Genomic DNA, 114,860 nt, shown 5'->3' on the forward strand with positions numbered 1-114,860 from the left:
ACCCCGGATCCGAACTTCGTTCGGATGTCCTCAATCGCCGGACGGGCTAAATATTTAGCCCGTCCGGCGATTGAGGACGAGCGCGTTCAGCGCGAAAGGGGGTCTGGGGGCGAAGCCCCCAGTTTCGGGAAGGGGCGGGGTGGGGGAAAAAGAAATGCCCCGCACCCCCAGCAAAGGGGCACGGGGCGGAGCAGGCTCAGCCCTGCCAGGAGTGCGGGGCGCGGAAGCCCGGTGTGCGTTCCAGGCGGCGCCAGCCGGCCTTGGAACGGCCACGGGACGGAGCAGGAGCATCGGACGACACCGCCGCACGCGCGAGCAGGATCGCCGTGATGGCGGCCAGCTCCTCGGGCTCGGCATGCCCCTTCTCGACGCGGAGGAGGTTCTCGGCAGGAGAGGTACTCATGGGGTTCGGTTCTCCGTAGGGGGAGGGAAGGCGAGAGGTCGGGGGCGCCGCGTCACTGCGGCGGGTTGCCGTGCTTGCGCGAGGGCAGATCGGCGTGCTTGTTGCGCAGCATCGCCAGGGAGGAGATCAGGACGGACCTGGTCTCGGCGGGGTCGATGACGTCGTCGACGAGGCCACGCTCGGCCGCGTAGTACGGGTGCATCAGCTCGGCCTTGTACTCCTTGACCATGCGCGCCCGCATCGCCTCCGGGTCCTCGGCCGCCGCGATCTGCCGGCGGAAGATGACGTTGGCGGCACCCTCGGCGCCCATCACCGCGATCTCGTTGGTGGGCCAGGCGTACGTCAGGTCCGCACCGATGGACTGGGAGTCCATGACGATGTAGGCACCTCCGTACGCCTTGCGCAGGATCAGGGAGATCCGCGGAACGGTCGCATTGCAGTAGGCGTACAGCAGCTTGGCGCCGTGGCGGATGATTCCACCGTGCTCCTGGTCGACGCCGGGCAGGAAGCCGGGTACGTCCAAAAGGGTGACGATCGGGATGTTGAAGGCGTCACACATCTGGACGAATCGCGCGGCCTTCTCCGAGGCCTCGATGTCCAGGACGCCCGCGAGCGTCTGCGGCTGGTTGGCGACGATGCCGACGACCTGGCCGTCCAGACGCGCCAGGGCGCAGACGATGTTGCGGGCCCAGCGCTCGTGGATTTCGAGGTAGTCGCCGTCGTCGACGAGCTCCTCGATGACCTTGTGCATGTCGTACGGCCGGTTGCCGTCCGCGGGCACCAGGTCCAGCAGGACGTCCGAGCGGCGCTCGGCCGGGTCCTCGGAGGCGACGACCGGGGGGTTCTCGCGGTTGTTGGAGGGCAGCATCGCGATGAGGTAGCGGACCTCGGCGATGCAGGTCTCCTCGTCGTCGTACGCGAAGTGCGCGACGCCGGACGTCTCGGCGTGCACATCCGCGCCACCGAGCCCGTTCTGCGTGATCTCCTCGCCGGTGACCGCCTTCACGACGTCCGGACCGGTGATGAACATCTGCGACGTCTCGCGGACCATGAACACAAAGTCCGTCAGAGCCGGGCTGTAGGCCGCGCCGCCCGCGCACGGGCCGAGCATCACGCTGATCTGCGGGATGACACCGGACGCCTTGGTGTTGCGCTGGAAAATGCCGCCGTAACCGGCGAGCGCCGAGACACCCTCCTGGATCCGGGCGCCCGCGCCGTCGTTCAGCGAGACCAGCGGCGCACCGGCCGCGATGGCCATGTCCATGATCTTGTGGATCTTCGTGGCGTGAGCCTCGCCCAGCGCCCCGCCGAAGATCCGGAAGTCGTGCGCGTAGACGAAGACCGTACGGCCGTCGACCGTGCCCCAACCCGTGATCACACCATCGGTGTAAGGCTTCTTGCTCTCCAGACCGAAACCGGTCGCCCGGTGCCGGCGCAACTGCTCGACCTCCTGGAAGGAGCCCGCGTCCAGGAGCAGCTCGATGCGCTCCCGAGCGGTCAGCTTGCCCTTGGCGTGCTGTGCCTCGGTCGCCTTCTCGCTGGGTCCTGCGACGGCCTTGGCACGGATCGCGTGCAGCTCGGCCACGCGTCCGCGGGCGTCAGTGGGCTCGCCGCCGGCAAAAGCAGCCTCATCCAAAACGGTCATGTAGTGACCTTACGAAGCACCTGCCCGGAAACGGTCCGTCGACTTCGCACAGTCTCCGGCCCGTTTTCCTGGTACCCCCGGACAGAAGCCCTCTTCAGTGCAGGCGACCCGACTGCTCAAGGGGTGGCCGCGTTGTAGAGGTCACACAATGACGTACCGAGGGTCGACGCGCGGGCACGTTACTCCATGCGGGTCGAGTCCCGGGCCCTTTCGACGTACCTGTTGAAAGTTAAACCAAATGGGTCTACTGTCGAAGACATCAAGGGACCCGGCCCCTCCGACCGGTTCCGCACCTCCCTCGTTCGCGGCAGACCACCGCGGACGCGTCCCCAAGGAGCACATCATGGGAATCTTCGGCCGCAAGAACGACGCCACCGACACCACGCCCGCCGCCGTCAACCCGGAGCTGGCCGGTCTCACCGGTGACTACACGCTGGACCCCGCGCACACCTCGCTCGGTTTCACGGCGCGCCACGCGATGGTCACCAACGTCAAGGGCTCGTTCCTGGACTTCGAGGGCACGCTGCACCTGGACGGCAGCGATCCGTCGCAGTCCACCGCGTCCATCGACGTGAAGATGGAGTCCATCGAGACGGGCCAGGGCGACCGTGACGGTCACCTGAAGAGCGCCGACTTCTTCGACGTCGAGAAGTTCCCGGGCATGACCTTCCGCTCCACCTCCGCCGAGGCCCTCGGCGGCGAGGACTACCGGATCACCGGCGACCTCACGATCAAGGACGTCACCAAGCCGCTCACGATCGACCTGGAGTTCAACGGCGTGGCCAAGGACCCGTTCGGCAACGAGCGCGTCGGCTTCGAGGGCAAGGCCGAGCTCCACCGCTCCGAGTGGGGCCTGACCTGGAACTCCGCGCTGGACACGGGCGGCGTCCTGGTCTCCGACAAGATCAAGCTGACCTTCGACATCTCGGCGATCCGCAACGCCTGAGCCCTCGACGCCGACGGAGGGTTCGACTGGCCCCACATGGAGTGTGGGGCCATACAGGACCGGTTCCTACCGCTTCCAGTCGGGGCTGCGGCCCAGATAGCGCAGGAGGACCGCCGCCGGGCCGTCCTCGTCCGGACCCTCCAGCGCCGGCCCGTACGCGAAGGCGCGTACCGCCTCGGTCGTCGCGCGGGCCGTGGGCAGCAGTGCCTCGGCCAGTTCGTCGGTGAGCGGCGAGGGGCGGCCGGTCGCCATCGCGATGTCCCAGGCGTGCACCGCCGCGTCCAGCGCACAGGCGCCCGCTCCCAGCTCGGCCGTGAGCAGGCCCGGCGGGATCGGCACCCGTACCTCGGAAGCATCCTTGTCGACCGTGGCCCAGGCAGCGGCCGCCGCGCGCAGGGCCGGTTCGACAAGGTCGCCCGGGGTGCGCTCGCCGAAGGCGGCGGGCGGCTCGAACGGGTTGTACGTCGGACCCGGGCCGTCGGTGAGCGCGGACGCGTAGCCGAGCTGGTCGCCCGCCGCGTGGTGGATCACCTGGGTGACGGTCCACTCCGTGCAGGGGGTCGGTGCGTCCAGGTCGGACTGCGGCAGATCGCGGATCGCCGCACGCAAGGCGGCGTGCGCGTCGTCGAGAAGGGTCCACTGCGTCATGAGCTCGCCAACTCCCTTGGATGGTGGGCGTCTTACGATGCCGTGGCGGTCGGGTCCGGACAAGGACCGCGCTCGGCGCGGACAAGCGGTGCGGGAGCCTCCGCCCGGCGGCACCCGTGGGTGCGTTCAGAAGCCTCCGCCGAAGTCGCCCCCACCCCCGAAGTCCCCGCCGCCGAATCCTCCGCCGTCGCCGAACCCGCCGCCGAAGTCGTCGGAGTCGAAGTCCGAGCCCGAGGAGCCGTCGCCGCCCCAGCCGCCCGCGGACGGGTCCGAGTAGGCATAGGCCGGGCTCGCCATCATCGAGCCGAGCATCGTGCCCATCAGGAGGCCCGGCAGGATGCCGCCGCCGAAGTACCCGCCGGCCCAGGGCCCGTACGCCGGGCCCGCCTCGTAGTACGGGCGCGGTCCCCGGTCGGTGTCGACGGTGCGGACCGCCGGGTCCTCGCCGTCGTCGATCCGCGCCTTGTCGGCGGCGCACACCGGCACCGCGCGGACCGGCGCGCCGGGCGGCGCCCAGGAGGCGTCGGCCACGGACGGGCCGTGGCGCGGATCGAAGAAGCAAGGGAGCCGGCGCTCGGGAAGTTCCCGGCCCTCGCGCCGCGCGGCCAGGACGGCGAGCGAGAAGCGGCCGTCCTCCAGCGCCTGGGTCACGCCCTTGACGTCCTCGGGGCGCTGCGCCGACGCCATGATCGACTTGGCCTGTTCGTACGAGTCGAGGCCGCGCTCGTAGTCCTCGCGCATCGCGTCCGTGGCGCCCTGTTCACCGGGGTGGAAGTCCAGCCGTTCGAGCTCCTCGCCGAAGGCCGTGATGTCCTCGTCCACGACCACGCGCAGCTTGTCGAGGGCGGCTTTCCGCTCCTCGGCCTTCTTCCGCTTGTTCCGCTTGACCAGCGCGTACGCTCCGGCGCCGCCGGCCACGGCCACGGCGCCGAGGGTGATGAGGGCGCCGGTGGAGACGTCGTCGTCCCCGGCCGCCCACGAGGAGGGTGCGCTTCCGCGGGCGTCGCGGATCGCCCCGTCCACGTAAGCATCCGGGCCCGCGGTACGGCCGAGGGTCTGCAGGTTCCGGGCCGCTTCACCGGAGAGCACCGAGGGATCGGCGCGTACCGAGAAGGTGTCGCCGCGCAGCACCCCGTAGACACCGCGCTCGCCGACCGCGGCACGCAGTGCGCCGAAGTCGTCCTGCGTCACGGGGAAGTCCGCGGGCAGCACCGCGAGGAAGACCGGCTTGTCCGAGTCCATGATCTGCTGGGAGAGCGCCTCGGCATCCGAGTCCGACATCAGATCCGACGCCCCCGGATCCACGTACACCGGACTCTTCTCCAGCCCCTCCGCCACGGTCGAGATGTCCGAAGCGGCCGATGCCCCGGGCGCCGCCGCGAGGGCGGTTCCCAGGGCGAGCAGCAGCCCGGACAGGGCGACCATGATCCGCCTTGTTCCATTGGTCCGCTTCGTCATCTTTCTCATACTTCGAAGCTAACGCAGCGGACGGCCGTATGGCGGGCCCGAGGGCGGTCCGTTCCGGGGCTCGGCCCCGGCGCTATTCCGTCGGCTCGACCCCGGCACGCAGCAGCCCGTAGGTGTACGCGTCCTCCAGGGCCTGCCAGGACGCGGAGATCACGTTGTCGGCGACGCCCACCGTGGCCCACTCCCCCGTGCCGTCGGCCGTGGAGATCAGGACGCGGGTCGTGGACTCGGTGCCGTGGCGGCCTTCGAGGATGCGGACCTTGTAGTCGACGAGCTCCAGCTTGGCGAGCTGCGGATAGATGCGCTCCAGGCCGCGGCGCAGGGCGTTGTCCAGCGCGTTGACCGGGCCGTTGCCCTCACCCGTGGTGACGATGCGCTCGCCCTTCGCCCACAGCTTCACGGTGGCCTCGTTGGCGTGGGTGCCGTCGGGCAGGTCCTCGACGATGGCCCGCCAGGACTCGACGCGGAAGTAGCGGCGGGCGCGGCCCTCGACCTCGGCGCGCAGCAGCAGCTCGAAGGAGGCGTCGGCGGCCTCGTACGTGTAGCCCTGGAGCTCGCGCTCCTTGACCCGCTCGACCACGCGGCCGACGAGCTCGCGGTCGTCGCCCAGGTCGACGCCGAGCTCCTTGCCCTTGAGCTCGACGGAGGCGCGGCCCGCCATGTCGGAGACCAGCATCCGCATGGTGTTGCCGACCTGCTCGGGGTCGATGTGCTGGTACAGGTCGGGGTCGACCTTGATCGCGGAGGCGTGCAGGCCCGCCTTGTGCGCGAAGGCCGAGACACCCACGTACGGCTGATGTGTGGAGGGCGTCAGGTTCACGACCTCGGCGATGGCGTGGGAGATACGGGTCATCTCCTTGAGCGCGCCCTCGGGCAGGACGTGCTTGCCGTACTTGAGCTCCAGGGCGGCGACGACCGGGAAGAGGTTGGCGTTGCCGACGCGCTCGCCGTAGCCGTTGGCCGTGCACTGGACGTGGGTGGCGCCCGCGTCCACGGCGGCCAGGGTGTTGGCGACCGCGCAGCCGGTGTCGTCCTGGGCGTGGATGCCCAGGCGCGCGCCGGTGTCGGCGAGCACCGTGGAGACCACGGCCTGCACCTGGGCGGGGAGCATGCCGCCGTTGGTGTCGCAGAGGATGACGACCTCGGCGCCCGCCTCGTGCGCCGCCCGCACCACGGACTTCGCGTACGCGGGGTTGGCGCGGTAGCCGTCGAAGAAGTGCTCGCAGTCGACGAAGACGCGGCGGCCCTCGGCGCGCAGATACGCCACGGTGTCGGCGATCATCGCGAGGTTCTCATCGAGCGTGGTGCGCAACGCCAGTTCGACATGGCGGTCGTGGGACTTGGCGACCAGGGTGACCACCGGGGCGCCGGACGCGAGCAGCGCCCTGACCTGCGGGTCGTCGGCGGCCTTGGCGCCGGCCCTGCGGGTGGCGCCGAAGGCCACGAGCTGGGCGTTCTTGAAGGTGATCTCTTCGGCGGCCCGCGCGAAGAACTCCGTGTCGCGGGGGTTGGCGCCCGGCCAGCCGCCTTCGATGAAGCCGACGCCGAAGTCGTCCAGGTGCCGCGCGATGGTCAGCTTGTCCGCGACGGTGAGGTTGATCCCCTCGCGCTGAGCGCCGTCGCGCAGCGTGGTGTCGAAGACATGGAAGGCGTCGCGGGGGCCGAAGGGCCCTTCGGTATCACCGTGCGCGTTTTCCGTTGCTTGGGTCATGCTTCGTGGCTCCTGATTCGGATATCGGTCGACCGGAATGACCGGCTCCGCCGTCCTCCCATGATCCCTGGCGCTCCGCCTCCGGCTGCAGGTGGGCCGGAAAACGAAAAAACCCCTCGTGGGTACGAGAGGTTTGCGCGCGGGTCGAGGACGACGGTGTCCGCCCGTACGTCGGTTCCTACGGGACGGTCACTGCGGACCGGCGCGCCTGCTGCCAATAATCATGGCGAACGAAAGCACGGACGCAGTCTTGCACAATCCTGAGCAGTGGTCCGTGGCGTCTCAGGATGCGGTCCGTGAGGCGCGCCACTGCCGCTTCGGCCACCCGCGGGGCTCACCCCGCCGCCAGCGCCTCGTCCAGGAACTCCCCCACATGGGCGAGGACTTCGGCCCGGCCCGTGCCCGGCAGCCCCACGGCCACATGGACCGAGAAGCCGTCGAGCAGGGCCCGCAGCCGTACGGCGAGGTGCTCGGGGTCGACCGGCCGGAACGCCCCGGCGGCAACGCCCTCGGCGAGCAGCGCCACCAGGTCGCGGTGCCAGGCGTCCTCGATCGCGGCCTGCCGGCGGCCCGCCCCGACGGCCGGGTCCGCGTACGGGGAGCGGTTCCAGACCTCCAGCCACAGGGTCCAGTGCGGGTCGTGCGGCGCGGACGGGACGTACAGGTCGACGAATCCCGCCAGGCGCTCCCGTACGGAACCGGGCCCCGCGAGCAGCGCGCGGCGCTCCTCGCCGAGGCGGCCCTCGCTCCACTCCAGGGTCTGCAGGAGCAGTTCGTCCTTGGTCTTGAAGTAGTAGAGGAGATGGCCGCTGCTCATGCCCACCTCGCGTCCGAGCGCGGCCATCGTCAGGCGGTCCAGGCCGGTCTCGGCGACCATCGCCATGGCGGCGGCGAGCACCTCCTCGCGTGGGGGCGCGTGCTTGCGCGGTGGCGTGGGTGTGCCGGCGGTCATCGGGTGCGGGGCTGCTGCTGGGTGATGCAGTGGATGCCGCCGCCGCCCGCGAAGATCGGACGGGCGTCGACGAGCGTGACCGTGCGGTCGGGGAAGAGGCCGCCGAAGATCTCCGCCGCCTCCTCGTCGCGCGGGTCGTCGAAGGCGCAGAGCACGACGCCGTCGTTGCAGAGGTAGTGGTTGATGTAGGAGTAGTCGGCCCAGCCGCCTTCCTCCGAGCGGAGCTTCGTGGGCGCCGGGACCTCGACGACTTCGAGCGGGCGGCCCTTGGCGTCGGTCTGGGTGCGCAGGAACGCGATGTTCTCGCGGCACGGCTCGTGGTCGGGGTGGGCCGGGTCGGGCTGGACGTGGGCGACGACCACGCCGGGGGCGGCGAAGGCCGCGACGATGTCGACGTGGCCGAGGGTCCCGTAGCCGTGCGGGGGGTAGTCGGCGGTCAGTCCGCGCTTGAGCCAGATCGCCTTCGTGGTGCCGAGCCGCGCGTGGATCTCCGCCTCGACCTCCTCGCGGGACCAGCCGGGGTTGCGCTCGGGGCCGAGCTGCACGGTCTCGGTGAGCAGCACGGTGCCCTCGCCGTCCACGTGCAGTCCGCCGCCCTCGTTCACCAGGAGCGAGCCGTGCACGGGGACGCCGGCGAGGTCTGCCACATGCGAGGCGATCTTGGCGTCGTGCTCCCAGTTGGCCCACTCCTGGGCGCCCCAGCCGTTGAACACCCAGTCCACGGCGGCGAGCCGGCCCTCCTCGTCGACCACGAAGGTCGGGCCGATGTCGCGCATCCACGCGTCGTCGAGCTCCCGCTCGACCAGCTCGACGTCCGGGCCGAGCAGCTCGCGGGCGGTGTCCGCCTGGCCCGGGCCGTGCACCATCGTCACCGGTTCGAAGCGGCGCACCGCACGCGCCACGGTCGCCCAGGCCTCACGCGCCTCGGCGAGCTCCGCTGCGGAGGAGAAGGTGGGGTTGGGGCCGGGCCAGGCCATCCAGGTGCGCTCGTGCGGGGTCCATTCGGCGGGCATGTGGTAGGTCATGGCGAAGTCCTCGGGTGGGGTGGCGGTCACAGGAAGTACAGGCGGTTCAGGGGTACGGAGTCGGCCGGGTCGGAGCGCACGGGGCTGCCGTCGAGGGTGACGAGGCCGCTGCGGGCGTCGACGTCGACCGCGCCGATCCTTGAGTTGAGCAGCAGATCGCCCGGGCCGATGCCGCGCGTGCCGCGCACGCCGACACGGCGTCTGCGGGTGGGCAGCCGGTCCCCTTCGAGAGCCGCGGCCGCCTGCGAGACGAAGGCGACGGAGAGCTCGGCGGGCGTGGCCCCGTGCGCCCCGAACTGCGGGCCGAGGACGAGGGGTTCGCAGGTGTCGGTCGCCGCGTTCGGATCGCCGGTCACGCCGTACGCGGGGAAACCGGCCTTGAGCACCAGCTGCGGTTTCGCACCGAAGAACGCGGGCTTCCACAGCACCAGGTCGGCCAGCTTGCCCACCTCGATCGACCCGATCTCGTGGGCGAGGCCGTGGGCGAGGGCCGGGTTGATGGTCAGCTTGGCGATGTAGCGCAGGACACGCGCGTTGTCGTCGTGCTCGCCGTCCCCGTCGAGGGGCCCGAGCTCGGCCTTCATCTTGCCCGCCATCGCGAACGTACGCCGGACCGTCTCGCCCGCCCGCCCCATGCCCTGCGCGTCGGAGGAGGTGATGCCGATGGCGCCCAGGTCGTGCAGCACGTCCTCGGCGCCCATCGTCCCGGCGCGGATGCGGTCGCGGGCCATGGCCGCGTCGCCCGGCAGATCGGTCTTGAGGTCGTGGACGGAGACGATCATCCCGTAGTGCTCGGCGACCGCGTCCCGGCCGAAGGGCAGGGTGGGGTTGGTGGAGGAGCCGATGACGTTGGGGACGCCCGCCATCTTCAGGACGTTCGGTACATGGCCGCCGCCGCAGCCCTCGATGTGGAAGGCGTGGATCGTGCGGCCGTCCAGGACGCGCAGGGTGTCCTCGACGGACAGGCACTCGTTCAGGCCGTCGCTGTGCAGGGCGACCTGGACGTCGTGCTCCTCGGCGACGCGCAGCGCGGTGTCGAGCGCGCGGGTGTGCGCGCCCATGTCCTCGTGCACCTTGAAGCCGGACGCGCCGCCCTCGGCGAGCGCCTCCACGAGCGGGGCCTCGTGCGAGGACGAACCGCGCGCCAGGAAGCCGATGTTGACCGGCCAGGCGTCGAAGGCGCCGAACGCGTGCTTCAGAGCCCAGGGCGAGTTGACGCCGACGCCCCAGACAGGACCGAACTCCTGGCCGATGACCGTCGTGACGCCGGAGGCGAGCGAGGCCTCCATGATGCGCGGCGACAGCAGATGGACGTGGGTGTCCACGGCACCCGCGGTGACGATCATGCCCTCGCCGGAGACGATCGTGGTGCCCGTGCCGACCACTACCTCCACCCCGTCGAGCGTGTCCGGGTTGCCGGCCCGCCCGATCGCGTGGATCCGGCCCTCGCGGATGCCGATGGACGTCTTGCGGATGCCTTGCACCGCGTCGATCACCAGCACGTTGCTGATCACGACGTCACAGGTGTCGCGGACGGCGGCGGCTTTCAGATGCAGGCCGTCGCGCGCGGTCTTGCCGAAGCCGGCGAGGAACTCCTCACCGTACGCCTGCGAGTCCGACTCGACGCGGACGACGAGCCCGGAGTCGCCGAGGACGACCCGGTCGCCGGCGCGCGGGCCGTGCGTGGCCGCGTACTCGTGCGGGGTCAGCCGGCGGGCTGCGGCCGGGTGGCCTCCGGGGCGGCTCATCGCGCATCCCCCTTCTCGACCGGGCCGGCTCCGAGATAGCCGCAGGCGGCCGCGCGGCGCAGCGCCTCCTCGCGGGCGCCGGGCGCGTCCAGGGGTCCGTCGACCAGGCCCGCGAAGCCGATGGCGATCCGCTCGCCGCCGATCGGTACGAGTCCTACGTCCGCCGCCTCGCCGGGCCCGAAACGCACGGACGAACCGGCCGGGATCGCGAGGCGCATCCCGTACGCCGCCGCGCGGTCGAAGGCGAGCCGCGGGTTGGCCTCGAAGAAGTGGAAGTGCGAGGTCACGCTGACGGGGACGGTCGCGGTGTTGCTCACGGAGATCTCTACGGCCGGGGCGGGCTCCTCGTGGGCCGGGCCGGGCAGGACCGCTCCGGGAGCACCCTCGCCCGGCGAACCGCCGCCGAGCGGACCGGAGACCACGGCCAGGCGTGAGCCGTCGTCGAAGACGGCCTCCACATGCACCTCGGTCACCACGTCGGCGACGCCCGGCAGGACGTCGTCCGGGCCCAGCACGGAGCGCGCCCGGTCGACCGCCTCGGCGAGCCGCAGCCCGTCGCGGGCCGCCTCGCAGACGGTGTCGGCGATCAGCGCGGTGGCCTCCGGCACGTTGAGCCGCAGACCGCGGGCGCGGCGGGCGCGGGCCAGCTCGGCGGCGCCGAAGAGCAGCAGGCGGTCGCGTTCGGTGGGGGTGAGTCGCATGGTCCGTGCACTCCCTCGGGGATGTTTAGAGTGCCACTCTAAAACGTTTGAGCGTCACTCTAAACCCTGGCGCGGGGACGTGTCCGGACCGACACGCACGGTGCCGTCCGCGGGAAGGGGGCGCACGGGTGAATCGGCCGGATCGGCCGTGTGGATCCTGCGGAGGGCCGGTGGGAGCGGTTCTCCTGGTCCGATGCACTATGCCGTCGGAGTCCTGGGACTCGCCGTCTTCCTGTCCCTGGCGTTCCTGCCGTCCCGCGATCTGCGGCTGCTGCGGATCAAGGCGCCGTACATCGGAGGGATGCTCGTCGTCCAGTTCCTGCTCGGCCTCGTCATGCTGAAGACGAGTCTCGGGCAGAGCGTCGTCAACGGGCTCGCGGACGGGTTCGGCAAGCTCCTGGAGTACGCGGGCGAAGGCACCGCGTTCGTCTTCGGGAGCCTCGCCGACCCGGACTCCGAGGGGAACGTGCCGTTCCTGCTCGGGGTGCTGATGCCGATCATCTTCGTGTCGGCGCTGATCGGGATCCTGCAGTACCTGCGGGTGCTGCCGCTGATCGTGAAGTACCTGGGCCTCGTCCTGGCGAAGGTCACCGGGGCGGGGCGGCTCGAATCGTTCAACGCCGTGTCGGCAGCGATCCTCGGGCAGTCCGAGAGCTTCATCGCGATCAAGACGCTGCTGCCGACGCTGACGCCGAAGCGGCTCTACATGCTGAGCGCCTCCGCGATGTCGACCGTCTCGATGTCGATCGTGGGCGCCTACATGACGATGATCGAGCCGCGGTACGTGGTCGCCGCGATCGTGCTCAACCTGTTCGGCGGGTTCATCGTGGTGTGGCTGCTCAATCCGTACGAGCTGACGGCCGAGGAGGACGTCGTCGTCACGCCCGAGCGCAAGAAGCAGTCGTTCTTCGAGATGCTCGGCGAGTACATCCTGGACGGGGCGAAGGTCGCGGTCACGGTCGCGGCGATGCTCGTCGGCTTCGTCGCGCTGATCGCGCTCATCAACGGGATGGTGTCGGGCCTCACCGGCGGTACGTCGTTCCAGGAGCTGCTCGGGTACGTGTTCGCGCCGATGGCCTTCCTCACCGGGGTGCCGTGGGGCGAGTGCGTCGACGCCGGGCAGATCATGGCCACCAAGCTGGTGTCGAACGAGTTCGTCGCGATGCTCGCGTTCACGGACTCCAACCCGGGCGGGCGCGTGGAGTTGAGCGCCCGTACGACGGCGATCGTGCAGACGTTCCTGGTGTCCTTCGCCAACTTCAGCTCGATCGGGATCATCGCGGGAGCCGTGAAGTCCCTGTCGCCGCCGCACGGCGACCAGATCGCGCGCTTCGGTCTGAAGCTCGTGTACGGGGCGTCGCTGGTGTCGTTCATCAGCGCGACGATCGTCGGGCTGATCTCCTGATACGACGCACCGAGGCCGGGCTCCCTGCGGGGGCCCGGCCTCGACTGCCGTACGGGGCGGGGATCAGCCCAGCGTGTGCATCCAGTTGTGCGCGTCCTTCGCGGTGCCCCGCTGGATGTCCAGGAGGGACTCACGCAGACGCATGGTGACCGGGCCGGGCTCGCCGCCGGACTGGGTCCACTCGCCCGCGTTGCACTTGACCGTGCCGACGGGGGTGATGACCGCGGCGGTGCCGCAGGCGAAGACCTCGGTGAGCGAGCCGTTCTGCGCGTCGCGCTGCCACTCGTCGAGGGAGATACGGCCCTCGGTGGCCTCGTAGCCGAGGTCGCGGGCGACCTGGAGGAGGGAGTCGCGCGTGACGCCTTCGAGGATCGAGCCGGTGAGCTCGGGGGTGACGATCTTGTCTCCGTACACGAAGTACAGGTTCATGCCGCCGAGTTCCTCGACCCACTTGTGCTCGACCGCGTCGAGGTAGCAGACCTGGTCGCAGCCCTTGGCGGCCGCCTCGGCCTGCGCGAGCAGCGACGCGGCGTAGTTGCCGCCGGTCTTCGCGGCGCCCATGCCGCCCGGGACGGCGCGGACGCGGTCCTCGGAGAGCCAGATGGAGACGGGCTTCACGCCGCCCGGGAAGTAGGCACCGGCGGGCGAGGCGATGACCATGAACAGGTACTCGTTGGCGGGCCGCACGCCGAGGCCGACCTCGGAGGCGAACATGAACGGGCGCAGGTAGAGGGACTCCTCGCCGCCGTGCGACGGGACCCAGTCCTTGTCCTGCTGGACGAGCAGGTCGCAGGCCTCGATGAAGGTCTCGACGGGCAGCTCGGGCATCGCGAGACGGCGCGCGGAGGCCTGGAAACGCTTGGCGTTGGCCTCGGGGCGGAAGGTGGCGACGGTGCCGTCGGGCTGACGGTAGGCCTTGAGCCCCTCGAAGATCTCCTGCGCATAGTGCAGGGTCATGTTCGCCGGGTCGATCGAGAGCGGTCCGTACTCCACGAGCTGACCGTCGTGCCAGCCGCGGCCCTCGGTCCACTTGATGGTGACCATGTGGTCGGTGAAGTGGCGGCCGAACCCGGGGTTGGCCAGGATCGCCCCGCGCTCCGCGGCGGAGAGCGGGTGCGAGGAGGGCTTGAGCTCGATCGTGGGCGTCGTCATGAGTGGATGTCCTTCACCGGTTTCGTGTGTGACGGACCGCGCTCGCGTCCGGTCTCCGGGAATGATCCGGTCCCGGAGGACTGACGCTTGCTGTACCCCGCATTCCGCGGCCCCACGTTCGATTATCGCCCGGAGGCGGCTGTGGGCGAAACGGGTGGGATGCGGATGTGACGCGGCCCAGGGCTCGATGGTGACACCCGGCGGCGGATACGAGAAGCCGCCGGGTGCCCTGTGCGGGCGGCCCGGCGGCTCCTGTGTGCGTGCGATGCCGTCGGGTCAGCCGGCTACGCGTACGGCGAGGGCGTCGCCGATTTCTTCGGTGGTACGGGTGCTGGTGCCGCGTTCTGCCAGGTCGGCCGCGACGGCCTCCTCGATACGGGCGGCTTCGCCCTCGTATCCGAGGTGGCGCAGGAGCAGGGCGACCGAGAGCACGGTGGCGGACGGGTCGGCCTTGCCCTGGCCCGCGATGTCAGGGGCGGAGCCGTGGACGGGCTCGAACATCGAGGGGAAGTCGCCGCTCGGGTTGATGTTCCCGGAGGCGGCGACGCCGATGCCGCCGGAGACGGCAGCGGCGAGGTCGGTGATGATGTCGCCGAAGAGGTTGTCGGTGACGATCACGTCGAAGCGGCCGGGGTCGGTGACCAGGTAGATGGTCGCGGCGTCGACGTGGATGTAGTCGGTGGTGACGTCGGGGAAGTCCTTGGCCACCTCGTTGAAGACGTTGGTCCACAGGTGACCGGCGTACGCGAGCACGTTGTTCTTGTGCACGAGCGTGATCTTCTTGCGGGGGCGGGCCTGGGCGCGGGCGAAGGCGTCGCGCACCACGCGCTCGACACCGAAGGCCGTGTTGACCGAGACCTCGGTGGCGACCTCGTGCGGGGTGCCCTTGCGGATGGTGCCGCCGTTGCCGGTGTACGGGCCCTCGGTGCCCTCGCGGACGACCACGAAGTCGATCTCCGGCTGGCCCGCGAGGGGGGTGCCGACGCCCGGAAGCAGCTTGCTCGGGCGGAGGTTGACGTGGTGGTCGAAGGCGAACCGCAGCTTCAGGAGGAAGCCGCGCTCCAGGACGCCGCTCGGGACGCTCGGGTCGCCGATCGCGCCGAGCAGGATGGCGTCGTGCGCCTTCAGCTGTTCGAGGTCGGCGTCGGTGAGGGTCTCGCCGGTGGCGTGGTAGCGCTTGGCGCCGAAGTCGTACTCCTGCGTCTCGAGCTTCACGTCCTGCTCGAGCACGGCGCGGAGGACCTTGAGGCCCTGGGCTACGACCTCCTGGCCGATGCCGTCGCCGGGGATGACTGCGAGATTGATGCGTCGAGACATGGTTGTCACCGTACTCGTGGTCCCAGCTGTTGACATGGGGTGTCCAGCATTCGGACCTTCGGTCCGGGGCTGCTCCGCCGCTCCGCGGCGGTGGGAGTTTCGGGGGCTGACGCCCCCGAACCCCCATCTGTTCACCCGAGGGTCTGGCGGAAGTTGGAAGTTACTGGGAAGTTCTCCCGCATGAGTGAGACGCCCCGAGTGGGGATCCCCGAGCAGCTCGCCGCGCGGATGAGCATGGCCGAACAACACGAATACCTGCGCGAGCGGCACGCCCGGCCCAAGGTCAGCCGCCGCACCGCCCTCGCCGGCGGACTCGTCGCCGCCGGTGCCGCGGGCACGGCGGGTGCGCTGATCAGCGGGACCGCGAACGCCTCGCCCTCCCCCACCCTGGCCACCGACGCCGCGACCGCGAAGGTGGACGGCTCGCTCGTCGCCCCCTTCGGCCGCCATCTCGCCTTCGGCGCCGACCCGAAGACGCAGATGCGGGTCAGCTGGCAGGTCCCCTTCGCGGTGAAGAGCCCGTATCTGCGCGTGGGACTCACGCCGTGGGAGCTGAGCCGCAAGTTCGAGGCCGAGGTGCGCACGCTGCACACGCCCTCGCTCGGCCGGAAGCTCCCCGAGGTCGACCAGTACTACCTGCACGTCGCGCTCGACGGCCTCAAGCCCGGCACCACGTACTACTACGGCGTCGGCCACGCGGGCTTCGACCCGGGCGACCCGCACCGCCTCGGCACGCTCGGCACGTTCCGTACCGCCCCCGCCGCCCCCGAGAAGTTCGTCTTCACGGCCTTCGGCGACCAGGGCGTCAGCTACCACGCGCTCGCCAACGACCAGGTGATCCTGGGTCAGAACCCGTCGTTCCATCTGCACGCCGGCGACATCTGCTACGCCGACAGCAGCGGGCACGGCAAGGAGTCGGACACGTACGACGCGCGCGTGTGGGACACGTTCCTCGCGCAGACGGAGACGGTCGCGAAGTCCGTGCCGTGGATGGTGACGACCGGCAACCACGACATGGAGGCCTGGTACTCGCCGAACGGCTACGGCGGCCAGGCCGCACGCTGGTCGCTGCCGGAGAACGGCTTCGACCCGGAGAACTCCCCCGGCGTCTACTCGTTCGCGTACGGCAACGTCGGGGTCGTCGCGCTGGACGCCAACGACGTCTCGTACGAGATCCCGGCCAACAAGGGCTACAGCGACGGCAAGCAGACCGCGTGGCTCGACAAGCGGCTCGGTGAGATGCGGGCCCGCAAGGACATCGACTTCCTCGTGGTCTTCTTCCACCACTGCATGTACTCGACGTCCACGCACGCCTCGGACGGCGGGGTACGGGACGCGTGGCTGAGCCTCTTCACGAAGCACCAGGTCGACCTGGTGATCAACGGCCACAACCATGTGTACGAGCGGACCGATGCCATCAAGGGCGGCGAGGTGGGCAAGCCCGTCCCGATCGGGGAGACCACGGATCCGACGCGCGACGGCATCGTGTACGTGACGGCGGGCGGCGCGGGCAAGGACCTGTATGGCTTCCCCGTGGGCGTGAAGGACAGCTACGAGGGCGCGGTCGACGATCGCGAGTCGATCCTCAGCTTCCACTGGACGAAGCTGCGGCTGCCCGACCCGGACACGGTGGAGTGGTCGCGCGTGCGCTACACCGGCTTCTCGTTCCTCGCGGTGGAAGCGAGCGCGGGGGCGAGCCCGCGCCTCAAGGTCTCTGCGCTCGCCGAGAACGGCGAGCGCATCGACCACTTCGACATCGTGCGCAGCAAGTAGGAACGGCTTCAGGTGGTGCGGCCGGCCTCAGTGGCCGGCCGCGCCGCCGTTGTCCCTGCGGTCGAGGGCGCGCTGGAGGGCGGCGGCGGCATTCTTGCGCTCGGCTTCGGCGGTCCGCGAAACGTGGCGGACACGGCGGACGGCGACGGTCGTCTCGGACATGCTGACTCCTTGGGGCATGAGTGGAGTACGTGAAAATGAGGGGTTTACGAGACGCCGGAGGGGCGGGGAGCAAAGGCCCGCAGGGGTTGCCTGCATAGGGGCACGGCTCACGACCGCCGTTCGCTTGATCGAGCGATTCGTTCGGCTCCTACCAAGCTAGGACAGGTCAGCCGGTCTGTCTCCACAATTACTCGGACTTCCTAGTATCTGAGACGGCAGGCAAAATCCGCCCGGTTCACGTTTGGTTTCCAGGCGTACCGGAGCGGCTCGCACCGCCCGGGACCGCCGCGGCCCAAGTGCCTTGTACTCAGACGCATTTGAGTACCCGCACCGTGCCCGGGATCCCGCCCCGGCGGGACAGTCGGCGTATGAACGGCCTCTACGCTCTCAAGCCCTGGTACGCCGACCGGCTGGCCAGCGTCCGTGCCGCGCTGGTCCGGCGGGACGTCTCGCCGGACACGCTGACGTGGTGCGGCGTGCTGTGCGCCGGCCTCGCGGCAGCGGCGCTCGGGCTGCTGCCCGCGCCGTACGCGGCGCTCCCGGTCGCCGTGCTCCTCGCCGCCCGGCTCGCCTTCGCCAACCTGGACGGCGCGCTGGCCCGCGACACCGGCCGGTGCACCCGGCGCGGCGCGGTCCTCAACGAACTGGGCGACCGCCTCGCGGACCTGCTGATGCTCGCCGGTTTCCTCTTCGTGGCGCCTCCGTGGCCGGTCGCCGCCGCGGCCCTCGCGGCGACGCTGCCGTCCTGGGTCGCGCTCGCGGGGGCGGCGGCGGGTGCGCCCCGGCGCAACGGCGGGCCAGTCGGGAAGACCGAGCGGTGCGCGCTGGTCGTCCTCGCGGCCGCCACCGGCTGGTACGTGCCGGTGCTCGCGGTCATCGCCGCCGGGTCGGCCGTGACGGCGGGGGTGCGGCTGGTGTGGGTGTGGCGGAGGCTTGGGGACGCGGCCGAAGCCGGTGCGCCGCTTCCGGCCGACGCGGATGTCGCGCGCGACAAGGCTCGGGCGGGTTCCCGATGAGCGCCCTCTCCCGCGCCCTGCCCCTCGTCGCCGGCGTCCTCGGCGCGGCCGGGATCGCCGTCGCGGTGCTTCCGGCCCGGGTGCGGATGCGAGCCGAACTGCGCCGGCGGTGGCGTACGTGGGCGATCTCGGCGCCCCTGTTCCTCGGCGCGTTCGTGGCCGGGCGCGGCGGGGTCGCGGTGTTCGCGGCCGTCCTCGGGGTCGTGGCGGTCGCCGAGTACGGGCGGATGGCGCGGCTCACCCGGGCCGACCAGGCCGTGCTGATGCTGACCGCCGTCGCCCTGCCCGTCCTCGCGTGGCGCGCCCCGGACGCACCGCTGCCCCAACTCGCCCTCGGGCTCGGTCTGCTCACGCTGCTCCCGGCGCTTCTGTCGGGCGACGCGGTGGCCGGGTTCACGCGGGCCAGCCGTTCCCTGTTCGCGCTCGCGTGGATCCCGCTCGCCCTCACCACACTCGTCCTGCTCGGCGACACCGCCCTGGCCGTCGGCGTCGCCGTGGCCTTCGGGGACGTGGGCGCCTGGTGCGGCGGTATGGCGCTCGGCCGGCGGGGCCCGCTCGCGAAGGCCCTCTCGCCGCTCTCCCCCAACAAGACATGGGCCGGTGTCCTCGGCTGCGCGGCGGCGACGGCGGGCACACTCGCCGCGCTCGGCGCGTTCACCCCGCTCCTGTGGGCCGCGGTCCTCGTCGGCTGCGTCCTCGGCGACCTGCTCGAATCGATGGTCAAGCGCGAGGCGGGCGTGAAGGACGCGGGCAGCTGGCTGCCCGGCTTCGGCGGACTGCTCGACCGTATCGACTCCCTGCTCGTGGCCCTGCTCCTGACGGCAGGGGTGACGTTGCGATGAGCCCCGTGGCGCACTGCGCCCATCTGCCCACGCTCCCCCGGCGGCTCTCCGCCCGCCTGCGCAAGACCCTGTGGCGCGCGACGCTCACCGCGACCGGCGGGGTGCGGCGCGAGGGCCGGCTGCCGCGCGGCGGCTGTGTGGTGATCGCCAACCACACCTCGCACGCCGACACGGCCGCGCTGCTCGCCGCCCTCGACGCCCGCCATGCGCCCCGGATCGCCGCGGCCGCCGACTACTGGTTCGCGACCGCGTGGCGCCGCCGGATCTGCCGCCGGCTCGCGGCCGGGTTTCCCGTACGGCGCACGGGCGGCGGGCTCGGCGATCTGCTCGCCATGACCGAGGCGCTGCACCGGGGCCACGCGGTCGTCCTCTTCCCCGAGGGCACCCGCGGCCCGGACGGCGCACTCGGCCGCTTCCACCGCGGCGCACTGCTCCTGGCGCAGCACGCGCGGGTGCCGGTCGTCCCCGTGGCGCTGCTCGGTACGGGTCAACTGCTGCCGAAGCACGGCTCGTTGAGCCGTACGCGTCTGCGGGTACGCATCGGCGCACCGCTCGCCCCGACGGCGGGCCCGGCCGAGGCACGGGCCGCCGTGGAGGCGCTGCTCGCCGGCGAGATCAGGCCAGGGGACGCAGGAAGCGGCGCTCGTACCGTCTGATGCACTTGGTCCTGCGGGCCAGCTCGAAGGCCTCCTGGCACTCCGGGTCGGCCATGCTGTCGGTCCGGTAGCGCTCGTACGCGGCCAGGCTCGGGAAGGAGAACAGCGCGTACGCGATGTCGCTGTCGCTCTCACTGGGCAGGAAGTAGCCGTGATGGGATCCGCCGAAGCGGCTGACGAGGTCGACCCAGCGCCGCCCGTACTCCTCGAAGTCCGCGATCCGGTCCGGGTCGATCTCGTACCGCAGATGAATCGTGATCATGCGGTGATGATGCCCGCAACGGGGCCACGGGTCACCGCCCGTGCATCAACTGGGCAGTGAACGTCAGGCGACGCGGGTGCGCAGGGCTTCGAGGGCGGCAGGGTCGAGGCCCGCCGACAGCAAGTACCGTTCGGCGGTCAGGGACCGGGCGGCGACGAGCATGTCCGCGTAGGGCGTCGCGCCGTGCTCGGCGTACGCGGCGTCGATGAAGTCCTGGTGGCTCGGCTTGCCGGTGGCGGCTTCGAGGGCGGGCATGTTGGCCGCGCTGCGGACGTAGTCGGCGGCGATGTCCTCGGGCGAGGCGCCGAGCAGCGAGAGCAGGACGAGGGCGAGGTTGCCGGTGCGGTCGCGGCCGGCCGCGCAGTGGAAGACGACGCCGCCGGGTGCCGCCTGCGCCACGGCCGTCACCGCGGCGGCGACGCGGTGCGGGAAGCGTTCCATGAACGGGGCGTAGAACCGCGGGGTCCCCCAGCGCCAGTCCTCGGTCCACCGGGCCCAGAACGCGGTGTCCTCCTGCATGCCGTCCAACTCGACACGGACGGTGGTGATGCCGTCGGGGCGGAGCGCGGCGTCGGCCTGGTACTCGTCGGCCTCGCGGAGATCGAGCACGGTGCGTATCCCGTGGTCGTACGCGGCCGCCCAGCCCTTCGCGGTCAGCTTGTCGACTCCGTCGGCACGTACGAGCGCGCCGCGGGCGACGGAGCCCAGCCCGCCGAGGTCCCGTACGTTGTGGCAGCCGTCCCAGTGCAGATCGCGATCCATGGTGGTCGTCATGCCGGGCAAGATGCCAGACGGCCCGCGCGCGGTTGCGGGCGGGCCCCCGCCAAGGACGGGGCCACGGGTCAGACAAGCTGCGCCGCTCAGGCGTGGTCAGGTATGGGAGATCCCGGGCCGCAGGAGCGGCCACACGCTCCTTGTCGTCGAGGCGGATCCCGCTCTGTCGGTGTTCCCGCGCACGGCCGTCACCGTCCTGGTCGACACAACGGGAACAGCCCCTGACACCCTGCTGTCCGCAAAGATCACCTCGCCCGTCGCCGGGGACGTGATCGGAACACAGATCATGACGCTGACGGCCTCGGCCATCCAGAGCGGCAAGTACGTAGGCATCGTCAGCGGCGACGAGATGACGGCTGTGTCTCGCACCCTGCGCATCGCCCTGGACCTCACCGACTAGCGGCGGGAGCAACCGGAAAATGGAAACCGCCCCCGCCCGGCTGTGGGGTCCGGACGGAGGCGGGATCTGTGGGGGCGTCAGCCCTCGGGCTCGGGTCAGCCCATGTGCGGGTAGCGGTAGTCCGTCGGTGCGACCAGCGTCTCCTTGATGGCGCGGGTCAGCGTCCAGCGCATCAGGTTCTGCGGGGCGCCCGCCTTGTCGTTGGTGCCGGAGGCGCGGCCGCCGCCGAAGGGCTGCTGGCCGACGACGGCGCCGGTCGACTTGTCGTTGATGTAGAAGTTGCCCGCCGCGTAGCGGAGCTTCTCCATCGCGTCGGCCGCGGCGGCACGGTCACCGGCGATGATCGAGCCGGTCAGGGCGTACGCCGAGACGGACTCCATCTGGGCCAGCATCTCGTCGTACGCCTCGTCCTCGTAGACGTGGATCGCGAGGATCGGGCCGAAGTACTCGGTCGTGAAGACCTCGTTGGCCGGGTCCGAGCACTCGATGACGGTCGGGCGGACGAAGTAGCCCACCGAGTCGTCGTACGTGCCGCCCGCGACGATCGTGCAGGACGGGTCGGCGGCGGCGCGGTCGATCGCGGCCTTGTTCTTCGCGAACGCGCGGTCGTCGATGACGGCGCTCATGAAGTTGTCGAGGTCCGTGACGGGGCCCATGGTGATGCCGTCGACCTCGGCCGCGAACTCCTCCTTGAAGCCGGAGTTCCAGATGGAGGCCGGAACGTAGGCGCGCGAGGAGGCCGAGCACTTCTGGCCCTGGAACTCGAAGGAACCGCGGGTCAGGGCGGTCTTCAGGACCGCGCGGTCGGCGGAGGGGTGCGCGACGACGAAGTCCTTGCCGCCGGTCTCACCGACGATGCGCGGGTACGAGCGGTACTTCTCGATGTTGCTGCCGACCGTCTTCCACAGGTGCTGGAAGGTCTTGGTCGAGCCCGTGAAGTGGATGCCCGCGAGCATCGGGTGCTCAAGGGCCACGTCGGAGACGGCGAGGCCGTCACCGGTGACGAGGTTGATGACGCCCTTGGGGAGACCGGCCTCCTCCAGGAGCTGCATGAGCAGCACGGCGGCGTGGGTCTGCGTCGGGGACGGCTTCCAGACGACCACGTTGCCCATGAGGGCGGGGGCGGTCGGCAGGTTGCCCGCGATGGCCGTGAAGTTGAACGGCGTGATCGCGTAGACGAAGCCTTCGAGCGGGCGGTGGTCGAGGCGGTTCCAGACACCCGGGGAGTTCGCCGGCGGCTGCTCGGCGAGCAGGTCACGGGCGTACTTCACGTTGAAGCGCCAGAAGTCGACGAGCTCACAGGGGGTGTCGATCTCGGCCTGCTGGGCGGTCTTCGACTGGCCGAGCATGGTCGAGGCGGCGAGGGTCTCGCGCCACGGGCCGGCCAGGAGCTCGGCGGCGCGCAGGATGATCGCGGCGCGGTCGTCGAAGGACATCGCGCGCCAGGCCGGGGCGGCGGCGAGCGCGGCGTCGACCGCGTCCTGGGCGTCCTGCTGGGTGGCGTTGCGGTACGTGCCGAGCACGGACTTGTGGTCGTGCGGCTGCACGACCTGGAACGGCTCGCCGCCGCCCATCCGCTTCTCACCGTTGATCGTCATCGGGAGGTCGATGGGGTTCTCGGCCAGCTCCTTGAGCTTGGCCTCCAGGCGGGCGCGCTCGGGGGAGCCGGGAGCGTAGCCGTGCACCGGCTCGTTGACGGGAGTGGGGACCTGGGTCACAGCGTCCATGAGTCTCGTAACTCCTTTATGAGGGGTGGGGGTTGCGGGCCGGGCCCGGCTCAGCCCTTGGTGAGGATCGAGCGGGCGAAGAAGAGGAGGTTGGCCGGCTTCTCGGCGAGGCGGCGCATGAAGTAGCCGTACCAGTCGGTGCCGTACGCGGTGTAGACACGCATGCGGTGTCCCTCGGCCGCGAGGCGGTCCTGCTCCTCGCTGCGGATGCCGTAGAGCATCTGGAACTCGTAGTCGTCGAGCTTGCGGCCCGCGCGGCGGGCGAGCTCCTGGGTGATGGCGATGAGGCGGGGGTCGTGGGAGCCGATCATCGGGTACCCGTCGCCCTCCATCAGAATCTTCAGGACGCGGACGTACGCCTTGTCGATCTCGCCCTTGTCCTGGTACGCGACCTCGGCGGGCTCCTTGTAGGCGCCCTTGACGATACGGACGCGGGAGCCGGCGGCGGCGAGGCGGCGGGCGTCGTCCTCGGTGCGGAAGAGGTAGGCCTGGATGACACAGCCGGTCTGCGGGAAGTCCTTCCGCAGTTCCTCGTGGATGGCGAACATCGAGTCGAGGGTGGTGTGGTCCTCGGCGTCGAGGGTGACCGTGGTGCCGATGGCGGCGGCGGCCTCGACGACCGGGCGCACGTTGGAGAGCGCGAGCTCGTGGCCGCCCTCCAGCGCCTGGCCGAACATGCTGAGTTTCACGGACATCTCGGCCTTGGTGCCCAGGCCAAGGTCCTTCAGCCGCTCGACCAGCTCCAGGTACGCGTCGCGCGCGGCATGCGACTGCTCGACCGTGGTGATGTCCTCGCCCACGACGTCCAGGGTGACCTCAAGGCCCTTGGCCGCGGTCGCCTGGACGATCGGGATGACCTGGTCGACGCTCTCACCGGCGATGAAGCGGTCGACGACCTGCTTGGTGCCCGGGGCGGCGGAGACAAAACGACGCATCTTGTCGCTGCGCGACGCGGCGAGGATCACGGGACCCAGCACGGGGGCACCTCCATTTTTGCGGGGGGGGTCAGGGGTGCCGCACCAGGAAACGTCAACGATCCGGGAACGGCACGGAGAACCTCCGTGAAACTTAAGTTTCGCGCTGAATGGGGGCCATCTACAGGTGTCACGCATCCATGCCGTGGATCTCATACATCTGTACGAAGCCGTGTCTGCCCGCACAATGGACCCCGTGAAAGGCGACTACCAGGACCTGGTCGATGAGATCTCCACGCTCCTCGGCGCACCCGCCACCCTCGAGGACCGGGACTTCCGGCTGATCGCCTTCGGTGCGCACGACAGTGACGACGGCGTCGAGATGGACCCCGTACGGACCCGGTCGATCCTGACGCGGAAGTCGACCGCCGCCGTCCGCGCCTGGTTCGAGGGCTTCGGGATCGCCCGGGCCACCGAGCCCGTACGGATTCCCGCCGCCCCGGACGCGGGCGTGCTCACCGCCCGGATCTGCCTTCCCGTACGGCACCGCAACGTCGTGCACGGGTACGTCTGGCTGCTCGACACCGACCCGGGGCCGACCGCCGGGCAACTGACCGCCGCCATGGACGTCACCGAACGCATCGGCGTGCTGCTCGCGGACGAGGCGAGCGCCGGCGAGGACGTGGCGCGGGAGCTGCGGGCCGTCCTGACCAGCGGCCGGGGCTGGCAGCGGGACATGGCGGTCGCCGCGCTGCGGGCCGCCCTCGGACCCGGCGCCGACGACCTGCTCGCGGTCGTCTGCGTCACCCCCTGGCCGGGCACGGGCACCGGTGCCGCCCGGGTCCCCGGCACCGTGGCCGTCTGCTCGGTTCCGCCCGCCGCCGACGCGGACGAACCCCCGGCCTTCGCCGCCCTCGTCCGGGTCCGCGCGACGGACGCCCTGGACCCGGCCCGCACCGTAGCGACCCGCCTGCTCGCGTCGTCTCCCGCGGGCGCGGCCGCGGGCATCGGCGGTGTGCGGCGCGGGCTCGCCGAGCTGCCCGACGCCTGGCGCGAGGCGCGCGCCGCGGCCCGTACCGCGACCGCCCGCCACCTGTCCGAACCGGGCAAGCCGTCCCGTACGACCGGTGAACCCGCCATGGCGGAGTGGGCGGCGCTCGGGCCGTACCGGCTGCTGACCGCGCTGCCCGCGGGCGCCGCGCAGGACCCGGCCGTCACCGCCCTGCTGCGGCACCCCGAACTCGCCCACACCGCCGAGGTGTTCCTCGACCACGCGGGCCAGGCGGGCCGGACGGCCGCCGCGCTCGGCATCCACCGGCAGACCCTCTACTACCGGATCTCCCGCATCGAGCAGCTCACCGGCCTCGACCTGGACAACGGCGAGGACCGGCTGCTGCTCCACATGGCCCTCAAGGCAGCCCGCCTGCAGGGCAGTTGAGAGCAGCGGGCGTCACGGGGCGGAGTCCGCGACCTTGATCACGCGGCGCAGGCCCTCCGTGAGCTCCTGCGCGCTCGGCGCCGTGTCCGGCGCGAAGGAGTACTGCGCGATCAGCCCGGTCATCAGCGTCGTCAGGAACTTGCCCGTCGTCGCGACCTCGTCGTCGGAGACGGTCGGCTCCTCGACGCCCATCAGCATCGCGATGAAGCCGCGGCCGCCTTCGGCCTGCGCCTTCGCCAAGTAGTCCCGTACCGCGGGCATCTGGTCGCCCATCGCGATGATCTCGATGCTGAGCCGCCACACCGAGTCGGGCTCGCGCACCGTCGCGATGACGCCGGCCCAGACCTCCTCGAAGCGTTCGAGCGAGCCGGGCGGTGTCGTGAAGCCCGCGTCCGGGTCGCCGTCGAAGCCCTCGGACGCGTGCTCGACCAGCGCGATGTACGCCTCCGCGAGCAGTACGTCCTTCGAGCCGTAGTGGTAGCCGATGGACGCGAGGTTCGTCCCCGACTCCTTCACGATGTCGCGCGCGGTCGTGCGCACGAAGCCCTTGGCCAGCAGACAGCGCTTCGCGCCTTCGAGCAGATCCTCACGGTGTCCCATGCCGGACAGGGTACCCAGCACGCAGACGACCGTACAAGACGAACGTTTTACACAGTCGTACTAGACAACCGTTTAATACGTCCGTACAGTCACTGGCATGACGAACTCACCGAGCACCACTCAGCCGCACGGCCCGGCAGACGAGCGGGCAACCCGCAAGGAATGGACCGCACTTGGCGTGCTGATGCTGCCGCTGATGCTGGTCTCGATGGACGTCTCGGTCCTGTACTTCGCCATCCCCCAGATCACCGCCGACCTGGACCCGTCCGGCACCCAGCAGCTGTGGATGTTCGACATCTACGCGTTCGTCCTGGCCGGCCTGCTGATGACCATGGGCTCGATCGGCGACCGCATCGGGCGCCGCAAGCTGCTGCTCTTCGGCGCCACCGCCTTCGGCGCGGCCTCCGTCCTCGCGGCCTACGCACAGAGCGCCGAGATGCTGATCGCGGCCCGCGCGCTGCTCGGGATCGGCGGCGCGACCCTGATGCCGTCGACGATGGCCCTGGTCAGGAACATGTTCAAGAACGCCGGTGAACGGGCGAAGGCGATCGGCATCTGGCAGGCCGTGATGGTCTCGGGCATCGCGCTCGGCTCCGTGATGAGCGGTGTCCTCGTCGAGCACTTCTGGTGGGGCTCGGTCTTCCTGGTCAACCTGCCCGCGATGGCCATGCTGCTGATCCTCGCGCCGGTCCTGATCCCCGAGTTCAAGGACCCGGCCCCCGGGCGCTTCGACTGGCTCGGCGTGCCCCTGTCCATGGCCGCGGTCCTGCCGGTCGTCTACGGCCTGAAGGAGTTCGCGGCCGAGGGCTTCGAGATCGCGTACGTCGTGTGGGTGGCCGTCGGCCTCGTCTTCGCCGCCCTGTTCGTGCAGCGTCAGCGCACCTCGGCCTCGCCGATGATCTCGCCGGACCTGTTCCGCGGCCGCACCGGCTTCGGCTCGGCCGTCACGCTGAACCTGATCTCCTCGGTCGCGATGATGGGCTCGGCGTTCTTCACCACGCAGTACCTGCAGTCGGTGCTCGGCAAGTCCGCGATGGAGGCGGCCCTCTGGGCCCTGCTCCCCTCGGTGCTCATCGGTGGCGCGGCGCCGGTCGCGACGCTTCTGGTCCAGCGCGGCGTGAACCGCGCCACCATCGTGGGCACCGGCTTCGTCACCTCGGCCACCGGGTTCGCGCTGCTGCTCCTGGTGGACACGGACTCGCTGTGGACCGTGCTCCTCGCGGCGGGCGTCCTGGCCTGCGGCGCGGTCATCATCGGCGCGGTGCTCACCGACCTGGCGCTGGGCGCGGCCCCGGCCGAGAAGGCGGGCAGCGCGTCCTCGCTCCTGGAGACGGGCAACGAGTTCGGCGGCGCGATGGGCATGGCGCTGCTCGGCTCGATCGGCAACGCGGTCTACCACGCACAGGTCCCGTCCTCCGCCCCGGCCGAGGCCCGCGAGACCCTCGGCGGAGCGGTCGCCGTCGCCCAGTCCCTGCCCGGCAAGGCGGGCGACGCCCTCCTCGTGGCGGCCCGTGAGGCCTTCACGAACGGGATGCACGTGGCCGCGATGGTGGGCGTGAGCGTCCTCCTGGTGGCCGCGGCCACCGCGGTGGTGACCCTGCGGAAGGTGCGGGTGCGGGTCGAGGAGCCGGCCGCCGGGACCGTGGAGCACGACCTCGGCCACGTCCACGCCTGAGAGCCCGTTTCTGACCCCTTCGGAGATCGTTCGGAATCCGGAACAGCCCGTCCGATTCTCGCTCTTGACGCTCCCTCATCTGACGCCCCACCATGCGGATGCGCATCATGCACAGCTCCAGCGCCCCGCGGTCACACGGCCGCGGGGCGCCTCGTACGTTCCGTCCTGTCGTGCACGGATCGAATTCGGAGCCCCACATGAAACTCTCCGTTCCCGGTACCTCACGCACCCCCAGACGCCTGATGGCCTGCGCCGTCCTCGCCCTCGGCGGCCTGTTCGCCTCCCTGGCCCCGTCGGCGGCCGCGGCGCCCGCACCGGCGGCGCTCGCCGCCCCCGACATCCCGCTCGCCAACGTCAAGGCCCATCTGACCCAGCTGGGTTCCATAGCCTCGGCCAACGGCGGCAACCGCGCCCACGGCCGCCCCGGCTACAAGGCATCCCTCGACTACGTGAAGGCCAAGCTGGACGCGGCCGGATTCACCACCTCCGTACAGCAGTTCACGGCGAGCGGCGCCACCGGCTACAACCTGATCGCCGACTGGCCGGGCGGCGACCCGAACGCCGTCCTGATGGCCGGCGCCCATCTCGACGGCGTCAGCTCGGGCCCCGGCATCAACGACAACGGCTCCGGCTCGGCCGCCGTCCTGGAGACGGCACTCGCCGTCTCCCGCGCGCAGCTCCAGCCCACCAAGCATCTGCGGTTCGCCTGGTGGGGAGCCGAGGAGCTGGGCCTGCTCGGCTCACGGCACTACGTCAACAACCTGCCGTCCGCGGAACGTTCGAAGGTCAGCGGCTATCTGAACTTCGACATGATCGGCTCGCCCAACCCCGGCTACTTCGTCTACGACGACGACCCGGTCATCGAGCAGACCTTCAAGGACTATTTCGCGGGCCTCGGCGTACCGACCGAGATCGAGACCGAGGGCGACGGCCGCTCCGACCACGCCTCGTTCAAGAACGTCGGCATCCCCGTCGGCGGTCTGTTCACCGGCGCGAGCAACACCAAGTCCAGTGCCCAGGCCCAGAAGTGGGGCGGTACGGCCGGACAGGCCTTCGACCGCTGCTACCACTCGTCCTGCGACGGCACGGCCAACATCAACGACACGGCCCTGGACCGCAACAGCGACGCCATCGCCCACGCGATCTGGACCCTCGGCACCGAGCCGACCGTTCCGCCCGGCGACACCTACGAGAACACCACCGACGTCGCGATTCCCGACAACGGTGCGGCCGTCACCTCCACCGTCGCCGTCACCGGCCGTACGGGGAACGCTCCCGCGACCCTGAAGGCGGGTGTGGACATCACGCACACCTGGCGGGGTGACCTGGTCGTCGATCTGATCGCGCCGGACGGCACGGCGTACCGGCTGAAGAACTCCTCGGCCAACGACTCGGCGGACAACGTGGTGGCCACGTACACCGTGAACGCCTCCGCGGAGGCGGCGAACGGCGACTGGAAGCTGCGCGTCCAGGATGTGGCCACGTACGACACCGGCCGGATCAACGGCTGGAAGCTGACCTTCTGACCTCGGGCACTCCGACGCAGGTACGCAAAAGGGCCCGGGTCACCGTCTACGGTGACCCGGGCCCCTCCCCGTGAGAACTACTCCGCCAGGTTCACCGAGCGGGCCGACGTCGCGCCGATCTCGGCGGACAGCTCGGTCAGGACACCGGCCGGCACCGTGTCGTCCACGGTCAGGACGGCGAGGGCCTCGCCGCCTTCCTCGGCGCGCGAGACCTGCATGCCCGCGATGTTGAGACCCGCCTCGCCGAGCACCCGGCCGACGGTGCCGACGACACCGGGACGGTCCGCGTAGCGCAGCACGACCATGTGGTCCGCGAGGGCCAGCTCGATCTCGTGCTCGCCGATGCCGACGATCTTCTGGTGGTGCTTGGGACCGGCGAGCGTGCCGGAGACCGACACCTCGTCGCCGCCCGAGAGCGTGCCGCGCACGGTGACCACATTGCGGTGGTCCGGCGACTCGGAGCTCGTGGTCAGTCGCACCTCGACACCGCGCTCCTGCGCGAACAGCGGCGCGTTGACGTACGACACCGTCTCGTCCACGACGTCCTCGAACACGCCCTTGAGCGCGGAGAGTTCGAGCACCTTGACGTCGTGCTGCGTGATCTCACCGCAGACCTCGACATCGAGGCGGACCGCGACCTCACCGGCGAGCGCGGTGAAGATCCGGCCGAGCTTCTCGGCGAGCGGCAGACCCGGACGGACGTCCTCGGCGATGACGCCGCCCTGGACGTTCACCGCGTCCGGCACGAGCTCACCGGCGAGCGCGAGGCGCACCGACCTGGCGACGGCGATACCGGCCTTCTCCTGCGCCTCGTCCGTGGACGCGCCCAGGTGCGGGGTGCAGACGACCTGGTCGAGCTCGAACAGCGGGGAGTCGGTGCAGGGCTCCTTCGCGTACACGTCGAGACCGGCGCCGGCGACGCGGCCCTCCTTGAGCGCCGAGTACAGCGCGGCCTCGTCGACGATCCCGCCGCGCGCGGCGTTCACGATGCGCACGTGCGGCTGGACCTTGTGCAGCGCCTCGTCGCCGATGAGGCCGAGGGTCTCGGGGGTCTTGGGCAGGTGCACGGTGATGAAGTCGGCGACCTCGAGCAGCTCGTCGAGGGCCAGCAGCTTCACGCCCATCTGGGCGGCGCGCGCGGGCTGTACATACGGGTCGTAGGCGACGACCTTCATACCGAAGGCCGACATGCGCTGGGCGACCAGGACACCGATGCGGCCGAGGCCGACGACACCGAGGGTCTTCTCGCTGAGCTCGACGCCCGTGTACTTCGAGCGCTTCCACTCGCCGTTCTTCAGCGCGGTGTTGGCCTGCGGGATGTTGCGCGCGGTGGCGATCAGGAGGCCGCAGGCGAGCTCGGCTGCGGTGACGATGTTGGAGGTCGGCGCATTGACGACCATGACGCCGGCCTTGGTGGCGGCGGAGACGTCGACATTGTCGAGACCGACGCCGGCACGGGCGACGACCCGCAGCTTCTTGGCGGCGGCGATGGCCTCCGCGTCGACCTTCGTGGCGGAGCGGACGAGGATCGCGTCGACGTCGGCGATGGCGGGCAGGAGCTCGGCCCGGTCGGCGCCGTTGCAGTGGCGGATCTCGAAGTCCGGACCGAGCGCGTCGACGGTCGCGGGCGACAGCTCTTCAGCGATGAGTACGACAGGTTTGCCGGTGGCAGCAGTGCTCACGTGAGTCCTCACATGTTCCAGTGCAGACGGCCGTCCCGTGGCCGTAGGCGGTGGAGTGGCTTGCCGCGTGGAAGACGCACGACGCTGTGGGCCTGACGCGTATGTAGTTGAGCAGTGTAGTGGGGTCGAACGACCCCTTCTCCGCCGGAGCGGAAGGATCACCCGTACGAGATTGGCCAGAGTGTCCAGTGGTACGCGTGAGGGCCGGACCCTGAGGTCCGGCCCTCACGCCGTACGTCTTACTTCTCGGTGTCGACCCAGCTCATGAGCTTGCGCAGCTCCTTGCCGGTGGTCTCCAGGAGGTGGCTCTCGTCCTGCTTCTTGTACTCGTTGTACTTCGGCAGGCCGGCCTCGTACTCCTTCATCCAGTTGTTGGCGAAGGTGCCGTCCTGGATCTCGCCGAGGACCTTCTTCATCTCGGCCTTGGTCTGGTCCGTGATGATCCGCGGGCCGGTGACGTAGTCGCCCCACTCGGCGGTCTCGGAGATCGACCAGCGCATCTTCTCCAGGCCGCCCTCGTACATGAGGTCGACGATGAGCTTCAGCTCGTGCAGGCACTCGAAGTACGCGATCTCGGGCTGGTAGCCGGCCTCGACCAGCGTCTCGAAGCCCGCCTTGACCAGCGCGGAGGCGCCACCGCACAGGACGGCCTGCTCACCGAACAGGTCGGTCTCGGTCTCCTCGGTGAAGGTGGTCTTGATGACGCCGGCGCGGGTGCCGCCGATGCCCTTGGCGTACGACAGGGCGAGCGCGAAGGCGTTGCCCGAGGCGTCCTGCTCGACCGCCGCGATACACGGAACGCCGCGGCCCTCCTCGAACTGGCGGCGGACCAGGTGGCCCGGGCCCTTGGGGGCGACCATGCAGACGTCGACGCCGGCCGGGGGCTTGATGAAGTCGAAGCGGATGTTCAGGCCGTGGCCGAAGAACAGGGCGTCGCCGTCCTTGAGGTTGTCCTTGATGGACTCCTCGTAGACCTTGGCCTGGATCGGGTCCGGGACGAGGATCATGATGACGTCGGCCTCGGCGGCGGCCTCGGCGGGCGTGACCACACGCAGGCCCTCCTCCTCGGCCTTCGCCTTGGACTTGGAGCCCTCGTGCAGACCGACGCGGACGTCCACGCCCGAGTCACGCAGCGACAGCGCGTGGGCGTGGCCCTGGCTGCCGTATCCGATGACCGCGACCTTGCGGCCCTGGATGATGGACAGGTCGGCGTCGGAGTCGTAGAACAGCTCGGCCACTGGAAATCTCCTCGGTGTACTGGTGTTGCGTCCCACCGTACGGCGGGCGGGGGAAAGGGGTCTGACGGTCTTACGATGCGGTCCGCGGCCGGACCGCTGCGGGTCGCGGTGCTACGCGCTGCGGTCGAGCGCGCGCAGCGAGCGGTCCGTGATGGAGCGCGAGCCGCGGCCGATGGCGATGGTGCCGGACTGGACGAGCTCCTTGATGCCGAAGGGCTCCAGCATCTTGAGCATGGCCTCCAGCTTGTCGCTGGATCCGGTGGCCTCGACGGTGACCGCCTCGGGCGAGACGTCCACGGTCTTGGCGCGGAACAGCTGCACGATCTCGACGATCTGCGAGCGGGTCTCGTTGTCGGCGCGAACCTTCACCAGAACGAGTTCACGGGCGACGGCCTGGCCGGCCTCCAGCTCGACGATCTTCAGCACGTTGACGAGCTTGTTGAGCTGCTTGGTGACCTGTTCGAGCGGCAGGTCCTCGACGTTCACCACGATGGTGATGCGGGAGATGTCGGGGTGCTCGGTGACACCGACCGCGAGCGAGTCGATGTTGAAACCGCGCCGGGAGAACAGGGCGGCGATCCGGGCCAGGATGCCGGGCGTGTTCTCGACGAGAACGGAGAGCGTGTGCTTGGACATGGCGTCTGTCTTCCTATTCCGTCTCTCGGTTCTCAGTCGTCCGCGCCGTCGCCGAAGTCGGGGCGGACGCCCCGGGCGGCCATGACCTCGTCGTTGGAGGTGCCGGCGGCGACCATCGGCCACACCTGGGCGTCCTCGTGGACGATGAAGTCGATGACGACGGGACGGTCGTTGATCTCGTTCGCCTTCTGGATGACGGCGTCGAGCTCGGCGGGGTCCTCGCAGCGCAGGGCGACACAGCCCATGGCCTCGGACAGCTTCACGAAGTCCGGGACTCGGGTGCCCTTGCGCTCACCCGCACTGGCGCCGCGCTGGGAGCCGGTGTTCTCACCGGTGTCCTCGGCGTGCAGGACGGTGTTGGAGTAGCGGCCGTCGTAGAACAGGTTCTGCCACTGACGGACCATGCCGAGGGCGCCGTTGTTGATGATGGCGACCTTGATCGGGATGTTGTTCAGCGCGCAGGTGACCAGCTCCTGGTTGGTCATCTGGAAGCAGCCGTCGCCGTCGATCGCCCAGACCGTACGGTCCGGCCGGCCGGCCTTCGCGCCCATCGCGGCCGGGACCGCGTAGCCCATGGTTCCGGCGCCGCCGGAGTTGAGCCAGGTCGCGGGCTGCTCGTAGTCGATGAAGTGCGCGGCCCACATCTGGTGCTGGCCGACGCCCGCGGCGAAGATCGTGCCCTCCGGGGCGAGCCTGCCGATCCGCTCGATGACCTGCTGCGGGGCGAGCGAGCCGTCCTCGGGCTGGTCGTAGCTGAGCGGGTAGGTCTCGCGCCAGCGGTTCAGGTCCTCCCACCAGGCGCTGTAGTCGCCGGTGTTGCCGTCGGTGTACTCGGCCTGGATCGCCTGCACCAGGTCGGCGATGACCTCGCGGGCGTCGCCCACGATCGGCACGTCGGCCGTGCGGTTCTTGCCGATCTCGGCGGGGTCGATATCGGCGTGCACGACCTTCGCGTACGGGGCGAAGGAGTCCAGCTTGCCGGTGACGCGGTCGTCGAAGCGGGCGCCGAGGGCGACGATCAGGTCGGCCTTCTGCAGCGCGGTGACGGCGGTGACCGCACCGTGCATGCCCGGCATTCCCACGTGCAGCGGGTGGCTGTCGGGGAACGCGCCCAGGGCCATCAAGGTGGTGGTGACGGGCGCCTGGGTGAGTTCGGCGAGGACCTTCAGCTCGGCCGTGGCGTGCGCCTTGAGGACGCCGCCGCCGACGTAGAGGACCGGGCGCTTGGCCTGGGTGATCAGCTTCGCGGCCTCGCGGATCTGCTTGGCGTGCGGCTTGGTCACCGGGCGGTAGCCGGGCAGGTCGGTCTGCGGCGGCCAGCTGAAGGTGGTCTTCGCCTGGAGCGCGTCCTTGGCGATGTCGACGAGGACGGGGCCCGGGCGGCCGGTCGAGGCGATGTGGAAGGCCTCGGCGATCGTGTGCGGGATGTCCTCGGCGCGGGTGACGAGGAAGTTGTGCTTCGTGATCGGCATCGTGATGCCCACGATGTCGGCTTCCTGGAAGGCGTCGGTACCGATCGCCTTGGAGGAGACCTGGCCGGTGATGGCGACCAGCGGCACCGAGTCCATGTGCGCGTCGGCGATCGGGGTCACCAGGTTGGTGGCGCCCGGGCCCGACGTCGCCATGCAGACACCGACCTTGCCGGTGGCCTGCGCGTAACCCGTTGCGGCGTGGCCTGCGCCCTGCTCGTGGCGGACCAGGATGTGCCGGACCTTCGTGGAGTCCATCAGCGGGTCGTAGGCGGGCATGATCGCACCGCCGGGGATACCGAATACCGTCTCGGCCCCGACTTCCTCGAGCGAACGAATAAGGGACTGCGCGCCCGTCAGGTGCTCGACGGTGGCGGTCTGCTGCTGTCCAGAGGATCGGGGCCGCGGCTGCGGATGGGCCCCGGTGGCCTGCTCGGTCATCGGCGTCTCTTCTCGAAGCTGAGGGTGGTTATGCGGGGTTCTGACGCTGGGGGGTGATGCTTATGTGCCCTTATGGGCGGTGCCTGTGCAACAAAAAACCCCTCGTGCCCGGAGGCAAGCGAGGGGAGCGCGTCGGGTGCGTTCGCTGAGCGGTCTAGGTTCGTTCCTAGCGGCTCAGCTTCAGCCGACGCGCTTTCCAAGTACGAGAATTCGGGTGCGCATGGCACTGACCCTCCCTCCAGCGCCCAGGGACTGTCAAGTGGGTGGGACAGCCGTCTCATTATGTGAGCGGACAACCGTCCCCCCTGCGAACACAGGCTCGATCGGTCCGCGCGGCAGCGGGTAGTGGCCGGCGGTCAGCGCCCGCCGCAGCCGGTACTCGTCGAGCGGCCCGGAGAAGGCCATGCCCTGTGCGTGCGTACAGCCCATCGCGCGCAGCGCCACCACCTGCTCCGGAAGATCGACGCCCTCCGCGACGGACTGCAGCCCGAGATCCCCGGCGATCTTCAGCAGACCGCTGGTGATCTTGTGCAGGCGGGCGGACTCGACCACGCCCTCGACGAGCGAGCGGTCGAGTTTCAGTACGTCGACGGGGAGGCGGCGCAGTGCGGTGATGGCCGCGAAGCCGTTGCCGAAGCCGTCCAGGGCGATCCGGACGCCGAGCCGGTGCAGGGCCGTGAGACGGCGCTCCAGCTCGTCCAGCGGGATGCGTGGGTCGTGGTCGGCGAGCTCGATGATCAGGGCGCCCGACGGGAGCCCGTGGCGGGTCAGGAGCGCTTCCACGGTGCCGAGGGGCACCGAGCGGTCCAGGATGCGGGCCGCGCTGATGCGTACGGACACGGGGACCGCATGGCCGGAGGCACCGCGCTCGGCAGCTTGCTCGACGGCCTCCTCAAGGAGCCAGCGGCCGAGCTCGGCGGTGCGGTCGTTGTCCTCGGAGACCCGCAGGAACTCGGCCGGTGTGAACAGGATGCCCTGGGCGCTGCGCCAGCGCGCCTGGGCGGCGACCGCGGTGATCCGCCCGCTGTCGAGCCGTACGACGGGCTGGTGGAGCAGCGCGAACTCGCCCTCGTGCAGGGCCGATCGAAGCCGGGTGGCAAGCTCCGCCTTCCGTACGACCTCGGCCTTCATCTGGGGCGCGAACATCACCACGCGGCCCTTTCCGGCAGCCTTCGCGCGGTACATCGCCAGGTCCGCGTTGCGCAGCAGATCGCCCGCGGAGATGCCCGGCTCGGCGAAGGCGACACCGATGGAGGCGGCGACGCGGACCCCGCTGCCGTCCACCTCGTAGGGCTGCGAGAGCGTGAGGCGCAGGCGGTCGGCGAGCTCCTGGATGTGGCGCTCGCGGGCGGCGGTGTCGCGGGTGCCGTCGCCGACGATCAGGGCCGCGAACTCGTCGCCGCCGAGGCGGGCCGCGGTGTCGCTCTGGCGGACGGAGTCGGCGAGGCGGCGGGCGGCCTGGACGAGCAGGTCGTCGCCCGCCTGGTGGCCGAGCCGGTCGTTGACCGCCTTGAAGCCGTCGAGGTCGATGAAGAGCACCGCGGTGCCCCGGTCGGTGGCGCGGCGGCCGTGCAGGGCCTGTCCGACGCGCTTGGTGAACAGTGCGCGGTTGGGCAGGTCGGTGAGCGGGTCGTGCTCCGCGTTGTGCTGCAACTGGGCCTGCAGGCGCACCCGTTCGGTGACGTCACGGCTGTTGAAGAGCAGGCCGCCGCCTTGGTGGCGGTTGACGGTGGACTCGACGTTCAGCCAGTCCCCCGTGCCGGATTTGAAGCGGCATTCGATGCGGGTGGTGGGTTCTTCGAGCGGTCCCGCGGTCAGGAAGCGGCGGATCTCGTGGGCCACGCGGCCGAGGTCCTCGGGGTGGATCAGATCGGCCAGCTCGGAGCCCTTGAGCTCCTCGGCGTTGCGTCCCCAGACGCCGGAGGCGGCCGGGCTGACGTAGTGCAGTATCCCGCTGGGCGCGGCGATCATGATGACGTCGCTCGAGCCCTGGACCAGGGACCGGAAGTGGTTCTCCTTCTGGGCCAGCTCCTGAGTGAGCGTGATGTTGTCGACGAGCATGATCGCCTGCCGTACGACCAGGGCGAGGACCACGGTGCAGGCCGTGAAGAGGACGACGCGGTCGACGCTGCGGCCGTTGAGCGTGTTGTAAAGGATCCCCAACGTGCAGACAGCGGCGGCCAGATAGGGCGTCAGCGCGGAGAGCGAGCCGAGCCGGCCGCGTGTCACCCGCCGCGCCACGCGGGGATGCTCGACCGCGGGCCCGCGGGTCGACACCCACGGCGCGTACGCGAGGAGGAGCGAGCCGGCGAACCAGCCCGCGTCGAGCAGCTCGCCCGAGCGGTAGGTGGCCCGCAGGAGCGGCGAGGTGAACAGCGCGTCGCACAGGACGGTGAGCGCGAGGGCGGCGATCGCCGTGTTGATCGCCGAGCGGTTGGCCGACGAGCGGCGGAAGTGCAGGGCGAGGACCATGCTCACGAGGACGATGTCCAGCAGCGGATAGGCGAGGTCGAGCGCCGCGTGCGGGACGCTGCCGCCGGCCGGCTGCGAGTTGTGCGCGAGGGCCAGGCTCCAGGAGAGGGTGAGCAGCGAGCCGCCGATCAGCCAGGCGTCGAGGCCGAGGCAGACCCAGCCGGCCCGTGAGACGGGCCGCTTGGCGAGCACGAGCAGGCCGACGATGGCGGGCGGCGCGAAGCAGAGGAAGAACAGGTCGGCAATGCTGGGGCTCGGCACCTCCACGCCGAGCACCACCTCGTACCAGCCCCAGATCGCGTTGCCGCAGGCGGCCATCGCGGAGGAGAGGGCGAACAGGAGCCAGGCGGGTCGAAAACGGCTCTCGTGACCGCGTCCGTAGAGGAAGCAGGAGACGGCCGCGGTGGCCGCGGCGACACTGAGCCCGAAGTCGCCCATGATCAAGGCGAGTTGCTGGGAGCCCCAGCCGAGGGCCGAGCCGATCGCATAGCCCGCGCAGACCAGCGCGAGGGTCAGCTGGGACACCAGCCCCGCCTTGCCGCCCACAGGTGCGGCAGTGCGGACCATCAGCGCCCCCGGGGTGCTCACCGCGCCGCCCGGACCGGCCTCGTCGGCCACGGTGCCCGTCGGCTCGCGGACGGCCGGCCGCTCAGCGGTCTGCCGCCGGTCGGCGCATGCGAGGGCCGCCGCCGGCGGTCCTGCCGCGTCGGAATGATCGTCCATAGGCCGTGCATCGCCCGTCGCCCCCCTCGCATTTCGGTGCCTTGCGTGTGTCCCCGGCGTATCCCGGTGCACCCGGTCCCTTCCCGGCGCCGAACAGTGCACGGCGCCGCCCCAATCGGGACGATACACCAGTCTCGTCACTCAGGGACATACTTCCTCTACTCTCCGTGACGACGAGAGGCCTTGCAGGAGCCTGGAGTTGGGGAAATGTTGCAGAGCGTACGGAAGTGGGGGCGCTCCGTACATCTGGTGTGCAGTGTGTCCGAACTTCGGTCGCTGTGTGGGGTGTTCGATTGACTTGGGGTGTGCGGTGCGTGTGCCTCGGGGAGCGGGGTGCGTGCTCGCTACTCGGTGGTGAGGACGACGTTGGCAAGGGGTTCGCCGGCCGCGAAGCGGGTGAGCTGGCTCGCGAGGAGGCGCTTGGCGCGCGGCTCGAACGCCGAGGTGGAGCCGCCGACATGAGGGCTGATGAGCAGGCCCGGCGCATGCCACAGCGGGTGTCCCGCGGGCAGCGGTTCGGGGTCGGTGACGTCGACGGCGGCGCGGATACGGCCCGCCTCCAGCTCCGCGAGCAGGGCCTTCGTGGCGACGACGGGGCCGCGCGCGACGTTCACCAGCAGGGCGCCGTCCTTCATCCTCGCAAGGAACTCGGCGTCGGCCAGGTGGCGGGTGGCGTCCGTGAGGGGCGTGGACAGGATCACGACGTCGGCTTCGGGGAGCAGTGCGGGCAGTTCGCCGAGCGGATGCACGGGGCCGCGCTCCGTGGTGCGGGCGGAGCGCGCGACGCGCGCCACCCGCGCGCATTCGAACGGAGCGAGCCGGTCCTCGATCGCGGCGCCGATCGATCCGTAGCCGACGATGAGGACGGACTTGTCGGCGAGCGCGGGGTAGAAACCGGAGCGCCACTCCTCCTGCCGCTGCCCCTCCACGAATCCGGGGATGCCGCGCAGTGAGGCGAGGATGAGGGCGAGGGTCAGCTCGGCGGTCGAGGCCTCGTGCACGCCCTTCGCGTTGCAGAGCCGCACGCCCGGCCGCAGCGCGTGCAGGCCGCCCTGCACATGGTCGACGCCTGCCGAGAGCGTCTGCACGGCCTGCACCGACCGCATGTGCGGCAGGGGGCGTACGGCGATCTCGGGGCCCTTCATATAGGGGACGACATAGAAGGCGCAGTCGGCCGGATCGGCCGGGAACTCCGCCGCACCGTCCCAGAAGTGATAGCCGAGCCCGCCGGGCAGGCCTTCGATCTCGTCCGCGGGAAAGGGGAGCCAAACGTCTGTGGTCATGGTCAGGAGGCTAAACCGCGCAGGGCTGGGCGGAGGGTTCGGGAGGTGAGGGGTTACTTTGGGGCGCGGCTGTTGAAGGGGAGGCACAGGCACGTGGAGCGCAGGACGGTCGGCGCGGCGGCACTCGAAGTGGGCGCGATCGGCCTCGGCTGTATGCCGATGAGCTGGGCGTACACCGCTTCCCGGCAGTACGGCGAGGAGTCGCTGCGGGCCGTGCACACCGCGCTCGACGCGGGGGTGTCGCTGCTCGACACGGCGGACATGTACGGGCCGTTCACCAACGAGCTGCTGCTCGGGCGGGTGTTGAAGGAGCGGCGGGCCGACGCTTTCGTCTCGACGAAGGTCGGGCTGCTCGTGGGCGAGCAGCACATCGTGGCCAACGGGCGTCCCTCGTATGTGAAACGGGCCTGCGACGCGTCGTTGCGGCGGCTCGGCACGGACGTGATCGATCTCTACCAGCTACATCGCGCGGACCCCGAGGTGCCGGTCGAGGAGACCTGGGGCGCGATGGCGGAGCTGGTCGGCGCGGGGAAGGTGCGGGCGCTCGGGCTGTGCGCGGTGGGGGCGCGGGCCGGGCGGCGGCCCGGGGCGCGGCTGCACGACGCGACGGTCCGTCAACTGGAGCGTGTGCAGCAGGTGTTCCCGGTGAGCGCGGTCGAGGCCGAGCTCTCCGTGTGGTCGCCGGAGGCGCTCGACGCGCTGCTGCCGTGGTGTGCGGCACGCGGGGTGGGCTTCCTGGCCGCGATGCCGCTGGGCAACGGGTTCCTGACGGGGACGCTGACGCCGGGCTCGGGCTTCGAGCCGGATGACGTACGGGCGCGGCACCCGCGGTTCACCGCCGAGATGATGGCCGCGAACCAGCCGATCGTCGCGGGCCTGCGCCGTATCGCCGAGCGCCACGAGGCCACTCCCGCCCAGGTCGCGCTGGCGTGGGTGCTCACGCGGGGCACCTCGGTGATCCCAGTGCCGGGTACGAAGCGTGCCGAGTGGGCGGCGGAGAACGCGGGGGCGGCCGGGGTGCGGCTCGGGGAGGCGGATCTGCGGGAGATCGCGGAGCTGCCGGCCGGGGTCGGGTCCTGGGAGTAGGGGTCGGGTCCTGGGAGTAGGCGTGGGCCGCCGGCTCCCTTCGAGTCCCCACGGCTGCCCTCTGCTCCCTCGAGTCCCCACGGCTCCCTTCTGGTCCCGACGGCGATTGTGGGAACCTGCGCGGCGCGGGCGGTGTATGAACAGTAGGAGCGAGATCGTCGAAGGGACCCGAGGCCGTGCAACGAACCGCAGTACCCGCCGTGTTGGCCGCCGCCGCGCTGCTGCTGCTCTCCGCCTGCTCGGGGAGCGACGACAGCTCGCCGCCGAAGAAGAGCAGTCCTCCCGCGTCCAGTGCGGGCAAGTCCGGCGAACCGTCCGGGTCCGCCACGCCCGACCCCGATCTGCCGCCCGCGGAAGGGTCGGCGAAGGTCGTCAAGACGCTCGCCGAGGGGCTCAAGTCCCCGTGGGGGCTCGCCGCGCTGCCCGAGGGCGATCTGCTGGTCTCTTCACGTGACGAGGGCACGATCACCCGGATCGACGGCGAGAGCGGCAAGAAGACCGAGGTCGGGGAGGTGCCGGGGGTCGCGCCCGCCGGCGAGGGCGGCCTGATGGGCCTGGCCCTCTCCCCCACGTATGCCTCGGATCATTATGTGTACGCGTACTTCACGACCGCGTCCGACAACCGCATCGCGCGTCTGCAGTACGACGAGAAGAAGCCGGCCGGGCAGCAACTGGGTGCGCCCGACACGGTGTTGAGGGGGATCCCGAAGGGGTCGAACCACAACGGGGGCCGGATCGCGTTCGGCCCGGACAAGATGCTCTACGCGGGCACGGGCGAGACCGGCGACACCGGTCTGTCGCAGGACAAGTCCTCGCTCGGCGGCAAGATCCTGCGGATGACGCCCGACGGGGAGCCGGCGCCGGGGAATCCCGAGGCGGACTCGGTGGTGTACTCACTGGGCCACCGCAATGTACAGGGCCTCGCCTTCGACAAGGAACAGCGGCTGTGGGCGGCCGAGTTCGGCCAGAACACCTGGGACGAGCTCAACCAGATCGGGCCGGGCAAGAACTACGGATGGCCCGAGGTCGAGGGCCAGGGCGACGGGGGCGCGGAGTATGTGAATCCGGTCGCGCAATGGCCGACGTCCGATGCCTCACCGAGCGGGATCGCCTGGGCCGAGGGCTCGATCTGGATGGCGGGCCTGCGCGGCGAGCGTCTGTGGCGCATCCCGCTGGACGGCACGAAGGCGCTGGCAAAGCCAGAGGCGTTCTTCGAGGGCGAGTACGGACGGCTGCGCACGGTGCTCTCGGCGGGCGGGAACCGTTTGTATGTGGTGAGCAGCGAGACCGACGGCCGGGGGTCACCCGAGGGCGGGGACGACCGGGTGCTCCTTGTGGAGGTGACCTGAGGACGGCTCCGGCGCCCGGGTCCGCAGCTCGGGGCCTCGGGGCTACTCCTCGGTCCGGGACGGGACGCGGATGACGACCTTGCCCGAGCTCAGGTCTATCTCACCCTTGCCGGGGTCGCCGTCGCCTATGTCGACCTTGGTCAGGGCGAGGCGGTTGCGTTCCTCTTCCGTGTGCTTGCGGCCGGGGTTGAAGAGCTCTTCGATCAGGTTGAACATCCTGCACCTCCGCGGTGGGCTCTGCCTGGCCAACGGACAGGGCGGCCGGGGAATTCCCGAAGCCGCCCGGTCCTGGCCTGCCGGGGCCTGGCCGGCCAGGCCCCGGCCCACCGTGCCGCAGGGGCACCCGCGGCACGCCGCACCCCGGCCCCGCTAGAACAACCGCAGCCGGTGCGCCAGCGCCGCCGCCTCGCCGCGGCTCGCCACGCCCAGTTTCGCCAGGATGTTGGAGACGTGGACGCTCGCCGTCTTCGGGGAGATGAAGAGCGTCTCGGCGATCTGGCGGTTGGTGTGGCCCTCGGCGACGAGGCCGAGCACGTCGCGTTCGCGGCTGGTGAGACCGAGGGACTCCAGGGGGTGGTCCGGGCCCGGCGCAGGCGCCAGGTCGGGCCGGTCGCCGGTCAGGGTGAGGCGGGCGCGCTGGGCCAGGAGGGAGATGTCCTCCAGGAGCGGCTTGGCCGAGAGGGGCTCCGCCACTTCACGGGCCGCGATGAGCAGCTCCGTCGCCTGTGCGCGGGCCGCGTCGTCCGCGCCGGAGGCGAGGAGCGACTCGGCGTGGCGGTAGCGGACGCGGGCCAGGCCGTAGGGGCGCTCGGCCGCGGTGAAGGGTTCCGCGACCTCGGCCCAGTCCTGCGGCGTCGCCTTGTCCTCGGCGCGCAGCAGCTCGGCCCGTACCCACCGCTCGTACGCCTGCCAGACGGGCACGGGCGTCGCCACGGTCTTCGCCGCGCGGCGGATCGTGTCGATGGCCTGCGCCCGGCCGGGCTCGGCGGCGGGAAGTCCCCGTGCGTCGGCCTCGGCGGCGGCCGCGCTGAGCAGCAGCGGCCAGGCGTAGCGCTGGGTGCCGGGCGCGAGGCCCTGCTCCAGTGTCTGCGCCACCTCGGCCCGTACGTCCGCGATACGGCCTTCGCCCGCGGCGATGCCGAGGGAGAGCCGGACGAGCGGGAGAGTGAACTGGTGCTGCGGGTCGTGCGGGCCGTAGTACGCGCGGGCCTGCGCGAGATACGTGGCCGCCGTGCCCCATTCGCCGCGGTACAGCGCGATCCGGCCCAGGCGTTCGCAGGCCATGACGCGCGGCTTGGCGCTGCTCGCGGTGGCGTCGATGTGGCCGACGGCCTCGATCGCCTCGTCCCACTGGCCGTTGCTGATCAGGGATTCGGAGAGGTTGGCCCAGACCCAGCCCTCGGCGTCCGCGAGACCGTAGCGGCGGCAGAAGTCGACGCCCTTGCGGCCGTACGCGATGGATTCGGCGGAGCGTCCGACGCCTTCCAGGGTGGACGGCAGGTTGATGTGGACGCGCGCGAGGTCACGGGCGAGGCAGCCGCCGTCGATCCGTGTGCGGACGGCGAGCATGAGAGCGAGTCCGCCGTCCACGTCACCGGAGTCGACGAGGAGCCCGCCGAGGGTGAGCTGGGCGTTGGCCTCGATGTCCGCGGCGCCGACCATCCGGGCGTACTCGACGGCCCGTTCGGCGGCGGCCAGCGTCTCGGGGCCCGGGGAGCGAAGAGAACCCCAGGTGGCGCGGTACGCGAGGATCTCCGCGTGGACCGCGGACGGTTCGAGGCCGCGGAGCAGTTCCTCGGCGCGGGCGATCTCGGGCCGGCCGTCGCTGCGGCCGAGCGCGGCGAGCAGCCAGGCCTTCTGGTTCCAGAACCAGGCCTCGCGCAGCGGGTCGCCGTCCTCGTCGAGCAGGCGCAGCGCACGCTTGGTGATCTTCAGGGAGCGTTCGCGCTCCCCGCAGAAGCGGCCGGCGACCGCGGCCTCGGCCATCAGGTCGAGGTACTGCAGCGGCTTGGTCTCGGGGTCGCAGCCGCACGGCGGATACGCCTCGGTGTAGTCGGCGGGCCGCAGTTGGGCCCGGATCTCCTCGTCGACGAGGTCCCAGAGCTCCATCGAGCGTTCGAGCAGCCGCAGTTGCTCGGAGAAGGCGAAGCGGCGGCGGGCCGCGACGGCGGCGGTCAGGGTGGCGGGCAGCGCCTTGCCGGCGTCCTTGGCGCAGTACCAGTAGCTGGCCAGGCGCGGGGCGAGTTCGTCGGCGCGGATCAGACCGGGTGCGGCTTCGAGGGCCTCCGCGTAGCGGCGGTTGAGGCGGGAGCGCTCGCCGGGCAGCAGGTCGTCGCTGACGGCCTCGCGCACGAGGGAGTGCCGGAAGCGGTAGCCGTCGCCGTCCGGCGCGGCGAGCAGCAGGTTGGCGCCGACGGCCGCGCGCAGGGCCTCGATCAGTTCGTCCTCGCCGAGTCCGGTGACGGCGGCGAGCAGGTCGTACTCGACGGTGGACCCGCCCTCGGCGAGCACGCGGACGACCCGCTGGGCGTGCTCGGGCAGCGCCTCGACGCGTACGAGCAGGAGGTCGCGCAGGGTTTCGGGCATGGCGTGGTCGCAGTCGTCGTCGGAGCAGGCGAGCTCCTCGACGAAGAAGGCGTTGCCGTCGGTGCGGTCGAAGACCCGCTCGACCAGGGCCTCTTCGGGCTGTTCGGCCAGGATGCCTTCGAGCTGGCGGCGCACCTCGCGGCGGGTGAACCGGGCGAGTTCCATACGCCGCAGCGTGCGCAGCCGGTCGAGTTCGGCCAGCAGGGGGCGCAGCGGGTGGCGGCGGTGGACGTCGTCGGAGCGGTACGTGGCGATGACGACGAGGCGGCCGCTGCGCAGCGTACGGAAGAGGTAGGTGAGCAGATGGCGGGTGGAGGCGTCCGCCCAGTGCAGGTCCTCCAGGGCGAGCACGACGGGGCGTTCGGCGGCGACGCGTTCGAGGAGCCGGACCGTGAGCTCGAAGAGGCGGGCCATGTCCTCGTCCTCGCCCTGCCGGCCGAAGGTGGGCCGGGCGCTGCCGGGGTCGGCCAACTCGGGCAGCAGACGGGCCAGTTGCTCTTCCTGCCCGGCGGCCGCGGCGGAGAAGGCCTCGGGCAGTTCGCGGAGCAGGGCGCGCAGTGCGGTGGAGAACGGGGCGAACGGCAGTCCTTCGGCGCCGATCTCGACACAGCCGCCCACCGCGACGACGGCGCCTTCCTTGGCGGCGGTCGCGCAGAACTCTTCAAGGAGGCGCGTCTTGCCGACGCCGGCCTCACCGCCGAGCAGCAACGCCTGCGGCTCGCCCGCGGTGGCGCGGGCGAGCGCTTCGTTCATCACGGTCAGCTCGCCGGCGCGGCCGACGAATATCGGACTGACGGACCTGGTCTCCACAGCGCCGAGCATCGCACGCGGGTCCGCGGGCGCGGCACCCGATTTCGGCAGGAGCCCGGTGACCCCGGTCACCTGGGGTGATGGGCTGCTCCAAGCCGTGCCCGCCGGTTTCGTACGGTCCGACGGTCCGGTCCCTTGCGCGGGACCGGACCGTCCGGTGTTGTCCGTATGGTCCGCCGGGCCGGCCTGATGCGTACGGGCCGGCGGACCTGCCTGAGTGGTCATCCGCGTGTTCCTTCGGGGCTCACGCGGCGCGTACAAGGCGGAACTTGCGCTGGCGGTTCACCCGCCCCTCTATTTCATGGTCCCCACTGCGACGCTCGCGGCGGGCCTTGCGGGCCTCGGCGGCCCGGTGCTCCTCGGCGGCCTCACGGGTGAGCTCGGCCTGGCGGATCTTCTGCATCTCGTACTCGAACATCTGGTGCTCCCCTGGGAGTCGGCGGCCGGTCCGTTCCGGCCTCTCGCTCTCTGCGATGTCTCAACTTTCGCGTCCCAGGGGGGTGCGCCACATCGGGAGAACGCCGCATCTCTCGGGCCGGGGGGCCTTAGGTCCGGGGCCTCATCGCCTTACGACGCACTAAGACCCCCGGATCCCAAGGGATTCCGGGGGTCTTAGACGGTCTCGGAGGGCTAAGGCACGCGCCGACGACGCCACCTCAGGGGGCCTCAGGACCGCAGTGCCTCAGGGCCTCAGCCCTCATGCGGCCGACGGCAGTCCCATGAACAGATCCATGTACTTGGCGACGGCGAGCAGCAGTCCCAGCACACCGAGCGCCACGCCCGCCCACGCGACGGACTTGATCCACGGCGCCTGCGCCCGGCCGGGCGCACCGAACGCGGGCCGCACCAGGACGAACGCGCCGACGAGCAGCGCGACCAGCGCGAAGGCGCCGCCGACCAGGGCGGTGGCGTGCCACGCGTCCCCGTACACGGCCTCGACCTGCTGGGCGACGCTCGCGGTGCTGGAGGTCTCCAGCTGGCCGACCAGGGAGGCGCGCGCGGAGGCGATGGTGCCGACCCAGCTGCCGGTCAGCGCGACGATGCCGAGTCCGGCGGAGACGATGGCGGCCGCGCCCTGGCCCACGCCGGAGGCGGCGGGAGCCACTGCCCCGGCCTCGTCCTCGGGCTCCAGGTCGTCGTCCTCGACCCCGTCGAGGTCCTCCGCGGCGTTCTCCCGCGCGGCGGCCTCGTCCTGCCCGTCCGCCCGCTCGGCCCCGTCCTCGGCTACCGCCCCGTCCTCGGCTACGGCCTCGGGCGCCTCGTCGGTCTCACGCTTCTCGATCTCAGTGGTCATGAGCCGCACGCTAGGTGCCCCGTCTGAGAGCTTCCTTAACGCCAGCCCCGTCCCACCCCGCCGGCCCCGGCCCCGGCCCGCAGCACACACAGGGCCCGCCTCAGCGCTCCCCGCTCAGCTCCACCTCGGACGCCCCGTCCGCCGCGGCCGTCCGCTGCCCGGGCACCGTCACGCCGCGCTGCTCCGGCGGCTCGATGCTGATGCGGGGCAGGATCCGGTCGAGCCACTTCGGCAGCCACCAGTTCGCACCGCCCAGAAGGTGCATCAGGGCGGGGACGAGGAGCGTGCGCAGGACGAACGCGTCCAGCGCGACCGCCGCCGCGAGCGCGATGCCGAACATCGCGATGACCCGGTCGCCGCTGAGCACGAAGGCCAGGAAGACCGAGATCATGATCACCGCGGCCGAGTTGATCACGCGACTGGTCTCGGCGAGGCCCACCCGGACCGCCCGCCGGTTGTCACCTGTCTCCAGCCACTCCTCGTACATCCTGCTGACGAGGAAGACCTGGTAGTCCATGGAGAGCCCGAAGAGCACCGAGACCATGATCACCGGCAGGAAGGGCTCGATCGGTCCCGCGGTCCCGAGCCCCAGCGCGTCGGCGCCCCAGCCCCACTGGAAGATCGCGACGACGACGCCGAAGGCGCCCGCGACCGCCGCGACGTTCATCGCCGCCGCCTTCAGCGGGATCCCGACGGAGCGGAACGCGAGCAGCAGGAGCACACAGCCGAGGCCGACCACGACCCCGACGAACAGCGGGAGTTTGCCGACGATCACGGCCGCGAAATCGTCGTATCCGGCGGTGATCCCGCCGACGTACGTCTCCAGCGTGGTGCCCTTCCCGGCCGCGGGCAGCAGGTCGCCGCGCAGGGTGTCGACCAGTTCGCTGGTGGCCTCGGACTGCGGCGAGGAGTCGGGGACGACGGTGAGATGGGCGACCCGGCCGCTCTCGTCGTACGTCACCGGGGTCACGGACGCGATGCCGTCGGTGGTGCCCAGGCGCTCCCTCAGCTGGTCGAGCGCGAGCCGGTCCTCGGCGCCGTTGACCTCGGCGGCCACGGTGAGGGGACCGTTGACGCCGGGTCCGAAGCCCTCGGCGAGCAGGTCGTACGCCTGGCGCGTGGTGGACGAGCGCGCGTTGTTGCCCTGGTCGGAGGTGCCGAGCCGGAGCGAGAGCGTGGGCAGCGCGAGGACGGTGATCACCAGGAGCGCGAGGGCGCCGAGCAGCTTGGGCCGCTTCTCCACGAACGCGGACCAGCGCGCGGCGAGCCCGGTGGGCAGTTCGGGCGCGGGCCCGTCGGCGGCGAGCCGGGCGCGTTCGCGGCGGCTGAGGGCCCGCATGCCGATGAGCGAGAGCAGCGCGGGCAGCAGGGTCACGGAGGCGGCGACCGTGAGGATCACGGTGAGGGAGGCGGAGATCGCCACGCCGTTGAGGAAGTTCAGCCGCAGGATCAGCATCCCGAGCAGGGCGATGCACACGGTCGCGCCCGCGAAGACGACCGCGCGCCCGGTGGTCGCGACGGCCTCGCGGGCCGCCTCGGCGACGGGCAGTCCGCGCTTGAGGCCGCGGCGGTGGCGCGTGACGATGAACAGCGCGTAGTCGATGCCGACGCCGAGCCCGATGAGGGTGCCGAGCATGGGCGCGAAGTCGGCCACGGTCATGGTGTGCGCGAGCAGCACGGTCCCGGCGTACGCGGTGCCGACGCTGACGAGCGCGGTCGCGATGGGGATCAGGCTCGCGGCGAGCGAGCCGAAGGCGAGGAAGAGTACGACGGCCGCGACGAGCACACCGACGGCCTCCGCCGTGTGCCCGCTCTTCGCCTCGGTCAGGCCGACGGCGCTGCCGCCGAGCTCCACCTGCATCCCGTCGTCCTCGGCCGCCTTCGCGGTGTCGACGAGGGCCTGGGCCTGGCCGCGGTCGATGTTCTCGGCGGCCTGGTCGAAGGTGACGACGGCGTACGCGGTGTGCCGGTCCTGGCTGATCTGGGCGGCGCCGGCCTGGTGGTACGGGCTGACCACGGTGGAGATACCGGGCAGCGCGCCGACCTTGTCCAGGGTCTTCGTCATCGTCTGCTGGACGGCGGCCTCGTCGACGGTGCCGTCGGTGGTGTGCCAGACGATGGTGTCGCTGTCGCCGCCGAGCTGCGGGAACCCGGTCTCCAGGAGCTCGGCCGCGCGGCCGGACTCGGTGCCGGGGACGTTGTAGTCGTTCGAGTACGCGTTGCCCGCGAGCAGCGCCGCGGTGCCGGTGCCCAGGAGGGCGGCGAGCCACAGCAGGACGGCGGCCAGTCGGTGCGTGATGCACCACCGTGCGAGTGCTGCCACGGGGCTGCTCCCTGGTCGTTCGGGTTCTGTGGTTCGGGAACAGCTCTGGAGGAACTCGCGCCCTGTGCGCGGGCACCGGGCCCGCTGTGTCGACGGACCTACGGTCCACCACGCGCACACTCTTGCAGCGATTAGAGATCGATTGTCCCTTTCGTGTCCTTCCTCACAAGAGGGCACTCTCCTACGGTTCCTTGGTCCCGCGCCCCATGGGCAACGGGTCCCGCGCCCCACAGGCAACGGCCTGTGGGGCGCGGGACCGACGCTTTCGCGGGTCAGCCCGAGACGCTTGCCCGCCCGTTCTCGATGTGTCCCATCAGGCGGCGCCGGAACCCGGCCTCCGCGGGCGCGGTGATCTCCAGGTCGTACCAGCCGTGCGCGTGCGAGGTCCGGTGCACCAGGGTCCGGCTGCCGCCGGGCCGCACCCGGATCTCCTGCTCGGCCGCGTCCGAGTACGCGAGCGGGCGCACACGGAAGAGCAGCGAGGCGTCCCCGTCGTTGCGCAGCGTGATGCGGACGGTGCGGCCCCGCGCGGAGATCTCCGTCGTCGCGCCCGCCGCCCCCGCCGCCGTACCGGCGAACTCGCGCCGGAAGCCGTTCGGCCCGGTGACGGTGAAGTCGTACGCGTCCCCGGCGAGCGGCACCTCCCACAGCGTCCGGTCCTCGACGTCGAGGTGCTGGGGCACGGCGAATTCGCCGGCGTACGGGTACAGCGCGAGCGGCACGCTGGAGCGCCCGCGGTTCTCGGCCTTCAGCCGGAACACTCCGCCGCGCACGGACCCGTACGCGTCCGGCTGGTACGGCAGAGCGCGGGCGGGCCGGCGGCCGGGCTCCTGGCCGGGCATCTTCTGGTGCACGGGCGGCTGCGGGCGCCAGCGCCCGGTGAACGGCGGGATCGCGGCCGGCTGCTCGACCTCGGGCTGCGGGCGTCCGCGCCGGAAGTCGAACGCGCCCGTCAGATCGCCGGTGACGCGGCGGCGCCACGCGCCGATGTTGGGTTCGCGCACCCCGGTCCAGCGCTCCAGGAAGCGGATCACGGAGGTGTGGTCGAAGACCTCGGACGAGACATGCCCGCCGACCGACCACGGCGAGATCACCAGCATCGGCACCCGGATCCCGAGCCCGGTCGGCAGCCCCTGCCAGTGCTCCTCGGTGTCACCGGCGGGCGGCACGGGCGGCGGTACGTGGTCGAAGAAGCCGTCGTTCTCGTCGTACGTGAGCAGGACGACCGTGTGCCGCCAGACGTCCGGGTGCGAGGCGAGCGCGTCGAGGACCTTGTAGACGAGGGTCGCGCTGTGGATCGGCGAGGAGGCACCGGGGTGCTCGGAGTCGAGCGCGGAGGGCACGAGGTACGAGACCTCGGGCAGCCTGCCCGCGGCGACGTCCTCGGCGAACGATTCGGCGAGCTTGCCGGTGGGGACGCGCCGCAGCGCCCGCTCGAAGAGCGAACGCTCGTCGTCCGTCAGGGTCTTGACGCCGTCCTCCAGGGCGCTCAGGAGCCGGGTGCGCTCGGCCTCGTCCGCCGTGTCCCGCACCTTGGCGTAGAACGCCTCCATATACGTGAAGCCGGTCCCGGCGAGCACCTTGCGCGCGATGGCCTTGAAGGGCTTGAAGAACTCGATCTGGTTGTCGGTGAAGTTCTCCCACTCGGTGTACGTCTGCCAGCTGCGCCCCGCCTTCTCCAGACGCTCGGGGTACGTGGTCCAGCCGTAGCCGGGGTGGGTGCCCTCGGCGTACGCGCCGTTGCCGACCGCGCGGTCGCCGTTTGCCTCGGTGCCCGTCATCCCGCTCCACAGGTGGTTGCGGTTGGGGCTCGTGGAGGTGTGGATCGACGAGTGGTAGGCGTCGCAGATCGTGAAGGTGTCGGCGAGTTCGTAGTGCAGCGGGATGTCCGCGCGCGTGTAGTACGCCATCGTGGCGGCCGACTTGGCGGTGATCCAGTTGTCCATCCAGCCCTTGTTCCAGGCCTTGCCGCCGCCCGCCCAGTCGTGGTTCAGGTCGCCGATGTACTGCAGGTCCTTCTGCGCGGCCGCCGCGGCGTCGCGTACCGGGAAGGGCAGCACGGTCTGCAGCGGCGCGGGCTGCTCGAACACGCTCTTGCCGGTGGGGAGTTGAATGGCGTTGCGGTCGCCGAAGCCGCGGACGCCGCGCAGCGTGCCGAAGTAGTGGTCGAAGGACCGGTTCTCCTGCATCAGGACGACCACGTGCTTGACGGCCTTGAGCCCGCCCGACGGCGGCTCGTGCGCCAGGGCCTCGGTCAGCGACGGCGGCAGCAGCGAGCCGGCCGCGGCCGTGCCGAGGGCACCGCCACCGAGGGCGAGCAGGCGTCTGCGGGACAGCTGGTTCGGCGTCGACGAGGACAAGGCGGGACCTCCCGGTCGGGGACAGCGGGTGCACCGGGCCCACGGGTGGGGCTCCGACCGGGGACGCTAGGGCGCGCCGGTGGCGAAGAAAAGACATGGGCGCGACTTGACAGTGAACGCCCAAGTCCCGGGCGCCCCACCCGCCTTGGTCCGGGCGCCCTCCGCCTCAGGGCGTGCCGAAAAGGCGGTGCCCCCGTCCCGTACCGCCCAAGAGGCAGTACGGGGACGGGGGCACCGCCCTCGCGGAGGAAACCCTCGCGTCAGCCTTCGACGCCGAGCTTCTCCAGGATGAGTTCCTTGACGCGCGCCGCGTCGGCCTGACCGCGGGTGGCCTTCATGACGGCGCCCACGAGGGCACCGGCGGCCGCGACCTTGCCGGACTGGATCTTGGCGACGATCCCGGCGTTGGCCGCGATGGCCTCGTCCACGGCGGTGGAGAGCGCGCCCTCGTCGGACACGACCTTCAGACCGCGCTTGTCGACGACCTCGTCCGGCGTGCCCTCGCCCTTGAGCACACCGTCGATGACCTGGCGGGCCAGCTTGTCGTTGAGGTCGCCGGAGGCGACGAGCCCGGCGACCCGGGCCACCTGGGCCGGGGTGATCGGCAGCTCGTCGATGGCGACCTGCGACTCGTTGGCGTTACGGGCCAGCTCGCCCATCCACCACTTGCGGGCCGCGACGGAGTCGGCACCGGCCTCGATCGTGGCGACGATCGAGTCGACCGCGCCCGCGTTGAGGATCGACTGCATGTCGTGCTCGGACAGACCCCACTCCTCGCGGAGCCGGTTGCGGCGCACGCGCGGCATCTCGGGGAGCCCCGCACGCAGCTCCTCGACCCACTCACGGGCCGGGGCGACGGGCACCAGGTCGGGCTCCGGGAAGTACCGGTAGTCCTCCGCGTTGTCCTTGATACGCCCCGACGTCGTGGAGCCGTCCTCCTCGTGGAAGTGACGGGTCTCCTGGACGATCGTGCCGCCGTCCTTCAGGACCGCGGCGTGCCGCTGGATCTCGAAGCGGGCGGCGCGCTCGACGCTGCGCAGCGAGTTGACGTTCTTCGTCTCCGAGCGCGTGCCGAACTCCTCGCGCCCGTGCGGCCGCAGCGACAGGTTCACGTCGCAGCGCATCTGGCCCTTGTCCATCCGGGCCTCGGAGACGCCGAGCGCCTTGATGACCTCGCGCAGCTCGGCCACGTACGCCTTGGCGACCTCGGGGGCACGCTCGCCCGCGCCCTCGATCGGCTTGGTGACGATCTCGATGAGCGGGATGCCGGCGCGGTTGTAGTCGAGCAGGGAGTGCGAAGCGCCGTGGATACGGCCCGTCGCACCACCGACGTGCGTCGACTTGCCGGTGTCCTCCTCCATGTGGGCGCGCTCGATCTCCACACGGAAGACCTCGCCGTCCTCCAGCTGCACGTCGAGGTAGCCGTTGAAGGCGATGGGCTCGTCGTACTGGGAGGTCTGGAAGTTCTTCGGCATGTCCGGATAGAAGTAGTTCTTCCGGGCGAAGCGGCACCAGGTGGCGATCTCGCAGTTCAGTGCGAGGCCGATCTTGATGGCCGACTCGACGCCGATCTCGTTCATGACCGGCAGCGCGCCGGGCAGTCCGAGACAGGTCGGGCAGGTCTGCGAGTTGGCGTCCTGCTTCAGCTCCGTGGAGCAGCCGCAGAACATCTTGGTCTTGGTGCCGAGCTCGACATGGACCTCGAGGCCCATGACCGGGTCGTACGACGCCAGTGCGTCCTCGTACGACAGAAGTTCGGTGGTCACGGTGAAACTTTCCCTCTCAGCCGAACAGGACGTCGTCGTCGCCCAGGCGCTTCAGTTCGCGCAGGAGCAGCGCCACGCCGGTGACGATCGCCGCGGCGGAGACCGCTGCGTCCACCAGGCGGAGCGTGTCGTGCTCGGTGCGCGCCTTCTTCGCCTGCTTCAGCACGCTGAGCGCGCCGAACGCGGTCGTCCCGATCGACAGATACGTACCGGTCTTGGACTTCTTGAAGCCCTTGGCCTTGGACATGGCACTCACAGCGACGGAGCCTCCTCGAGGAGCGGGTGTCCCCACTTCTGGACGAATGCAGCCTCGACCGCCGCACCGACCTTGTACAGACGGTCGTCCTTCATGGCGGGGGCGATGATCTGCAGGCCGACCGGCAGGCCGTCCTCCGGCGCGAGGCCGCAGGGCAGCGACATGGCGGCGTTGCCGGCCAGGTTGGTCGGGATGGTGCACAGGTCCGCGAGGTACATCGCCATCGGGTCGTCGGCGCGCTCGCCGATCGGGAAGGCGGTGGTCGGGGTCGTCGGCGAGACGATCACGTCGACCGTCTCGAAGGCGGCCTCGAACTCGCGGGTGATGAGGGTACGGACCTTCTGCGCGGATCCGTAGTACGCGTCGTAGTAGCCGGAGCTCAGGGCGTACGTACCGAGGATCACGCGGCGCTTGACCTCGTCGCCGAAGCCGGCCTCACGCGTGAGCGCGGTGACGTCCTCGGCGGACTTGGTGCCGTCGTCGCCGACGCGCAGGCCGTAGCGCATCGCGTCGAACCGGGCGAGGTTCGAGGAGCACTCGGAGGGCGCGATCAGGTAGTACGCGGAGAGCGCCAGGTCGAAGGTCGGGCAGTCCAGCTCGACGATCTCGGCGCCGAGTTCCTTGAGGAGCTCGACCGACTCGTCGAAGCGCTGCACGACACCGGCCTGGTAGCCCTCGCCGCGGAACTGCTTGACGACACCGACGCGCATGCCCTGGACGGAACCGTTGCGCGCGGCCTCGACGACCGGCGGGACCGGGGCGTCGATGGAGGTGGAGTCGAGCGGGTCGTGCCCGGCGATCACCTCGTGGAGCAGCGCGGCGTCCAGGACCGTACGGGCGCAGGGCCCGCCCTGGTCGAGGCTGGAGCTGAAGGCCACCATGCCGTAGCGCGAGACGCCGCCGTAGGTGGGCTTGACGCCGACCGTGCCGGTGACGGCCGCGGGCTGGCGGATGGAGCCGCCGGTGTCCGTGCCGATGGCGAGCGGGGCCTCGTAGGAGGCGAGGGCGGCGCTGGAGCCGCCGCCGGAGCCGCCGGGGATCCGGGTGAGGTCCCACGGGTTGCCCGTCGGGCCGTAGGCGCTGTTCTCGGTGGAGGACCCCATGGCGAACTCGTCCATGTTGGTCTTGCCGAGGATGATCACGTCGGCGGCCTTGAGGCGCTTGGTGAGCGTCGCGTCGTACGGCGGGATCCAGCCTTCGAGGATCTTGGAGCCGACCGTGGTCGGGATGCCCTCGGTGGTGAAGATGTCCTTGAGCGCGAGCGGGACGCCGGCCAGCGGGCCGAGCTTCTCGCCCGCGGCGCGCTTGGCGTCCACGGCGGCGGCCTGCTTCAGGGCGCCCTCACGGTCGACGTGCAGGAAGGCGTGCACCTTCTCGTCGACGGCCTCGATCCGGGCCAGGTGGGCCTCGGTGACCTCTACCGCGGTGAGCTCGCCGTCCTTGATCTTCTGCGCGATCTCGGCGGCGGTGAGCTTGATGATGTCCGTCATGTCGGGTTAGTCCTCCCCCAGGATCTGCGGCACCTTGAAACGCTGCTGCTCCTGGGCCGGGGCGCCGGAGAGCGCCTGCTCGGGCGTGAGCGAGGGGCGGACCTCGTCCTTGCGCATGACGTTCGTCAGGGGAAGCGGGTGGGAGGTCGGCGGTACGTCTTGGTCGGCGACCTCGCTGACGCGGGCGACCGCGCCGATGATGTCGTCGAGCTGGCCTGCGAAGTGGTCGAGCTCTTCGGGCTTCAGCTCCAGACGCGCCAGCCGGGCGAGGTGGGCGACCTCCTCGCGCGTGATGCCAGGCATGCGGATCCTCTTTTTTGGTGTGGCGTGTGGGGCCAATCCTATGGGGCGTGGGAAGCCCACTCAGCCCCGCCGGCGTTTGAGGCGATCCGAACGAAGTTCGGATGCACCCCGCCGGGGCAACGGGCCGCACACGGCAGACCGGCCTTAAGACGCACCAGCCTCGAGCTCAGCCGCCCGCTGCCACCCCTTGGACCCCCGCGCGAGCAGCCACGCCGTCGTCTCCTCCGCCGGCATCGCCGCCGCGACCAGCCAGCCCTGGACCGCGTCGCAGCCCAGATCCCGCAGCCGCTCCCAGGTCTCGTCGTCCTCGACGCCCTCCGCGACGACGACGAGGTTGAGCGAGTGCGCGAGGTCGACGGTGCAGCGGACGATCTCCGCGTCCTCCGCGTCGACCGCGAGGCGCGCCACGAACGACCGGTCGATCTTGAGCTCGCTCACGGGCAGCCGCCGCAGATGCACCAGGGACGAGTACCCCGTGCCGAAGTCGTCGAGCGACATCTTCACGCCGTGCCCGGTGAGCCCGGCGAGGGTGTCGGCGGCCCGCTGCGGATCCTCCAGGAGCACGTGCTCCGTTATCTCCAGCTGCAGCGCCCCCGCGGGGACCCCGTGCCGCGCGAGCCGCGCCGCGACCGACCCGGCAAACCCGGGGGTATGCACATCGCGCGGCGACACGTTCACCGCGACGGGCACCTCGAGGCCCTGCTCGTGCCACTTCGCCACCTGCGCGAGGGCGGTGTCGAGCACGTACTCCGTCAGATGCGGCATCAGGCCCGAGGACTCCGCGATGGCGATGAACTCGTCCGGCGGGACCTTGCCGCGCTCGGGATGCACCCACCGTACGAGCGCTTCGAGGCCCGCGACCTGTCCGTCGAAGCGGACCTTCGGCTGGTAGTGCAGCTCGACGTCGCCCGCGTCGAGGGCGCGCCGCAGGTCGCCGAGCAGTCCGAGCCGGTCGGGGGTGTTGGAGTCGCGCTTGGACTCGTACACCTCGACGCCCGTGCGGTCCACCTTCGCCTGGTACATCGCCACGTCCGCGCGCCGCAGCAGCCCTTCGGCGTCGAGCGCGTGGTCGGGGTAGACGGCGAGGCCCGCGCTGGCCTCCAGGACGAGCGTGAGCCCGTCGAGGTCGAGGGGCGAGCTGAGCTCGGCGACGAGGACCCGCGCGATGCGCTTGGCCGTGGTGGTCGAGTCGCAGGTGGGCAGCAGCACGGCGAACTCGTCGCCGCCGAGCCGTGCCGCCTCCGCGCCCTTGGGCAGGGCGAGTTGGAGCCGGTCGGCGATCTGGAGCAGCAGGCGGTCCCCGGCGAGATGCCCGAGCGTGTCATTGACCGAACGGAAACGGTCGAGGTCGATCAGTACGAGGGCGGACCGCGCACCGGTCCGTTCGGCCTCGTCCAGAGCCGACCAGGTCCGCTCAAGGAGCCACTGCCGGTTGGGCAGGCCGGTGAGCGGATCCCGCAGCTGCTCCTCGGCGCGCGCCCGCGCGATCCACAGCGTGGAGTCGAGGGCCACGAGCGGGATCGCGAACAGCGGCAGGAGCACGGGCATCTCCACCGCGACCACGCAGATCAGCGGCGAGATCCCGAGCAGCGCCACGGCCACCAGGCCCTGCCGGACCATCGCGGTACGGGCGACGGTGGGCAGGCCCGCGGAGTGCGGGGCGTGCACGTACCAGAGCAGCAGCCGGGTCACGACGAGATAGGCGCCCGCTGCCAGGGCGACCTCGGGAATCGCCCACAGGTCCCAGCTCTCGGGCGTCCAGGGCCGCTCGACCGTCGGCACCTCGCCGAACGCGGCCAGGACCAGCGCACCCGCGCCGATCCCGAGCACATCGATCGCGCCGTGCAGCAGCCCCTGCCGCCAGCGGCGCCGGCGGGCCGCGCCCACCAGGGCGATCACGGTGAGGCTGACCATCCCGGCCGGCACCCACCCGTAGAGCAGCAGGACGGCGAGTGTGAGGGCGGCGCCGGAACCGGTGCCGCCCCACCAGCGCTCACGGCCGAGCGCGACGAGATGCCCGACGATCACCCCGACCAGGGCCGCGAGCGACCAGCCGACGGTCGAGCCGGGGAAGAGGGCGTGCTCCCCGGTCACCGCGCTGTGGACCCCCGCGCCGAGCACGACCGCGGCGACGGCCACCACGGCGGTGGGCAGCGCGGGCGCCCACGACCAAGGCAGCCGGGACACCGGATCGGCGCTCTCGGTCGGTTTCATTCCCGTCCCTCTCACAGCCGGCGGTGCCCACGCCACGCGGCTCCTGTCAAAACCTCGGAAACCCACCGCGTCCGAAACCCGTTCCCACGCTCCTGTTGAGCGCGGGATGCCCCATCCGCAACCGGACACGGCAGGCGCACTTCTCAACAGTAGGCCGCAGAAGGCGTCCACGGGCAGCGGTCGAGCACGGTTGCCCGAATGCCACCCGGCCACCCGTATGCATCTGGTATGCGCCGAACGGGTGGCCTTCAACCGCTACTCGGGTACCGGAACGGCAACGTCCCGTGCTGCGTCCGGGCCCTGTTCGAGCAGGACCGCGAAGCCTTCCTCGTTCAGAACCGGCACCTTCACCTGCATCGCCTTGTCATATTTCGAACCAGGGTTGTCGCCGACCACAACAAAGGACGTCTTCTTCGAAACCGAACCGGTCACCTTCGCGCCGCGGCTCTGCAGCGCCTCTTTCGCGCCATCCCGGGTGTGGTGCTGCAGCGTTCCCGTGACGACGACGGTGAGACCTTCGAGCGGCCGCGGGCCCTCGTCCTCGCCGCCTTCCTCCTCCATGCGGACCCCGGCGTCGCGCCACTTGCGGAGGATCTCGCGGTGCCAGTCCTGCGCGAACCACTGCTTGAGCGCGGCGGCGATCGTCGGACCGACGCCGTCGGTGCCCGCCAGCTCCTCCTCGGTGGCCTGCTCGATCCGCTCCAGGGAACGGAACTCGCGGGCGAGCGCCTGCGCGGCGACCGGGCCGACGTGCCGGATCGACAGACCGTTGATGATCCGGGCCAGCGGGCTGTCCTTGGCCTTCGCGATGTTCTCCAGGAGCGCCACCGCGTTCTTCTTCGGCTCGCCCTTCTGGTTGGCGAAGACCGTGACGATCTTCTCCTCGCCCGTCTTCGGATCCCGCTTGGGCAGACCGCTGTCCTTGTCCAGGACATACGCCTTGATGGGGAGCAGGTCCTCCATCGTGAGGTCGAAGAGATCGCCCTCGTCCACCAGCGGCGGCGTCGCCGGTTCGAGCGGACCGGTCAGCGCGGCCGCGACCACCCCGCCGAAGTGCTCGATGTCCAGGCACTCACGGCCCGCGAGGAAGGTGACGCGCTCCCTCAACTGGGCCGGACACGTCCGCGCGTTGGGGCAGCGCAGATCGATGTCGCCCTCCTTCATGGGCCGCAGCTCCGTGCCGCACTCGGGGCACTCGGCGGGCATCACGAACTCCCGCTCGCTGCCGTCGCGCAGATCGACCACCGGGCCGAGGATCTCCGGGATCACGTCGCCGGCCTTGCGCAGCACCACGGTGTCCCCGATGAGGACGCCCTTGGCCTTGACGACCTCCTGGTTGTGCAGCGTGGCGAACTCGACCTCGGACCCCGCCACGTGCACCGGCTGCACCTGCGCGTACGGGGTCACCCGGCCGGTGCGCCCGACGCCGACCAGGATGTCGACCAGCTTGGTGTTGACCTCCTCCGGCGGGTACTTCCACGCGATGGCCCAGCGCGGGGCGCGCGCCGTGGAGCCGAGCCGGCCCTGCAGCGGGATCTCGTCGAGCTTGACGACCACGCCGTCGATCTCGTGCTCCACCGAGTGACGGTTCTCGCCGAAGTACGCGATGAACTCCCGTACGCCGTCGAGGCCGTCCACGACCTTGTTGTGCTGCGCGGTCGGCAGCCCCCACTCGTGCAGCAGCGCGTACGCCTCGGAGAGACGGCTGATCTCCAGGCCCTCCCGCGCGCCGATGCCGTGCACGACCATGTGCAGCGGGAGGGTGGCGGTGACCTTGGGGTCCTTCTGGCGCAGCGAGCCGGAGGCGGAGTTGCGGGGGTTGCGGTAGGGCTCCAGACCGGCTTCCACACGGCGCGCGTTGAGCTCTTCGAACCCTTCCACCGGGAAGTACACCTCACCGCGGATCTCGACGAGATCCGGGATGCGGCTGCCCTTCAGACGGTCCGGGATGTCGGAGATCGTACGGACGTTGGGCGTGATGTCCTCGCCCTCGCGGCCGTTGCCCCGCGTGGCCGCGCGCGTCAGCCGCCCCTTCTCGTACGTGAGGTTGACGGCCAGACCGTCGACCTTGAGCTCGCACAGGAAGTGGTAGTCGGTGGTCCCGACATCGCTCGCCACGCGGGCCGCCCAGGCGGCGAGCTCCTCGTCGTCGAAGGCGTTGTCGAGCGAGAGCATGCGCTCGCGGTGCTCGACCGTGGCGAAGTCCGTCCGGTAGTCCCCGGCCACCTTCTGGGTGGGCGAGTCGGGCGTACGCAGCTCCGGGTACTCGTCCTCCAGCGCTTCCAGCGACCGCAGCAGCTTGTCGAACTCCGCGTCGCTGACGACCGGTTGGTCCTTCACGTAATAACGGAAGCGGTGCTCCTCGATCTGCTCCGCGACCTGCGCATGCCGCTCCCGCGCCTCGGCGGGCACCGATGACGTGCCGCCTGCCTGCTCCGAGCCGACCATCGTGTGTCCTCCCACGCCCGTAAAAAGCCAGTCCCCGTTGGTCTTTCCTGCTGCATCACCGAGCGCCCGCCGTCACTCCGGGTGGTCCGCCAGCGAACGCGCCGCCGCGACGCAGTGGGCGAGCGCCTTGCGGGCGTACGCGGGCGAAGCCCCCGCAAGTCCGCACGACGGCGTGACCACGACCGATTCCGCGAGCGATCCCGGATTCAGGCCGAGCCTGCGCCACAGCGTCCTGACACCCATGACGTTACTGGCCGGGTCCGACAATGCGGCGTCGGTGGACGGCACGACTCCGGCGAACAGCTGCAGACCCGCCTCGACGCCCTCGCCGATCGGCTCCTCGTCACGCTCGGTGAGCAGCGCGGCGTCGAACGAGACCCCGGCGACGCCCGCGCGGCGCAACAGGTTGAAGGGGACGTCCGGCGCGCAGGTGTGCACGATCGACGGGCCGTCGTGCGCCTCGATCAGGCCGCGCAGCGTGGACTCGACGACCTGGCGGTCCACGGCGCGGTGGGTGCGGTAGCCGCTCGCCGTCCTGATCCGGCCGCGCAGTACGGCGGTGAGCGAGGGCTCGTCCAGCTGGAGCACGATCCGGGCGCCGGGGATGCGGCGGCGTACGTCGGCGAGGTGCTCGGTGAGGCCCTCCCGCAGAGAGCCCGCGAGGTCGCGGCAGGCGCCCGGGTCGGACAGCGCCGATTCCCCGTTCCGCAGCTCGACGGCGGCGGCGAGGGTCCAGGGCCCGACGGCCTGGATCTTCAGCGGACCCTCGTATCCCTGGGTGAACTCCTCCAGGGCGTCGAGGTCCTCGCCGAGCCAGGACCAGGCGCGGCGGGTGTCGCGCCCCGGCCGGTCGCCGAAGCGCCAGCCGCTGGGCTCCACGCGGGCGTACATCTCGACGAGGAGGCCCAGGGTGCGGCCGATCATGTCGGCGCCCGGGCCCCTCGCGGGGAGCTCGGGCAGGAACGGGAAGTCCTCGAAGGTGCCGGCGGCGGTCTTCGCGGCCTCGCGGGCGTCGGTGCCGGGCATGGACCCGACACCGGTGGCCGGGGCCCAGGTACGCGTTTGGTTCACCACGGAAGGGTAAGTGGTGGGGCTCCGGCCCGCGGCGCCCTACCGTCGCGGCCGCACCTGCCCTACCGTCCCGGCCGCACCGAGAGGTCGGTGATCTCCGCGTCGCGCGGCAGGTCGATCGCCGTCAGGACCGCGGTCGCCACCGACTCCGGGTCGATCCAGCGCGAGGGGTCGTACTCCTTGCCCTCCTGCTGGTGGACCTTCGCCTGCATGGGGCTGGTGGTCCGGCCGGGGTAGACCGTCGTGACCCGTACGCCGTTGGGCTTCTCCTCGTGGCGGAGCGAGTCCGCGAGGGCCTTGAGGCCGTGCTTGGAGGCCGCGTACGCCGACCAGTCGGCGTGGGCGGCGAGACCGGCGCCCGAGTTCACGAAGAGCACATGGCCCTGGGTGAGGCGGAGTTGGGGCAGGAAGTGGCGGGTGAGCTCGGCGGGGGCGATGAGGTTGACGTCGAGCTGGGCGCGCCAGATCTTCGGGGTCAGCTCACCGACGGGGCCGAGGTCCACGATGCCCGCGATGTGCAGCAGCGTGTCCACGCGGTCCGGCAGCGACTGGTGCGAGAACGCCCAGGAGAGCCGGTCGGGTTCGGCGAGGTCGCCGACGAGGGTCCGCGCACCGGGGTACCGGTCGGCGAGCTCCTTGGCACGGGCCGCGTTGCGTGCGAGCAGCACGAGCTCGTCCCCGCGTGCGTGCAGCCGCGCCGCGACGGCCGCTCCGATGCCCGAGCCCGCTCCGGTGATCACGTGTGTAGCCATGGGCTCATCGTGCCAGCACCGCACCGGGCTCCGGTGTCACACCCCCGGCGTACGGTGGGGCCCATGAACATCTGCGTCTTCCTCTCCGCCGCCGACCTGGACGAGCGCTACACCGGCCCGGCCCGCGAGTTCGCCGAGCTCCTCGGCAAGCGCGGGCACACCCTGGTGTGGGGCGGCAGCGACGTCGGTCTGATGAAGGTCGTGGCGGACGGGGTACAGGAGGCGGGCGGCAGCCTGCTCGGCGTCTCCGTCGGCTTCCTGGCCGCGAAGGCGCGCCCGGTGACCGCTCCGGACGAGATGGTCGTGACCCGCGATCTCGCCGAGCGCAAGGCACTGCTCCTGGAGAAGGCCGACGCCGTGGTCATCATGGTCGGCGGTACGGGGACGCTGGACGAGGCCACCGAGATCCTGGAGCTGAAGAAGCACGGCAAGGCCACGCAGCCGGTCGTGCTGCTCAACACCGCCGGTTTCTACGACGGGTTGAAGGCACAGTTCCGGCGGATGGAGGACGAGGGCTTCCTGCCCGTCCCGCTGACCGACCTGGTGTTCTTCGCCGAGGAACCGGCCGCGGCGCTCGCGTACCTGGAGAGCTGACCCGCATCCGGTCACTGCCGGGTGCGCCGGACGCCGTCCGGCGCGCGCTCCGAGGAACCGTTTGAAGATTTTTTCGCGTACGGCGATGAGTTCCGGTGAGCGCCGGAGTCTGCACCGTCATGGACACCCTTGGAAAAGTTCTGTCGAACGACGGAACCCCCATCGCCTACGAGCGGTTCGGCTCGGGCGGCCCGGTCGTGATCCTCGTCAGCGGCGCCCTGTGCACGGGCAACGCGGAGGACGGACCGCTCGCCGAGCGGCTCGCGGCACTGGGCTGCACCGCCGTGACGTACGACCGCAGAGGCCGTGGCAACAGCGGCGACACCCTGCCGTACGCCATCGCCCGTGAGGTCGACGACATCGCCGCGGTGATCGAGTCGGTCGGCGGCAGGGCGGCGCTGCACGGCAATTCCTCGGGGGCCGCGCTCGCCTTCGAGGCGGCGGCGAGCGGGGTTCCTGTCAGCCATGTGTCGGGCTACGAACCGCCGTTGACGCTCGACGAAATCGGCGTCGCGGCCCGCCAGGAGCAGGCGGACCAGCTGCGGGCCCTGCTCGCCGAGGGCCTGCGCGGGGCCGCCGTGGAGCACTTCATCTCCGGCACCGGCGCACCGCCCGAGGTGATCGCGCAATTGCGGCGCTCACCTCTGTGGGCCGAGTGGGAGGCGCTCGCCCCGACGATCGCGTACGACTATGCGGTGCTCGGCGACAGCCTGGTGCCCGTCGACCGGATCTCGCAGATCGACGCCCCGCTCCTCGTGGTCAACGGTGCGGCGAGCTTCGAGTGGATGGGTGAGTCGGCGGCGCTGGTCGCGCGCTCGGCGCGTGCGGGCCGCCACCTCACGCTCGACGGGCAGACGCACATGGTGGACCCGGATGTGCTGGCCCCGGTGCTCGCCGGGTTCTACGCCAACGCTTAGCCGGGTCCGTACGGCGAGGGGGGCTCAGACCCCTGCCGTGGCACGCGTGGTGGCGGAGATCGTGGCCGAGCCCACCACGCGCGTGCCGTCGTACAGCACGACCGCCTGACCGGGCGCGACTCCGCGCACGGGCTCGTCGAACGTGACCCGCAGCTCGCCGTCCACGAGCCCGGCGGTCACCGGCGTCTCGTCGCCGTGCGCCCGCAGCTGGGCCGTGTAGCGCCCCTCGCCGACGGGGGCGCTGCCGCACCAGCGGGGCTTGATCGCGGTGAGCGCGGTGACGTCGAGCGCGGCCACCGGGCCGACCGTGACGGTGTTGTCGACGGGCGAGATGTCCAGCACATAGCGCGGCTTCCCGTCCGGGGCCGGGGTGCCGATCCGCAGGCCCTTGCGCTGCCCGATCGTGAAGCCGTACGCACCCTCGTGCGTGCCGACCTTCTCCCCCGACTCGTCGACGATGTCGCCCTCGGCCTTGCCGAGGCGGCCGGCGAGGAAGCCCTGGGTGTCGCCGTCGGCGATGAAGCAGATGTCGTGGCTGTCGGGCTTCTTGGCGACCGCGAGCCCGCGGCGCTCGGCCTCGGCACGGATCTCGTCCTTGGTGGTGACGGTGTCGCCGAGCGGGAAGAGTGCGTGCGCCAGCTGCTTGTCGTCGAGGACGCCGAGCACGTACGACTGGTCTTTGGCCATGTCGGAGGCGCGGTGCAGCTCGCGCCTGCCGTCCTCGTCGGTGATCACCTGCGCGTAGTGGCCGGTGGCAACGGCGTCGAAGCCGAGGGCGAGCGCCTTGTCGAGCAGCGCGGCGAACTTGATCTTCTCGTTGCAGCGCAGGCAGGGGTTGGGGGTGCGCCCGGCCTCGTACTCGGCGATGAAGTCCTCGACGACGTCCTCGCGGAAGCGCTCGGCGAGATCCCACACATAGAAGGGGATGCCGATGACGTCGGCGGCGCGGCGGGCGTCGCGCGAGTCCTCGATGGTGCAGCAGCCGCGGGCGCCGGTGCGGAACGACTGCGGGTTCGCCGAGAGCGCCAGGTGGACCCCGGTCACATCGTGGCCCGCTTCGGCGGCGCGGGCGGCGGCGACGGCGGAATCGACCCCGCCGGACATGGCGGCGAGGACGCGGAGGCGGCGGGGCTCGGCAGAAGTCTCAGTCATAACCCCTCCAGGGTAAGCCGGAACCAATGGCGGTCCTCCACCCGTTTGTACGTACGGAGATCGAGATCTCCTCGGCACGGAGATCAACGGAGATCAGCGGAACGGACGGGGGTGGCCGTGGGCCAGGACAAGACCACGGGCGGCAAGGGCGGGGACAAGGGCGTCCCGCGCCGCGGGCTGCTCGTCGCCGCGGGCACGGCCGTCGCGGCCGGGGTCACCGCGCTCGCGTTCCGCGATGAGCTCGGGCGGCTGTGGTGGCAGATCCCGGGCGTCGACAAGCAGCGCACCGAGGGGGATGTGGACCAGCCGGGGGCGCGCTGGGTGGCGGCCTCGGCGGCGAATCTGCGGCTCGCGGACCGGCCGGCGGACTACGAGATCGACCGGATCGTCATCCATGTCACCGAGGGCAGCTATGCCACGGCGATCCGGGTCTTCCGCGATCCGGGGCACGCGGCGGCCGCGCACTATGTGATCCGCGCGAAGGACGGCGAGATCACACAGATGGCGCGGGAGCTCGATGTCGCCTTCCACGCGGGCAACCGCTCGTACAACGAGCACAGCGTCGGCATCGAGCACGAGGGCTTCGTGGACCGGCCGGCGTCATTCACGAAGGTGATGTACGAGGCCTCGGCCCGCCTGGCCGCGGACATCTGCGCGCGCTATGACATACCGATCGACCGCAAGCACATCGTCGGGCACAACGAGGTCCCGGGCGCCACGCACACGGACCCGGGTCCGCACTGGGACTGGGACCGGTACATGGAGCTGGTCAAGCGGGCGGCGAACCGGCCGAAGTCGAAGGAGACGACCGCGGCGGCGCGGTAGGCGCCGGGAGTGCGGAAGCTCCCGGTAGGCGCCGGGAAGGTCTCAGCTGAGCCCGGCCGCCCGCGCGCGCTCCACCGCCGGGCCGATCGCCTTCGCGACCGCGTCCACATCCGCGCGGGTCGAGGTGTGGCCGAGCGAGAAGCGCAGGGTGCCGCGGGCCAGGTCGGGGTCGGTGCCGGTGGCGAGCAGGACGTGGCTGGGCTGGGCGATCCCGGCCGTGCAGGCGGAGCCGGTGGAGCAGGCGATGCCCTGGGCGTCGAGCAGCAGGAGCAGGGAGTCGCCCTCGCAGCCGGGGAAGGTGAAGTGGGCGTTGGCCGGGAGGCGGTCCACGGGATCGCCGCCGAGGATCGCGTCCGGTACGGCCGTTTGGACGGCCTCCACGAGGGCGTCCCGCAGACCGCCGATCTCCTCGGCGAACCGGGCGCGCCCCTCGACGGCGGTGTGCGCGGCCACGGCGAAGGCGGCCGCGGCCGGGACGTCGAGGGTGCCGGAGCGGACCTGCCGCTCCTGGCCGCCGCCGTGCAGGACGGGCACGGGGGTCTGGTCGCGGCCGAGCAGCAGGGCGCCGATGCCGTACGGGCCGCCGATCTTGTGGCCGCTGACGGTCATCGCGGCGAGGCCCGACGCGGCGAAGTCGACGTCGAGCTGGCCGACGGCCTGGACGGCATCGGAGTGCAGCGGGATGCCGAACTCGGCGGCGGCGTCGGCGAGTTCGCGTACGGCCATCACCGTGCCGATCTCGTTGTTCGCCCACATGACCGTGGCGAGGGCCACGTCGTCGGGGTTGCGCGCGATGGCCTCGCGCAGGGCCTCGGGGTGCACCCGGCCGTAGGCGTCGACCGGCAGGTACTCGACGGTCGCGCCCTCGTGCTCGGCCAGCCAGTGCACGGCGTCGAGGACGGCGTGGTGCTCGACAGGGCTCGCAAGGACGCGGGTGCGGGCCGGGTCGGCGTCGCGGCGGGCCCAGTACAGGCCCTTCACGGCGAGGTTGTCGGCCTCGGTGCCGCCGGAGGTCAGGACGACTTCGCTCGGCCGTGCGCCCAGGGCCAGCGCAAGCGTCTCGCGGGCCTCCTCGACGGTGCGGCGGGCCTGGCGGCCGGCGGCGTGCAGCGCGGAGGCATTGCCGACGGCGGCGAGCTGGGCGGTCATCGCCTCGATGGCTTCCGGCAGCATCGGGGTCGTGGCGGCGTGGTCGAGGTAAGCCATGGTGCGTTGATTCTACGAGGCGGGGGGTGGGGGTCCGGTGCGCTGGGGTGGGGCGGGGTGTGTGGGTGGCACGCCGGCCGGGCCGACAGCCGGCCACAGTAGCCTCGGCGGATGGACGATCACTGGGAGCTCGGCCGTACGTTCGACAGCAGGGCCGGGGAAGTCCGGTGGGATGTGCTCGGGGACGAGGGTGCTCTGCCCGTCGTTCTCGTGCACGGGACGCCCTTCTCCTCGTACGTGTGGCGTGACATCGCCCGCGCGCTCGGTGCGGGCCGTCGTGTGTACGTGTGGGATCTGCCGGGGTACGGCGCCTCCGCGATGTACGACGGGCAGGATGTGAGCCTCGCCTCACAGGGGCGGGTGTTCGAGGAGTTGCTCGCGTACTGGGGGCTCGACGCTCCCGCCGTCGTCGCTCATGACTTCGGTGGGTGTGTGGCGCTGCGGGCCCTGCTGCTCGAAGGGGCGCGGTACGGGCGGCTCGTGCTGGTCGACCCGGTGGCGCTGGCTCCCTGGGGCTCCCCCACGTACCGGCTGCTCGGGGCGCATCCGGACGTCTTCGGTCAGCTGCCGCCGCAGCTCCATGAGGCACTCGTGCGCACCTACGTGGCGAGCGCCTCTCACCGCGGGCTGCATCCGGATGTGCTCGACCGGCTTGTCGCGCCCTGGTGCACCGAGGCGGGGCGGCCCGCGTTCTACCGGCAGATCGCGCAGAACGACCAGCGGTTCACCGATGAGATCCAGGGGCGGTACGGGGAGTTGGAACTGCCCGTCCTGATCTGCTGGGGCACCGAGGACAGTTGGATCCCCGTGGCGAGGGGACACGAGCTCGCCGCCGCCGTTCCCGGGGCGCGGCTGCGGCTGATCGAGGGCGCGGGGCACCTCGTACAGGAAGATGCGCCCGCTCGGCTCGCTGCCGAGATCGGGCGCTTCCTCGCCGTGTGAGAAAGAGGGGGCTCAGCGGCCCAGCGGTGTGCGGGCCAGCTGGCGGGACTGGGCGACCAGGCGGTCGGCGCTGTCCCAGATCTCGGCGTCCTCCTCCAGGAAGCCGCCGGCCAGGTTGCGCGTGGAGATGGCGACCCGCAGCGGGCCCGGGGCGGGGCGGCAGCGGATGTGGACGGTGAGTTCGACCGTGGGGACCCAGCCCTGGATGCCGAGCTCGAAGGCCGTCGGCGGGAGGGCGTCGACCGCGAGGAGCAGGGAGAGCGGGTCGGCGTCGCGGCCGTCGGCGAGGCCGAACCAGGAGCGCATCTCGCCCTTGCCGGACGGGGCGCCGAGTGCCCAGCCGAGCGTGGCCGGGTCGAGCTTCAGCCAGAGGCGGTCGGTGATCGCCGTGCTGCCCTTGATCGGGGTGGGCGCGTCCTGCGGGCCGAAGCACTGGTCCACGGGCGGGATCGTGGGCTGCGCGGCCGTGGTGCGGACGTCGTCCGGCAGCGCGTCGAGGTCGCCGTACGAGGCGATGGCGCGGATGCGCTCGACCTCGCGGCCCTCCTCGTCGTACTGGAAGAGCGAGGCCTGGCCGGTGGAGAGGGTGCGGCCGCTGCGTATCGTCTCCGTGCGGATGACCGCCGGGCCCGGCTGGGACGCGGTCAGATAGTGCGCGGAGATCGTGAACGGGTCGGAGTGCGGCAGCGCCTCACCGAGGGCGCGGCCCAGGACGGCGAGGAGATAGCCGCCGTTGACGGCGTTGATGATCGTCCAGCCGGCGGAGAGTTCGGCGTCGTAGACCCCGGGTTCGCGCAGGGTCACCGCGGTGTCGCGGTCGAACTCGCTGTCGCCGATGGTGGCCTGTGCCGACGTTCCCTGGGTCATGCGATGTACGGTACATCAGCTTACTACTGAGCGGTAGCTTTGTAGTGGCGGAGGCTCGGACCACCGGGAAGCCCGGCAGCTCAGGCCTCCTCCTCGCGGGCGCGCGAGCGCCGGTTCCAGGCGCGCGGCGCCCGCCAGTGGAAGTGCATCGCGAGCAGCCGGAGCACGAACGCCGTGACGACCGCGGTGCCCATGGTGAGGGAATTGAGCACGTCGTAGCGGATGCAGAGCACGACCATGCCCGCGCCGACCATCGCGGGGACGGCATAGAGGTCGCGGTCCCAGCGCAGCAGCGACGGGACCTCGTTGGCGAGGACGTCGCGCAGCACGCCGCCGCCCACCGCTGTCGCCAGGCCGAGGGCCGCCGACGAGGTCAGGCCGAGCCCGTACTCGTACGCCTTCGTCGTGCCCGTGACGCAGAACAGGCCGAGGCCCGCCGCGTCGAAGATGTTCACCGCGCCGTTGATCCGCTCGACCTCGGGGTGCAGGAAGAAGACGAGGGCGGCGGCGAAGAGCGGGGTGACGAAGTAGCCGAGGTCCGTGAACGCGGCGGGCGGTACGGCGCCGATCATCAGGTCGCGGAAGAGACCGCCGCCGAGGGCGGTGACCTCCGCGACCACGGCGATGCCGAAGACGTCGAAGTTCTTGCGCACGGCCAGGAGCGCGCCGGAGATCGCGAAGACGAAGATCCCGGCGATGTCGAGGCCATGTTGGACGGAGGGGGTGAAGAGGTCTTGCAGCACGGTTCATTGTGACGTGTGGTGCGCCCCGCTCCCGCCAGGTCAGCCCCCCGGTGTCTTGTCCACCGCGGGGGTGCCCGCGAGCGGTGCGGTGTCGGCGGGTGCCTGGTCGGGCGCGTTCTCCGGGTGGTGGCAGGCCACGCGGTGCGCGGGGCCCAGCTCGACCAGGGGCGGCTCGGCGGACTTGCAGATCGCGGTGGCCTTCCAGCAGCGCGTGTAGAAACGGCAGCCGGAGGGCGGGGCGATCGGCGAGGGGACGTCGCCGCGCAGCAGGATCCTGTTGTTGCGGGCGGAGCGGCGGCGCGGATCGGGCACCGGGACGGCCGAGAGCAGGGCCTTGGTGTACGGGTGCATCGGGGTCTCGTACAGCGGCTGCCGGCCGGACAGTTCGACGATCTTGCCGAGGTACATGACCGCGATGCGGTCGGAGACATGGCGGATGACCGACAGATCGTGGGCGATGATCACGTACGTGAGCCCCAGCTCGTCCTGGAGGTCGTCGAGCAGGTTGACCACCTGGGCCTGGATCGAGACGTCGAGCGCGGAGACCGGTTCGTCGGCGACGACGAGGCGGGGTTTGAGGGCCAGGGCGCGGGCGATGCCGATGCGCTGGCGCTGGCCGCCGGAGAATTCGTGCGGGTAGCGGTTGTAGTGCTCGGGGTTGAGGCCGACCAGCGAGAGCATGTCCTGGACGCTCTTCTTCAGACCGCCCTCGGGGGTCACGCCCTGCAGCCGGAACGGGGCGCCGACGATCGTGCCGATCGTGTGCCGCGGGTTCAGGGACGAGTACGGGTCCTGGAAGATCATCTGGATGTCGCGGCGCAGCGGCCGCATCCCGCCCACCGAGAGATGGGTGATGTCGCGGCCCTCGAACTCGATCCGGCCGCGGGTCGGTTCGAGCAGCCGGGTGATCAGCCGGCCCATGGTGGACTTGCCGCAGCCCGACTCCCCCACGACGCCGAGGGTTTCCCCGGCGCGTACATCGAAGGAGATGCCGTCGACGGCCTGCACGGCGCCGACCGTGCGCTGCAGCACGCCCTTCTTGATGGGGAAGTGCTTCACCAGACCGTCCACCTTGAGCAGCGGCTCGGACGCAGAAAGATCAGTCACAGCTTCGGCTCGACCTCCTCGGTCCAGATCCGGGTCCGCTCCTGCTGCGTCAGATGGCAGGCGGTGTAGTGCTCGCTGCCCACCTCGCGCAGCTCCGGGCGTACGGTGCGGGTCGCGTTCTCGGCGGGCACGTCCGCGTACGGGCAGCGCGGGTGGAACGGGCAGCCGTCCGGCACGTTGATCAGGCTGGGCGGGGCGCCCTGCACGGGCACGAGGCGCTCGGTCTGGTCCCGGTCGATCCGCGGCATCGAGCCGAGCAGGCCCCAGGTGTACGGGTGCTGCGGCGCGTCGAAGATCTGCTCGGCCGTGCCGCGCTCCACGCAGCGGCCCGCGTACATGACGAGGAGGTCGTCGGCCATCTCGGCGACCACTCCGAGGTCATGGGTGATGACGATGACGGCCGAACCGAACTCCTTCTGCAGATCGCGGATCAGATCGAGGATCTGCGCCTGCACGGTGACGTCGAGCGCGGTCGTGGGCTCGTCGGCGATGAGCAGTTCGGGATTGTTGACCAGCGCCATCGCGATCATCACGCGCTGGCGCATCCCGCCGGAGAACTCGTGCGGATAGCCGGAGTAGCGCTTGCGCGGTTCGGGGATGCCGACGCGGTCGAGCATGTCGGTCGTGCGGGCCTTCGCCACCGCCCGGGAGACCGGGTGGTGGACGCGGTACGCCTCGGCGATCTGGGCGCCCACCGTGTAGTACGGGTGCAGCGCCGAGAGCGGGTCCTGGAAGATCATGGCCATCTTGCGGCCGCGCTGACGGCGGACGAAGTCCTCGCCCGCGGTGATCAGTTCGTCGTCGTCCAGCCAGATCTCACCGGAGATCCGGGCCCGTTTCGTGCGGTGCAGGCCCATGATGCCGAGGGAGGTCACGGACTTGCCGGAGCCGGACTCGCCGACGATGCCGAGGGTTCGGCCACGGCGTACATCGAAGGAGATGCCGTCGACGGACCGGACCACGCCGTCGTCCGTGTCGAAGTGGATGCGCAGATCGCGGACCGAGAGGAAGACCTCGGACGCGGTACGCGGCGACGGCACCGACGGGCGGCCCACGGTGGATTCGAGTTCGCTCACGAGTACCTCACCCTGGGGTCGATGGCCGCGTACAACAGGTCCACGATCAGGTTGCAGAAGACGATGAAGAAGGCGGCGACGAGCGTGACCCCCATGACGATGGGCAGATCGCTGTCCCTGACGGCCTGCACCGCGTAGGCGCCCATGCCCTGCAGCGAGAAGACCTGTTCGGTGATGATCGCGCCGCCGAGCAGCAGACCGAAGTCCATACCGAAGATCGTGACGATCGGAGTGAGGGCGGCGCGCAGGCCGTGCTTGGTGACGACCTTGGATTCCCGCAGGCCCTTGGCGCGGGCCGTGCGGATGTAGTCCTCGCTCATCGTCTCCAGCATTCCGGCGCGGGTGAGGCGGGCGTAGAGCGCGGAGTAGAGGAAGGCGAGGGAGCACCACGGGATGATCAGGTTCCAGAACCATTCGCCGGGGTCCTCGGTGATCGGGATGTAGTCGACGCTCTCCCAGATCTGCCACTGCGAGGTGAAGAGCGCGAGGCCGAGCAGACCGGTGAAGAAGATGGGGAGCGAGACGCCGAGCAGCGCCACGGTCATCGCGAGCCGGTCCACGAACGTGCCGCGTTTGAGGGCCGAGATCACACCGATGGTGACGCCGGAGACCAGCCACAGGACGGCCGCGCCGATCGCGAGGGACAGGGTGACCGGGATGCGCTGGGTGATCTCGGGCCAGACCTCCACGTGCGTACGGAAGGAGTAGCCGAAGCAGGGCGCGTTGCAGACCGAGGCGTCGGGGCCGAACTTGTACTCGGCGCCCACGAAGATCGCCTTGATGAAGTCGGCGTACTGCACGATCAGCGGCTGGTCGAGGCCGAGGTTCTGTTTGACGGCGGCGACGGACTCGACGTTGGCGTCCTTGCCCACGTACTGCACGGCGAGTTCGTCGACGGACTGGCCGCCCAGACGCGGGACCAGGAAGAAGATCGCGAAGGTGACGGCGCTGACGACGAGCAGCAGCAGCACGGCGGCGATCAGACGGCGGATGAGATAGGCGGTCACGGTGGCACGGCGCGGGCGCCGCCGGACCGGGTGTCACCCCGGCCCGGCGGACGCCGATGCCTTCACCTGCCTTTCCTTCAATCCCTTGTACGGATGGGGAGTTGGCGGGTGCCGGGCTACTTCTTGTCCGTGCCGATCAGCAAGTAGTCGTACATCCCCAGATAGGCCTGGGTGACGGTGACGTTCGTTGCCGAGTCCGGGCGGTAGAGCAGGTTCTTGCGGTAGATCAGCGGGACCGCGGAGGCCGTCTCCATGACGAGCTTGTCGACCTCGCCCCACTGCTTGGTGCGCGCCGCGGCGTCGGTCATGCCGATGCCGTCAGCCAGGGCCTGGTTGACCTTCGGGTCGTCCAGCTCCATCAGGTTGTTGCCGCCGGAGGGCTTGATCGCGGAACCGTTGACGATCTGGTCGAGGAAGCCGAAGCCGGTCGGCCAGTCGGCGCCCCAGGCCATCATCATCAGGCCGAGCTTCTTCTCGTGGACGTAACTCGGGTTGCCCGCGAAGTTGGCGAAGTACTTGCCCGACGGGAACTGCACGATCTCCGCCCGGATCCCGACCTTCTCCAGGGAGGCCTTGACCGCGGTGGCCATGGAGATCTCGTCGGGGCGGTCGGAGCGCGCGGAGAGCTTCGTCGTGAAGCCGTCCGGCTGACCGCACTTCTCCAGGTGCTCCTTGGCCTTGGCCTCGTCGCCCTTGCTGCCCTCGGTCTCGTACATGTCGTACTTCACATAGCCGTTGACCGTCGGCGGCAGCATCGTGGAGGCCACGTCGCCCTTGGTGTCGCCGCCGAGCGCCTGCTGCACGGAGGCCTTGTCGATGGCGTACTGGACGGCCTTGCGGCACTCGATGTTGTCGAAGGGCGCGACCTTCGTCGACATCGCCAGATAGGTCAGCGCGCCGGCGTAGGAGTTGTCGGTCTTGGCCTTCTCGGAGCTCTTGGTCAGCACCTTCGGCTGCGTCTTGGTCTGCAGTCCGGTGCCCGCCGCGTCCACGGTGATCTGGTCGTTGAGCAGATGCTGGTCGACGGTGGTCGGGTTGACCTTGAACTTGATCTCGATCCGGTCGGGGAGCGCCGGGCGGATCGGGTCGGTCTTCTTGTCCCACTCCTTGTTGCGGACGAGGACGGCGTTACGGCCCTCGTTGTACGACTCGAACTGGTACGGCCCGGAGGAGACGATCTTCTTGACGTACTCCGCGCCCGTGTCCGCCTTCTGCGGCACCGGCATCGTCTGCGAGAACGTCGCCAGGTAGTCGAAGTCCGCGAAGGGCTTGTTGAGTTTGAAGACGATCGTGTGGTCGTCCGGTGTCTCGATGGACGCGATGCCCTCGGGACTCTTGTCCTTGTACGGGCCCTTGTACTTCTCGCCGCCCTCCAGATAGGCCTTGAAGTACGTCGGCCCGTTGGAGAGGGCCTCCGGCGCGAAGTTGGAGCGCTCGATGGCGTACTTGACGTCCTTCGAGGTGATCTCGGTCCCGTCCTGGAACTTGATGCCTTCGCGTAACTCGTACGTCCAGGTCTTGGCGTCCGCGCTCGGCTTGCCCAGGGACTTGGCGAGGTCCGGCACGATCTTCAGGCCGTCGGTGCCGGCGGCCGGGGTGAACGAGGTGAGCGAACGGCCGTACAGGCGCGAGAAGTTCTGCACCCAGCCGTAGTACGTGTTGCCCGGGTCGAGCGAGTCGGGCACGTCGGAGTGCTCGAAGGTGACCGTGCCGCCCTTCGCCGAGGACTCGTTGACGACCGCTTCGAGCGCGGCGTCGGCGACGGCCTTCTTGCCGCTGGGGTTCTTGCCGCCGTCATCGTCGTCGGAGCCGCCGCACGCGGAGGCGGTGAGTGCTAGGGCGAACGCCGCCGCGAGAACGGCCGTCGCTTTCTTGGTCTTCATGCTGAGGCTGCCTCCTGAGTCGCTGCCTACGGCTGATGAGTGCGCTGGGACAGGACGGGCCGGGAGAGCGCGGAGTCACTTGCTCCGTGGGTCCAGTGCGTCGCGCAGCCCGTCCCCGAGCAGGTTGAACGCGAGAACGGTGATGAAGATCGCCAGGCCGGGCACGAACATGTACTGCAGATCCGCCTCATAGCGGTCGGCGGCATCGGTGAGCATGCCGCCCCACGAGGCCTGCGGCGGGGCGATGCCCACGCCGAGGAAGCTGAGTGCGGCCTCGAAGAGGATGTTGACCGGGATGAGCAGCGTCGCGTACACGAGGATCGGCGCGACCAGGTTGGGCATCAGCTCGCGGAAGATGATGAACGGGCCGCGCGCGCCGAGCGAGCGCGACGCCTCCACGAACTCGCGTTCCCGCAGGCTCATCGTCTGGGCCCGGACGATCCGGCCGATGTACGGCCAGGCGAAGAAGCCGATGACGAAGATCAGTACCGCGATCCGCAGCGGGAGCCCCGTCAGCCCCCAGAATCCGTCCTGCACCGAGGCGGAGAGCGAAATCGCGAACAGGAGCAGCGGGAAGGCGAGGAACGTGTCCATCAGACGGCTGACAACGCTGTCGACCCAGCCGCCGTAGTACCCCGCGATCACCCCGAGGATCACTCCGATCGTCACGGAGAGCAGAGTCGCCCCCACCGCGACGAGCAGCGAGACCCATGAACCCTCGATCACGCGGGCGAGCAGATCACGCCCGAATCCGGGGTCGACACCGAGCGGATGCTCCCAGCTCATCCCGCCCCAGGCGCCCTTGGGTGCCTGCAGCGCCGGGTCGACCAGGTCCTGGTTGAACTTGTTGGGATCCAGGTCGAAGACCGCCTGGATCGGTTTGGCCAGAGCCGCCATGAGCACGAGACCCACCACGACGATGCCGCCGGCCACCGCCGCCTTGTCGCGCTTGAACCGGGTCCAGGCGATCTGACCGAGCGAACGGCCCTCGATCTGACTGCGCGCGGCTCCGGCGAGCACGGCTTCCGGCTGCGCCTCGGCGCTCGCCGCTGTGGTTTCCATGGGTGCGGTCACGTGCGTCGGACCTCCTCCACGCCTGGTGGTGCGGTCTCCTGCCTCACGGAGTGTTCATTGTGATCTAGATCACGCGCCAGGGGCGGGCCGGGAAGTTTGCGCAACCGTAATTCCTGTGCTGGGAGCACCGGTTGGGCGCAAAGGTGCCGTGAGCAGCAGGAAGCCCCCGGGAGTTGTCCCGGGGGCTTCCTGCTGTGCCGGACCGCGCCGACGAGGCGCGAGGGTGTTATGCGCCCTGCGTGGAGGCGTCCGTGTCGGAGGCGGTGGCGTCGGAGGCGTCCGTGTCCGAGGCGTCCGTGTCGGAGGCGGTGGCTGCTTCCGCTTCGGCTTCCGCTTCCGCTTCGGCGTCGGCTTCCGGCTTGGCCCCGGCCTCCGCATCGTGCGCCTCGACCTTGGCCTTCGCCTCGGCCGACTTGGCCACGGCGTCGTCGACGTCGGCCGTCTCCGTACGCGCGGCGGGAACCACGGCCGCACCCGACGCGCCGATCTGCAGCACGCCGGACTCGATGTCCTCCACGAAGTGGCAGGCCACGCGGTGTCCGTCGCCGACCTCCCGCAGCTGCGGGCGGTCCTCCTTGCACTTGGGCTGGGCCCAGGGGCAGCGGGTGTGGAAACGGCAGCCGGTGGGCGGGTTGGCGGGCGAGGGCAGGTCGCCCGTGAGCAGGATGCGCTCGCGGGCCTCCTCGACCACCGGGTCCGGGATCGGCACGGCCGACATCAGCGCCTTGGTGTACGGGTGCTTCGGCTCCGCGTACAGCGCGTCGGACGGCGCCTCCTCCACCAGCGAGCCCAGGTACATCACGCCGATGACATCGGAGATATGCCGGACGACCGCGAGGTCGTGGGCGATGACGACGTACGTCAGGCCCAGCTCGTCCTGGAGCTCGTCGAGGAGGTTGACCACCTGCGCCTGGATCGACACGTCGAGCGCGGAGACCGGCTCGTCGCAGATGATCACGTCCGGTTCGAGGACCAGCGCGCGGGCGATGCCGATGCGCTGACGCTGACCGCCCGAGAATTCGTGCGGGTAGCGCGACAGCGCGTTGGACGGCAGACCCACCTTGGCGAGGATCGCGCGGATCTTCTCGCGGCGCTCCTCCTGGTTGGCGCCGATCCCGTGCGCGGCCATGCCCTCGGAGAGGATCGACTCGATGTTCTGGCGCGGGTTGAGGCTGCCCAGCGGGTCCTGGAAGACCATCTGGAGCCGGCGCCGCTTCTCGCGCATCTCCTCGTCGGAGAGCTTCGCCAGGTCCGTACCGTCCAGGACGACCTCACCGCTGGTGATGTCGACCAGACGCAGGACCGCGCGCCCGAGGGTGGTCTTGCCGCAGCCCGACTCACCGACGAGACCGTACGTCTGACCGGCCTCGACCTTCAGGGAGATGCCGTCGACCGCGTACACGTAACCGACCGTGCGGTCGAAGAGCAGGCCCTTCTTGATGGGGAAGTGGACCTTGACGTCGTTCAGTTCGAGCAGGCTCATGCGGTGGTCCTCCCCTGTGCCGTCGCGCCCGCGCCGTCACTGTCCAGGGTTGCGATCTCGACCGGTTCCCGGACGGGGTTGACGCAGCGGACCTGGTGGTCGGCCGCGGCGGGCTCGGTCAGGGCGGGAGTGCCGGTCAGGCACTCCATCGTGTAGTAGTCGCAGCGCGGGGCGAAGGCGCAGCCCTCGGCCCAGGCGATGCGGTCGTTGATGGACCCGCGGATCGGCTTGAGCGGCTCGCCGCGCGGCGCGTCGAGCCGCGGGATCGATTCGAGCAGGCCGTGCGCGTACGGGTGCATCGGGTGGGCGAACAGCTCGTGGCGGTCCGCGGATTCCACCACCTTGCCCGCGTACAGCACATTGACCTGGTCGCACAGGCCGGCGACGACACCCAGGTCGTGGGTGATCATCAGCAGCGCGGTGCCCTCCTCGTCCACCAGCTCCTTGAGGAGCTCCAGGATCTGCGCCTGGATGGTGACGTCGAGGGCGGTGGTCGGCTCGTCCGCGATCAGCAGGCGCGGGGCACACGCGACAGCCATGGCGATCAGCGCGCGCTGGCGCATACCGCCGGAGAGCTGGTGCGGGTACTCCTTGAGCCGGCGGGTCGGGTCCGGGATGCCCACGCGGTCCAGCAGGTGCGCCGCTTCCTTGCGGGCGGCTTCGCCCTTGAGGCCGCGGTGCCGCTGCAGGATCTCGGTGACCTGGACGCCGATCGGCACGACCGGGTTCAGCGAGGACAGCGGGTCCTGGAAGATCATCGCGAGCTGGCTGCCGCGCATGTCCCGCAGTTCGCGCTGGCTCATGGTCAGCAGGTTGTTGCCGTCGAAGTCGGCGCGGCCGTCGAGCTTGACGCCCTTGCTCGGCAGCAGGCCCATGAGCGCGAGCGAGGTCACGGACTTGCCGCAGCCCGACTCGCCCACGAGGCCCACGACCTGGCCCTGGTCGACGTCGAAGGAGACGCCGTCGACCGCCTTGGACTCGCGGCCGGCGCCGCCGAAGGTGACGGAGAGTTCGTCAACGGAAAGCAGTGCCATGGCAGATCAGCCTCGCAACTTCGGGTCGAGCGCTTCCCGCATGGCCTCGCCGAGGAGCGTGAAGCCGAGGGCGGTGATGATGATGCCGACCGCCGGGTAGATCGCCATCATGGGCGCGTTCTCGAAGACCCGCTGCGCCTGGGCCAGCATGACGCCCCACTCGGGGACGGACGGGTCCGGGTTGCCGAGTCCCAGGTAGGACAGGGCCGCGGCCTCGATGATCGCGGTGGCGAGCGAGAGCGTCGCCTGGACGATCACGGGGCTGAGCGAGTTCGGCAGGATGTTCGTGACGACGATCCGGCGCTTGCGGATACCGAGCGACTTCGCCGCCAGGACGTAGTCCTTGCCGCCCTGGGCGAGCATCGAACCGCGCAGCAGACGCGCGAAGATGGGGATCTGCACGACACCGACGGCGATCATCACGGTGGTCAGGGACTGGCCCATGACGGCCGCGATGGAGACCGCGAGGAGCAGCGACGGCAGCGCCAGCATCATGTCGACGATGCGCATGATGAAGGTGTCGATCTTCTGGCCGACCTTGCCGCCGAGCGTCGCGGCCGCGCCGGAGGCGCCGCCGATGACGGCACCGACGATCAGGCCGATCAGCATCGAGACGACACCGACGAGGAGGGTCTGGCGGGCGCCGACCAGGAAGCGCGAGAACTCGTCGCGCCCCAGGTGGTCGAGTCCGAACCAGTTCCCGCTGCGCGGGGTGTCGATGAACTGCCCCTGGTTGGGCCGGATGTCGCCCTTCCAGGTCAGTGCCGTGGGGCTGTGCGGGGCGACCCACGGGCCGATCACGGACACCACGATGAAGATCGCGATGATGACAGCGCCGATGACGGCCATCTTGTTCGTCTTCAGACGACGGAAGGCCTCACGCCACAGGCTGGAACCGCTCGTGGTCTCGTTCTTCGCCGTGAGTTCGGCCAGCCGGTCGATCTTGGCGGCTTTGGTGCTGGTGGTCATGTCAGTGCACCCGCACTCTCGGGTCGATGAGGCTGTACGCAAGGTCGACCAGGAGGTTGATCAAGACGTAGACCATCGCGATGAACATGATGAAGCCGACGAGTACGGGGTAGTCGCGTCCGTCGATCGCAGTGCGGATGAAGGAGCCGATGCCGCCGAAGCTGAACACCGACTCGGTGAGCACGGCCCCGGAGAGCAGCGAGCCGGTCAGCAGACCGATCGCGGTGATGACGGGCAGCAGGGCGTTGCGCAGGATGTGCCGGCCGCGGACGACGCGCTGCTCGAGACCCTTGGAGACGGCGGTACGGATGTAGTCCTCGCCGACGACTTCGAGCACGCTGGCCCGGGTCATGCGCACGATCACCGCGAGCGGGATCGAGGCCAGGGTGATGGCGGGCAGCACCAAGTGCATGATCGCGTCCCAGGTGGCGTCGAACTCACCTGTGAGGAGGCCGTCCAAGGTCGCGAATCCGGTGACCTCCGTCGCGTTGAGGCCCGTGCTGAGGCGTCCGTACGACGGGAAGATGCCCAGCTCGACCGAGAAGATCCCGCGCAGGATCATCGCGAGGAAGAAGACCGGGATGCAGATGCCGACCAGCGAGCCGGAGACGCTGGCCACGTCGAGCCAGCCACCGCGCTTGCGGGCGGCGAGGTAGCCGAGCGGCACACCGACGATCACGGCGATGATCATGGCGGCGATGGAGAGTTCGACGGTCGCCGGGAAGCGCAGCGTGAACTCGTCCCAGACCGGCTGGCCGGTCTGCGTGGAGGTGCCGAGGTCGAGCTCGGCGATGCGCTTGAGGAAGCGCCAGTACTGGACGTACACGGGCTGGTCGAGGCCCAACGCCCTGTTGATGCGCGCCACATCGGCTTCGGTCGCCCGCTCGCCCAGGATCGCTGAGGCGGGTCCGCCGGGCAGTCGGTTCAGCCACAGGAAGAGCAGAACCGACAGGCCGAGCAGGGTGGGTATGAGCTGTAGCAGTCTGCGTATGACAAGTCGCAACACCCCGCGTGCCCCTTTCTAGTTTTACTGCGTGGATCTGTGTGGGGAGATGCAGGTCCGCCCGGCCACCTGTTCTGTGGCCGGGCGGACCCTGCGTGAGGTGTGCTTACTTGAAGGAGACCTCGGCGAAGTTCTCCTGCGTCAGCGGGGAGACCGTCGGCGGGTTCACGTTCTTGCCGAAGGCGATGGCCGGCGGCGAGGACGAGATCGGGACACCCGGGACGTAGTCCATGATCGCGACGTTGGCGGCCTCGTACGCGGCGGTGCGGGCGGCGGGGTCGCCTTCCTTCGAGCCGGCGTTCACGGCCTTGAACAGGTCCTTGTCGTCGAAGCCCCACTGCTTGGACTTCGCGGCGAACCAGGTGCCGATGAAGTTGAAGCCGTCGTTGAAGTCACCGGTCCAGCCGAGCATGTGCAGGGCACAGGAACCGGCCTCGGTGGCGTCCGTGTAGTCCGGGTTCCACTTGAGCGGCTTCGGGGTGACCTTGATGCCGGCCTTCTCGAGGTCGGCCTTCATGAGCTCGAAGAGGTCCTGCGGGTTCGGCATGTACGGCCGGGTGACCTCGGTCGGGTAGCAGAACTCGATCTTCAGGTCCGACTCGCCCGCGTCCTTCAGGAGCGACTTGGCCTTGTCGGTCGAGTACTCGTACTTCGTGACCTTGTCGGTGTAACCCGCGATGGTGTCCGGCATGAACTGCGTCGCGACCTTTGCGCCCTCGGGCAGCTGGGTCTTGACGAGGTTCTCGCGGTCCAGCGCGTGCGCGATGGCCTTGCGGACCTCGGGCTTCTTCAGCGCCGGGTTCTTGCCCTGCGACATGCCCACGTAGAGCAGGTTGAAGACGTCACGGGTCGGGACCTTGAAGCCCTCGCCCTCGAGCGTCTTCACGTCGGCGGGCGAGACGAGGTCGTAGCCATCGATGTCACCGGCACGAAGGGCGTCACGACGGCCCTCCTCGGTGTCGATGGTGCGGAAGACCAGGTTCTTGACCTTGGCCTTGTCGCCCCAGTAGCCGTCGAAGGCCTCGAGGGTGACTTCCTTGTTGCCCTTGTTCCAGGACTTGTACTTGTACGGGCCGGTACCGGCGAGGACACCGGCCTCCTGGCTGTACTTGGGGTACGTGATGGCGTCACCCTTGGCTGTGACCTCCTGCTTCTCCATCTCCGCGATCGACTTCGGAGAGGAGATGGCCAGGGCCTGCAGCGAGAAGCCGCCGGGGAGCTGGGCCGAGGGCTCGTTGACCTCGATGACAGCGGTGTTCTCGTCCTTCGCGGTGCAGGACTTGAAGTTCGCCTTCGGCGTCTCCTTGTCCTCGTTCTTCGCGAAGCCGCCCATGATGGTCTGCCAGTAGTAGGAGACCGCCGAGTTCTGGTACTGGCCCTTCCAGTTGAACCAGTGGTTGTAGTTCGCACAGACGGCGTCGGCGTTGAACGTCTCGCCGTCGTGGAACTTGACCCCCTTGCGGAGGTTGAAGGTCCAGACGGTGCCCTCCGGGTTGGAGGACCACTTCTCGGCGAGGCCGCCGACCATCTTGGTGCCACCGGGCTCGTGCTCGATGAGCGCCTCGAAGGCCTGGCGGGTCACACGGAAGGTCTCGCCGTCGCTCGCCAGGGCAGGGTCGAGACCGGCGGGGTCGCCCGAGCCGGCGAACACGAAGGTGTCCTTGCCGCCCTTGCCTTCCTCGCCGCCCTTGTCACGGTCGCTGCCGCAAGCCGTGACGACCAGCGTGGCCGCGATGGCCGCCGTGGCCATACGCGCACCACGGGATTTCAGTATTCGCATTGCTCCACCCCTGAGTTCGGCGAATGCCGGGAGATCTTGAACTGCCGCGCACACTACCTTCACCGCTCACAACGGAGAATGGTCCGCATAGCGGTGATACCTAGATGAGACCCAGGGAGCCAACAAATCGGTCAGGTACGGGACATGGCGCCCCAACCGCATCACTCATACCGCGATAGGGCGGAAGCGACGCCTCCGCTCACGGTCAGCCAGCAGGCGGATACCCATAGCCGCCGGCGCCGCCACCGTGCGCCTCGCGGTCGTAGAACGGACGGGAGTTGGCGCGCAGCCACATCGTGATCGGGTCGTACGTGTCGGACATCGCGACCGTCGAGACCGGCAGACCGTCCGGGACGGAGGCGATGGACTGCTGCATCATCACGCGCACCGAGTCGACCGCGGCCGGGGACGTGTCGTACACATCCAGACCGATCGCCAGATACGGGGAGCCGAGCGCGGGCTGCACCCAGGCGCGGCGCAGCGAGCGGACGGCGGGGGTGCGGTGGGCGTTCTGGCTGAGCTGGGCGTAGAACTGCGCGATGTCCAGCGTCGGTTCGGTCAGCCGCAGCGGCCCGGCCGGCACCTTCGCGAGGCCGGTGGCGATCCGGCGCAGATCCAGCCACGGGACACCGACACCGCCGCCGGGGGCGTGCGGGTTGAGCCACAGGCCGTAGTGGTCGGGGTAGAGGGTGTGCGCGACATCGAGACCGGAGACGACCTCGTGCGCCCTGTTCCAGCCGGAGGCGGCGAGCTCCTGCGCGGAGGTGACGCAGGGGGCGTACGAGAACCCGTCGATCTCCATGTTCCCGTACTGGGCGTCGGGCGAGCCGGCCTGGCCGTGCCAGAGCAGCATCCAGATCCGGCCGTCCGTGACGGCCTGGAGCAGCGCCTCGTACGCGTCGTACCGCCCGGGTGTCACCTGGCGCAGCATGTGCTCGACCTGCCCGGCCGCAGCCGTGCCCGACGCACTCACTCTTGACCGCCCCTTCGCCCCGCTTTTTTCAAGATGTTGCAGCCCTACGCCCCGCACCGTCACGTCCGTCAACACCGCGACGTTCCGGCCCGGGCTATGTAACCAGCTTATGCGGCGCTTCTGACACCGACTTGACGCTCCCCGTGACGAATTTCGCGCGGCGCGGGGTGTATGCGGTATCACGCGCGGGCTACGCGTGCTCCCGGCGGTAGAACGGGCGGACCTTCGCGGACATCCAGTCTCCGACCGGGTCCTGGGCCACGTCGAGGAGGACCAGGTTGACCGGCCAGGGCGGTGTGATCCGGCCAAGCGCGCGGCCGAGCGCGTCCATGGGGAGGTTGCGTCCGGCGCCCTCCCACTGGGACAGCTCGACGCCGATGAAGAGCACCGGGTCGGCGGTCTCGATCGCGGCGAGGCAGCGGCGGGCGACGAGCACGATGCCGATGGCCTCGAACTCCTCGGCGGCCGCGCGCAGGAAGTCGACCGGGTCCTCCTGCCAGTCCGGCTCGTAGAGGCGGACGCGGCCGCCGGCGGCCGGTCCGTCGAGCGGGGTGCGGCCCGCGCGGCACAGCTCGGCGACGGCGGGCGGCGGGAGCGGGATGCCGACGGCGCCGTCGGGGTTCACGACGATGCCCGCCTGCGGCGGCAGGCCGCGGGCGAAGTCGACGGCGGGGGCGACGGTGAAGGACATCGCGGGTCCGGTGACCTGGGTCAGCTGCTGCTGCGAGCTGAAGACGGGGACGTACGCCTGGCCGTCGAGCTCGAGCGTGGGCACATCGAGGTTCTGGCTGCCGCGGCCGCCGCCGTTGGGGAGCGGGACCCAGATGAAGCTGCGGCCGAGGACCTCCAGGATGCGGGCGCCCGCGGCGGGGCCCGCGCCGAGCGAGGCCGCGAGGACCTCCTCGAGCTCGTTGGCGGGCCAGCCCTGCGCCTGCGCGTACATCTCGCCCTGCCCCGGACCGTCCATCTGGCGCCCCACCTCTCGATATGTGCGGCTCGACCCTAGCGCGGGGCTCGCGCAGGGCCAGGCCGAGCCTCAGGCCGTACGGAAGCCGAGGACCCGCAGTGCGGCGGCCGTCTCGCGGTCGAGCAGGACCGCCGAAGCGCAGCCCGCGGGCAGGAGGCCGCGTTCCGCGTCGCGGACCAGGCGGCCGACCGCGCCGCGGTGCCGGCTGAACGCGTACCGGGACACCCCGCGGCCGCGGTCGCGCTGGCCGGCCAGGGCGGTTGACGGGTCGACGTCGAGCAGCAGCAGATGCAGGGAGCTGCCGCGGCGGCGGGCCTCGCGGGCCAGCCAGCGGCGGACCCAGGCCTGCGTCCCGCAGTCGTGCACCACGACCTCGGCGCCCGAGCGCAGCGTGCGGCGCAGCCGCGCGTAGTGCGCGACGCGGACGAGGGGGCGGTAGAGCGCGTACGGCAGGAAGCTCGGCATGAAGGCGGCCCAGCGGTCGCGGGAGTCCTGCGAGTCGAGCCGGGGGGCGCGCACCGCGCGCTGGATCAGGGTGGTCTTGCCGCTGCCGGGCAGTCCGGAGACGACCACGAGGTCGCCGGGGGCGAAGAGCAGCCGGTCGGGCCCGGTCCTGCCGCGCAGGTCGCGGACCACGGACGGCCCGGTGTCGCGCACCGCCGTGAGGCGGCGCCTCGGCCCTGCCTGTGTGGGCACGGCGGCCGCGCCGTTCGTGACGTAGGCGCCGGCGCCTGAGTGCTGCACTGTGATCGTCCTCCCCCTCGATGGACCGGGGACTGGCCTCCTGTGGGGCTCCGCCTCTTCTTCCGCTGCCGCTTCCTGTGCTCCGTGACCGGGAGACCGTCCTCGCACTTTGCCCTCCCGAGTGTAAAGAGTCGGTAATTCACGGGGACCTGGTTTTCGCCTGCCCGGTTCCCGCCGGTTTCTGCCGGCGCACCCCGGGCGACGGGTTCCCGAGGACGTGCAATGATGTGCGCGCCAACTGCATACCGGCCGTTCGAACCCGCGCGGGAGAGTCCCGGACCCCAGGTCCGGGCGCCGAAGGAGCAAGTCCCTCCCTTGAATCTCTCAGGCCCCGTACCGCGCGGACGAGGCAACTCTGAAAAGCGAGCCGTCGTGTGACGTGCGGCTCCACCCAAGGTGCAAGCCACATCCCGTACTACGTGTGGGCGTGGTGAACCTCTCAGGTTTATGACAGATGGGGAGGAACGACCTCACCAGTCATGCCCTGGGAGCCCTTGAAGATGAGCAACGCCCCCCGTCTGACCGCACTCGACGCCCTGCACCGTTCGCTCGGCGCCACGATGACCGACTTCGCCGGCTGGGACATGCCGCTGCGGTACGCCAGTGAGCGCGACGAGCACAACGCCGTCCGCACCAAGGCCGGTCTTTTCGACCTCTCGCACATGGGCGAGATCGCCGTCACCGGCCCCGAGGCCGCCAAGCTGCTCGACTACGCGCTGGTCGGCAACATGGGCACGGTCGGTGTCGGCCGCGCCCGCTACACCATGATCTGCCGGGCCGACGGCGGCATCCTCGACGACCTGATCGTCTACCGCCTCGCCGACCAGGAGTACATGGTCGTCGCCAACGCCTCGAACGCGCAGGTCGTGCTCGACGCGCTGACCGAGCGCCAGGCCGGTTTCGACGCCGTCGTCCGCGACGACCGCGACGCCTACGCGCTGCTCGCCGTGCAGGGCCCGCACTCCCCCGCCATCCTCAAGGCCGTCACCGACGCCGACCTGGACGGCCTGAAGTACTACGCCGGTCTGCCCGGCACGGTCGCCGGTGTGCCCGCGCTGATCGCCCGCACCGGCTACACGGGCGAGGACGGCTTCGAGCTCTTCCTCAAGCCCGAGCACGCCGAGACGGTCTGGCAGGCGCTCACCGAGGCGGGCCAGGAGTACGGCCTGGTCCCGGCCGGTCTGTCCTGCCGTGACACGTTGCGTCTGGAGGCCGGCATGCCGCTGTACGGGCATGAGCTGAGCACCTCGCTGACGCCGTTCGACGCCGGTCTGGGCCGGGTCGTCAAGTTCGAGAAGGACGGCGACTTCGTGGGCCGCGAGGCGCTGGCCGCCGCCGCCGAGCGCGCCGAGCAGAACCCGCCGCGCAAGCTCGTCGGCCTGATCGCCGAGGGCCGCCGCGTCCCGCGCGCCGAGATGCAGGTCGTCGCCGACGGCGAGGTCATCGGTTCGGTCACCTCCGGCGCCCCGTCGCCGACGCTCGGCAAGCCGATCGCGATGGCGTACGTCGACGCCGCGCACGCCGAGGCCGGTACAAAGGGTGTGGGCGTGGACATCCGCGGCACGCACGAGCCGTACGAGGTCGTCGCGCTGCCGTTCTACAAGCGCCAGAAGTAGCCCTCGCCGGGCCGCATCACCCTTCGTCACCCCTCATCCCGCACCACTCCCCCGCGTACAGGAGAATTCAGGCCATGAGCAACCCCAAGGAACTGCGGTACAGCAAGGAGCACGAGTGGCTGTCGGCCGCCGCGGACGGCGTCTCGACGGTCGGCATCACGGAGCACGCGGCCAACGCGCTCGGCGACGTGGTCTTCGTGCAGCTCCCCGAGGTCGGCGACACGGTGACCGCCGGTGAGTCCTGTGGCGAGCTGGAGTCGACGAAGTCGGTCTCCGAGCTGTACGCCCCGGTCACCGGTGAGGTCGTCGAGGCCAACCAGGACGTCGTGGACGACCCGTCGCTCGTGAACTCGGCCCCGTTCGAGGGCGGCTGGCTGTTCAAGGTGCGCGTCGAGGCCGAGCAGGACGGTCTGATGTCCGCCGACGAGTACACCGCGTTCTCCGGAAGCTGAGGCCCGTACTTTCATGTCCTCTCTCAACACCTCGCTGCATGAGCTCGACCCGGACATCGCCGCCGCGGTCGACGCCGAGCTGAAGCGCCAGCAGTCCACGCTCGAGATGATCGCCTCGGAGAACTTCGCTCCGGTCGCGGTCATGGAGGCGCAGGGCTCGGTCCTCACCAACAAGTACGCCGAGGGCTACCCGGGCCGCCGCTACTACGGCGGCTGCGAGCACGTGGACGTCGCCGAGCAGATCGCGATCGACCGTGTGAAGGAGCTGTTCGGCGCCGAGTACGCCAACGTCCAGCCGCACTCGGGCGCCTCGGCCAACCAGGCCGCGCTCTTCGCGATCGCCTCGCCCGGCGACACGATCCTGGGCCTTGACCTCGCGCACGGCGGTCACCTGACCCACGGCATGCGCCTGAACTTCTCCGGCAAGCAGTTCAACGTGGTCCCGTACCACGTGGACGACGCCGGCCTGGTGGACATGGCCGAGGTCGAGCGCCTCGCCAAGGAGCACCGCCCGAAGGTGATCATCGCCGGCTGGTCGGCGTACCCGCGTCACCTGGACTTCGCCGAGTTCCGCCGGATCGCGGACGAGGTCGAGGCGCTGCTCTGGGTCGACATGGCGCACTTCGCGGGCCTCGTGGCCGCGGGTCTGCACCCCAACCCCGTCCCGTTCGCGGACGTGGTCACCTCCACCACGCACAAGACCCTCGGCGGTCCGCGCGGCGGCATCATCCTGTCCCGCGACAAGACCTTCGCGAAGAAGCTGAACTCGGCGGTCTTCCCGGGCTTCCAGGGCGGTCCCCTGGAGCACGTGATCGCGGCCAAGGCCGTCTCCTTCAAGGTCGCGGCCTCGGCGGAGTTCAAGGAGCGCCAGGAGCGCACGATCGAGGGTGCCCGCATCCTCGCCGAGCGTCTGACCTCCGAGGACGCCCGTGCGAACGGCGTCAACGTGCTCTCCGGCGGCACGGACGTGCACCTGGTCCTCGTCGACCTGCGCGACTCCGAGCTCGACGGCCAGCAGGCCGAGGACCGCCTCCACGAGGTCGGCATCACGGTCAACCGCAACGCCGTCCCGAACGACCCGCGGCCGCCGATGGTCACCTCGGGTCTGCGCATCGGTACGCCGGCGCTCGCGACCCGCGGCTTCGACGCCGCGGACTTCCGCGAGGTGGCGGATGTCATCGCGGAGGCGCTGAAGCCTTCATACGACGCCGCCGCGCTCAAGGCCCGGGTCACGGCCCTGGCCGACAAGCACCCGCTGTACCCGGCGCTGTAGCAGCCCCGCGAAGGGCCCGGCCCGGGGTTTGTCCCGGACCGGGCCCTTCGCCGCTCTGTGACCCGTTGGTCACCTTCCCGCAGGCCGGACGGCCCGCGGTCCGCGTTACGCTCGACTGTCGGACACAATCCGCACCTACGCACCCCTGGTGCCCCGCGCACCTCCGCACCCCCTCGTACACCCCACGAGCAGACAAGGGAGTCCGCCACCGTGGCCATTTCCGTCTTCGACCTCTTCTCCATCGGCATCGGCCCGTCCTCCTCGCACACGGTCGGTCCGATGCGGGCGGCCCGGATGTTCGTCGGGCGGCTGAAGAAGGACGGTCTGCTCGCCCAGACCGCCTCGGTGCGCGCCGAGCTCTTCGGTTCGCTGGGCGCCACGGGCCACGGGCACGGCACCCCGAAGGCGGTGCTGCTCGGCCTGGAGGGCCACTCCCCTCGTACGGTCGATGTCGAGACCGCCGACGACGAGGTCGAGCGGATCCGGCAGTCCGGGAAGCTCCGGCTCATGGGCGCGGAGATAGGCGACGCGCACGTCATCGACTTCGACGAGCCGAACCAGCTGATCCTGCACCGCCGCCGCGCGCTGCCGTACCACGCGAACGGCATGACCCTCGCGGCGTACGACGCCTCGGGCTCCCCGCTCCTGGAGAAGACCTACTACTCGGTCGGCGGCGGCTTCGTCGTGGACGAGGACGCGGTCGGCGAGGACCGGATCAAGCTCGATGACACAGTCCTGAAGTACCCGTTCCGCACGGGCGACGAGATGCTCCGCCTCGCACGCGAGACCGGCCTGTCCATCTCCTCCCTCATGCTGGAGAACGAGAAGGCCTGGCGCACCGAGGACGAGATCCGCGAGGGCCTCCTCGAAATCTGGCGCGTCATGCAGGCCTGCGTGTCCCGCGGCATGTCCCGCGAGGGCATCCTGCCGGGCGGCCTGCGCGTCAAGCGCCGCGCCGCCTCCCAGGCCCGCCAGCTGCGCGCCGAGGGCGACCCGATGCTGCACCGCGGCGAGTGGACCACGATCTACGCGATGGCGGTCAACGAGGAGAACGCGGCGGGCGGCCGCGTCGTCACCGCCCCCACGAACGGCGCGGCGGGCGTGCTCCCCGCCGTTCTGCACCACTACATGAACTTCGTGCCGGGCGCGGACGAGGACGGCGTGGTCCGCTTCCTGCTCGCGGCGGGCGCCATCGGCATGCTCTTCAAGGAGAACGCCTCGATCTCCGGCGCCGAGGTCGGCTGCCAGGGCGAGGTCGGCTCGGCCTGCTCGATGGCGGCCGGCGCCCTCGCCGAGGTCCTCGGCGGCTCCCCCGAGCAGGTCGAGAACGCGGCCGAGATCGGCATGGAACACAACCTGGGCCTCACCTGCGACCCGGTCGGCGGCCTCGTCCAGATCCCCTGCATCGAACGCAACGGCATGGCCGCGGTCAAGGCCGTCACGGCGGCGAAGATGGCGATGCGCGGCGACGGCTCGCACAAGGTCTCGCTCGACAAGGTCATCAAGACGATGAAGGAGACGGGGGCGGACATGAAGGTCAAGTACAAGGAGACGGCTCGGGGTGGGCTGGCGGTCAACGTCATCGAGTGCTGACCGAACTCGCCCTGACCTGGGAGGTCCTGCGCTTCGGAGCGTTCACGACGCGGTGTCGTTGATCGCTCCGGCGCTCCCTGTCTACTCCTCGGGGAAGGCTGGTTCTCCCAGGTGCTCCCCAGCAAAGCTATCTGAAGCGGCCCCTGTTGCATCGCGATAGCCCCGACGTAACGGGGGGGCCGCACCGCTTCTGCAATCCTTCGCAATGATCTTCGTTATCCGGGCTCACCGTCGGGGAACTGCTGCTCCGGCACAGCTTGTACAGGCGCCCACACTTCGCAGAGCAGGAAGGTCTCCAACCCTGCCCGCTTCAAGCCGAGCTCTAGTCCCCCGACGCACGAAGAGGCCGGCGACTCGGAGGCTGTTCTCGTAGTCCGTGATGTACTCCGCGCTGACGGCGTCGTCGACGAGTGCTGTCCTGCCGCGTTCGAAGACGCACGGCTCGTCTGGCCACGTGCGCATCAGCTCGGACACACCGAGTTGCCTTAAGCGTCGACTTCCAGATCCCGCCGCATGCGGACACGCAATGCCTCTTCAGCTGCACGGAACTCCACTCGTCGCCCGACCATCTCAGGAGCGTCGACTGCGCCTCCACCGACGATGAGAGTACGCAGCTCACGGAGGGCACCAAGCGCGACTTCCGAGCGCTGAACAACCTCGTCCGGCGCGATGAGGCGAATCTTCTGCAGAATCTCAAAAACGCCGCCGTCGCGAAGAGAACTCCTGGCCGCGTCAGCTCTTTCCTGCAGGGAAGCATCGCCTCCACGAGCGGAATCGATGAGCTGTCCATACGTGCGTGAAACGGCGCCGAGAAACTCAGCGTAGATTTCTCGACGAATGCTTTCACGCCGGACGCCCCGCTCTCGCCGCCCGCGAGTGGCAACGGCGAGAAGAGTCGCACCTACACCCAACGTGCCGCCGAGCACGGTTCCGACCAGGGTTTCCCAACCCATGAATCCCCCAATGCAATTCGCCATCCCCACCCGGGGACTTCACAGCCCGAGCCGCCCCCGGTCGATCCATCGAGCCGCCGCCTCGTAGGTGGTGTCCGCCGTGCTGTTGAAGGCGATGGCCGCGTCGGGGGCGTACCGGCGGACCAGGTCGATCACCTGTTCCAGGAGTTCGACCTGGTCGTCATCGTGGCGCAGGCCGCCGCCGATGGTGATGCATTCCCAGGAGTGGGCGCGTAGGGCCTCGGTGATGACGGCTGGTACATCGTCGCTGCCGTCGAGGCCGAACAGGCAGGTCTGTACGGCTACGCCGTGTTCGGCGAACTTGGCCAGGCCCTCCTCGACCGCCCGGGCCACGGGCTCGGGATCCCACGGCCCGGGGATCCGGTATGGGTCGTAGCCGATGACGAGAACGCGCGGTGGCGCGGCGGCAGTCGAGTCCATGCGCAGACCCTACGCGCGCAGCCGTCCGCAGCGCTGTCAGTGCCTTGGCATAGTGTTCCGGCCACCGCACGCCGACCGGAGGACCACCCAAGGTGACTGACCTGACTGCCTTTCCGCTGCCGTTCCAGACCTCGCGCTCGCTGCCGTTCGCCTCACCGCGGACGCTGCGGGAGCTGGAGATGATGCGGTGCAGCGCTCATATCCGCTCGAAGCCCGGGTGGTACGAGAAGCGGGGCGAGCCCGGGATAGCCGGCACGTGGCGGCGGGAGGCGGTCGGGCAGGGGCTGACCGAGGCGCAGGCCGACTACGTGCTCGGGGAGTTGGCGCACTATGCCGCGCTGCGGGACGGGCGGACCGGGGTGGAGGTCGCGGCGGTCGACGGGGTGTGGCAGTCGGACACGCTGGTCGACGCGGCGCTGCGGGAGCGGCTGCGGGCGGCGGTGCGGGTCCTTGAGGACGTGCCCGAGGACGAGCTGGACTGGCATCCCGGTTCCGGTGGGCAAGTGCTCGATCTCGTGCATCCCTCGCTGTTCTGCCTGGTGAACGGGGTGAGCGGCGGGCCCGAGCGGGCCTGGGAGAACAAGACGGACCGCTATGCGAAGTACGAGTTCTCGGAGAAGTTCCAGTGGCTGCCCTCCGACGTCGAGGTGAGCAACGACGGCGACGTCGCCTTCCGGTCGTACGTCAACAACGTGCATCCGGAGCGGCATCGCGAACTGGCCGCCGTACTCCCGGAGTTGTTCGGCAGGCTCCTGCCCCTCTTCGAGAACGTGCTCACCGGCCTGCGTCATCCGCGGCCGCACCGGATCGAGCCCGATTCGTCCGCCTGGTACGGCGATGCGAAGCCGAGGTACCCGCGCAGGGACGACTTCCCCGACGCCGTGGCCTATCAGGAGGCTCGCAGTGCGTGGAGTGACGCGTTCGACGAGTGGTACGAGAATCGCGTCCCGATCGTGCCGGACGCACCCGCGTACACCCCGCCCGTACTGCCGGGCCCGGACGAGCGCGTGGTGCTGCGCGGGCGCCGCCTGCAGGTCATCGTGAAGCTCGCGACCATCCATCTCACCCCGGAGCAGCCCGAGTACGCGGGCGGGTCCTGGCACGTGGAGGGGATGCTGAACGAGCGGATCGTGTCGACCGGGATCTACTACTGGGACAGCGAGAACATCACCGACAGCAGCCTCGCCTTCCGCGCGGCGCTGGATGACCCGGACTACGAGCAGAACGACGACGACGGGGTGCGCGAGGTCTACGGTCTGGAGAGCGAGGACGCGCTGAGCCAGCCGCTCGGCGCGGCACCGACCCCGGCGGGCCGCAGTCTCGCGTTCCCCAACATCCTGCAGCACCGCGTCGGTTCGTTCCGGCTCGCGGACGCCACGCGCCCGGGGTACCGCAAGATCCTCGCGTTCTTCCTCGTCGACCCGTCGCAGCGGATCGTCTCGACCGCGGACGTGCCGCCGCAGCAGCCCTGGGCCGAGACCTCGACCATGACCCTGGAGGAGGCGAAGGGCCACCGCGAACAGCTCATGCACGAGCGGAAGTTCTTTGTCGACGCGCACAACGAGGAGGTCTACGAGCGGGAGTTCTCGCTCTGCGAGCACTGAGGCCGGCGGGGCGGGCGGGTCGCGGCACGCGGGCGGCCCGCCCCGCTCAGGAGACGTACCCCTCCGGCTTCCCCCACGTCGCATGCCGCGTCGTCGTCCGGTCGACGAGGACGCAGCGCGTGCCGGTGAAGTTGGTCGGCATGCATTTGTTGCAGTGGATGCACAGGGAGGGCGTGGCCGCGTCCGCCGCGATGCGCCGGACGAGGTCCGGTTCGCGCAGCAGCGCGCGGGCCATCGCCACGAACGCGAAGCCCTCGCGCATCGCCACGTCCATCGTGGCCCGGTCCGTCACGCCGCCGAGCAGGATCATGGGCAGTTTCACGGCGGCCCGGATCTGGCGCGCGTCCTTCAGGAGGTACGTGTCCTCGTACGGGTAACTGTGCAGGAACCGCCGTCCCGCCAGCTTGAGACCGAGCCGGATGGGCTGCGGGAAGACCGCGGCGAACTCCGCGTGCGGGGCGTCTCCCTTGAACAGGTACATGGGGTTGAGCAGGGAGCTGCCCGCGGTGAGCTCCAACGCGTCGACGGTGCCGTCCTGTTCGAGCCACTGGGCGACGGGGATCGCCTCGTCCAGCCAGAAGCCGCCGGGCACCCCGTCGTCCATGTTGAGCTTCGCGAGGATCGCGATCCGTCCGCCGACCGCGTCGCGCACGGCCCGCATCACCTCGCGGGCGAACCGGGCGCGGTTCTCCAGGCTGCCGCCGTAGGCGTCGGTGCGGCGGTTGATCCGCGGGCTGAGGAAGGAACTGGCCAGGTAGTTGTGCCCGAGATGCACCTCGACGGCGTCGAAGCCCGCCTCCGCGGCCCGGCGCGCGGCCCGCGCGTGCGCCTGCGTCACCCGCCGGATGTCCTCCGGTGTGGCGGGCCGGGTCCAGCCGCGGGCGATGCCGCTGAAGTGCCGCGACGGGGAGAGCGCGGGCGAGCCGTTCGCCCGCGCGTCCGCCACCGGCCCCGCGTGCCCGATCTGCGCACTGACCGCGGCCCCTTCGTCGTGCACGGCGTCGGTGAGCCGCCGCAGCCCCGCCATCGCCTCGTCGCTCCAGTACACCTGATGCCGGTCGGTCCGCCCGTCCTTGCTGACGGCGCAGTACGCGACGGTCGTCATCCCGACACCACCGCGCGCGTACGCGACATGGAAGTCGACGAGGTCCTTGGTGACCCGGGCGTGATGACTGAGGCCCTCATAGGTCGCGGCCTTGATGATCCGGTTGCGCAGGGTGACGGGCCCGATCTCGGCGGGCGCCAGGACGTCCGGCGTCGTCGTCATGGGTGCTCTCCCTCGGTTCGGCGGGTGGTGACCGTAGTGAGGGGGGCGCCAAGGGGGAAGGGGCAGGGGGCGGCGATGAGCTCGGCTCGGTCCTCGACCCCGCAACGGGCCGGGACCTGCCGCGGTGGGACGCGAAGGCGACGCCCGCGGACGTGGGTGCGCAGCTGCAGGTGAAGGTGCCCGAGGCGGCCGGTGACCGGCGGGCCGCGCGACAGTACGGCTTCCAGTCTGCGCGCCTTGTGCGGGCGAGGTCGACTCACTCACCCTGTCGGTGCATCCGCTCGGTGGGGGCAGGTAGGGACCGGGCGACCTGCAGAGCGCAGTGCGCGCCGGTGCCGTCCTGCCCGGCACCGGCGCGCCCCGAGGTCACGCCTTGCTGAGGTGGGCCCAGAACTCGTCGAAGGACAGCTTCTTGTCGCCGTCGAGGTCCTGGACACGTATGACGGCCTCGGCGACCGACTCGGTGACGTTCCAGTCGCCGCCCTGCGCGAGTGCCGTCTTGAACTCGGCGGCGGTGATCAGACCGTCGCCGTCCGTGTCGATCCGCTGGAACTCGGCGCGCGCCGCCTCGATGTCCGCCATGTCTTCCGCCCCTTCTTGGTGCTGAACTGTCCGGGTCAGATTAGCTACCCGGCCGCACCCGGCTGTACGGGGGCGGCCGGGCCCCGGCAGCAGCCCTGAGGGTCAGCCGGCGAGCTCCGCCTCCAGCGCGGCCAGCACCCACGCGAACTCCTCGCGGTGCCGCGGCTGTTCCTCGACGCCCTGCACGCGTGCGATCAGTTCCCGCAGCCGGGCCACCTCGGCCTGGCTCGCGGAGCGCATCAGGGCCAGGACCTCGGCCCGGTCCGCGTCCCCGAGCAGCTCGCCGAGCACGGCCCGTGCCTCGTCCGTGCCGGGCAGTACGCCGCGTGCCCGTGCCTCGCCCGCCAGGTGGACGAGGCGGCTCATGAACCACAGGGAGGTGCCGGGCGGGGTCTCGGGCGTACGGTCCGCCGCGTTGAACTCGATCACCTTGCGCATGGAGCGCCGGAACTCCGGGTCCTGCAGCATCTCGGCCAGCTCCACCCAGGCATCGACCTGCGCGGCGGTCGGATCGTCCGGCAGATCCGGGATGCCGAACCGCAGCCGCGTACGGATGTCGGGGTCGGCGGTGTCGAGGCCGCCGAAGACCTCGGCGGTGAACGTGTCGATGATGTGCTTGCGTTCGGCGGCGGAAAGCCGCGCGAGCCGGTTCATCAGGGTCATCTCCTCAGGGGTCGCGCCGCGCTCGGCGACGGTGGCGAGGACGGCCCGGGTCACCTTGAGGCTGCGGATCTGTGCGTCCAGGGCGCTCACATGCCGCGCCGCGACATCCGCCACGGTGATCTGCCCCGCCAGCACGGCCCGCACGTCGTCCAGGCCGAGGCCGAGGTCGCGCAGCGTGCGGATGAGCTCAAGGCGTGCCACGGACCCGGCGTCGTACAGCCGGTAGTTGCCCGGCGTCCGGTCAACCACCGGCAGCGCGCCGACGTCCGACCAGTAGCGGATGGTGCGCACGGGAAGCTTGGTGCGCCGGGCGAGCTGCCCGATGGTGAGCAGCTCCGGGCCGTCGTCGATCATGGAGAGGAGTCTGTGCCTTCCAGTGGGTGGAGACTCAAGCGATCCGGCGACACGAGATGCATGGGGGTACGAAGATGAGCGGCGCACTCGCCGGGATCCTGGCCGACGCGGCGGCCGGCAGGTTCCCGGCGCCGGACGGCACGACCACGATCCTGCCGCAGCCGAGCCCGCGGGACGCCGGGGTGCTCGCGTTCACGGCGCACTCGGTCGTCTTCACCGACGAGGATCCCGCGTGGGTATGGGCGAAGCTCGCGTCCCTGGACTGCGACGCGCTCGCGGCCACGATGAACCCGCTGTTCCTCGCGGCGTTCATGGAGCGGACCGGCCGGCGCACCGACACCATCGACCTGATGACGGTGGCCACTGCGCTGCCGGGCGAACCCCCGCTCCCGCTGCGGGAGATCGAGGACCAGGACCATCCGCGGGTGGCCTACGCCCGCAAGCGCCGTGACGACGTGCGTGTGTGGACCACCGACGGCGGCCTGCTCGCGCTCGGGCGCGGGCTCGCCGGGCGCTGGGAGGTCTCGGTGGAGGTCGACGAGGACGTACGGCACCGGGGGCTCGGGCGCCTGCTTGCGACCGCCGCGCGGCATCTCGTACCGGCGGACGACGTGGTGTGGGCGCAGCAGTCGCCGGGCAACGCGCGCAGTGTGCGGACCTTCCAGGCCGCCGGGTTCAAGGCGGTGGCCTCGGAGGTGCTGTTCTTCGCCCGCTGAGCCCCGGCCCAGAAGTGAACCGGGTGCGGGCGCCTGGGAGGAGCGCCCGCACCCGGTGGTCTCCGGGCTCCGCGGGGTCAGCGGAAGATGCCGGTGTGGCCCAGCGAGTAGCGGCCCGGCTGCGGGTAGACGGTGAGCCCGTGCGGGCCGCCGCCGACCGGGATCTTGGCGAGCTGGACGCCGCTGTGGGTGTCGATCGCGTACACCTCGGAGTCGTAGCGCCCCGACAGCCACAGGACGTTGCCGTCCGCCGAGACGCCGCCCATGTCCGGGGAGCCGCCGTCCGGCAGCCACCACTTCTTGGTGAGCTTGTTCCTGGCGAAGTCGAAGACCGAGATGGAGCCCTCGCCGCGGTTGGGGATGAACATCTCCTTGGAGTCGCGGGAGATGTAGAGCCCGTGGCAGCCCTTGCCGGTCGGCAGCAGCTTCGGCGTCGTGAACTTCTCGCCGTCAAGGACCCACATGCCGTGCGCCATCATGTCGGCGATGTAGAAGGTCTTGCCGTCCGGCGAGATCTTCACGTCCTGCGGCATGGCGCCCTCGAAGGGCAGCTTCATCTGGTCGACGACCTTCATCTTCTCCGTGTCGACCTTGAGGAGTTCGGCGGAGAACTCGCAGGACACGATGAAGTAGCGCCCGTCGAGCGAGAAGTCGGCGTGGTTGACGCCGTAGCAGCTCACCGGCTCGGTGTGCTGGCGCTTCATGGTCTGCGGGTCGCGGAAGACAAGTTCGCGGTCGAGCGAGGCCATCACGATCGCGCTCTTGCCGTTCGGCGTGAAGTAGAGGTTGTACGGGTCGTGCACCTCGACGTCGGGCGCCTTGCGCTTGGCCGTCAGCGGGTCGATCGGGGTGAGCGTGTGGCCGCGGTTGTTGTTGACCCACAGGGTCTTCATGTCCCAGGACGGGACGACGTGCTGCGGCTGGGTGCCGGTCTCGATGGTGTCGATGACCTTGAACGAGTTGGGGTCGATCACCGAGACGGTGTTGGAGTTGGTGTTGGGGACGTAGACCCGTTCCTTGACCTTCTTCATGAACGGCGCGAGGTTGTTCGCCCGGTTCGCCGAGTACAGGTCCTTCGGGTTCTCCACGGGCGGCATCCCGGGCAGCCCGTACACGGGCTTCGGCCCGGCGGGCTTGAGCGCCGCCGCCTGCTCGGGGGCGTCGCTCGACGACTGGCCGGGGGTGCCGCAGGCCGCGAGGGCGGCCGTGAGGAGCAGTCCGCCGGCGAGCAGCCGGGTTCGGGGCGAGGCCTTCCGGCTTCTGGGCGAGGTCTTCATGAGGTCAGCAGCTCCGTGGTGGTCACCGCGCTGAGGTCGCGGCGGGCGAGTTCTTCCAGGACGGCCGGGAGCGCGGCGACCGTGTCCGCGTACCCGAAGTGCAGACTCACCACGGATCCGCCGCGCACCGGGCCGGTGACGTTGCGGACCACGGCCTGGGCGCCGGGCGAGGTGAAGTCCAGGGAGTCCGTGTCGTACGACAGGACGTGCGGGTAGCCGGCCTTGCGGGCCAGGCGTTGTACGAGCGGCGTCGCCGTCTGCGTACGGGAGGGGCGGAACCAGGTGCCGATCGATCCCGTGAGTCTGCGCAGCCGGTCCGCGCAGCCGGTGATCTCGGCGTACGCCTCGGCCTCGGACATCAGGTTGATGTCGAGGTGGCGCAGCGTGTGGTTGCCCAGTTCATGGCCGCCGTCGAGGATGCGGCGGGCCATGCCGGGGTGGCGGTCGAGCCAGGTGCCGACGGCGAGGACGGTGACGCGGGCGTCGGCCTCCTCGGCCTGCGCGAGAAGCCGGCGGGCGGTCGCGGGGTCGCCCTGGCCGTGGAAGGTGAGGGCGACCTGGCGCTTGGTGCGGGGGCCGTGCTCGATCTGGGCGGGGAGTCCGGGGAAGCGGCGGGGGCCCGGGGCCGGGGTGGTCCCCGAGGTCTTGTGCTCGGCGGGCTTCTGCCCCGGGGTGGCGCGGGCCGCCCGGTCGTCGGCCGAGCAGGCCGCGGCGAGCGGTCCGGCGAGGGCGAGGAGGGCGGCGGCGCGCAGAGCACCGCGGCGGTCGGTGGTCACGGCGCCCATTTAAAGGTGCTATCCCATAAAAGGTAACGATTGACCCAATTCGGGACTGTCGCGGGTCGCCCGCCCGGAAGCCCTCCCCGAGGCCCTGACACTCGCCGTTCAGCTTGCCTGGCGCTTATTTAGCCGCTGTTTACAAGGCCAGTGCTCCATCTCACCAAAGATTCATATTCAAACTGTCAGCATTTGATGGAGTATGCCCGAGTAAGGACCTTTGGCTTGGAGACCCCCCGTCTGCCATAGTCGAAGACACGCGAGGCCCTTTGACCCGAGCCATCGCCTATTCGACCGCGGATCACACCCCCCGAAGATCCGCGGTACGCGCAGAAGCCCCCTTTGGTGCCGACACCCCCGGCGCGATGGGGGCTTCTGCATGTCCGCGGTCGGGCCAGGGTCAGCGGCCGGTCGCGATCTCGTACGCGGACGTCGTCCCGCTGCCCTCGTTCGCGACGAGCAGCAGCGGCTCGCGGGTCGGCGAGGCGGACGCCGGGACGAAGCCGACACCCTCCGGCGAGGCGTCCCCGGGCGTGCGGGTCCAGCCCTTGAAGCGCGGCGCGTACGGATCCGTGATGTCGAAGGTCATCACACCGCCGGTGCGCTCCAGGAGCACGAAGGCGTACATGCGGCCGTCGATCTCGCCGACCGTCAGACCCTCCGGCTCGGGGCCCTTGTTGTCACTGCGCTTGTCGAAGTCGCCCTCGCCCTCGGCGTTGAAGTTCGCCGGGTCGATCCGCGCGATCAGCTTCTCCAGGAGGTCACCGCTGTCCCAGACGAGGCGGCCGTGGGCGTCACGGACCGAGAAGGAGCGGCCGCCGGCCGAGTAGAGCGGGCCGCCGGGCTTGGCGGGCGCGGAGTCGAGGACGTCGAGGCGGCCCATCTCCTTGTCGTCGAGCAGCGCCTTGTCGAAGCCCTTCGGCAGCAGTGCCGGGTCGAGGTCGGCCAGCCGTGTGAGGTCTGCGTAGTCCCCGTACTCGCGGGCGTCGCCCTCGTTCGCGACGACGTAGTACGTACGGCCGTGGCGCTCGAACGCGGCGGCCGCGTCCGGCATGTAGACGCCGAGCAGCGGGCGGTTCGCGATGTTGATCGCGCCGTCCTTGTCGCTGGTGTCGAGACCGTTGCCGGGCGCGGAGTGGTTCTTGTAGCCGAGGCCCGCGAGGTCGGTGACCCGGCCGGAGCGCAGGTCCACGGTGGCGACCGCGTTGTTCTCCTGCAGGGTCACGTACGCCTTGCGGGAGCGGCTGTCGACGGTGATGTACTCGGGCTCCAGGTCCTGGGCGACGCTCGCGCCCGGGCCGCTGATCCGCACGCTCGGGTCGAGGCGGCGGTGGTTGTACGCGCGGAAGTCCGCGGTCTTCGTGGCGGCGCGCTGCCAGCCGCGCCGCAGGTCGACGAGCGTGACGCTGCCCTCGGGGTCGGTGTCACCCTCGGCGTAGCCACTGGGCTCGCCTTCGTCGGCGACGAGCACGGTCTCGCCGTCCTTGCTGAAGGTGACCATGTCGGGGCCGTGGCCCGCGGGCAGGGCGCGCAGCACCGTCCCGTCGGGGCGCAGCAGGACGACGCTGCCGCGCCGCGCGGCATCGGCGGTCTCGACGGCGGCGGCGATCAGGCCGTCGTGCGCGGCGACGCTGGTGACGGCGCCGTCGCCGTACGCGGACAGGTCCACCGTCGTCACCCGGCGCGGGGCGGCCGGGTCGCTCAGGTCGACGACGTCGAGCGTGAGGGTGTCGGCGCCGGTGACGAACGCGCGCCGGGACTTCTTGTCGTAAGCGACGATCTCGGCGGCCGGCGAGGTGAACGTCGAGAGGTGCTCGAGCTCAACTCCCCCGCGCCCCACGGGAGTCCGGGACCCCTCCGCGGGAGCGGAAGCGGGCGCGGACGCGGACGCGGTCAGGGCGGGCGCCGCGACGGCGGTGAGGGAGGAGACGAGAAGGGCGGCCAGGGAGACGCGGGCCGCGCGCCGGGTGATTCGCATGGTGCGCATCGTGCAGGCGGCGCCTGAACGGGCGGGGATGCGGTGGCTGAACTGCGGGGGAACGGGGGGTGTTGGAGAGGGGGTGGCCCAGGAGAGCAGTGCTCGGCGGTCCGCGGCCGGCGATCAGCGGTCCGCGATCCTCATCTCGAACCAGGTGGTCTTGCCGCGCGGCAGCAGATCGACGCCCCAGCGGTCGGAGAGCTTGTCCACGAGGAACAGGCCGCGGCCGCTCGTGTCCATCTCCTGCACCGGCATCAGACAGGGCAGCCCGCGCGAGGGGTCACGGACCTCGATCCGGATCCAGCCGCGCCGGCGCAGCATGCGTAAGCCGAACACCCGCGCCCCGGTGTGCCGTACGGCGTTACCGACGAGCTCGGAGACGAGCAGGACGACCGCCTCGGTGACCTGTGGGGAGAGCCCCCAGTGGCGCAGGACGACGATCTGGGCGAGCCGGCGGGCGGTGCCCGCGGACTCGGGGCGGGAAGGGAGGGGAACCTCGTCTTCCGTCGGGTTGCCGAACAACTCCAGGGCTTTCAGGGCCCGTTCGTCCTCGACGGCAGGAGTCCACCGCGACACGGTCGCGCTGCCGTGTAGCCGTGTGTGTTCGCTGCTCTCCAGCCCCGCCATGCCCCCATCATGGCGTCAGGCGGCGGCTGTTGGAGCCCTTACGCGAGAAGTCACATCGCGGAACCGAGCGTTCCGCGGTGCGCATCAGGCATATGCCGTAGGCACTTAAGGCACCGGCACACCCCCGCGGAGCTGCGATGACACCCCGCCGTCGAGTGATCACCCAGAGTTCTGGCCAAGGCATTCTTAAGGTTGCCTTAAGGCCCAGATAAGCCTCCGCAGAGGGGGAAGCCAGTCAACTCACCGTCTAATGAGCCCACTTGGCCTCCACCGCGGAGGTGTGGCGAGGTGTCTTACTGCACCACCACGTTGTCACCCGATGAAGTCGAAGCGCCCGTCACGGAGTTGCCGTAGTAGACCCAGCGCCAGGTGCCGGTCTGCGTGGCGGTGACGGTGGTCTTCAGCGCGCCCGAGCTGTTCGCGTAGACCTTCTTCACGGTGGTGTACGTGGACGAGCCCGCGGGCTTGAACTGGAGGGTGACCTTGCGGCCGCCGTACGAGGCGTACTTGTCGGTGTCCAGGTTCGCCCGCTGGACCAGTCCGGTCACGGTGATGGTTCTGCCCTTGGCCACGGGTTCGGGCGAGGCGTTGACCGTCAGGCGCGAGGCACGGACGACCTGGACCGTGAAGCCCTCGTCGTCGGTGTCGTGGGCGTCGCCTTCGAGGTAGACGCGGGCGGCGACCTTCCACGTCCCCGTGTCCTCGTTGCCGATGTCGCTATAGGTCGGATCGATGTACAGCGTCTGCGTGAAGTCGCAGACGTCGGTACTGACCACGCGGCAGTCGCTGCCCTCGATCGCGGTCCACAGCTCGTCGCCCGAGTCGAGGCCCCCGCGATACGGGACCACATAGGGAGCAGAGTCATACTTGCGGGTCGTCGTCATCCGGACCGAACCGGGCACGGCGACCTCTTTCGACACCCCGATCACAATGGGCTTGCCGTTACCCAGCTTGACCTGGGTGAACGACACCCCGTTCTCCGCAGCCCCCGCCGGCGCCGCCGCCACCGCCGTGAACACCGCGGCCGCGCCACCGGCCACCGCGGCTCTCCAGACCTTCTTCCCCACCTGAACCCCGATCTCGTACGAAGGCGAAAACGCCGACAGGCGCCGGGGAGTGCTCCCCGGCGCCTGTCAGACAGTCGAGCCCCACAAGGGGTTGTGGCCCCCGCGATCACGGTTCGAGAACGGACTCCGGCCGTCAGGCGAACTTCGCCTTGCCCGGCCCCTCCTCCACGAAGCTGCGCATCCCGGTCTCGCGGTCCTCGGTGGCGAACAGGGCGGAGAACCAGGTGCGTTCGATCGCGAGGCCCGTGTCGATGTCGGCCTCAAGGCCCTGGTCGATGGACTCCTTCGCGGCGCGCAGCGCGATGGCCGGGCCCTGGGCGAGCTTCGCGGCCCAGGCGTGCGCCTGCTCGTAGACCTCGGCGGCCGGGACCACGCGGTCGACGAGACCGAGCCGCAGCGCCTCGTCGGACTTGACCATCCGGCCGGTGAAGATCAGGTCCTTGGCGCGGGACGGACCCACGAGCCGCGACAGCCGCTGGGTGCCGCCGGCGCCGGGGATCAGGCCGAGCAGGATCTCGGGCTGGCCGAGCTTGGCGTTGTCCGCGGCGATCCGGTAGTCGGCGCAGAGCGCCAGCTCGCAGCCGCCGCCGAGCGCGTAACCGGTGATCGCGGCGACGACGGGCTTGGGGATCCGGGCCACCGCGGTGAACGCGTCCTGCAGATCGCGGGCGCGCAAAACCATCGCGGTGTGGTCCATCGCCTGCATCTCCTTGATGTCCGCGCCGGCCGCGAACACCTTCTCGCCGCCGTGGATCACGACGGCCCGTACGTCGTCCCGGGCCGTCGCCTCGACGGCGAGCTCCTTGAGCCGGTCCTGGGTGGCGACGTCGAGGGCGTTCATCGGCGGGCGGTCGAGACGGATGGTGCCGACGCCTGCGGAGACTTCGAGAGAGACGGTCATACGGGTGAGGTTAGCGGGCGTTCACGCACGGGGGCCCGGTGCCGTTGGTCACAGCACCGGGCCCACCGTCACACCAGTCGGGGAAGGGCTACTTCTCCCACTTGTCCCAGTCCAGGTTCCACGCGTTCAGGCCGTTGTACCACTGGATCGTCTTGTCCTTGCTGTTCTTGACGATCACGACGTCGCCGATCATCGACTTGCCGTAGAACCAGGCCGACGGGGTCTTGCCGTCGTAGCCGCCGCGGACGTCGCGCAGACCGACGCAGCCGTGGCTGACGTTGGCCGAACCGAAGGTCGACGAGGACGCCCAGTAGTTGCCGTGTATGAACGTGCCCGAGGTCGACAGGCGCATCGCGTGCGGGACGTCCTTGATGTCGTACTCGCCCTCGCCGTCGGCGTCCGTGAAGCCGACCGTGGCGCCGTTCATCCGGGTCACCTTGAGCTTCTCGGTGATCACCATCTGACCGTTGTACGTGGGCGTGGCCGGGGCGCCCGAGGTGATCGGGATGGTCTTGATGACCTTGCCGTCGCGCTCGACCGTCATCTTCTTGGACTTGGCGTCGACCGTGGAGACCTGACTGCGGCCGATGGTGAAGGTGATCGACTTGTTCTGCGAGCCGTAGACGTCCGGCCGGCCCTCGACGCCGTCGAGGTTGAGCGTGACGGTGACCTTGGTGCCGGGCTCCCAGTAGTCCTCGGGGCGGAAGTCGAGCCGGTCGTTGCCGTACCACTTGTGCCGGACCTCGACGGCCGGCTCGGCCTTGACCTCGATGGCGTCGGCGACCGCGTCGGGGTTCGTGATGCCGCGCGTGAAGTTCAGCGAGACCGGCATGCCGACGCCGACCTTGTCACCGTCCTCGGGCGTGAAGTGGCCGACGAAGGTGTTCTTCGGGGTGAGCGTGGTGAAGGTGGTGTCCTTCGCGGACGCGCGGCCCTCGGAGTCCTTCGCGGTGGCGTGCACCTTGTACTTGGTGGCCGCCGCGAGGTGGTGCTCGGGCTTCCAGCTGGCGCCGTCCTTGGCGATGTCGCCCGGTATTTCCTTGCCCTTGGTGTCCTTGACGGTCACGTCGGTGAGCTTGCCCTTGTCGGCGGTGATGTTCAGGGCGCCGCTCGTGGCGACGTCCTTCGCACCGTCCTTCGGGGCGATGTCGACGACGGCGACGGAGGGCGTGTTGGGCTTCGCCTTGCCCGCGCCTTCCTTGTCGTCCTTCTTGCCGCCCCCGCCGTCGCCGCCGCCTCCGCAGGCGGTCACGGCGAGCAGCAGCGAACCGGTGATCAGCGCCAGCGAGCCCCTGATGCGGCGCTTTCGTGCATCAACCGATGCCCCCGATATCGGTCGCCCGTTCACTTATCGTTCTCCCCTCGCACGGCCTGGTCCAGGCCCGCACCCCTGGCTGCGCCTCTTGGTCGCGCGCCTATGCGCAAGGGTTATCACACGGGCCCCAGAGCTGACTCCCCGGGGATGTCACCGTTCAGTCCCAACTGATCGAGGGCGCTGGGAGGTTTGGAACGGCCGGGGGTGCGCACGGTGCGCACGCACCCCCGGGCCCGCGGCTACCGCGGTACGCGTCCCTGGCCCTTGGTGCGGTGGGTCAGGGCCGAACCCGCCTTCCATTTCGGCCAGGAGAGGTTCCAGCCGCCGAGGCCGTTGTCCGGTGCGACCGTCTTGTCCTTGGAGTTCGTGACCTCGACGACGTCGCCGACGAGGGAGCGGTCGAAGAACCAGCCCGCCGGGGTCTCCGCGCTGCCGCCCTTGACGTCCCGCAGCCCGACGCAGCCGTGGCTGACGTTGTCCTGCCCGAAGGTGGACGAGGCCGCCCAGTAGTTGCCGTGCAGGAAGGTGCCGGAGGTGGTGAGGCGGATGGCGTGCGGGACGTCCTTGATGTCGTACTCGCCCTTGCCGTCGGAGTCCGTGAAGCCGACGGTCGCCCCGTTCATCCGGGTCACCTCCAGCATCTCGGTGATCACCATTTTCCCGTTGTACGTGGTGGTCTTGGGCGCCCCGGCCGTGATCGGCACCTTGGAGAGCAGCTCCCCGTCGCGGTGGACCTCCATCGTGTGCTCCTTGGCGTCGACCAGGGAGGTCTGGTGGCGGCCGACCGTGAACGCGAAGGTCTTGTGCTGCAGTCCGTAGACGCCGGGCGCGGCCTCGACGTCGCGCAGGTGGAGGTCGACGGTGACCTTCGTGCCGGGCTTCCAGTACGTGCGGGGGCGGAAGTCGAGGCGGTCGGTGCCGAACCAGTGGCCGGCGATCTCGACGGGCGGCTGGGCGGTCACCTTGACCGCGCGCTCGACCGCGGCGCGGTTCTCGACCTCGCGGTTGAAGTCGAGCGAGACGATCATGCCGGTGCCGACGGTGGAACGGTTCTCCGGTTTCACGTACGCGACGAAGCGCTCGTCGGGCACGTAGGTGGTGAACGAGGTGTGGCGGGCCGAGGGGCGGCCGTGGCCGTCCAGGGCCACCGCGTCCACCTCGTACTTCGCGGCGAGCGCGAGCCGCGGGTCGTCCGGGGTCCAGCGCAGTCCGTCCGGCGAGATCCGGCCGGGCACCGGGAACTCCTGCGCGTCCTGGAACCTGACCACCTTGACGGTCTCCAGGCGCCCGCTGGGCACCTTGACCTCGATGCCCTGTTCGGGCCGCACTCCGCGCTCGCCGTGCGCGGGGCTGACGCGGATCGGCTCGGTCTCGCCCTTGCCGAGCATCTCGTCGAGCCGGAAGCCGTCCGCCGAGCAGCCGGCCAGCAGTCCGATGGCCGTCACCGCGGCGGTCAGCGCGGCCGCCATACGTCGCCGGAGCTGACCGGCACCCCTGTCGTTTTGTCTCACGTTGTCCCCAACGACGTGCCCCCTCCTGGGGAAACGTGAGGGCGGGGCCGGTTGGGGGCACAACTGGGGGAGACGACGCGGACTGCGGGAGGCTGACAGGTGTCGAGGGCACCCGGGCACGAGGCGCAGCAAGGGGCACGGCAAGGTGCGCGGCCACAGGCGGCGGAGCGGCCGACCGCGGCGGAGCGGCTGCTGGGAGCGGCGGCCGTGAGGGAGGAGGGACAGGGACGGGAGAGCGCGCTGCCGACGCGAGCGGTGTGGCCGGGGGCGCCGACGCCGCTCGGGGCGCGGTACCGGGTCGGGCCCGACGGGGTCGCGGGCACCAACTTCGCACTGTGGGCGGGGGGTGCGGAGGCCGTGGAGCTGTGTCTGTTCGACGCGCAGGGGCGTGAGACGCGGTGTCCGCTGACCGAGCTGACGCATGAGATCTGGCACGGGTTCGTACCGGGGGTCGAGCCGGGGCAGCGGTACGGGTACCGGGTGCACGGACGGTGGGATCCGTGGACGGGGGCGCGGTGGAATCCGGCGAAGCTGCTGCTCGATCCGTATGCCCGTGCGGTGGACGGCGACTACGGGACGTTCGGGCGGGCACCCGAGGTGTACGCGCACCGGCGTGACTGGCCCGAGCAGCACGTCGCTGACACGGTGCGCGACGACCGCGACTCGGCGCCGTTCGTGCCGAAGGGCATCGTCGTGCACGACGACGGGCCCGACGAGTGGTCCGAGGACCGTCGGCCGAAGACGCCCTGGGCGGACTCGGTGATCTACGAACTGCACGTCAAGGGCTTCACGCAGTTGCACCCCGGGATCCCCGAGGAACTGCGCGGGACGTACGCGGGGCTCGCGCATCCGGCGGCGGTCGGCCATCTCGTACGGCTCGGGGTGACGGCGGTCGAGCTGCTTCCGGTGCACCAGTTCGCGCACGAGGACCATCTGCTGCGGCGGGAGCTGCGCAACTACTGGGGTTACAACTCGATCGGGTACTTCGCCCCGCACGCGGGCTATGCGGCCGGGGCCACGACCGGGGCGCAGGTCGGTGAGTTCAAGGAGATGGTGCGGGCGCTGCACGACGCCGGGATCGAGGTCATCCTCGACGTGGTCTACAACCACACGGCGGAAGCGGGCGAGTTGGGACCCACGCTGTCGCTGCGCGGGATCGACAACCGCGGCTACTACCGGCTGCAGGGTGACGCGCGGCGATACGCGGACTACACCGGGTGCGGGAACACGCTGCACGTCGTCCAGCCGCATGTGCTGCGCCTGATCACCGACTCGCTCCGCTACTGGGTGACGGAGATGGGGGTGGACGGCTTCCGTTTCGATCTGGCGGCCGCGCTCGCCCGGTCGTTCCACGACGTCGACATGCTCTCGCCGTTCCTCGCGGTGATCGCGCAGGATCCGGTGCTGCGGCGCGTGAAGCTGATCGCCGAACCGTGGGACGTGGGGTCAGGGGGCTATCAGGTGGGGTCGTTCCCGCCGCTGTGGACCGAGTGGAACGACCGGTACCGGGGTGCCGTACGGGACTTCTGGCGCGGGGCGCTGCCCGATGTCCGCGATCTCGGCTACCGGCTCTCGGGTTCCAGTGATCTGTACGCGTGGGGCGGGCGCAGGCCTTACGCGTCGGTCAACTTCATCACCGCGCACGACGGGTTCACGCTGCGCGATCTCGTGTCGTACGAGCGCAAGCACAACGAGGCCAACGGCGAGGGCAACCGGGACGGGACCGACGACAACCGGGCGTGGAACTGCGGGGCCGAGGGCGAGAGCGAGGACCCGCGGATCCAGGCGCTGCGCCGCCGCCAGTTGCGCAACCTCCTGACGACGCTGCTGCTGTCGACGGGGGTGCCGATGCTGGTCGCCGGCGATGAGCTGGGGCGCACGCAGGGCGGCAACAACAACGCGTACTGCCAGGACAACGCGACGAGCTGGGTGGACTGGTCGCTGCTCGAACAGCAGGGCTGGCAGGCCCTGTTCGAGCTGACGTCGCGTCTGATCCGGCTGCGGCACGAGCATCCGGTGCTGCGCCGGCGCTCGTTCTTCTCGGGCCGGGCGCACTCCGCGGACGGGCTGCGGGACCTGGCCTGGTTCACGGCGCACGGCGCGGAGATGACGGAACGGGACTGGTACGCGCCGGCCGCGACGCTCGGGATGTACCTGTCCGGGCGGGACATCCCAGGCCGCGACGTACGCGGGGCGCCGGTCACCGACGACAGCTTCCTGGTGGTCCTGCACGCGGGCGACCGCCCGGTGAGCTTCACCCTGCCGGGCCCGCCGTGGGCCACGGCGTACGAACTGGTCCTGGACACCGGCCTGGAGGACCAGACGGAGGCACCGGGGTCGGTGCACGCGGCGGGGGCTGTGGTGACGGTGGCGGGGCGGTGTGTGCTGCTGTTCCGGGTGGCGGGCTAGGGAGTGCGGGCCGGTCAGCCCAGGATCCCGCGGTCGTACGCCGCCGCCACCGCCGCGGCACGGTCGTTGACGCCCAACTTGGCGTACAGGTGCGTCAGATGGGTCTTCACCGTCGCCTCGCTGATGAACAGCTCGCGGGCGATCTCGCGGTTGGAGGTGCCGCGGGCGACCAGGACCAGTACCTCGCGCTCGCGGGTGCTGAGCGGGGTCGCGCCCGGTTCCGGGGCGGGGGTGCGGACGCGGGAGACCAGGCGGGAGGCGACCGCCGGGGAGAGGACCGTGCGGCCTTCGGCGGCCGCGCGGACCGCCGTGAACAGCTCGTCGCGCGGGGCGTCCTTGAGCAGATAGCCCGTCGCGCCCGCCTCGATCGCCGGCAGCGTGTCGGAGTCGGTGTCATATGTGGTGAGGACCAGGACCTTGGCGCGGGCGCCGCTGCGGGCGAGCTCGGCGATGGCGGCCACTCCCCCGCCGCCGGGCATCCGCAGGTCCATCAGGACGACGTCCGGGTCGAGTCGAGCGGTGAGCTCGACGCCCTCCTCACCGGTCGCGGCCTCCCCCAGCACCTCGAAGCCGGGCGCCGCGCGGAACATGCCGCGCAGGCCGTCCCGTACAACGGGGTGGTCGTCCACGATGAGCAGGGTGATCGGCGCGTCAGTCGTCATGGCGGTACAACGGTACGCGACGGTCCGCGCGTTCCTGAGCGCCGGTTTCCCTGAGCACGAGCGGGACGCGCGCCGAGACCGCCGTGCCGAAGCCCGGCTCGGACTCGATCTCGACGGTTCCCGCCACGCGTTCGGCCCGCGCCCGCATCCCGTCCACGCCGAAGCCGCCCGAGCCGGAGCGCCGCGGCAGCGCGAGCGGGTCGAAGCCCGTGCCGTCGTCGCGGACGTCCAGGGCGACCTCGTCGTCCATGTACGAGAGCGTGACGCCGAGGCGGGTCGCGGCGGCGTGCCGCGCCGTGTTGGACAGCGCCTCCTGGGCGATCCGCACGAGGGTGCCCTCGATCTCGTCGTGCAGCGGCTCCGCGGTGCCGGTGACCGTGAACTCGGCCCGTACGCCCGTGCGCACCGACCATTCCGCGACCGTCTGCTTGAGCGCCTCGGCGAGGCCCTGGTCCGCCAGGGCCGCCGGACCGAGGTTGTGCACCGAACGGCGGGCCTCGCCCAGGCTCGACCGGGCCAAGTCGGCGGCACGGCCGAGGTGTTCGCGCGCGAGCTCACGGTCCTCGGCGTTCGCGACGACCTGGAGCTGGGCGATGATCCCGGTCAGGCCCTGCGCAATGGTGTCGTGGATCTCGGCGGCGAGCCGGCGGCGCTCGTCGGCGACGCCCGCCTCGCGTGCCTGGAGCAGGAGCTGGGCGTGCAGCGCGGCGTTCTCGTCGAGGGCCTGCTGCAGCTTTGTGTTGGTGCGCTCCAGTTCGGCGATGGTGGAGCGCTGTACGTCGGTGCGCTGCTGCTCGTACGTGTTGAGCTTGCTGAACACCCAGAAGAGCGCCACGTGAATGCCCAGGATGGCGGCGAACAGGCCCCAGCGGGCGGGCGTCGGCGGCGGGAAACCGCCCGACTGGGAGCCGGCGATGGTGACCGCGCTGGCGAACAGGCCGACGGTGACCCACCGGCCGGACAGCAGCCGCTCCGCACCGAAGTAGCCGAGCGCCGCGTAGAAGGCGGCGAACGGATTGAGCCAGGACAGCGCGAAGGCCAGCGCCCAGCGGATCGTGTAGTACGCGGCGCCGGCCGGACCGGGCTCCGAGCGGCCGCGGCCCACCCTGCCCCACCACAGTTCGACCAGCAGGGCCGCGGTGAGCAGACCGGCTGCCGCCCAGCGTTCACCGGCGCCCGGCGTGAGCTGCCCCGCGCTGGCGAACAGGAGCAGGGCCGAGACCCCGAGCAGAGCGAACGGACCCCAGCGCAGGAAGGTCTCCCAGCGCTCCTCCACGCGACGGTGGGCGGTGGCGGCGTCCAGTGACGTCGCGGCGGTCGGCTCGGGCATGGCCCCAGTCTCGTACACCACGACGGTCATTCCCAGCGGAACCAGCGCGCCGCCGCCGTGGTGAGTGCGACCGCCCACAGGGCGAGGACGCCCAGGTGGGACCAGCTCGGCCAGTCGCCGGCCGCGGCTTCGGCGAGGGCCTGTGAGGCGGCTCCGAACGGGAGCAGCTCCATGATCCGCGCGAGCACGTCGGGCATCGTCTGCACCGGCATCCACAGGCCCGCGCTGAACATCATCGGGAAGAACGCCGCCGCGCCCACCGCGTTCGCGGCCTTCGACGTACGGGAGACGGCCGAGAGCAGGGCGCCGAGCGAGAGGGCCGCGGCGACGGAGAGGGTGAGCGCCACCACGTATCCGAGGAACTGCCCGGGCAGGGCGACGTCGAAGACGAGCCGGCCGACGACGACGGTCAGGACCGCGGAGGCCAGGGCGGCGGCCCCGTGCAGCGCCATCTGCGCGGTGAGCACCGAACGGGGGCGTACGGGGGTGGTGGACATCCGGCGCAGGATGCCGCGTTCGCGGTAGCCGGTGACGACCGGGGGCATGGCCTGCAGACAGGCCATGAGGAGGGCGGTGAGGATCGCGATCGGGACGTAGACGTCGACGAGACGCAGACCCGGGACCGCCTCGCCGACCACGCGGAACGTGGGGATCGAGCCGAGGAGGACGAACAGGGCGGTCGGGAAGACCATGATCCAGAAGAGGGAGCCGGGTTCGCGGCGGAAGAGCGTGAACTCCGCCTTGAGGACGGCACTCGTGGCCGGGGACAGCGTGAAGGCGCTCATGCCGAGGCTCCCTTGAGGTCGGTGGGGTCTGCTGCCTGGCCTGTGGGGTCCGCCGTGGGAGCGGCGCGGTCCGCCGTGGCGCCGGTCTGCTCCGTCAGGTCGAGGAAGGCGTCGTCCAACGTGGCGTCGGTGACCCGGAGTTGGTGGGCCGTGATCCGGTGGCGGGCCAGGAGCGTGATGACGGCGTTGACGGTCGCGTCGGTGCCGGTCACCGTGATCCGGCCGTCGCGGGCGTCGGTGTCGGTGGCGGCCGCGTCCGGCAGGGCGGCCAGTTCGGCGGGGTCCAGGGTGCGTGACGGGGTGAAGGAGATGACCGTCGAGCCGGCGGAACGGCGGATCAGGCCCGCGGGGCTGTCGAGCGCGGCGAGGCGGCCCTTGTCGATGACGGCGATCCGGTCGCAGAGGCGCTGGGCCTCCTCCATGAAGTGCGTGACGAGAAGGACCGTGACGCCCGAGGCGCGGATCTCCTCGATCAGCTGCCACGTGTCGCGGCGGGCCCGCGGGTCGAGTCCGGTGGTCAGTTCGTCGAGGACGACGACGCGGGGGCTGCCGATCAGGGCGAGCGCGATGGACAGCCGCTGCTTCTGGCCGCCGCTGAGCTTGGCGAAGCGGGTGGTGAGCTTGTCGGTGAGGCCGAGCCGCTCGGCGAGGGCGCGCCAGTCGGCGGGCGTCTCGTAGAAGGCGCTGTACAGCTCCAGTGCCTCGCGCACGGTGAGCTTGGGCTGCAGCTCGCTCTCCTGGAGCTGGGCGCCGAGGACGCGGGTCACCTCGTCGTGGTCGGCGACCGGGTCGAGGCCCGCGACGCGGATCCGGCCGGAGTCGGGCACGCGCAGGCCGCCGACGCATTCGACGGTGGTGGTCTTGCCGGCGCCGTTGGGGCCGAGGATGCCGAAGATCTCGCCCTCCTCGACGGAGAACGAGACCCCGTCGACGGCGGGCCGGCCGGCGTAGGCCTTGCGCAGGTCTGCGACTTCGATGATGGGCATGGCTCCACGGTCCCCGGACGGGCCCCGGTCCGGTATCGGCCATCGCGCTCGGGAGCGCATCAGCCGATCGGTTGATGGGGGTCCTCCGGGTGGCGGGCCGGGGGTCGTACGGACCCGTTCCACCCGGGATCGCGAGTGTCCCGTTCTGCCCCGGTTCAGGGGTGTCCGGTTCTCGGTCGTAGGACCAAAAACCGATAGGGGATTGTCAGTGGCAATGCCTAATCTCGCTCCTGATGCCCACGACAACCGCCGCCGCAGAAGCCGCCTCCGCCGCCCCGCCCGCACGATCCGCCGTCCGCTCCCTGCTGAGACTGTGGCCGTATGTGAAGCCCGTGCGGCTGCGCATGTCGCTCGCGGCGGTCATCGCGATCATCGCGTCCTGTGTCGGCCTGGTGATCCCGCTCGTCCTCAAGTGGATGGTGGACGGCCCGGTCGCCGACCGCGACCCCGGCGGAGTGTGGCTCGGCGCGCTGTATCTGCTGCTGCTCGGTCTCGTCGAGGCCGGGCTCTTCGGGCTGCGGCGCTGGCTGGTGGCGCGTCCGCTCGCGGGCGTCGAGGCGTCGATGAGGGCGGATCTGTTCCGGCATCTGCAGCGGCTGCCGGTCGCGTTCCACGACCGGTGGGCCTCGGGTCAGCTGCTCTCGCGCGGGACCACGGATCTGATGCTGCTGCGGATGTTCCTGCAGTTCCCGCTGACGTTCCTGCTGGTCAACGGCGTGACGATCCTCGTCGGCGTGGGCATCCTGCTCGCTCAGGAGTGGACACTCGGCCTGGTGCTGCTCGCGCCCGTGGTGCCGATGGTGCTGGTCTGCGCGGCCTTCGAGCGGCGGTACGCGGCGGTGGCGCGCAAGGCGCAGGACCAGGTCGGCGATCTGACCACCGTGGTCGAGGAGAGCGTCCTCGGCATCCGGATCATCAAGGGCTTCGGCCGCCATCGCGCCCAGGCGCGCGCCTTCGCGTCGATGGCGCAGGACCTGCGCGGCACCGAACTGCACAAGGCGCGGCTGCTCGCGGCGATCTGGGCGGTGATCGTGCTGCTGCCCGAGCTCACGATCGGTGCGGCGCTCGTGCTCGGCACCGTGCAGGTGGCCGACGGCGGGCTGTCGGCGGGCACGCTGGTGCTCTTCCTCTCCACGGCGCTCGCGCTGCGCTGGCCGGTGGAGTCGATCGGCTTCCTGCTCGCGATGAGCCAGGAGGCGGCGACGGCCACCGAGCGGTTCTTCGAAGTGCTCGACGCGGAGCCGGAGTCGGGGTCGGGGTCCGGGTCGGGTTCGATTTCGGCTTCGAGGTCGGGGTCGGGGTCGGATGCAGAGTCCGGTCCGGACGCGGCCGGAGCCGCTTCCGTCCTACGGGACGAGGGCCCGGACCGCGCCGGATACGGACTCCGCTTCGAGGGCGTCGAGTTCAGGTATCCCGACGCCTCCCCGGACACACCACCGTCCCTCGACCGGATCGATCTGCACATCCGGCCCGGCGAGACCATGGCGCTGGTGGGCGCGACCGGCAGCGGCAAGACCACGCTGACCGCGCTCGTCCCACGGCTGCACGAACTGACCGGCGGCCGCATCACGCTGGACGGCGAGGACATCACGGCGATGCCGCGCGAGCGGCTGCGCGAACTGGTCGCGGTGGCCTTCGAGGAGCCGACTCTGTTCTCGGCGAGCGTCGGCGAGAACGTCCTGATGGGCGCCGAGGACGCGGGGCCGGACGAGCTGCGGCGCGCGCTCGCCGTCGCCCAGGCCGACTTCGTCCACGCGCTGCCGCAGGGCGTGGACACCCAGGTCGGCGAGCAGGGCCTGAGCCTCTCCGGCGGTCAGCGCCAACGGCTCGCGCTGGCCCGTGCGGTGGTGGGCCGCCCGCGCTTCCTCGTCCTCGACGACCCGCTCTCCGCGCTCGACGTGCACACCGAGGCGCTGGTCGAGGCCGCACTGCGCGAGGTGCTCGCCGAGACGACCGCGCTGGTCGTCGCGCACCGCCCGTCGACGGTCCTGCTCGCGGACCGCGTGGCGCTGCTCTCCGGCGGCCGGATCACCGCGGTGGGCACGCACCAGGAGCTGCTGCGGGAGAGCGCGGAGTACGCGTGGCTGATGTCGGGGGCCGATGAGGCGGGGAGCGGGACGGACGGCCGGGCGTTCGCCACGGCCCCGGACCACGGCTCGTACGCGAGCGGCCTCGACGATCTGACGTACGCGAAGGAGGAGCGGTGACCACCACGGTCGACAAGCCGGCCGAGGCCACCGACCAGCAGGCCGGTGACCCCTTCGACCAGGACGCCCTGCCCGCGCCGAAGGGCGCGACCGGGGCGCTGCTGCGCTCGCTGCTCGCGCCCCTGAAGGCGCGGGTGGCCGTGACGGCCGTCCTGCTGCTGCTCCAGCAGGCCGCGGTGCAGGTGGGCCCGCTGCTCGTGGCGTTCGCCATCGACCGTGGCGTACCGGCGCTGCGCAAGGACGACACCGGGCCGCTGATCGCCATCGCGGCGGCGTATGCGCTGTGTTCGCTCGGCTCGGCGGTGCTGCAGTACGCGTTCATCCGCTCCTCGGCCCGGGTCAACCAGGACGTGCTGCTCGATCTGCGCGGCCGGATCTTCCGGCACGCGCAGGCGCTCTCGGTCGACTTCCACGAGCGCTACACCTCGGGCCGGCTCATCTCCCGCTCCACCACCGACGTGGAGTCCCTGCGCGAGCTGCTCAGCGAGGGCCTGCAGGAACTGATCACGGTGATCCTCTCGTTCGTGTACATCGCGGCGATGCTGCTCTGGCTCGACGTGGGGCTCGGCGGGGTGGCGGTGGCCTCGTTCGTGCCGCTGTACCTGCTCGTGCGGCTCTACCAGAAGCGCGCGGGGCGGATCTTCCGGCGGCGGTCGACCACGATCGCGGCGGTGATCGTCAAGTTCGCGGAGACGATGAACGGGATCCGTCCCGTCCGGGCGTTCCGCCGCGAACGGGCCAACGAAATGGACTTCGCGGTGCTCAACCACCGCCACGAGCGCACCAACGGCGACGCGATGCTGGAGATGGCGCGCTATGTGGTCGGTTCGCGGACGGTGGCCAACACGGCGGTCGCGGGCATCGTCCTGTGGGGCGCGTACCGCGTCGCGGACGGCGGTCTCGCGCTCGGTGTGCTCGCCGCGTGCGTGCTGTATCTGCGGCGGCTGTACGACCCGATCGACCGGCTCGGGATGTTCCTCAACTCGTACCAGTCGGCGGCCGCCTCCCTGGAGAAGATCGCCGGTCTGCTCGCGCAGACCCCGTCCGTCCCCGCGCCCGCCGAGCCGCGTCCGCTGCCGGAGCTCGCGTCCGCGCACCCGGGCCGCACGGTCACGTTCGACGCGGTGAGCTTCCGCTACCGCACCGGCGGCGAGGTCCTGCCGCGCTTCGATCTGACCCTGCCCGCCGGGCAGACGGTCGCCGTCGTCGGCTCCACCGGCGCGGGCAAGTCCACGCTCGCCAAGCTCCTGGCCCGCTTCTACGACCCTTCGGACGGCCGGGTCCTGCTCGACGGCGTGGACCTGCGCGATCTGTCGGTCCCCGAGCTGCGCCGCGGGGTCGTCATGGTCACCCAGGAGGCCTTCCTGTTCTCGGGCACGATCGCCGAGAACATCACGATCGGCCGCCCGGAGGCCACCCGCGAGGAGATCGAGCAGGCGGCGAAGGCGATCGGCGCGCATGAGTTCATCACCGCGCTCCCCGACGGCTACGACACCGACGTGCGCAAGCGGGGCGGCCGTATCTCCGCGGGGCAGCGGCAACTCGTCGCGTTCGCCCGGGCGTTGCTCGCGGACCCCGCGGTCCTGATCCTCGACGAGGCGACAAGTTCGCTCGACGTGCCCGGGGAGCGTGCGGTCCAGGACGCGATGCAGACGGTCCTGCACGGGCGTACGGCGGTGGTGATCGCCCACCGGCTGTCGACCGTGGCCATCGCGGACCGTGTCCTCGTGATGGAATCCGGCCGCGTGGTCGAGGACGGGCCACCGTCCGAACTCATCGCGGGAACGGGCCGGTTCGCCGATCTGCACCGTGCGTGGCGGGACAGTCTCGTCGGCTGAGCCAGGTCAACAGCTCTTAAAACAGCGGCGGTACGCAGGGACGTACCGCCGCTGCCTGCTGTCCGCGGCGCACCGCCCGTACGCCCTCCGTATTCCGAACAGCCTCCTCCGCACAACGGACTGTTTCCGGCCAACCTCTTGATGCGCTCCTGACAGGAAGTCAGCGCTCCTGTCACTCTTCACCTCGGCCGGACCGTGGTGCCCCACTCGACACCCGGGTACCGGCCATGCACCCCCCACGCACCTCGCTCTGCCTGTTCTGCCTGTTCTGACCGGTCGGCCACCCGCCGACCGGTGGTCCGGCCGTGACCCACGGCCCGCAGAAGGAGTCAGTGTTGAGACCCACCTCCCACACGCGTACCCCCCGCCGTCGTGCGACCGCCGTCGGCGCCCT

96 protein-coding genes, 1 pseudogene and 1 riboswitch (1 of these 98 running past the window's edge) are annotated in these 114,860 nt (G+C 70.6%); of the genes and pseudogenes, 26 read left to right on the forward strand and 71 right to left on the reverse strand.

Going from position 1 to position 114,860, the window contains the following annotated elements; genetic code table 11:
- Positions 1-196: 196 nt before the first annotated feature.
- Positions 197-403 (reverse strand): acyl-CoA carboxylase subunit epsilon, encoded by a 207-nt coding sequence (locus ACIBI4_RS28310; protein WP_399206935.1) that lies wholly within the window; start codon positions 401-403, stop codon positions 197-199.
- 52 nt (positions 404-455) lie between these two features.
- The gene (locus ACIBI4_RS28315; protein ID WP_399206936.1) at positions 456-2,048 is read right to left on the reverse strand and encodes an acyl-CoA carboxylase subunit beta; all 1,593 of its coding nucleotides are present in this window, start codon (positions 2,046-2,048) and stop codon (positions 456-458) included.
- Positions 2,049-2,391: 343 nt separating this feature from the next.
- Here ACIBI4_RS28315 and ACIBI4_RS28320 point away from each other — a divergent pair, with 343 nt between their 5' ends.
- Positions 2,392-2,994: a YceI family protein gene (locus tag ACIBI4_RS28320; RefSeq protein ID WP_399206937.1), complete on the forward strand. Its 603-nt coding sequence runs from the start codon at positions 2,392-2,394 to the stop codon at positions 2,992-2,994.
- A gap of 66 nt (positions 2,995-3,060) precedes the next feature.
- Here ACIBI4_RS28320 and ACIBI4_RS28325 read toward each other — a convergent pair whose 3' ends face one another.
- From ACIBI4_RS28325 to ureA, 7 genes are all read right to left on the reverse strand, one after another.
- Positions 3,061-3,642: a TIGR03086 family metal-binding protein gene (locus ACIBI4_RS28325; protein WP_399206938.1), complete on the reverse strand. Its 582-nt coding sequence runs from the start codon at positions 3,640-3,642 to the stop codon at positions 3,061-3,063.
- Positions 3,643-3,768: 126 nt separating this feature from the next.
- On the reverse strand, positions 3,769-5,100 hold the full coding sequence (locus ACIBI4_RS28330) for a hypothetical protein (RefSeq protein ID WP_399207138.1): 1,332 nt from the start codon (positions 5,098-5,100) through the stop codon (positions 3,769-3,771).
- An 82-nt stretch (positions 5,101-5,182) separates the two neighbouring features.
- Positions 5,183-6,820 carry a citramalate synthase gene (cimA, locus tag ACIBI4_RS28335; RefSeq protein ID WP_399206939.1) on the reverse strand — a complete coding sequence of 546 codons (1,638 nt, stop codon included), beginning with the start codon at positions 6,818-6,820 and terminating at the stop codon, positions 5,183-5,185.
- 334 nt (positions 6,821-7,154) lie between these two features.
- The gene (locus ACIBI4_RS28340; protein WP_399206940.1) at positions 7,155-7,772 is read right to left on the reverse strand and encodes a TetR/AcrR family transcriptional regulator; all 618 of its coding nucleotides are present in this window, start codon (positions 7,770-7,772) and stop codon (positions 7,155-7,157) included.
- Positions 7,769-8,797 (reverse strand): agmatine/peptidylarginine deiminase, encoded by a 1,029-nt coding sequence (locus ACIBI4_RS28345; protein ID WP_399206941.1) that lies wholly within the window; start codon positions 8,795-8,797, stop codon positions 7,769-7,771. The genes ACIBI4_RS28340 and ACIBI4_RS28345 overlap by 4 nt, the downstream gene beginning before the upstream one ends.
- Positions 8,798-8,823: 26 nt before the next feature.
- A complete protein-coding gene (locus ACIBI4_RS28350; RefSeq protein WP_399206942.1) occupies positions 8,824-10,545 on the reverse strand; it encodes an urease subunit alpha in 1,722 nt (573 codons plus the stop codon).
- A complete protein-coding gene (gene ureA / locus ACIBI4_RS28355; RefSeq protein ID WP_399206943.1) occupies positions 10,542-11,246 on the reverse strand; it encodes an urease subunit gamma in 705 nt (234 codons plus the stop codon). The genes ACIBI4_RS28350 and ureA overlap by 4 nt, the downstream gene beginning before the upstream one ends.
- Before the next feature lie 193 nt (positions 11,247-11,439).
- Here ureA and ACIBI4_RS28360 point away from each other — a divergent pair, with 193 nt between their 5' ends.
- On the forward strand, positions 11,440-12,651 hold the full coding sequence (locus ACIBI4_RS28360) for a NupC/NupG family nucleoside CNT transporter (protein ID WP_399206944.1): 1,212 nt from the start codon (positions 11,440-11,442) through the stop codon (positions 12,649-12,651).
- Positions 12,652-12,714: 63 nt separating this feature from the next.
- Here the strand turns inward: ACIBI4_RS28360 and ACIBI4_RS28365 are convergent, their stop codons facing one another.
- On the reverse strand, positions 12,715-13,803 hold the full coding sequence (locus tag ACIBI4_RS28365; protein WP_399206945.1) for a branched-chain amino acid aminotransferase: 1,089 nt from the start codon (positions 13,801-13,803) through the stop codon (positions 12,715-12,717).
- 276 nt (positions 13,804-14,079) lie between these two features.
- Positions 14,080-15,120, reverse strand: a complete 1,041-nt coding sequence (locus ACIBI4_RS28370) for a 3-isopropylmalate dehydrogenase (RefSeq protein WP_399206946.1) — start codon at positions 15,118-15,120, stop codon at positions 14,080-14,082.
- 180 nt (positions 15,121-15,300) lie between these two features.
- Here ACIBI4_RS28370 and ACIBI4_RS28375 point away from each other — a divergent pair, with 180 nt between their 5' ends.
- On the forward strand, positions 15,301-16,893 hold the full coding sequence (locus ACIBI4_RS28375; RefSeq protein ID WP_399206947.1) for a purple acid phosphatase family protein: 1,593 nt from the start codon (positions 15,301-15,303) through the stop codon (positions 16,891-16,893).
- A 27-nt stretch (positions 16,894-16,920) separates the two neighbouring features.
- Here ACIBI4_RS28375 and ACIBI4_RS28380 read toward each other — a convergent pair whose 3' ends face one another.
- A complete protein-coding gene (locus ACIBI4_RS28380) occupies positions 16,921-17,055 on the reverse strand; it encodes a hypothetical protein (RefSeq protein WP_399206948.1) in 135 nt (44 codons plus the stop codon).
- 368 nt (positions 17,056-17,423) lie between these two features.
- Here ACIBI4_RS28380 and ACIBI4_RS28385 point away from each other — a divergent pair, with 368 nt between their 5' ends.
- The 3 genes and pseudogenes from ACIBI4_RS28385 to ACIBI4_RS28395 all read left to right on the forward strand — a co-directional run.
- Positions 17,424-18,071, forward strand: a complete 648-nt coding sequence (locus ACIBI4_RS28385; protein ID WP_399206949.1) for a CDP-alcohol phosphatidyltransferase family protein — start codon at positions 17,424-17,426, stop codon at positions 18,069-18,071.
- Positions 18,068-18,913 (forward strand): phosphatidate cytidylyltransferase, encoded by an 846-nt coding sequence (locus tag ACIBI4_RS28390; protein WP_399206950.1) that lies wholly within the window; start codon positions 18,068-18,070, stop codon positions 18,911-18,913. Before ACIBI4_RS28385 ends, ACIBI4_RS28390 begins: the two co-directional genes overlap by 4 nt.
- Positions 18,910-19,521, forward strand: a pseudogene (locus tag ACIBI4_RS28395) (lysophospholipid acyltransferase family protein); the annotation flags it as partial. The gene ACIBI4_RS28390 and the pseudogene ACIBI4_RS28395, both read left to right, overlap by 4 nt.
- A gap of 7 nt (positions 19,522-19,528) precedes the next feature.
- Here ACIBI4_RS28395 and ACIBI4_RS28400 read toward each other — a convergent pair.
- Complete coding sequence (locus tag ACIBI4_RS28400; protein WP_399206951.1) at positions 19,529-19,831, reverse strand: NIPSNAP family protein; 303 nt, start codon at positions 19,829-19,831, stop codon at positions 19,529-19,531.
- 63 nt (positions 19,832-19,894) lie between these two features.
- Positions 19,895-20,605 (reverse strand): tyrosine-protein phosphatase, encoded by a 711-nt coding sequence (locus ACIBI4_RS28405; protein WP_399206952.1) that lies wholly within the window; start codon positions 20,603-20,605, stop codon positions 19,895-19,897.
- A 169-nt stretch (positions 20,606-20,774) separates the two neighbouring features.
- On the opposite strand from ACIBI4_RS28405, the gene ACIBI4_RS28410 reads away from it, so the two are divergent.
- Positions 20,775-21,005, forward strand: coding sequence for a hypothetical protein (locus tag ACIBI4_RS28410; protein ID WP_399206953.1), 231 nt, complete (start codon positions 20,775-20,777; stop codon positions 21,003-21,005).
- Positions 21,006-21,100: 95 nt separating this feature from the next.
- Here ACIBI4_RS28410 and pruA read toward each other — a convergent pair whose 3' ends face one another.
- Positions 21,101-22,732 (reverse strand): L-glutamate gamma-semialdehyde dehydrogenase, encoded by a 1,632-nt coding sequence (gene pruA / locus ACIBI4_RS28415; RefSeq protein WP_399206954.1) that lies wholly within the window; start codon positions 22,730-22,732, stop codon positions 21,101-21,103.
- A 50-nt stretch (positions 22,733-22,782) separates the two neighbouring features.
- Positions 22,783-23,709: a proline dehydrogenase family protein gene (locus ACIBI4_RS28420; protein WP_399206955.1), complete on the reverse strand. Its 927-nt coding sequence runs from the start codon at positions 23,707-23,709 to the stop codon at positions 22,783-22,785.
- Between the two features lie 193 nt (positions 23,710-23,902).
- On the opposite strand from ACIBI4_RS28420, the gene ACIBI4_RS28425 reads away from it, so the two are divergent.
- Entirely contained in the window at positions 23,903-25,084 is a 1,182-nt protein-coding gene (locus tag ACIBI4_RS28425) for a PucR family transcriptional regulator (RefSeq protein WP_399206956.1), read from the forward strand.
- Positions 25,085-25,096: 12 nt separating this feature from the next.
- Here ACIBI4_RS28425 and ACIBI4_RS28430 read toward each other — a convergent pair whose 3' ends face one another.
- Positions 25,097-25,684, reverse strand: coding sequence for a TetR/AcrR family transcriptional regulator (locus ACIBI4_RS28430; protein WP_399206957.1), 588 nt, complete (start codon positions 25,682-25,684; stop codon positions 25,097-25,099).
- A gap of 97 nt (positions 25,685-25,781) precedes the next feature.
- On the opposite strand from ACIBI4_RS28430, the gene ACIBI4_RS28435 reads away from it, so the two are divergent.
- Both ACIBI4_RS28435 and ACIBI4_RS28440 read left to right on the forward strand, forming a co-directional pair.
- Positions 25,782-27,359 (forward strand): MFS transporter, encoded by a 1,578-nt coding sequence (locus ACIBI4_RS28435; RefSeq protein WP_399206958.1) that lies wholly within the window; start codon positions 25,782-25,784, stop codon positions 27,357-27,359.
- A gap of 242 nt (positions 27,360-27,601) precedes the next feature.
- On the forward strand, positions 27,602-28,885 hold the full coding sequence (locus ACIBI4_RS28440; RefSeq protein ID WP_399207140.1) for a M28 family metallopeptidase: 1,284 nt from the start codon (positions 27,602-27,604) through the stop codon (positions 28,883-28,885).
- 77 nt (positions 28,886-28,962) lie between these two features.
- Here the strand turns inward: ACIBI4_RS28440 and serA are convergent, their stop codons facing one another.
- From serA to ACIBI4_RS28470, 6 genes are all read right to left on the reverse strand, one after another.
- On the reverse strand, positions 28,963-30,567 hold the full coding sequence (gene serA, locus ACIBI4_RS28445) for a phosphoglycerate dehydrogenase (RefSeq protein ID WP_399206959.1): 1,605 nt from the start codon (positions 30,565-30,567) through the stop codon (positions 28,963-28,965).
- Positions 30,568-30,806: 239 nt separating this feature from the next.
- Entirely contained in the window at positions 30,807-31,805 is a 999-nt protein-coding gene (gene ilvC, locus ACIBI4_RS28450) for a ketol-acid reductoisomerase (protein ID WP_399206960.1), read from the reverse strand.
- Between the two features lie 111 nt (positions 31,806-31,916).
- Positions 31,917-32,441, reverse strand: coding sequence for an acetolactate synthase small subunit (ilvN, locus tag ACIBI4_RS28455; RefSeq protein ID WP_399206961.1), 525 nt, complete (start codon positions 32,439-32,441; stop codon positions 31,917-31,919).
- A 32-nt stretch (positions 32,442-32,473) separates the two neighbouring features.
- The gene (locus ACIBI4_RS28460; RefSeq protein WP_399206962.1) at positions 32,474-34,351 is read right to left on the reverse strand and encodes an acetolactate synthase large subunit; all 1,878 of its coding nucleotides are present in this window, start codon (positions 34,349-34,351) and stop codon (positions 32,474-32,476) included.
- A 255-nt stretch (positions 34,352-34,606) separates the two neighbouring features.
- Positions 34,607-37,390: a putative bifunctional diguanylate cyclase/phosphodiesterase gene (locus ACIBI4_RS28465; protein WP_399207141.1), complete on the reverse strand. Its 2,784-nt coding sequence runs from the start codon at positions 37,388-37,390 to the stop codon at positions 34,607-34,609.
- 500 nt (positions 37,391-37,890) lie between these two features.
- Entirely contained in the window at positions 37,891-38,829 is a 939-nt protein-coding gene (locus ACIBI4_RS28470) for a 2-hydroxyacid dehydrogenase (protein ID WP_399206963.1), read from the reverse strand.
- Positions 38,830-38,922: 93 nt separating this feature from the next.
- Between ACIBI4_RS28470 and ACIBI4_RS28475 the strand changes: the two genes are divergently transcribed.
- Both ACIBI4_RS28475 and ACIBI4_RS28480 read left to right on the forward strand, forming a co-directional pair.
- Positions 38,923-39,915, forward strand: coding sequence for an aldo/keto reductase (locus ACIBI4_RS28475; protein WP_399206966.1), 993 nt, complete (start codon positions 38,923-38,925; stop codon positions 39,913-39,915).
- Positions 39,916-40,091: 176 nt separating this feature from the next.
- Positions 40,092-41,264, forward strand: coding sequence for a PQQ-dependent sugar dehydrogenase (locus ACIBI4_RS28480; protein WP_399206968.1), 1,173 nt, complete (start codon positions 40,092-40,094; stop codon positions 41,262-41,264).
- A 42-nt stretch (positions 41,265-41,306) separates the two neighbouring features.
- Here the strand turns inward: ACIBI4_RS28480 and ACIBI4_RS28485 are convergent, their stop codons facing one another.
- The 14 genes from ACIBI4_RS28485 to ACIBI4_RS28550 form a co-directional block, all read right to left on the reverse strand.
- Positions 41,307-41,480 carry a DUF6191 domain-containing protein gene (locus ACIBI4_RS28485; RefSeq protein WP_399206969.1) on the reverse strand — a complete coding sequence of 58 codons (174 nt, stop codon included), beginning with the start codon at positions 41,478-41,480 and terminating at the stop codon, positions 41,307-41,309.
- Positions 41,481-41,633: 153 nt separating this feature from the next.
- Positions 41,634-44,672: an AAA family ATPase gene (locus tag ACIBI4_RS28490; protein ID WP_399207142.1), complete on the reverse strand. Its 3,039-nt coding sequence runs from the start codon at positions 44,670-44,672 to the stop codon at positions 41,634-41,636.
- A gap of 232 nt (positions 44,673-44,904) precedes the next feature.
- Positions 44,905-45,078 carry a hypothetical protein gene (locus ACIBI4_RS28495; protein WP_399206970.1) on the reverse strand — a complete coding sequence of 58 codons (174 nt, stop codon included), beginning with the start codon at positions 45,076-45,078 and terminating at the stop codon, positions 44,905-44,907.
- 279 nt (positions 45,079-45,357) lie between these two features.
- Positions 45,358-45,954, reverse strand: coding sequence for a hypothetical protein (locus tag ACIBI4_RS28500; RefSeq protein ID WP_399206971.1), 597 nt, complete (start codon positions 45,952-45,954; stop codon positions 45,358-45,360).
- A gap of 100 nt (positions 45,955-46,054) precedes the next feature.
- Entirely contained in the window at positions 46,055-48,277 is a 2,223-nt protein-coding gene (locus ACIBI4_RS28505) for an MMPL family transporter (RefSeq protein ID WP_399206972.1), read from the reverse strand.
- 272 nt (positions 48,278-48,549) lie between these two features.
- Complete coding sequence (locus ACIBI4_RS28510) at positions 48,550-50,637, reverse strand: phosphocholine-specific phospholipase C (RefSeq protein WP_399206974.1); 2,088 nt, start codon at positions 50,635-50,637, stop codon at positions 48,550-48,552.
- A gap of 260 nt (positions 50,638-50,897) precedes the next feature.
- Positions 50,898-52,403: an Asp-tRNA(Asn)/Glu-tRNA(Gln) amidotransferase subunit GatB gene (gene gatB, locus ACIBI4_RS28515; RefSeq protein WP_399206976.1), complete on the reverse strand. Its 1,506-nt coding sequence runs from the start codon at positions 52,401-52,403 to the stop codon at positions 50,898-50,900.
- 16 nt (positions 52,404-52,419) lie between these two features.
- A complete protein-coding gene (locus ACIBI4_RS28520) occupies positions 52,420-52,650 on the reverse strand; it encodes a hypothetical protein (RefSeq protein WP_399207143.1) in 231 nt (76 codons plus the stop codon).
- Between the two features lie 5 nt (positions 52,651-52,655).
- Positions 52,656-54,149, reverse strand: coding sequence for an Asp-tRNA(Asn)/Glu-tRNA(Gln) amidotransferase subunit GatA (gene gatA / locus ACIBI4_RS28525; RefSeq protein ID WP_399206977.1), 1,494 nt, complete (start codon positions 54,147-54,149; stop codon positions 52,656-52,658).
- Positions 54,150-54,155: 6 nt separating this feature from the next.
- The gene (gene gatC, locus ACIBI4_RS28530) at positions 54,156-54,452 is read right to left on the reverse strand and encodes an Asp-tRNA(Asn)/Glu-tRNA(Gln) amidotransferase subunit GatC (RefSeq protein ID WP_016432511.1); all 297 of its coding nucleotides are present in this window, start codon (positions 54,450-54,452) and stop codon (positions 54,156-54,158) included.
- Positions 54,453-54,596: 144 nt separating this feature from the next.
- A complete protein-coding gene (locus tag ACIBI4_RS28535) occupies positions 54,597-56,666 on the reverse strand; it encodes a putative bifunctional diguanylate cyclase/phosphodiesterase (protein ID WP_399206978.1) in 2,070 nt (689 codons plus the stop codon).
- A 255-nt stretch (positions 56,667-56,921) separates the two neighbouring features.
- The gene (ligA, locus tag ACIBI4_RS28540; protein ID WP_399206979.1) at positions 56,922-59,114 is read right to left on the reverse strand and encodes an NAD-dependent DNA ligase LigA; all 2,193 of its coding nucleotides are present in this window, start codon (positions 59,112-59,114) and stop codon (positions 56,922-56,924) included.
- Between the two features lie 72 nt (positions 59,115-59,186).
- The gene (locus ACIBI4_RS28545) at positions 59,187-60,185 is read right to left on the reverse strand and encodes a methionine synthase (protein WP_399206980.1); all 999 of its coding nucleotides are present in this window, start codon (positions 60,183-60,185) and stop codon (positions 59,187-59,189) included.
- Between the two features lie 62 nt (positions 60,186-60,247).
- The gene (locus ACIBI4_RS28550; protein ID WP_399206981.1) at positions 60,248-60,937 is read right to left on the reverse strand and encodes an SDR family oxidoreductase; all 690 of its coding nucleotides are present in this window, start codon (positions 60,935-60,937) and stop codon (positions 60,248-60,250) included.
- 63 nt (positions 60,938-61,000) lie between these two features.
- On the opposite strand from ACIBI4_RS28550, the gene ACIBI4_RS28555 reads away from it, so the two are divergent.
- Together ACIBI4_RS28555 and ACIBI4_RS28560 are read left to right on the forward strand one after the other, a co-directional pair.
- Positions 61,001-61,531, forward strand: coding sequence for a TIGR00730 family Rossman fold protein (locus ACIBI4_RS28555; protein WP_399206982.1), 531 nt, complete (start codon positions 61,001-61,003; stop codon positions 61,529-61,531).
- A 119-nt stretch (positions 61,532-61,650) separates the two neighbouring features.
- Positions 61,651-62,448 carry an alpha/beta fold hydrolase gene (locus tag ACIBI4_RS28560; protein ID WP_399206983.1) on the forward strand — a complete coding sequence of 266 codons (798 nt, stop codon included), beginning with the start codon at positions 61,651-61,653 and terminating at the stop codon, positions 62,446-62,448.
- Between the two features lie 24 nt (positions 62,449-62,472).
- Here ACIBI4_RS28560 and mnmA read toward each other — a convergent pair whose 3' ends face one another.
- Positions 62,473-63,600: a tRNA 2-thiouridine(34) synthase MnmA gene (gene mnmA / locus ACIBI4_RS28565; protein ID WP_399206984.1), complete on the reverse strand. Its 1,128-nt coding sequence runs from the start codon at positions 63,598-63,600 to the stop codon at positions 62,473-62,475.
- A 117-nt stretch (positions 63,601-63,717) separates the two neighbouring features.
- Here mnmA and ACIBI4_RS28570 point away from each other — a divergent pair, with 117 nt between their 5' ends.
- Positions 63,718-64,425, forward strand: a complete 708-nt coding sequence (locus tag ACIBI4_RS28570; RefSeq protein ID WP_399206985.1) for an N-acetylmuramoyl-L-alanine amidase — start codon at positions 63,718-63,720, stop codon at positions 64,423-64,425.
- A gap of 42 nt (positions 64,426-64,467) precedes the next feature.
- On the opposite strand, the gene ACIBI4_RS28575 is transcribed toward ACIBI4_RS28570, so the two are convergent.
- On the reverse strand, positions 64,468-65,631 hold the full coding sequence (locus ACIBI4_RS28575; RefSeq protein WP_399206986.1) for a cysteine desulfurase family protein: 1,164 nt from the start codon (positions 65,629-65,631) through the stop codon (positions 64,468-64,470).
- 111 nt (positions 65,632-65,742) lie between these two features.
- On the opposite strand from ACIBI4_RS28575, the gene ACIBI4_RS28580 reads away from it, so the two are divergent.
- Entirely contained in the window at positions 65,743-66,573 is an 831-nt protein-coding gene (locus ACIBI4_RS28580; protein WP_399206987.1) for an alpha/beta fold hydrolase, read from the forward strand.
- Positions 66,574-66,585: 12 nt separating this feature from the next.
- On the opposite strand, the gene ACIBI4_RS28585 is transcribed toward ACIBI4_RS28580, so the two are convergent.
- From ACIBI4_RS28585 to ACIBI4_RS28655, 15 genes are all read right to left on the reverse strand, one after another.
- Positions 66,586-67,440, reverse strand: coding sequence for a thioesterase family protein (locus ACIBI4_RS28585; protein WP_399206988.1), 855 nt, complete (start codon positions 67,438-67,440; stop codon positions 66,586-66,588).
- Between the two features lie 80 nt (positions 67,441-67,520).
- A complete protein-coding gene (locus ACIBI4_RS28590; RefSeq protein WP_399206989.1) occupies positions 67,521-68,183 on the reverse strand; it encodes a trimeric intracellular cation channel family protein in 663 nt (220 codons plus the stop codon).
- A gap of 39 nt (positions 68,184-68,222) precedes the next feature.
- On the reverse strand, positions 68,223-69,290 hold the full coding sequence (locus ACIBI4_RS28595; protein ID WP_399206990.1) for an ABC transporter ATP-binding protein: 1,068 nt from the start codon (positions 69,288-69,290) through the stop codon (positions 68,223-68,225).
- Positions 69,287-70,366: an ABC transporter ATP-binding protein gene (locus ACIBI4_RS28600; RefSeq protein ID WP_399206991.1), complete on the reverse strand. Its 1,080-nt coding sequence runs from the start codon at positions 70,364-70,366 to the stop codon at positions 69,287-69,289. Before ACIBI4_RS28600 ends, ACIBI4_RS28595 begins: the two co-directional genes overlap by 4 nt.
- Complete coding sequence (locus ACIBI4_RS28605; RefSeq protein ID WP_399206992.1) at positions 70,363-71,373, reverse strand: ABC transporter permease; 1,011 nt, start codon at positions 71,371-71,373, stop codon at positions 70,363-70,365. The genes ACIBI4_RS28600 and ACIBI4_RS28605 overlap by 4 nt, the downstream gene beginning before the upstream one ends.
- A 116-nt stretch (positions 71,374-71,489) precedes the next feature.
- Entirely contained in the window at positions 71,490-73,256 is a 1,767-nt protein-coding gene (locus ACIBI4_RS28610) for an ABC transporter substrate-binding protein (protein ID WP_399206993.1), read from the reverse strand.
- A 75-nt stretch (positions 73,257-73,331) separates the two neighbouring features.
- Entirely contained in the window at positions 73,332-74,330 is a 999-nt protein-coding gene (locus ACIBI4_RS28615) for an ABC transporter permease (RefSeq protein ID WP_399206994.1), read from the reverse strand.
- A 226-nt stretch (positions 74,331-74,556) separates the two neighbouring features.
- On the reverse strand, positions 74,557-75,813 hold the full coding sequence (locus ACIBI4_RS28620) for an ABC transporter ATP-binding protein (RefSeq protein ID WP_399206995.1): 1,257 nt from the start codon (positions 75,811-75,813) through the stop codon (positions 74,557-74,559).
- On the reverse strand, positions 75,810-76,847 hold the full coding sequence (locus tag ACIBI4_RS28625) for an ABC transporter ATP-binding protein (RefSeq protein ID WP_399206996.1): 1,038 nt from the start codon (positions 76,845-76,847) through the stop codon (positions 75,810-75,812). Before ACIBI4_RS28625 ends, ACIBI4_RS28620 begins: the two co-directional genes overlap by 4 nt.
- A gap of 6 nt (positions 76,848-76,853) precedes the next feature.
- Positions 76,854-77,816 (reverse strand): ABC transporter permease, encoded by a 963-nt coding sequence (locus ACIBI4_RS28630; protein WP_399206997.1) that lies wholly within the window; start codon positions 77,814-77,816, stop codon positions 76,854-76,856.
- Position 77,817: 1 nt separating this feature from the next.
- A complete protein-coding gene (locus ACIBI4_RS28635; RefSeq protein ID WP_399206998.1) occupies positions 77,818-78,822 on the reverse strand; it encodes an ABC transporter permease in 1,005 nt (334 codons plus the stop codon).
- A gap of 103 nt (positions 78,823-78,925) precedes the next feature.
- Complete coding sequence (locus ACIBI4_RS28640; protein ID WP_399206999.1) at positions 78,926-80,599, reverse strand: ABC transporter substrate-binding protein; 1,674 nt, start codon at positions 80,597-80,599, stop codon at positions 78,926-78,928.
- Between the two features lie 205 nt (positions 80,600-80,804).
- The gene (locus tag ACIBI4_RS28645) at positions 80,805-81,572 is read right to left on the reverse strand and encodes an enhanced serine sensitivity protein SseB C-terminal domain-containing protein (RefSeq protein WP_399207000.1); all 768 of its coding nucleotides are present in this window, start codon (positions 81,570-81,572) and stop codon (positions 80,805-80,807) included.
- A 190-nt stretch (positions 81,573-81,762) separates the two neighbouring features.
- Positions 81,763-82,539 carry an enhanced serine sensitivity protein SseB gene (locus ACIBI4_RS28650; RefSeq protein WP_399207001.1) on the reverse strand — a complete coding sequence of 259 codons (777 nt, stop codon included), beginning with the start codon at positions 82,537-82,539 and terminating at the stop codon, positions 81,763-81,765.
- Between the two features lie 69 nt (positions 82,540-82,608).
- The gene (locus tag ACIBI4_RS28655) at positions 82,609-83,289 is read right to left on the reverse strand and encodes an AAA family ATPase (RefSeq protein WP_399207144.1); all 681 of its coding nucleotides are present in this window, start codon (positions 83,287-83,289) and stop codon (positions 82,609-82,611) included.
- A gap of 248 nt (positions 83,290-83,537) precedes the next feature.
- A riboswitch (glycine riboswitch) is annotated at positions 83,538-83,632 on the forward strand.
- A gap of 151 nt (positions 83,633-83,783) precedes the next feature.
- On the opposite strand from ACIBI4_RS28655, the gene gcvT reads away from it, so the two are divergent.
- From gcvT to ACIBI4_RS28675, 4 genes are all read left to right on the forward strand, one after another.
- Positions 83,784-84,899, forward strand: coding sequence for a glycine cleavage system aminomethyltransferase GcvT (gene gcvT / locus ACIBI4_RS28660; protein ID WP_399207002.1), 1,116 nt, complete (start codon positions 83,784-83,786; stop codon positions 84,897-84,899).
- Between the two features lie 74 nt (positions 84,900-84,973).
- Positions 84,974-85,351 carry a glycine cleavage system protein GcvH gene (gene gcvH, locus ACIBI4_RS28665; RefSeq protein WP_399207003.1) on the forward strand — a complete coding sequence of 126 codons (378 nt, stop codon included), beginning with the start codon at positions 84,974-84,976 and terminating at the stop codon, positions 85,349-85,351.
- Positions 85,352-85,364: 13 nt separating this feature from the next.
- Positions 85,365-86,624, forward strand: a complete 1,260-nt coding sequence (gene glyA / locus ACIBI4_RS28670; protein ID WP_399207004.1) for a serine hydroxymethyltransferase — start codon at positions 85,365-85,367, stop codon at positions 86,622-86,624.
- 210 nt (positions 86,625-86,834) lie between these two features.
- Complete coding sequence (locus tag ACIBI4_RS28675) at positions 86,835-88,217, forward strand: L-serine ammonia-lyase (protein WP_399207005.1); 1,383 nt, start codon at positions 86,835-86,837, stop codon at positions 88,215-88,217.
- A gap of 485 nt (positions 88,218-88,702) precedes the next feature.
- On the opposite strand, the gene ACIBI4_RS28680 is transcribed toward ACIBI4_RS28675, so the two are convergent.
- Positions 88,703-89,170: a hypothetical protein gene (locus tag ACIBI4_RS28680; RefSeq protein ID WP_399207006.1), complete on the reverse strand. Its 468-nt coding sequence runs from the start codon at positions 89,168-89,170 to the stop codon at positions 88,703-88,705.
- A 39-nt stretch (positions 89,171-89,209) separates the two neighbouring features.
- Entirely contained in the window at positions 89,210-89,611 is a 402-nt protein-coding gene (locus ACIBI4_RS28685) for a hypothetical protein (protein WP_399207007.1), read from the reverse strand.
- Between the two features lie 92 nt (positions 89,612-89,703).
- Here ACIBI4_RS28685 and ACIBI4_RS28690 point away from each other — a divergent pair, with 92 nt between their 5' ends.
- Positions 89,704-91,215, forward strand: coding sequence for a DUF4246 domain-containing protein (locus ACIBI4_RS28690; protein ID WP_399207008.1), 1,512 nt, complete (start codon positions 89,704-89,706; stop codon positions 91,213-91,215).
- A gap of 46 nt (positions 91,216-91,261) precedes the next feature.
- Here ACIBI4_RS28690 and ACIBI4_RS28695 read toward each other — a convergent pair whose 3' ends face one another.
- The 3 genes from ACIBI4_RS28695 to ACIBI4_RS28705 all read right to left on the reverse strand — a co-directional run bounded on the left by ACIBI4_RS28695 (position 91,262) and on the right by ACIBI4_RS28705 (position 94,081).
- On the reverse strand, positions 91,262-92,482 hold the full coding sequence (locus tag ACIBI4_RS28695) for an NADH:flavin oxidoreductase (protein WP_399207009.1): 1,221 nt from the start codon (positions 92,480-92,482) through the stop codon (positions 91,262-91,264).
- Between the two features lie 366 nt (positions 92,483-92,848).
- On the reverse strand, positions 92,849-93,064 hold the full coding sequence (locus ACIBI4_RS28700) for an EF-hand domain-containing protein (RefSeq protein WP_399207010.1): 216 nt from the start codon (positions 93,062-93,064) through the stop codon (positions 92,849-92,851).
- A gap of 102 nt (positions 93,065-93,166) precedes the next feature.
- On the reverse strand, positions 93,167-94,081 hold the full coding sequence (locus tag ACIBI4_RS28705) for a MerR family transcriptional regulator (RefSeq protein WP_399207011.1): 915 nt from the start codon (positions 94,079-94,081) through the stop codon (positions 93,167-93,169).
- A 74-nt stretch (positions 94,082-94,155) separates the two neighbouring features.
- On the opposite strand from ACIBI4_RS28705, the gene ACIBI4_RS28710 reads away from it, so the two are divergent.
- Positions 94,156-94,797: a GNAT family N-acetyltransferase gene (locus tag ACIBI4_RS28710; RefSeq protein WP_399207012.1), complete on the forward strand. Its 642-nt coding sequence runs from the start codon at positions 94,156-94,158 to the stop codon at positions 94,795-94,797.
- Between the two features lie 77 nt (positions 94,798-94,874).
- Here the strand turns inward: ACIBI4_RS28710 and ACIBI4_RS28715 are convergent, their stop codons facing one another.
- From ACIBI4_RS28715 to ACIBI4_RS28750, 8 genes are all read right to left on the reverse strand, one after another.
- Positions 94,875-96,074: a hypothetical protein gene (locus ACIBI4_RS28715; RefSeq protein ID WP_399207013.1), complete on the reverse strand. Its 1,200-nt coding sequence runs from the start codon at positions 96,072-96,074 to the stop codon at positions 94,875-94,877.
- Positions 96,071-96,850 (reverse strand): polysaccharide deacetylase family protein, encoded by a 780-nt coding sequence (locus tag ACIBI4_RS28720; RefSeq protein WP_399207014.1) that lies wholly within the window; start codon positions 96,848-96,850, stop codon positions 96,071-96,073. Before ACIBI4_RS28720 ends, ACIBI4_RS28715 begins: the two co-directional genes overlap by 4 nt.
- Before the next feature lie 400 nt (positions 96,851-97,250).
- On the reverse strand, positions 97,251-98,828 hold the full coding sequence (locus ACIBI4_RS28725; RefSeq protein WP_399207015.1) for a choice-of-anchor I family protein: 1,578 nt from the start codon (positions 98,826-98,828) through the stop codon (positions 97,251-97,253).
- A gap of 123 nt (positions 98,829-98,951) precedes the next feature.
- On the reverse strand, positions 98,952-99,455 hold the full coding sequence (locus ACIBI4_RS28730; protein ID WP_399207016.1) for an ATP-binding protein: 504 nt from the start codon (positions 99,453-99,455) through the stop codon (positions 98,952-98,954).
- 293 nt (positions 99,456-99,748) lie between these two features.
- Complete coding sequence (locus ACIBI4_RS28735) at positions 99,749-100,522, reverse strand: hypothetical protein (RefSeq protein WP_399207017.1); 774 nt, start codon at positions 100,520-100,522, stop codon at positions 99,749-99,751.
- 133 nt (positions 100,523-100,655) lie between these two features.
- On the reverse strand, positions 100,656-101,423 hold the full coding sequence (locus ACIBI4_RS28740; protein ID WP_399207018.1) for an enoyl-CoA hydratase/isomerase family protein: 768 nt from the start codon (positions 101,421-101,423) through the stop codon (positions 100,656-100,658).
- An 88-nt stretch (positions 101,424-101,511) separates the two neighbouring features.
- Positions 101,512-102,771 carry an Ig-like domain-containing protein gene (locus tag ACIBI4_RS28745; protein ID WP_399207019.1) on the reverse strand — a complete coding sequence of 420 codons (1,260 nt, stop codon included), beginning with the start codon at positions 102,769-102,771 and terminating at the stop codon, positions 101,512-101,514.
- Between the two features lie 206 nt (positions 102,772-102,977).
- Positions 102,978-104,207 (reverse strand): Ig-like domain-containing protein, encoded by a 1,230-nt coding sequence (locus ACIBI4_RS28750; protein ID WP_399207146.1) that lies wholly within the window; start codon positions 104,205-104,207, stop codon positions 102,978-102,980.
- Positions 104,208-104,456: 249 nt separating this feature from the next.
- Between ACIBI4_RS28750 and glgX the strand changes: the two genes are divergently transcribed.
- Complete coding sequence (gene glgX, locus ACIBI4_RS28755) at positions 104,457-106,658, forward strand: glycogen debranching protein GlgX (protein ID WP_399207020.1); 2,202 nt, start codon at positions 104,457-104,459, stop codon at positions 106,656-106,658.
- A 14-nt stretch (positions 106,659-106,672) separates the two neighbouring features.
- On the opposite strand, the gene ACIBI4_RS28760 is transcribed toward glgX, so the two are convergent.
- The 4 genes from ACIBI4_RS28760 to ACIBI4_RS28775 are packed head-to-tail and all read right to left on the reverse strand — an operon-like array spanning position 106,673 to position 110,421.
- Positions 106,673-107,320 (reverse strand): response regulator, encoded by a 648-nt coding sequence (locus tag ACIBI4_RS28760; protein ID WP_399207021.1) that lies wholly within the window; start codon positions 107,318-107,320, stop codon positions 106,673-106,675.
- The gene (locus tag ACIBI4_RS28765) at positions 107,310-108,650 is read right to left on the reverse strand and encodes a sensor histidine kinase (protein WP_399207022.1); all 1,341 of its coding nucleotides are present in this window, start codon (positions 108,648-108,650) and stop codon (positions 107,310-107,312) included. The genes ACIBI4_RS28760 and ACIBI4_RS28765 overlap by 11 nt, the downstream gene beginning before the upstream one ends.
- Positions 108,651-108,676: 26 nt before the next feature.
- The gene (locus tag ACIBI4_RS28770) at positions 108,677-109,435 is read right to left on the reverse strand and encodes an ABC transporter permease (RefSeq protein ID WP_399207023.1); all 759 of its coding nucleotides are present in this window, start codon (positions 109,433-109,435) and stop codon (positions 108,677-108,679) included.
- Positions 109,432-110,421, reverse strand: coding sequence for an ABC transporter ATP-binding protein (locus ACIBI4_RS28775; protein ID WP_399207024.1), 990 nt, complete (start codon positions 110,419-110,421; stop codon positions 109,432-109,434). Before ACIBI4_RS28775 ends, ACIBI4_RS28770 begins: the two co-directional genes overlap by 4 nt.
- Before the next feature lie 233 nt (positions 110,422-110,654).
- On the opposite strand from ACIBI4_RS28775, the gene ACIBI4_RS28780 reads away from it, so the two are divergent.
- The 3 genes from ACIBI4_RS28780 to ACIBI4_RS28790 form a co-directional block, all read left to right on the forward strand.
- The gene (locus tag ACIBI4_RS28780) at positions 110,655-112,628 is read left to right on the forward strand and encodes an ABC transporter ATP-binding protein (protein WP_399207025.1); all 1,974 of its coding nucleotides are present in this window, start codon (positions 110,655-110,657) and stop codon (positions 112,626-112,628) included.
- Positions 112,625-114,466, forward strand: coding sequence for an ABC transporter ATP-binding protein (locus ACIBI4_RS28785; RefSeq protein ID WP_399207026.1), 1,842 nt, complete (start codon positions 112,625-112,627; stop codon positions 114,464-114,466). Before ACIBI4_RS28780 ends, ACIBI4_RS28785 begins: the two co-directional genes overlap by 4 nt.
- A gap of 332 nt (positions 114,467-114,798) precedes the next feature.
- On the forward strand, positions 114,799-114,860 hold the start of the coding sequence (locus tag ACIBI4_RS28790; protein WP_399207027.1) for a M4 family metallopeptidase. The gene runs 1,969 nt beyond the window's last position; 62 of the gene's 2,031 nt are visible here — the first part of the coding sequence; it begins with the start codon at positions 114,799-114,801; its stop codon lies off the right edge, out of view.

The sequence above is a fragment of the Streptomyces sp. NPDC050418 genome, assembly GCF_044458745.1.
Lineage (GTDB): Bacteria > Actinomycetota > Actinomycetes > Streptomycetales > Streptomycetaceae > Streptomyces.

Coding starts and splice junctions, on each gene's coding strand:
- ACIBI4_RS28345 (WP_399206941.1), bottom strand. CDS start 8,797: ATGACCTACCACATGCCCGCCGAATGGACCCCGCACGAGCGCACCTGG.
- gatC (WP_016432511.1), bottom strand. CDS start 54,452: ATGCCTGGCATCACGCGCGAGGAGGTCGCCCACCTCGCCCGGCTGGCG.
- ACIBI4_RS28435 (WP_399206958.1), top strand. CDS start 25,782: ATGACGAACTCACCGAGCACCACTCAGCCGCACGGCCCGGCAGACGAG.
- ACIBI4_RS28380 (WP_399206948.1), bottom strand. CDS start 17,055: ATGTCCGAGACGACCGTCGCCGTCCGCCGTGTCCGCCACGTTTCGCGG.
- gcvT (WP_399207002.1), top strand. CDS start 83,784: ATGAGCAACGCCCCCCGTCTGACCGCACTCGACGCCCTGCACCGTTCG.
- ACIBI4_RS28700 (WP_399207010.1), bottom strand. CDS start 93,064: ATGGCGGACATCGAGGCGGCGCGCGCCGAGTTCCAGCGGATCGACACG.
- ACIBI4_RS28400 (WP_399206951.1), bottom strand. CDS start 19,831: ATGATCACGATTCATCTGCGGTACGAGATCGACCCGGACCGGATCGCG.
- cimA (WP_399206939.1), bottom strand. CDS start 6,820: ATGACCCAAGCAACGGAAAACGCGCACGGTGATACCGAAGGGCCCTTC.
- ACIBI4_RS28560 (WP_399206983.1), top strand. CDS start 61,651: ATGGACACCCTTGGAAAAGTTCTGTCGAACGACGGAACCCCCATCGCC.
- mnmA (WP_399206984.1), bottom strand. CDS start 63,600: ATGACTGAGACTTCTGCCGAGCCCCGCCGCCTCCGCGTCCTCGCCGCC.
- gatA (WP_399206977.1), bottom strand. CDS start 54,149: ATGACGGACATCATCAAGCTCACCGCCGCCGAGATCGCGCAGAAGATC.
- ACIBI4_RS28325 (WP_399206938.1), bottom strand. CDS start 3,642: ATGACGCAGTGGACCCTTCTCGACGACGCGCACGCCGCCTTGCGTGCG.
- gcvH (WP_399207003.1), top strand. CDS start 84,974: ATGAGCAACCCCAAGGAACTGCGGTACAGCAAGGAGCACGAGTGGCTG.
- ureA (WP_399206943.1), bottom strand. CDS start 11,246: ATGCGACTCACCCCCACCGAACGCGACCGCCTGCTGCTCTTCGGCGCC.
- ACIBI4_RS28740 (WP_399207018.1), bottom strand. CDS start 101,423: ATGACCGTCTCTCTCGAAGTCTCCGCAGGCGTCGGCACCATCCGTCTC.
- ACIBI4_RS28350 (WP_399206942.1), bottom strand. CDS start 10,545: ATGAGCCGCCCCGGAGGCCACCCGGCCGCAGCCCGCCGGCTGACCCCG.
- ACIBI4_RS28340 (WP_399206940.1), bottom strand. CDS start 7,772: ATGACCGCCGGCACACCCACGCCACCGCGCAAGCACGCGCCCCCACGC.
- ligA (WP_399206979.1), bottom strand. CDS start 59,114: ATGGTCGGCTCGGAGCAGGCAGGCGGCACGTCATCGGTGCCCGCCGAG.
- ACIBI4_RS28405 (WP_399206952.1), bottom strand. CDS start 20,605: ATGACGACCACCATGGATCGCGATCTGCACTGGGACGGCTGCCACAAC.
- ACIBI4_RS28765 (WP_399207022.1), bottom strand. CDS start 108,650: ATGCCCGAGCCGACCGCCGCGACGTCACTGGACGCCGCCACCGCCCAC.
- ACIBI4_RS28705 (WP_399207011.1), bottom strand. CDS start 94,081: ATGATCGACGACGGCCCGGAGCTGCTCACCATCGGGCAGCTCGCCCGG.
- ACIBI4_RS28625 (WP_399206996.1), bottom strand. CDS start 76,847: ATGGCACTGCTTTCCGTTGACGAACTCTCCGTCACCTTCGGCGGCGCC.
- ACIBI4_RS28495 (WP_399206970.1), bottom strand. CDS start 45,078: ATGTTCGAGTACGAGATGCAGAAGATCCGCCAGGCCGAGCTCACCCGT.
- ACIBI4_RS28630 (WP_399206997.1), bottom strand. CDS start 77,816: ATGACCACCAGCACCAAAGCCGCCAAGATCGACCGGCTGGCCGAACTC.
- ACIBI4_RS28695 (WP_399207009.1), bottom strand. CDS start 92,482: ATGACGACGACGCCGGACGTCCTGGCGCCCGCCGAGATCGGGCCCGTC.
- ACIBI4_RS28715 (WP_399207013.1), bottom strand. CDS start 96,074: ATGAAGACCTCGCCCAGAAGCCGGAAGGCCTCGCCCCGAACCCGGCTG.
- ACIBI4_RS28770 (WP_399207023.1), bottom strand. CDS start 109,435: ATGAGCGCCTTCACGCTGTCCCCGGCCACGAGTGCCGTCCTCAAGGCG.
- ACIBI4_RS28780 (WP_399207025.1), top strand. CDS start 110,655: ATGCCCACGACAACCGCCGCCGCAGAAGCCGCCTCCGCCGCCCCGCCC.
- ACIBI4_RS28680 (WP_399207006.1), bottom strand. CDS start 89,170: ATGGGTTGGGAAACCCTGGTCGGAACCGTGCTCGGCGGCACGTTGGGT.
- ACIBI4_RS28685 (WP_399207007.1), bottom strand. CDS start 89,611: ATGGACTCGACTGCCGCCGCGCCACCGCGCGTTCTCGTCATCGGCTAC.
- ACIBI4_RS28385 (WP_399206949.1), top strand. CDS start 17,424: ATGAACGGCCTCTACGCTCTCAAGCCCTGGTACGCCGACCGGCTGGCC.
- ACIBI4_RS28650 (WP_399207001.1), bottom strand. CDS start 82,539: ATGGACGGTCCGGGGCAGGGCGAGATGTACGCGCAGGCGCAGGGCTGG.
- ACIBI4_RS28390 (WP_399206950.1), top strand. CDS start 18,068: ATGAGCGCCCTCTCCCGCGCCCTGCCCCTCGTCGCCGGCGTCCTCGGC.
- pruA (WP_399206954.1), bottom strand. CDS start 22,732: ATGGACGCTGTGACCCAGGTCCCCACTCCCGTCAACGAGCCGGTGCAC.
- ACIBI4_RS28555 (WP_399206982.1), top strand. CDS start 61,001: ATGAACATCTGCGTCTTCCTCTCCGCCGCCGACCTGGACGAGCGCTAC.
- ACIBI4_RS28460 (WP_399206962.1), bottom strand. CDS start 34,351: ATGACCGAGCAGGCCACCGGGGCCCATCCGCAGCCGCGGCCCCGATCC.
- ACIBI4_RS28315 (WP_399206936.1), bottom strand. CDS start 2,048: ATGACCGTTTTGGATGAGGCTGCTTTTGCCGGCGGCGAGCCCACTGAC.
- ACIBI4_RS28320 (WP_399206937.1), top strand. CDS start 2,392: ATGGGAATCTTCGGCCGCAAGAACGACGCCACCGACACCACGCCCGCC.
- ACIBI4_RS28535 (WP_399206978.1), bottom strand. CDS start 56,666: ATGAAACCGACCGAGAGCGCCGATCCGGTGTCCCGGCTGCCTTGGTCG.
- ACIBI4_RS28440 (WP_399207140.1), top strand. CDS start 27,602: ATGGCCTGCGCCGTCCTCGCCCTCGGCGGCCTGTTCGCCTCCCTGGCC.
- ACIBI4_RS28750 (WP_399207146.1), bottom strand. CDS start 104,207: ATGGCGGCCGCGCTGACCGCCGCGGTGACGGCCATCGGACTGCTGGCC.
- ACIBI4_RS28360 (WP_399206944.1), top strand. CDS start 11,440: ATGCACTATGCCGTCGGAGTCCTGGGACTCGCCGTCTTCCTGTCCCTG.
- ACIBI4_RS28760 (WP_399207021.1), bottom strand. CDS start 107,320: ATGACGACTGACGCGCCGATCACCCTGCTCATCGTGGACGACCACCCC.
- ACIBI4_RS28500 (WP_399206971.1), bottom strand. CDS start 45,954: ATGACCACTGAGATCGAGAAGCGTGAGACCGACGAGGCGCCCGAGGCC.
- ACIBI4_RS28585 (WP_399206988.1), bottom strand. CDS start 67,440: ATGACCCAGGGAACGTCGGCACAGGCCACCATCGGCGACAGCGAGTTC.
- ACIBI4_RS28375 (WP_399206947.1), top strand. CDS start 15,301: ATGAGTGAGACGCCCCGAGTGGGGATCCCCGAGCAGCTCGCCGCGCGG.
- ACIBI4_RS28550 (WP_399206981.1), bottom strand. CDS start 60,937: ATGGCTACACACGTGATCACCGGAGCGGGCTCGGGCATCGGAGCGGCC.
- ACIBI4_RS28370 (WP_399206946.1), bottom strand. CDS start 15,120: ATGTCTCGACGCATCAATCTCGCAGTCATCCCCGGCGACGGCATCGGC.
- ACIBI4_RS28620 (WP_399206995.1), bottom strand. CDS start 75,813: ATGAGCCTGCTCGAACTGAACGACGTCAAGGTCCACTTCCCCATCAAG.
- ACIBI4_RS28485 (WP_399206969.1), bottom strand. CDS start 41,480: ATGTTCAACCTGATCGAAGAGCTCTTCAACCCCGGCCGCAAGCACACG.
- ACIBI4_RS28490 (WP_399207142.1), bottom strand. CDS start 44,672: ATGCTCGGCGCTGTGGAGACCAGGTCCGTCAGTCCGATATTCGTCGGC.
- ACIBI4_RS28775 (WP_399207024.1), bottom strand. CDS start 110,421: ATGCCCATCATCGAAGTCGCAGACCTGCGCAAGGCCTACGCCGGCCGG.
- ACIBI4_RS28465 (WP_399207141.1), bottom strand. CDS start 37,390: ATGGTCCGCACTGCCGCACCTGTGGGCGGCAAGGCGGGGCTGGTGTCC.
- ACIBI4_RS28365 (WP_399206945.1), bottom strand. CDS start 13,803: ATGACGACGCCCACGATCGAGCTCAAGCCCTCCTCGCACCCGCTCTCC.
- ACIBI4_RS28310 (WP_399206935.1), bottom strand. CDS start 403: ATGAGTACCTCTCCTGCCGAGAACCTCCTCCGCGTCGAGAAGGGGCAT.
- ACIBI4_RS28470 (WP_399206963.1), bottom strand. CDS start 38,829: ATGACCACAGACGTTTGGCTCCCCTTTCCCGCGGACGAGATCGAAGGC.
- glyA (WP_399207004.1), top strand. CDS start 85,365: ATGTCCTCTCTCAACACCTCGCTGCATGAGCTCGACCCGGACATCGCC.
- ACIBI4_RS28725 (WP_399207015.1), bottom strand. CDS start 98,828: ATGCGAATCACCCGGCGCGCGGCCCGCGTCTCCCTGGCCGCCCTTCTC.
- ACIBI4_RS28430 (WP_399206957.1), bottom strand. CDS start 25,684: ATGGGACACCGTGAGGATCTGCTCGAAGGCGCGAAGCGCTGTCTGCTG.
- ilvN (WP_399206961.1), bottom strand. CDS start 32,441: ATGTCCAAGCACACGCTCTCCGTTCTCGTCGAGAACACGCCCGGCATC.
- ACIBI4_RS28710 (WP_399207012.1), top strand. CDS start 94,156: ATGAGCGGCGCACTCGCCGGGATCCTGGCCGACGCGGCGGCCGGCAGG.
- ACIBI4_RS28575 (WP_399206986.1), bottom strand. CDS start 65,631: ATGGCTTACCTCGACCACGCCGCCACGACCCCGATGCTGCCGGAAGCC.
- ACIBI4_RS28520 (WP_399207143.1), bottom strand. CDS start 52,650: ATGTCCAAGGCCAAGGGCTTCAAGAAGTCCAAGACCGGTACGTATCTG.
- ACIBI4_RS28330 (WP_399207138.1), bottom strand. CDS start 5,100: ATGACGAAGCGGACCAATGGAACAAGGCGGATCATGGTCGCCCTGTCC.
- ACIBI4_RS28730 (WP_399207016.1), bottom strand. CDS start 99,455: ATGGCGGGGCTGGAGAGCAGCGAACACACACGGCTACACGGCAGCGCG.
- ACIBI4_RS28580 (WP_399206987.1), top strand. CDS start 65,743: ATGGACGATCACTGGGAGCTCGGCCGTACGTTCGACAGCAGGGCCGGG.
- ACIBI4_RS28640 (WP_399206999.1), bottom strand. CDS start 80,599: ATGCGAATACTGAAATCCCGTGGTGCGCGTATGGCCACGGCGGCCATC.
- ACIBI4_RS28610 (WP_399206993.1), bottom strand. CDS start 73,256: ATGAAGACCAAGAAAGCGACGGCCGTTCTCGCGGCGGCGTTCGCCCTA.